This is a genomic window from Pseudidiomarina donghaiensis (genome assembly GCF_900116895.1).
GTDB classification, from domain to species: domain Bacteria; phylum Pseudomonadota; class Gammaproteobacteria; order Enterobacterales; family Alteromonadaceae; genus Pseudidiomarina; species Pseudidiomarina donghaiensis.
In genome coordinates, this window is sequence record NZ_FPCF01000001.1 from 403,701 (window position 1) to 519,043 (window position 115,343).

General features: G+C 49.4%; 98 protein-coding genes, 1 tRNA gene and 3 pseudogenes (2 of these 102 cut by a window edge). 83 read left to right on the forward strand and 19 right to left on the reverse strand.

Annotation, left to right across the window (positions count from 1 at the left end):
• The 5 genes in view from gspK to BM334_RS01960 are tightly spaced (at most 33 nt apart) and all read left to right on the forward strand, a layout consistent with a single transcriptional unit that may run on beyond the window.
• A protein-coding gene (gene gspK / locus BM334_RS01940) for a type II secretion system minor pseudopilin GspK (RefSeq protein WP_157981850.1) crosses the window boundary here: on the forward strand, positions 1 to 596 show its 3' end. Its footprint begins 613 nt before the window's first position; only the last 596 of its 1,209 coding nucleotides appear in the window; its start codon lies beyond the left edge, outside the window; it ends in the stop codon at positions 594 to 596.
• A 33-nt stretch (positions 597 to 629) separates the two neighbouring features.
• Positions 630 to 1,895: a type II secretion system protein GspL gene (gene gspL, locus BM334_RS01945; RefSeq protein ID WP_092837149.1), complete on the forward strand. Its 1,266-nt coding sequence runs from the start codon at positions 630 to 632 to the stop codon at positions 1,893 to 1,895.
• A 15-nt stretch (positions 1,896 to 1,910) separates the two neighbouring features.
• Complete coding sequence (locus tag BM334_RS01950) at positions 1,911 to 2,420, forward strand: type II secretion system protein M (protein WP_157981851.1); 510 nt, start codon at positions 1,911 to 1,913, stop codon at positions 2,418 to 2,420.
• A complete protein-coding gene (locus tag BM334_RS01955) occupies positions 2,417 to 3,199 on the forward strand; it encodes a type II secretion system protein N (RefSeq protein ID WP_092837155.1) in 783 nt (260 codons plus the stop codon). The genes BM334_RS01950 and BM334_RS01955 overlap by 4 nt, the downstream gene beginning before the upstream one ends.
• A gap of 12 nt (positions 3,200 to 3,211) precedes the next feature.
• Positions 3,212 to 4,030, forward strand: coding sequence for a mechanosensitive ion channel domain-containing protein (locus BM334_RS01960; RefSeq protein WP_092837158.1), 819 nt, complete (start codon positions 3,212 to 3,214; stop codon positions 4,028 to 4,030).
• Positions 4,031 to 4,113: 83 nt separating this feature from the next.
• Here BM334_RS01960 and BM334_RS01965 read toward each other — a convergent pair whose 3' ends face one another.
• From BM334_RS01965 to BM334_RS01985, 4 genes are all read right to left on the reverse strand, one after another.
• A complete protein-coding gene (locus tag BM334_RS01965) occupies positions 4,114 to 5,376 on the reverse strand; it encodes a HipA domain-containing protein (RefSeq protein WP_092837161.1) in 1,263 nt (420 codons plus the stop codon).
• A 3-nt stretch (positions 5,377 to 5,379) separates the two neighbouring features.
• Positions 5,380 to 5,601, reverse strand: coding sequence for a helix-turn-helix domain-containing protein (locus tag BM334_RS01970; RefSeq protein WP_092837164.1), 222 nt, complete (start codon positions 5,599 to 5,601; stop codon positions 5,380 to 5,382).
• Between the two features lie 249 nt (positions 5,602 to 5,850).
• Positions 5,851 to 6,333, reverse strand: coding sequence for a hypothetical protein (locus BM334_RS01975; RefSeq protein WP_092837167.1), 483 nt, complete (start codon positions 6,331 to 6,333; stop codon positions 5,851 to 5,853).
• A gap of 366 nt (positions 6,334 to 6,699) precedes the next feature.
• Positions 6,700 to 7,416, reverse strand: coding sequence for a transposase (locus BM334_RS01985; protein WP_092837172.1), 717 nt, complete (start codon positions 7,414 to 7,416; stop codon positions 6,700 to 6,702).
• Between the two features lie 289 nt (positions 7,417 to 7,705).
• On the opposite strand from BM334_RS01985, the gene BM334_RS01995 reads away from it, so the two are divergent.
• The 3 genes from BM334_RS01995 to BM334_RS02005 all read left to right on the forward strand — a co-directional run bounded on the left by BM334_RS01995 (position 7,706) and on the right by BM334_RS02005 (position 9,490).
• Positions 7,706 to 7,912: a hypothetical protein gene (locus BM334_RS01995; protein ID WP_092839209.1), complete on the forward strand. Its 207-nt coding sequence runs from the start codon at positions 7,706 to 7,708 to the stop codon at positions 7,910 to 7,912.
• 89 nt (positions 7,913 to 8,001) lie between these two features.
• Entirely contained in the window at positions 8,002 to 8,703 is a 702-nt protein-coding gene (locus BM334_RS02000; RefSeq protein ID WP_092837178.1) for a nucleotidyl transferase AbiEii/AbiGii toxin family protein, read from the forward strand.
• A gap of 151 nt (positions 8,704 to 8,854) precedes the next feature.
• Positions 8,855 to 9,490, forward strand: a complete 636-nt coding sequence (locus BM334_RS02005) for a porin family protein (protein WP_092837181.1) — start codon at positions 8,855 to 8,857, stop codon at positions 9,488 to 9,490.
• Positions 9,491 to 9,568: 78 nt separating this feature from the next.
• On the opposite strand, the gene BM334_RS02010 is transcribed toward BM334_RS02005, so the two are convergent.
• Entirely contained in the window at positions 9,569 to 10,123 is a 555-nt protein-coding gene (locus tag BM334_RS02010; protein ID WP_092837184.1) for an acyloxyacyl hydrolase, read from the reverse strand.
• A 295-nt stretch (positions 10,124 to 10,418) separates the two neighbouring features.
• Here BM334_RS02010 and pgi point away from each other — a divergent pair, with 295 nt between their 5' ends.
• From pgi to BM334_RS02155, 29 genes and pseudogenes are all read left to right on the forward strand, one after another.
• The gene (pgi, locus tag BM334_RS02015) at positions 10,419 to 11,921 is read left to right on the forward strand and encodes a glucose-6-phosphate isomerase (protein ID WP_092837187.1); all 1,503 of its coding nucleotides are present in this window, start codon (positions 10,419 to 10,421) and stop codon (positions 11,919 to 11,921) included.
• Positions 11,922 to 12,040: 119 nt separating this feature from the next.
• Positions 12,041 to 12,535, forward strand: a complete 495-nt coding sequence (gene rfaH, locus BM334_RS02020; protein WP_092837191.1) for a transcription/translation regulatory transformer protein RfaH — start codon at positions 12,041 to 12,043, stop codon at positions 12,533 to 12,535.
• A 391-nt stretch (positions 12,536 to 12,926) separates the two neighbouring features.
• Positions 12,927 to 13,196 (forward strand): hypothetical protein, encoded by a 270-nt coding sequence (locus BM334_RS02025; protein ID WP_055439156.1) that lies wholly within the window; start codon positions 12,927 to 12,929, stop codon positions 13,194 to 13,196.
• A gap of 89 nt (positions 13,197 to 13,285) precedes the next feature.
• Positions 13,286 to 14,950: a YjbF family lipoprotein gene (locus tag BM334_RS02030; protein ID WP_092837194.1), complete on the forward strand. Its 1,665-nt coding sequence runs from the start codon at positions 13,286 to 13,288 to the stop codon at positions 14,948 to 14,950.
• 135 nt (positions 14,951 to 15,085) lie between these two features.
• A complete protein-coding gene (locus BM334_RS02035) occupies positions 15,086 to 17,365 on the forward strand; it encodes a YjbH domain-containing protein (RefSeq protein ID WP_157981852.1) in 2,280 nt (759 codons plus the stop codon).
• Positions 17,366 to 17,451: 86 nt separating this feature from the next.
• On the forward strand, positions 17,452 to 18,582 hold the full coding sequence (locus BM334_RS02040) for a polysaccharide export protein (RefSeq protein ID WP_092837200.1): 1,131 nt from the start codon (positions 17,452 to 17,454) through the stop codon (positions 18,580 to 18,582).
• 58 nt (positions 18,583 to 18,640) lie between these two features.
• A complete protein-coding gene (locus BM334_RS02045; RefSeq protein WP_092837203.1) occupies positions 18,641 to 19,090 on the forward strand; it encodes a low molecular weight protein-tyrosine-phosphatase in 450 nt (149 codons plus the stop codon).
• Positions 19,091 to 19,190: 100 nt separating this feature from the next.
• Complete coding sequence (locus BM334_RS02050; protein ID WP_092837206.1) at positions 19,191 to 21,440, forward strand: GNVR domain-containing protein; 2,250 nt, start codon at positions 19,191 to 19,193, stop codon at positions 21,438 to 21,440.
• A gap of 82 nt (positions 21,441 to 21,522) precedes the next feature.
• Complete coding sequence (gene tviB / locus BM334_RS02055) at positions 21,523 to 22,797, forward strand: Vi polysaccharide biosynthesis UDP-N-acetylglucosamine C-6 dehydrogenase TviB (RefSeq protein WP_092837209.1); 1,275 nt, start codon at positions 21,523 to 21,525, stop codon at positions 22,795 to 22,797.
• Between the two features lie 65 nt (positions 22,798 to 22,862).
• Positions 22,863 to 23,912: an NAD-dependent epimerase/dehydratase family protein gene (locus BM334_RS02060; protein WP_092837212.1), complete on the forward strand. Its 1,050-nt coding sequence runs from the start codon at positions 22,863 to 22,865 to the stop codon at positions 23,910 to 23,912.
• Positions 23,913 to 23,921: 9 nt separating this feature from the next.
• Positions 23,922 to 24,128: pseudogene (locus tag BM334_RS13000) on the forward strand (GDP-mannose 4,6-dehydratase); the annotation flags it as partial.
• A gap of 201 nt (positions 24,129 to 24,329) precedes the next feature.
• Positions 24,330 to 25,766, forward strand: a complete 1,437-nt coding sequence (locus BM334_RS02070; protein WP_092837218.1) for a lipopolysaccharide biosynthesis protein — start codon at positions 24,330 to 24,332, stop codon at positions 25,764 to 25,766.
• A complete protein-coding gene (locus BM334_RS02075; RefSeq protein WP_092837221.1) occupies positions 25,759 to 26,133 on the forward strand; it encodes a hypothetical protein in 375 nt (124 codons plus the stop codon). Before BM334_RS02070 ends, BM334_RS02075 begins: the two co-directional genes overlap by 8 nt.
• Entirely contained in the window at positions 26,108 to 26,911 is an 804-nt protein-coding gene (locus BM334_RS02080; RefSeq protein ID WP_092837223.1) for a glycoside hydrolase family 88 protein, read from the forward strand. Before BM334_RS02075 ends, BM334_RS02080 begins: the two co-directional genes overlap by 26 nt.
• Before the next feature lie 9 nt (positions 26,912 to 26,920).
• On the forward strand, positions 26,921 to 28,069 hold the full coding sequence (locus BM334_RS02085; RefSeq protein ID WP_092837226.1) for a polysaccharide pyruvyl transferase family protein: 1,149 nt from the start codon (positions 26,921 to 26,923) through the stop codon (positions 28,067 to 28,069).
• On the forward strand, positions 28,069 to 28,914 hold the full coding sequence (locus BM334_RS02090; protein ID WP_092837229.1) for a glycosyltransferase family 2 protein: 846 nt from the start codon (positions 28,069 to 28,071) through the stop codon (positions 28,912 to 28,914). The genes BM334_RS02085 and BM334_RS02090 overlap by 1 nt, the downstream gene beginning before the upstream one ends.
• Positions 28,915 to 29,170: 256 nt before the next feature.
• Positions 29,171 to 30,256 (forward strand): O-antigen ligase family protein, encoded by a 1,086-nt coding sequence (locus BM334_RS02095; protein WP_126801809.1) that lies wholly within the window; start codon positions 29,171 to 29,173, stop codon positions 30,254 to 30,256.
• 9 nt (positions 30,257 to 30,265) lie between these two features.
• A complete protein-coding gene (locus tag BM334_RS02100; protein WP_092837235.1) occupies positions 30,266 to 31,339 on the forward strand; it encodes a glycosyltransferase family protein in 1,074 nt (357 codons plus the stop codon).
• A 363-nt stretch (positions 31,340 to 31,702) separates the two neighbouring features.
• Positions 31,703 to 31,861 (forward strand): annotated as a pseudogene (locus tag BM334_RS13005) (DapH/DapD/GlmU-related protein); the annotation flags it as partial.
• Between the two features lie 26 nt (positions 31,862 to 31,887).
• A complete protein-coding gene (locus tag BM334_RS02110) occupies positions 31,888 to 33,027 on the forward strand; it encodes a glycosyltransferase family 4 protein (protein WP_092837241.1) in 1,140 nt (379 codons plus the stop codon).
• A 56-nt stretch (positions 33,028 to 33,083) separates the two neighbouring features.
• Entirely contained in the window at positions 33,084 to 34,037 is a 954-nt protein-coding gene (locus tag BM334_RS02115; RefSeq protein ID WP_092837244.1) for a Gfo/Idh/MocA family oxidoreductase, read from the forward strand.
• A gap of 1 nt (position 34,038) precedes the next feature.
• Positions 34,039 to 34,620 (forward strand): UDP-2-acetamido-3-amino-2,3-dideoxy-D-glucuronate N-acetyltransferase, encoded by a 582-nt coding sequence (gene wbpD, locus BM334_RS02120; protein WP_092837246.1) that lies wholly within the window; start codon positions 34,039 to 34,041, stop codon positions 34,618 to 34,620.
• A gap of 15 nt (positions 34,621 to 34,635) precedes the next feature.
• Complete coding sequence (locus BM334_RS02125) at positions 34,636 to 35,721, forward strand: DegT/DnrJ/EryC1/StrS family aminotransferase (RefSeq protein ID WP_092837249.1); 1,086 nt, start codon at positions 34,636 to 34,638, stop codon at positions 35,719 to 35,721.
• Between the two features lie 58 nt (positions 35,722 to 35,779).
• Positions 35,780 to 36,415: a PIG-L deacetylase family protein gene (locus BM334_RS02130; protein ID WP_092837252.1), complete on the forward strand. Its 636-nt coding sequence runs from the start codon at positions 35,780 to 35,782 to the stop codon at positions 36,413 to 36,415.
• A 5-nt stretch (positions 36,416 to 36,420) separates the two neighbouring features.
• Entirely contained in the window at positions 36,421 to 37,299 is an 879-nt protein-coding gene (locus BM334_RS02135) for a UDP-3-O-(3-hydroxymyristoyl)glucosamine N-acyltransferase (RefSeq protein ID WP_092837255.1), read from the forward strand.
• Positions 37,300 to 38,505 carry a glycosyltransferase family 4 protein gene (locus BM334_RS02140; RefSeq protein WP_092837258.1) on the forward strand — a complete coding sequence of 402 codons (1,206 nt, stop codon included), beginning with the start codon at positions 37,300 to 37,302 and terminating at the stop codon, positions 38,503 to 38,505.
• 22 nt (positions 38,506 to 38,527) lie between these two features.
• Positions 38,528 to 39,076 carry a sugar transferase gene (locus tag BM334_RS02145; protein WP_092837261.1) on the forward strand — a complete coding sequence of 183 codons (549 nt, stop codon included), beginning with the start codon at positions 38,528 to 38,530 and terminating at the stop codon, positions 39,074 to 39,076.
• Positions 39,077 to 39,349: 273 nt separating this feature from the next.
• Complete coding sequence (locus tag BM334_RS02150) at positions 39,350 to 41,248, forward strand: nucleoside-diphosphate sugar epimerase/dehydratase (RefSeq protein ID WP_338052139.1); 1,899 nt, start codon at positions 39,350 to 39,352, stop codon at positions 41,246 to 41,248.
• A gap of 172 nt (positions 41,249 to 41,420) precedes the next feature.
• A complete protein-coding gene (locus BM334_RS02155) occupies positions 41,421 to 41,930 on the forward strand; it encodes an NAD-dependent epimerase/dehydratase family protein (protein WP_092837264.1) in 510 nt (169 codons plus the stop codon).
• Between the two features lie 48 nt (positions 41,931 to 41,978).
• Here the strand turns inward: BM334_RS02155 and BM334_RS02160 are convergent, their stop codons facing one another.
• Positions 41,979 to 43,436 (reverse strand): COG3904 family protein, encoded by a 1,458-nt coding sequence (locus BM334_RS02160; RefSeq protein WP_092837267.1) that lies wholly within the window; start codon positions 43,434 to 43,436, stop codon positions 41,979 to 41,981.
• Between the two features lie 263 nt (positions 43,437 to 43,699).
• On the opposite strand from BM334_RS02160, the gene BM334_RS02165 reads away from it, so the two are divergent.
• Complete coding sequence (locus BM334_RS02165; RefSeq protein ID WP_092837271.1) at positions 43,700 to 44,116, forward strand: hypothetical protein; 417 nt, start codon at positions 43,700 to 43,702, stop codon at positions 44,114 to 44,116.
• 83 nt (positions 44,117 to 44,199) lie between these two features.
• Here the strand turns inward: BM334_RS02165 and BM334_RS02170 are convergent, their stop codons facing one another.
• Positions 44,200 to 45,633 carry an MBL fold metallo-hydrolase RNA specificity domain-containing protein gene (locus BM334_RS02170; RefSeq protein WP_092837275.1) on the reverse strand — a complete coding sequence of 478 codons (1,434 nt, stop codon included), beginning with the start codon at positions 45,631 to 45,633 and terminating at the stop codon, positions 44,200 to 44,202.
• Positions 45,634 to 45,786: 153 nt separating this feature from the next.
• Here BM334_RS02170 and BM334_RS02175 point away from each other — a divergent pair, with 153 nt between their 5' ends.
• The 3 genes from BM334_RS02175 to BM334_RS02185 all read left to right on the forward strand — a co-directional run bounded on the left by BM334_RS02175 (position 45,787) and on the right by BM334_RS02185 (position 49,664).
• The gene (locus BM334_RS02175) at positions 45,787 to 46,050 is read left to right on the forward strand and encodes a hypothetical protein (RefSeq protein ID WP_092837278.1); all 264 of its coding nucleotides are present in this window, start codon (positions 45,787 to 45,789) and stop codon (positions 46,048 to 46,050) included.
• 123 nt (positions 46,051 to 46,173) lie between these two features.
• On the forward strand, positions 46,174 to 48,873 hold the full coding sequence (locus BM334_RS02180) for a putative bifunctional diguanylate cyclase/phosphodiesterase (RefSeq protein WP_092837281.1): 2,700 nt from the start codon (positions 46,174 to 46,176) through the stop codon (positions 48,871 to 48,873).
• A 224-nt stretch (positions 48,874 to 49,097) separates the two neighbouring features.
• On the forward strand, positions 49,098 to 49,664 hold the full coding sequence (locus tag BM334_RS02185; protein WP_092837284.1) for a hypothetical protein: 567 nt from the start codon (positions 49,098 to 49,100) through the stop codon (positions 49,662 to 49,664).
• Between the two features lie 66 nt (positions 49,665 to 49,730).
• On the opposite strand, the gene BM334_RS02190 is transcribed toward BM334_RS02185, so the two are convergent.
• The 3 genes from BM334_RS02190 to BM334_RS02200 are packed head-to-tail and all read right to left on the reverse strand — an operon-like array spanning position 49,731 to position 52,605.
• Complete coding sequence (locus BM334_RS02190; protein WP_092837287.1) at positions 49,731 to 50,909, reverse strand: hypothetical protein; 1,179 nt, start codon at positions 50,907 to 50,909, stop codon at positions 49,731 to 49,733.
• Positions 50,906 to 51,838 carry a hypothetical protein gene (locus BM334_RS02195; protein WP_126801810.1) on the reverse strand — a complete coding sequence of 311 codons (933 nt, stop codon included), beginning with the start codon at positions 51,836 to 51,838 and terminating at the stop codon, positions 50,906 to 50,908. The genes BM334_RS02190 and BM334_RS02195 overlap by 4 nt, the downstream gene beginning before the upstream one ends.
• 14 nt (positions 51,839 to 51,852) lie before the next feature.
• Positions 51,853 to 52,605 (reverse strand): hypothetical protein, encoded by a 753-nt coding sequence (locus BM334_RS02200; protein WP_092837292.1) that lies wholly within the window; start codon positions 52,603 to 52,605, stop codon positions 51,853 to 51,855.
• 185 nt (positions 52,606 to 52,790) lie between these two features.
• Here BM334_RS02200 and BM334_RS02205 point away from each other — a divergent pair, with 185 nt between their 5' ends.
• The 11 genes from BM334_RS02205 (at position 52,791) to pgsW (ending at position 64,167) form a co-directional block, all read left to right on the forward strand.
• On the forward strand, positions 52,791 to 53,483 hold the full coding sequence (locus BM334_RS02205; RefSeq protein WP_126801811.1) for a hypothetical protein: 693 nt from the start codon (positions 52,791 to 52,793) through the stop codon (positions 53,481 to 53,483).
• Positions 53,483 to 54,490 (forward strand): LPP20 family lipoprotein, encoded by a 1,008-nt coding sequence (locus tag BM334_RS02210; RefSeq protein ID WP_092837298.1) that lies wholly within the window; start codon positions 53,483 to 53,485, stop codon positions 54,488 to 54,490. Before BM334_RS02205 ends, BM334_RS02210 begins: the two co-directional genes overlap by 1 nt.
• A 37-nt stretch (positions 54,491 to 54,527) precedes the next feature.
• A complete protein-coding gene (locus BM334_RS02215; protein WP_092837301.1) occupies positions 54,528 to 55,661 on the forward strand; it encodes a hypothetical protein in 1,134 nt (377 codons plus the stop codon).
• Positions 55,658 to 57,061, forward strand: coding sequence for a hypothetical protein (locus tag BM334_RS02220; RefSeq protein WP_092837304.1), 1,404 nt, complete (start codon positions 55,658 to 55,660; stop codon positions 57,059 to 57,061). The genes BM334_RS02215 and BM334_RS02220 overlap by 4 nt, the downstream gene beginning before the upstream one ends.
• A gap of 31 nt (positions 57,062 to 57,092) precedes the next feature.
• Positions 57,093 to 58,382, forward strand: coding sequence for a hypothetical protein (locus tag BM334_RS02225; protein WP_241970885.1), 1,290 nt, complete (start codon positions 57,093 to 57,095; stop codon positions 58,380 to 58,382).
• Positions 58,382 to 59,134, forward strand: coding sequence for a hypothetical protein (locus tag BM334_RS02230; RefSeq protein ID WP_092837307.1), 753 nt, complete (start codon positions 58,382 to 58,384; stop codon positions 59,132 to 59,134). Before BM334_RS02225 ends, BM334_RS02230 begins: the two co-directional genes overlap by 1 nt.
• Positions 59,094 to 60,365, forward strand: a complete 1,272-nt coding sequence (locus BM334_RS02235) for a murein transglycosylase domain-containing protein (protein WP_092837310.1) — start codon at positions 59,094 to 59,096, stop codon at positions 60,363 to 60,365. The genes BM334_RS02230 and BM334_RS02235 overlap by 41 nt, the downstream gene beginning before the upstream one ends.
• Complete coding sequence (locus tag BM334_RS02240; RefSeq protein WP_092837313.1) at positions 60,362 to 60,943, forward strand: hypothetical protein; 582 nt, start codon at positions 60,362 to 60,364, stop codon at positions 60,941 to 60,943. The genes BM334_RS02235 and BM334_RS02240 overlap by 4 nt, the downstream gene beginning before the upstream one ends.
• A 252-nt stretch (positions 60,944 to 61,195) precedes the next feature.
• Positions 61,196 to 62,413, forward strand: a complete 1,218-nt coding sequence (pgsB, locus tag BM334_RS02245; protein ID WP_092837316.1) for a poly-gamma-glutamate synthase PgsB — start codon at positions 61,196 to 61,198, stop codon at positions 62,411 to 62,413.
• A complete protein-coding gene (pgsC, locus tag BM334_RS02250; RefSeq protein WP_092837319.1) occupies positions 62,410 to 62,985 on the forward strand; it encodes a poly-gamma-glutamate biosynthesis protein PgsC in 576 nt (191 codons plus the stop codon). The genes pgsB and pgsC overlap by 4 nt, the downstream gene beginning before the upstream one ends.
• Before the next feature lie 30 nt (positions 62,986 to 63,015).
• Positions 63,016 to 64,167 (forward strand): poly-gamma-glutamate system protein, encoded by a 1,152-nt coding sequence (gene pgsW / locus BM334_RS02255; RefSeq protein WP_092837322.1) that lies wholly within the window; start codon positions 63,016 to 63,018, stop codon positions 64,165 to 64,167.
• Positions 64,168 to 64,356: 189 nt separating this feature from the next.
• Here the strand turns inward: pgsW and BM334_RS02260 are convergent, their stop codons facing one another.
• Positions 64,357 to 65,550, reverse strand: a complete 1,194-nt coding sequence (locus BM334_RS02260; protein WP_092837325.1) for a DcaP family trimeric outer membrane transporter — start codon at positions 65,548 to 65,550, stop codon at positions 64,357 to 64,359.
• Between the two features lie 459 nt (positions 65,551 to 66,009).
• On the opposite strand from BM334_RS02260, the gene acs reads away from it, so the two are divergent.
• From acs to BM334_RS02285, 5 genes are all read left to right on the forward strand, one after another.
• Complete coding sequence (acs, locus tag BM334_RS02265) at positions 66,010 to 67,953, forward strand: acetate--CoA ligase (RefSeq protein WP_092837327.1); 1,944 nt, start codon at positions 66,010 to 66,012, stop codon at positions 67,951 to 67,953.
• A 297-nt stretch (positions 67,954 to 68,250) separates the two neighbouring features.
• The gene (locus BM334_RS02270) at positions 68,251 to 68,898 is read left to right on the forward strand and encodes a response regulator transcription factor (RefSeq protein WP_092837330.1); all 648 of its coding nucleotides are present in this window, start codon (positions 68,251 to 68,253) and stop codon (positions 68,896 to 68,898) included.
• Between the two features lie 232 nt (positions 68,899 to 69,130).
• Positions 69,131 to 73,093 carry a S8 family serine peptidase gene (locus BM334_RS12905; RefSeq protein ID WP_092837333.1) on the forward strand — a complete coding sequence of 1,321 codons (3,963 nt, stop codon included), beginning with the start codon at positions 69,131 to 69,133 and terminating at the stop codon, positions 73,091 to 73,093.
• Positions 73,094 to 73,288: 195 nt separating this feature from the next.
• Positions 73,289 to 77,236 (forward strand): S8 family serine peptidase, encoded by a 3,948-nt coding sequence (locus BM334_RS02280; RefSeq protein WP_092837336.1) that lies wholly within the window; start codon positions 73,289 to 73,291, stop codon positions 77,234 to 77,236.
• Positions 77,237 to 77,334: 98 nt separating this feature from the next.
• Positions 77,335 to 77,808 (forward strand): hypothetical protein, encoded by a 474-nt coding sequence (locus BM334_RS02285; protein ID WP_126801812.1) that lies wholly within the window; start codon positions 77,335 to 77,337, stop codon positions 77,806 to 77,808.
• Positions 77,809 to 77,924: 116 nt separating this feature from the next.
• Here BM334_RS02285 and BM334_RS02290 read toward each other — a convergent pair whose 3' ends face one another.
• Genes BM334_RS02290 through BM334_RS02300 form a run of 3 tightly spaced genes read right to left on the reverse strand, consistent with a single transcriptional unit; the run spans position 77,925 to position 83,027 of the window.
• Complete coding sequence (locus tag BM334_RS02290; RefSeq protein WP_092837343.1) at positions 77,925 to 81,377, reverse strand: PAS domain-containing hybrid sensor histidine kinase/response regulator; 3,453 nt, start codon at positions 81,375 to 81,377, stop codon at positions 77,925 to 77,927.
• A 16-nt stretch (positions 81,378 to 81,393) separates the two neighbouring features.
• Entirely contained in the window at positions 81,394 to 81,708 is a 315-nt protein-coding gene (locus BM334_RS02295) for a helix-turn-helix domain-containing protein (RefSeq protein WP_092837346.1), read from the reverse strand.
• Complete coding sequence (locus BM334_RS02300; protein ID WP_092837350.1) at positions 81,705 to 83,027, reverse strand: type II toxin-antitoxin system HipA family toxin; 1,323 nt, start codon at positions 83,025 to 83,027, stop codon at positions 81,705 to 81,707. Before BM334_RS02300 ends, BM334_RS02295 begins: the two co-directional genes overlap by 4 nt.
• A gap of 381 nt (positions 83,028 to 83,408) precedes the next feature.
• Here BM334_RS02300 and BM334_RS02305 point away from each other — a divergent pair, with 381 nt between their 5' ends.
• The 5 genes from BM334_RS02305 to BM334_RS02325 all read left to right on the forward strand — a co-directional run bounded on the left by BM334_RS02305 (position 83,409) and on the right by BM334_RS02325 (position 91,142).
• A complete protein-coding gene (locus tag BM334_RS02305) occupies positions 83,409 to 83,675 on the forward strand; it encodes a DUF4212 domain-containing protein (RefSeq protein ID WP_055438440.1) in 267 nt (88 codons plus the stop codon).
• A gap of 11 nt (positions 83,676 to 83,686) precedes the next feature.
• Positions 83,687 to 85,402, forward strand: a complete 1,716-nt coding sequence (locus tag BM334_RS02310) for a sodium:solute symporter family protein (RefSeq protein WP_092837353.1) — start codon at positions 83,687 to 83,689, stop codon at positions 85,400 to 85,402.
• Between the two features lie 148 nt (positions 85,403 to 85,550).
• A complete protein-coding gene (locus tag BM334_RS02315; RefSeq protein ID WP_241970886.1) occupies positions 85,551 to 87,599 on the forward strand; it encodes a DUF294 nucleotidyltransferase-like domain-containing protein in 2,049 nt (682 codons plus the stop codon).
• A complete protein-coding gene (locus tag BM334_RS02320) occupies positions 87,600 to 88,181 on the forward strand; it encodes a 3'-5' exonuclease (protein ID WP_092837356.1) in 582 nt (193 codons plus the stop codon).
• A 264-nt stretch (positions 88,182 to 88,445) separates the two neighbouring features.
• Positions 88,446 to 91,142 (forward strand): TonB-dependent receptor plug domain-containing protein, encoded by a 2,697-nt coding sequence (locus tag BM334_RS02325; RefSeq protein WP_092837359.1) that lies wholly within the window; start codon positions 88,446 to 88,448, stop codon positions 91,140 to 91,142.
• Positions 91,143 to 91,301: 159 nt separating this feature from the next.
• On the opposite strand, the gene BM334_RS02330 is transcribed toward BM334_RS02325, so the two are convergent.
• The 4 genes from BM334_RS02330 to rpsT form a co-directional block, all read right to left on the reverse strand.
• Positions 91,302 to 92,282 (reverse strand): class I SAM-dependent methyltransferase, encoded by a 981-nt coding sequence (locus tag BM334_RS02330; RefSeq protein WP_092837362.1) that lies wholly within the window; start codon positions 92,280 to 92,282, stop codon positions 91,302 to 91,304.
• A gap of 31 nt (positions 92,283 to 92,313) precedes the next feature.
• Positions 92,314 to 92,390: transfer RNA gene (locus tag BM334_RS02335), tRNA-Arg, on the reverse strand.
• A gap of 19 nt (positions 92,391 to 92,409) precedes the next feature.
• Positions 92,410 to 94,362, reverse strand: a complete 1,953-nt coding sequence (locus tag BM334_RS02340; protein WP_092837365.1) for an alpha/beta hydrolase family protein — start codon at positions 94,360 to 94,362, stop codon at positions 92,410 to 92,412.
• A 160-nt stretch (positions 94,363 to 94,522) separates the two neighbouring features.
• A complete protein-coding gene (gene rpsT, locus BM334_RS02345) occupies positions 94,523 to 94,783 on the reverse strand; it encodes a 30S ribosomal protein S20 (RefSeq protein ID WP_055438433.1) in 261 nt (86 codons plus the stop codon).
• Positions 94,784 to 94,977: 194 nt separating this feature from the next.
• On the opposite strand from rpsT, the pseudogene BM334_RS12945 reads away from it, so the two are divergent.
• From BM334_RS12945 to ispH, 10 genes and pseudogenes are all read left to right on the forward strand, one after another.
• Positions 94,978 to 95,175: pseudogene (locus BM334_RS12945) on the forward strand (four helix bundle protein); the annotation flags it as partial.
• Between the two features lie 54 nt (positions 95,176 to 95,229).
• Positions 95,230 to 97,047, forward strand: a complete 1,818-nt coding sequence (locus BM334_RS02355) for a DUF885 domain-containing protein (RefSeq protein ID WP_092837369.1) — start codon at positions 95,230 to 95,232, stop codon at positions 97,045 to 97,047.
• Positions 97,048 to 97,128: 81 nt separating this feature from the next.
• A complete protein-coding gene (gene murJ, locus BM334_RS02360) occupies positions 97,129 to 98,628 on the forward strand; it encodes a murein biosynthesis integral membrane protein MurJ (RefSeq protein WP_420849416.1) in 1,500 nt (499 codons plus the stop codon).
• Between the two features lie 216 nt (positions 98,629 to 98,844).
• Positions 98,845 to 99,123, forward strand: a complete 279-nt coding sequence (locus tag BM334_RS02365) for a type II toxin-antitoxin system prevent-host-death family antitoxin (RefSeq protein ID WP_092837375.1) — start codon at positions 98,845 to 98,847, stop codon at positions 99,121 to 99,123.
• The gene (locus BM334_RS02370) at positions 99,107 to 99,442 is read left to right on the forward strand and encodes a hypothetical protein (RefSeq protein ID WP_092837377.1); all 336 of its coding nucleotides are present in this window, start codon (positions 99,107 to 99,109) and stop codon (positions 99,440 to 99,442) included. The genes BM334_RS02365 and BM334_RS02370 overlap by 17 nt, the downstream gene beginning before the upstream one ends.
• Positions 99,443 to 99,531: 89 nt before the next feature.
• Entirely contained in the window at positions 99,532 to 100,473 is a 942-nt protein-coding gene (gene ribF, locus BM334_RS02375; protein ID WP_092837380.1) for a bifunctional riboflavin kinase/FAD synthetase, read from the forward strand.
• 123 nt (positions 100,474 to 100,596) lie between these two features.
• Positions 100,597 to 103,449: an isoleucine--tRNA ligase gene (gene ileS / locus BM334_RS02380; protein ID WP_092837383.1), complete on the forward strand. Its 2,853-nt coding sequence runs from the start codon at positions 100,597 to 100,599 to the stop codon at positions 103,447 to 103,449.
• Positions 103,442 to 103,969 (forward strand): signal peptidase II, encoded by a 528-nt coding sequence (lspA, locus tag BM334_RS02385; protein ID WP_241970887.1) that lies wholly within the window; start codon positions 103,442 to 103,444, stop codon positions 103,967 to 103,969. The genes ileS and lspA overlap by 8 nt, the downstream gene beginning before the upstream one ends.
• Complete coding sequence (gene fkpB, locus BM334_RS02390) at positions 103,966 to 104,406, forward strand: FKBP-type peptidyl-prolyl cis-trans isomerase (protein ID WP_092837385.1); 441 nt, start codon at positions 103,966 to 103,968, stop codon at positions 104,404 to 104,406. Before lspA ends, fkpB begins: the two co-directional genes overlap by 4 nt.
• A gap of 139 nt (positions 104,407 to 104,545) precedes the next feature.
• Positions 104,546 to 105,487: a 4-hydroxy-3-methylbut-2-enyl diphosphate reductase gene (gene ispH / locus BM334_RS02395; protein WP_092837388.1), complete on the forward strand. Its 942-nt coding sequence runs from the start codon at positions 104,546 to 104,548 to the stop codon at positions 105,485 to 105,487.
• A gap of 201 nt (positions 105,488 to 105,688) precedes the next feature.
• Here the strand turns inward: ispH and BM334_RS02400 are convergent, their stop codons facing one another.
• Complete coding sequence (locus tag BM334_RS02400; RefSeq protein WP_092837391.1) at positions 105,689 to 106,072, reverse strand: type IV pilin protein; 384 nt, start codon at positions 106,070 to 106,072, stop codon at positions 105,689 to 105,691.
• A gap of 186 nt (positions 106,073 to 106,258) precedes the next feature.
• Between BM334_RS02400 and BM334_RS02405 the strand changes: the two genes are divergently transcribed.
• From BM334_RS02405 to BM334_RS02455, 11 genes are all read left to right on the forward strand, one after another.
• The gene (locus BM334_RS02405; protein WP_092839225.1) at positions 106,259 to 106,786 is read left to right on the forward strand and encodes a GspH/FimT family pseudopilin; all 528 of its coding nucleotides are present in this window, start codon (positions 106,259 to 106,261) and stop codon (positions 106,784 to 106,786) included.
• The gene (locus BM334_RS02410) at positions 106,780 to 107,391 is read left to right on the forward strand and encodes a prepilin-type N-terminal cleavage/methylation domain-containing protein (RefSeq protein WP_092837394.1); all 612 of its coding nucleotides are present in this window, start codon (positions 106,780 to 106,782) and stop codon (positions 107,389 to 107,391) included. The genes BM334_RS02405 and BM334_RS02410 overlap by 7 nt, the downstream gene beginning before the upstream one ends.
• Positions 107,381 to 108,478, forward strand: coding sequence for a pilus assembly PilX N-terminal domain-containing protein (locus BM334_RS02415; protein WP_092837397.1), 1,098 nt, complete (start codon positions 107,381 to 107,383; stop codon positions 108,476 to 108,478). The genes BM334_RS02410 and BM334_RS02415 overlap by 11 nt, the downstream gene beginning before the upstream one ends.
• On the forward strand, positions 108,468 to 110,423 hold the full coding sequence (locus tag BM334_RS02420) for a prepilin-type N-terminal cleavage/methylation domain-containing protein (RefSeq protein ID WP_092837400.1): 1,956 nt from the start codon (positions 108,468 to 108,470) through the stop codon (positions 110,421 to 110,423). Before BM334_RS02415 ends, BM334_RS02420 begins: the two co-directional genes overlap by 11 nt.
• Positions 110,424 to 110,492: 69 nt before the next feature.
• Positions 110,493 to 111,122 carry a cytochrome c biogenesis heme-transporting ATPase CcmA gene (gene ccmA / locus BM334_RS02425; protein WP_092837403.1) on the forward strand — a complete coding sequence of 210 codons (630 nt, stop codon included), beginning with the start codon at positions 110,493 to 110,495 and terminating at the stop codon, positions 111,120 to 111,122.
• Positions 111,115 to 111,798, forward strand: a complete 684-nt coding sequence (ccmB, locus tag BM334_RS02430) for a heme exporter protein CcmB (protein WP_092837406.1) — start codon at positions 111,115 to 111,117, stop codon at positions 111,796 to 111,798. Before ccmA ends, ccmB begins: the two co-directional genes overlap by 8 nt.
• 1 nt (position 111,799) lies before the next feature.
• Positions 111,800 to 112,552 (forward strand): heme ABC transporter permease, encoded by a 753-nt coding sequence (locus tag BM334_RS02435; RefSeq protein ID WP_055438418.1) that lies wholly within the window; start codon positions 111,800 to 111,802, stop codon positions 112,550 to 112,552.
• Positions 112,542 to 112,769 carry a heme exporter protein CcmD gene (gene ccmD / locus BM334_RS02440; protein ID WP_092837409.1) on the forward strand — a complete coding sequence of 76 codons (228 nt, stop codon included), beginning with the start codon at positions 112,542 to 112,544 and terminating at the stop codon, positions 112,767 to 112,769. Before BM334_RS02435 ends, ccmD begins: the two co-directional genes overlap by 11 nt.
• Positions 112,770 to 112,771: 2 nt before the next feature.
• On the forward strand, positions 112,772 to 113,290 hold the full coding sequence (gene ccmE / locus BM334_RS02445; protein ID WP_092837414.1) for a cytochrome c maturation protein CcmE: 519 nt from the start codon (positions 112,772 to 112,774) through the stop codon (positions 113,288 to 113,290).
• Positions 113,290 to 115,314 carry a heme lyase CcmF/NrfE family subunit gene (locus BM334_RS02450; RefSeq protein WP_092837417.1) on the forward strand — a complete coding sequence of 675 codons (2,025 nt, stop codon included), beginning with the start codon at positions 113,290 to 113,292 and terminating at the stop codon, positions 115,312 to 115,314. Before ccmE ends, BM334_RS02450 begins: the two co-directional genes overlap by 1 nt.
• Positions 115,301 to 115,343, forward strand: partial view of a DsbE family thiol:disulfide interchange protein gene (locus tag BM334_RS02455; RefSeq protein WP_092837419.1) — the 5' portion only. 560 nt of this gene lie beyond the right edge of the window; 43 of the gene's 603 nt are visible here — the first part of the coding sequence; the start codon lies at positions 115,301 to 115,303; its stop codon lies beyond the right edge, outside the window. Before BM334_RS02450 ends, BM334_RS02455 begins: the two co-directional genes overlap by 14 nt.

A 115,343-nucleotide genomic window follows, 5' to 3' on the forward strand; every position in this document is an offset into this window, starting at 1 on the left:
CGCTCGCCGATTGGCTAGATCAAGATGACAATATTGATGGCAACTACGGCGCCGAGTCGGTCGACTATCAAAGTCTGCTGTTCCCACATGGGGCAGCGAATAGTTGGCTGACACATACAAGCGAATTACGCTTAATTCGTGGCGTGACAGCGAAGATTTTTAATGACGTTAAGGATTACGTGTGCGTGATACCGCGCGACAATTCGCTAAAAATTAACGTCAATACGGTTAGCAAAGAGCAACCAGAATTGCTGTATGCGGTGACGCTTGGCGCGCTCGGTGAAGACGAAGCGAAAGAGTTTCTGAACACCCGTCGCAGTGACGGATATGAGAGTTTAGATGACGCGCGTAACAATGGTGCGCTTAGCAGTGCAGCCTCCCAGGGGCCAGTGCCAAACTTCGGTGGAGGCATTATTCCTGAAGGGGTTACCGCCGAAACGATAGGCGGCGCACTTGACGATTTAGACGTGAAAAGTAAGTATTTCCAACTGAATGCAAAAATTGGGTACGGCGATTTAGTCATTGCTGCGCAGAGCCAGTTTCTTATTACGCAAGAAGAAGCTAAAGTGCTGTTTAGAGCGAACGCCGCGCCGTGATGTGTGCACGAGCACAATAAAAGAGAGAAGAATATGGAACAGTTATTTATTCGTCTGAGTTCGCAGCCGCAAGAGCCGCTGCACTGGCTGATTTGGAGCCCGGCTCAGGCGGAATTAATTGCCAGCGGAACACTAAAAGATTTGTCCGAGATCGGCGAATTGACGGACCATGCACGCAGCCGTGAAGTGGTTTGTTTTGCACCTGGTACCGATGTTTTATTGACGAGTGTGCAGCTGCCTAAAAGTGCGCTGCGAATGCTCGCGCAGGTAGTTCCGAACTCGCTGGAAGACGAATTAGCTCAAGATATCAGTGAGTTACATTTTGCGTGGCCGCCAGTAAAGAAATCGGCAGATAGCGTCGAAGTGCCTGTAGCCGTAGTTGCACACGAAGCCATGCAGCAGTGGCTGCAAGCGCTTGATGACGCAAATATAAATTGCGATGAGATATTTCCGGATGTGTTCATGCTTCCTGCGGCAGAGGAGGGGGCGGCCCCCGCTCCAGACCAGGGTGCGGACCAGAGTGCGGACCAGGGTGCGGACCAGGGTCTGCACCCCTCTCTCGCACCAAGTCTTGCACCAAGCTTAGCGCTCACCCTAGGCGACACCGTGGTGGTGCGCACCGGCCCATATAGCGGGTTTAGCACTGACGCAAGCTTGCTTGAAGTGATGGCGCAAGACTTGAATTTGCAGCGCGTGGAAGAAACCGACATTGAGGTGCCGCTGAGCATTGTCGCGCAAGCGTATAATAGTTATTCACAGCCGGCGCGCATCAATTTGCGTCAGCATCAGTATCGTTCGCAGCGCAAAAAACGCAAGGGCCAAAAAACTGCGGCCAGCTTCAAGCCGGCTGCGATTGCTGCAAGTGTGTTGTTTGTCGTGGCCTACGCGACCCAAGTATTTGAATATGTGCAACTTGGCCAGCAGTCTGACCAACTTGAGCAAGCCATTGTAGAGACTTATAAAGAGGCATACCCCAACGAAAAACGCATTGTTAATGTGCGTGCGCAGCTGAACCAGCATATGGACAGTTTGGGTTTGGAGGGTAGCGAGAAGGCCTCTCTGTTGGCGTTAATGTCTGAACTTGAGAGTGCGTTTAAAGCGAATCGAGATGTCAGACTTCAGTTACTGAGGTATGAAGTGGATACCCTGAAAATGCAGGTAAAAGCCAATAGTTTCGCGAGTTTAGAGAATTTTCGTAAGGTCGCAAATCAGTCTGGAACAATCACCGTAGAGCAGGGCCCTGTGAATAACCAAGCGGGCGCAGTCAGCGGCGCACTTACCGTGAAGAAGGATTCCTAAGCAATGGCAACGTTCATGCAAAAATTACTACATAACGTGCCAGGGCTTGAGGCACGAATAAATCAGATGAACAACCGCGAGCGTATGCTCGTGAGTGTGGCGTCCGTGTTGTTAGTTATCACATTGATTTACTTCATAATGTGGAAGCCAATTGCCGACGGTATTAGCGAGCGCGAAAGTAAAATTGAAGCACAGCAAGAGTTATTGCAATGGGTGCGCGAGAACACCGGCGCCTATTTGGCACAAAAAAGTGCGGGTGCACAAGCTGGTTCTTCGGCGCAAATGCCCGGTAGCGTCACTGAGCGTGTGACTCGTTTAGCGGCTGCCGCGAAGATTGAGCTTAGCCGGATGCAACCGCAATCGGATGGTTTGCTGGTAGTGATTGACCAAGTTCCATTTAATACATTGCTGCAGTTTGTGGAAAACTTACAAAGCCAGGCCGGGCTGACGATTACCCATGTCGATGCGACAGAGGGTGACGCAGCGGGTGTAGTTCGCGTGCGCCGATTGCAGGTGAGCGAATGATGTCTTGGCGTTGGTTGTTGTGGTTAATTCCGCTGTACCTTGTGGCGCTGGTTGTCATGGCGCCGGCGCGGTTGGTGTTTTGGTTTGTAGGCGAAGGGGGCGGCCCCGGGTCTGCACCCCTCTCTTTAAGCGGCGTAAGCGGCACCATCTGGCAAGGCGAAGCCAGCATTCAAGCGGCGCTGCCAACTGGCGGTACGCTAAGCCTGAATAATGTGACCTGGCAGCTTAGCCCGTGGCAGTTATTCACCGGTGAAGCCAATGTCGCACTTAAAATTCCGTCGTCAAATTTTATCTATGGCGAGGCGACGCTAACGGCGTCGAGCAGCCAAGCCAGCTTGCAAGCGAACCTTAAAGGGGCCATGCAGCCGGCGATCCAACAGCTGAACTTGCCCGTACCCCTGACCATGGCTGGCGACTTTGAGCTTAACATTGCAAATTACCAACTGTCTGATTTTCAAAGTGGAAAGTTCTGCGATACGCTAAACGGCACCTTTGCAACAAGCCGTACCGAAATGCGTTTAAACCACCAGTGGCATCCACTTGGTGATTACCAAACCAAACTAAGTTGCACCGCGCAAAATGGCATTAATGCCATTATCGACGATAATAACTTGGTAGGTTTACGTTTAAACGCACAAGTGAATGGGCGAATAACTGCGCCTCAAGTAAGCGTTAGTGGCAGCATCAAGCCAACATTACAAACGCCTAAGCCGGTTACCGATGTATTAGTTTTTCTCGGCAAACCAGATGCGCAAGGGCGCTACAATTTCAAATGGTAAAAAGGAGTACTTATGGAACAAGTGATGTCATGGATTAGCGAGAACCAAGAATTGATTCTCGGCTATACCGTTAAGTTCGTGGTCGCCATTATTATCCTGATTGTGGGTAAAATTGTGGCGAACTCAGTTGCCAAAATTATGGGCAAAGGCATGGAAAAGCGTGGCACCGACAAAGCGGTGATCAGCTTTTTAGGCGCCATTGTTCGTAGCGTTATCTTCATCGCCGCCGTGCTAATGGCGTTGTCGCAAGTTGGCGTTGAAACCACCTCGTTTATTGCCATTTTAGGTGCTGCCGGTTTGGCTATCGGTTTGTCACTGCAAGGTTCATTGGCAAATATGGCGTCGGGCGTTTTGATTATTTTGTTCCGTCCATTCCGTGCCGGCGAATATGTCGATGCGGGTGGCGTTTCCGGCACCGTGGAAGAAGTGAATATTTTCCAAACGGTTCTGAAAACCCCGGACAACAAAGTGGTGTTTGTGCCGAACGCGCAAATTACCGGCTCGCCAATTACTAACTATAACCGAGAAGATACGCGCCGCGTCGATCTGCTCATTGGCGTGTCATACGACGCCGACTTGCACAAAACCAAAGAAGTGCTCGAGAGCGTGCTGGCGGCAGAAAGCCGTTTGTTGAAAGACCCAGCCTGGAATATTCAGGTGCATGCTTTGAACAGCTCATCGGTTGATTTTATTGTACGACCTTGGGTAAAAAGCACCGATTATTGGGGCGTGTACTGGGACTTAATGCGCGAAATTAAAATTGCGCTAGATAAGAACGGTATTGGTATTCCGTATCCGCAAATGGATGTGCACTTGCACAAGCAGGACTAAAAGAGGAGGGGCGGCCCCTGGTCCGGACCCTGGTGCGGACCAGGGTCTGCACCCCTCTCTGCAGCAGGGTCTGCACCCCTCTCTCACCCAAGCGCAGTAAGCTCACCAATAGCCAAATGCTGAATCTGCCGCAGCATACGCAACTCACCAGACTTACCGGCATGGTTCGCAGATGAAGCATATTCATCAATTAATGACGCGCTATGCTCACTAACTTGCTTAGCCATGAACGAAATCTCTTTAGCAGCTACTTTACCACGCAGGCCAAACGCCTCCCCAACGGCCAGTAAATCTTGCACGGTTACTTGCCCAAAGTACTGAGCGTTACCTAAAGGTTGAGAAAGCTCAGCATCTAGATGTTGACCCAATGGCTCGTAAATGATTGTTGAGAGCAAGTCATAATGGGGCATCAGCTCCACACCATCAGGAGAAAAAACAAACGTCAGGTTTTTAAGGTGGGCATCGCCATTTCCGATATAGAAATTGAACAAGATCCAACGAAATAATCGAAGTGCCGTTTTCGCTTTGGAGCGACATAGATGTTGCAGTTTTACCAGAGTATCCACAGTACTTAACCGATATTTGGCGCCGGCAGATAGCCCAAGCATTTGACAGCCATCGAGTACATGAAGGCGTTGCAAATCCGGCAACGCCCCCACACGGTCAAAGCGTTCAACTAAGTAATAAGCTTCAGGGACATAACCAATATCAACCTCAGGAACATCTAGGCCACACAAGCGAGCAAGCCGCATACAGAAGAATTCGTTACGTACCGTGAATGGGTACAAATCCGGCTGCGAGTGTTCCGGTTTTAAAATATGTGTCGAAGGATAATCGCCGCTCGGTTCGAACAGTTGGTTCTGATGACTCACCACTAACATCTTATGTTGTGCACCGGCTAAAGACATGCGCTTGCGTGAGCGATCGTTCATGGGCATGCGAGGTAAATTGCGAATCCGACGACTAATTTCGTCATTCGATAGCGGCACGTATTTGCCAGTCGCTAGGTTTTGTTGTGGGGCGAGAAGGGATAACGCGCCGGCCGACTCCGCTCCAATTGCCTCTAACATGCTAAAAGCATCTTCGGTGCTCGTCTTTAAGTCGCGTGCAAGCAAAACGCGCGCCGCTTCTTCGGGAAGCAAATTATCAAATAGCCACTGCACAGGCCGGTAGCTTCCGGTGTCGACATGGGGGGCGCTGCGTAATGATAAATACGGAGCAAGCGGGTAGGCGTTTGGCGAGTTCAGCCAAGATTCATCGTACGTGAACAACCAGAGCCCGTTATTTTCAACGAGCTCGCCGACAAGGGTCGAACTTATGAATACATTTAAACGGCGCTCGGTCATCGCTCAATTCTCCGGTGGCACGTCAAGGTAAACACGAACACCCAGTGCATCGAGCATTTGCAGTGCCTTTTCTAACTGTACCGTCGGCTTACCATTTTCGAAATGACTGACAAAAGTTAATCCACAGTTTGCTACGGAGCCAGCTGTTTGCTGATCCATTTTTTGGGATTTTCTGACTTTCCTTGCGATTTTTCCGATTTCTTTAGCGCTTGTGACTTGAATCATAGTGAGTCCCAATTTTTATGCGATGGTATAAAAATAGATGTGGTATAAGGTTTGGTCAAGTTTATTTATGTGAACGAATAAATAACTTGCGATGGGTGTGTGGTTTGGTTGTGGTTTATGTGATCGCATAATCTGTTTTAGAGAAGAGGAGGGGGCGGCCCCAGGTCCGGACCAGGGTCTGCACCCCTCTCTGCACCAGGGTCTGCACCCCTCTCTGCACCAGGGTCTGCACCCCTCTCTACCCCCCAATCAATCCAAATCATTCATCCTATTCATCTGCATAGCGGCGATCGCAGTTTCGCGCACAGGCTCCTTAACATGCAACGTGCCGAGTTTTGAAAACTCATCGATAACGTGGCTTAATCTAAAAACCTGAGTATTACCCACAGAAGTTAAGGCCCGAAGACCCGAAGCGCGAGTTTGCAAAATCTTCTGAATACGTTGTCGACTGAGATCAAACACACAGGCAATGTCGGTGGGCCCAACATAGTCCGGTTTGGCTTCGAGCAAGCGAGCTTGCGGTAAAGCGGTTTTGATCTGTTCGTAAGCAACTCTAAATGCCTCAACAGCTGAAGAGCTTTCGCGGTTGAAGTCGAGCAAAATCTCCTGCCGCCGATTGTGCCGTACTAATGCATCATCGCAGCCATTTTCGAATAGTCGGTCATCTATCTCGTCCATACTCAACGCGCACGGCGCGACATCGAAGCGTAAGCTAAATTCGTATTTGTTCACTTGCTGCCTCCAAATAAAATGCAGTTTTCGACCGCGCGACGGATATTCGCTGCATGTACGAGCGGATTTCTAGGCGTTCCCCAAACAGAAACAATGCAAAAATTTCCGCAGCGACACTTCTCGTTTAGGCCTTCGTAAGGGCAGTAGAGTCGAGCCCAACAGTGGGCACTTTTGCCCGCTTGCTCAACTTTCCACCCATTTGCTTCAGCAAGTCTAAGGGTTGCCTCAATCTCTTTGGTCTTGTGCTTTTTTCTAGGCATTAAAGATAGTCCTTTATCTATTGCGTTGTCAATTGACAACAACGTTCAAGAGAGGGGTGCAGACCCAGGTGCGGACCAGGGTCTGCACCCCTCTCTGCACCCCTCTCTACCCGCTCTCCTGCTCAGTCATAATCACCAACCGCTGGTAATGCGGCAGCGCAAAGGTGACGCGCTCGGAGATCTTTTTATGGAACTCTTCGGAGCCGTACACGGCAATGCTGGCCGCAGCGGTTTTCAGAATGGCGACTTGCGCCTCGTAAAAAGAACGTTCCTTGCCGAATGCCGCGCGCACAAATTCACGATAGTTTTTCTGGCGCTCGTGCTCGTCGGTGCCCAGCAATAAATAGTACGGGTGCGGAGTAAGGCCGCCGCTAGGAACGCCCATGGCGTTGGTGTGGTAGCTAGTCCAGTGGAAGCCGCGCGGGCCTTTCGTGAGATGAGCGCGCACCGGGTTCAGCTCAATATATCGATATAATTCAAGAATATATTCCTGATCGTCAGCCAATAGCTGCTTGTAGCGCTGTTCCCAAATTGTGCCCGTGCGCTTGTTTTTCATATTGAAATAGGTGGTGTAGGTAGACTTCAAAAACTGCATGAAGCGCGGCAGCGTGTCGGGCTTGGAAGGCGTGAGCAGAATGTGAAAATGATTAGGCATGAGCGCCCATGCGTGAATGGCGATCTCGAACTTTCTCGCGAAGCGAAACATCGCCGCGGCGAAGTGCGCGTAATCTTGTTCGTCGGCAAAAATACGCTGACGGTTATTGCCACGATCATAGATATGCTGACTAACATCAGCGCCAGAATAACGAGTTCTGCGGGTCATAGTACGGTCCTTGTAGCTGAGATTGTAGGTAGGAGAGGGGTGCAGACCCAGCTCCAGACCATGGTGCGCACCAGGGGCGGCCTCGGGTCTGCACCCCTCTCTCGCAACAAGTGTAGCAAGAAGAAGAAAGAGGAGGGGGCGGCCCCAGGTCCGGACCAGGGTCTGCACCCCTCTCTACCCCTCTCCCCCCTAGACACATCCGATATCCATTTGTATACTCAAATCCAGAACACTCAAGAACGCCCACGCCAACAAACATAGGCAAATGCAACAATCTGATGAGGTGACCATGAAAATGATAAATCGCCGCGAATATCCAGAGCTAGATGCATTGCTGTGGGATACAACCGCGGAAACAATTCCAGCACAAGACGCTCTTAGAATTTATGAGCAGCGCTGGGGCTTTGTTAACCAAGCCGCTTTGCAAAACCACGAGCGCGAGCTTATTAAGCAGCTAGCTAAAGCTGCCGGAGGCTTTTTGCCCGCAGTAGCCTAGTCTCAACACAAGACTGGAAATGAGGCCGCGACTATCGAACCTGTCGCCTTATCGAACCGTCGCAGCCGACAACAGAGTGAATCGGAAACATGACTAGCTACCAGCGCCATCACCACCAAGTCATCGGGAAATGCCTGCGCAACTTCAATGCAGACTATTTGCGCGAACATCGCATTTTGTTTGGCGGCGGTACGCGCATATCGTTAGAGCTTAATGAATATCGCCAGTCGGTGGATATTGACTTTTTATGCGCAGATAAAGCCTCATATCGCGCCGTTCGCAGCCAGGTTTCAGAAACTTCCTTGGGCGCTTTAGTGCGTAACGAATTCGATTATGCACGAGACATCCGGTTCGACCGTTACGGCGTGCGAACACTTATTAAGGCCGATGACCTGGTTATTAAGCTAGAGTTTGTTGCATTTGATGATTACCAGCTTGCAGCCGAGCCCAAAACCGAACTCTTTCCAGTGCCCGCCATTGACCACACCTCTTGCTTTATGACCAAACTCTTGGCTCACGCTGATCGAGTTATGCAAGAACCGTTTAAAGATTTATTCGACTTGATTGTCATGTTTAGTCATTGGGGCATGATTCCTAAGCAGGCCATGGAGGAAGCGTTTTCGCATTATGGCGCTACCACTGTACAAGGCAATTTGGTCAAAGGACTGCAGCATCTGCTCGACAATGAGCCGCGTTATCTGGCTGCAGCATTAAATATGGGCATTGATCGGCAACTTTTCCAAGACCAGATTTTGCCTGCCGCGCAAAGATTGCTAGCCGAACTTGGCTAGCATTTAAGAGGAGGGGGCGGCCCCCGCTCTAGAGCGTGGTCCGGACCCTGGTGCGGACCAGGGTCTGCACCCCTCTCTTGCGCTACAACCCACCCCAGATTACAATCCCCACCAAGAATACCAACAAAAACAAAACAGTAAGGAAACTTAAATGTTCAAAGCAACTAAAATCGCAGCTGCAATCGCGGCTCTTACCGTGGCTGCGGGCGCAGTGTCCGTCGCGCAAGCGCAAGAAGCACCTCAGCCAAGCTTTAACTACGTGTCGGGTACCGTGCACCAAGTTGACCTTGATGGCGAAAAACTGAATGGCTTCGGCATCGACTTTGGCTTCGACGTCAATGAGCGCGTATTCGCAGAAGTGCAGTACTTTGACGTCGGCGACAGCTACGGCGAGTACTTCGGCAGCACCTACGTTGAAGCCGACCTTGACGTGCAGCAGCTGTACGCCAACCTTGGCTACAAAGTTCTCGAGCAAGACAGCACCGCGGTCTACATTTCGGCAGGTTTTGCGTACGCAAAAGCCAAGTACAGCATCAGCGGCTTTGGCAGTGAGTCGGCCGACGACAATGGCTTTAACGTACAAATGGGCATTCGCCATCGCTTCAACCAGCAGTTTGAAGTTGACGCCAACCTGCGCCACTACGACATGGGCGACGACGTGAACGACCAAGAGCTGGCGCTGACCGGCCGCTACTACATCAGCGATGAGTTCAGCTTAATGCTCGGCTACACCGCTGCAGGCGATGACGTAAGCTACACGCGTGTCGGCGCCACCTGGCACTTCTAGTACGTGAGGAGGGGGCGGCCCCTGGTCCAGACCATGGTCCGGACCAGGGTCTGCACCCCTCTCTTACCAATCAGGCCGCTAAAACGGCTGATGCCAGCTAAGTACCCACAAGTCTAGCCCGTCGTTTGGGCGCTGAATGTCGGCTTGCGAATAGTGCGCATAACCAAAACTTAGGCGAGAGCCAGATATGGTATCGAGCTCCCAACTAATGCCGATGCGGTCTTCAAACTGAAACGAAATAGCCAGCTCGCGATCGCTGATACGCGTTTCATCAAACAGCGACACACCAATGCCAGCCTCGAGAAATAGCCGTGGCGCAAGTGCCCATTGCAGCACCGGGCTAAAAGACAGCGCATTAATACGCTCGCTTGAATTTCGCGAGTTTACCAAAGTATTCACCGCCGCCTCCCAGTGAACTCGCGGGTTGCCGATAGCCGTCAACCACGACTTCGGCACTATGCTTGGGCCATCCGTCCATCGAAACCCCGCCCGCAAGCCATTCAAATGCTCAGCGGAATAACTCGCCGCAACATGTACCTCGTCCGCCTTGGCCGTTGGCACAAACGAAGCCGCCAACACCATCCCCAACACCGCCACAACGCCGGTAAACCTATGTGAATTCTGTAGATGCATACTACTCACTTACACCCCCAAATATTAGTGACATGAAGGACTGTATTTTACATACAGACATGAATGTATGTAAGTTTTGGCGGGCGTATTTAAATCGATAACCATATTCGATAATTTCGAAAAAGCACTTGCATCAAGCTGGGGGAGGAGGGGGCGGCCCCTGGTGCAGACCATGGTCCCGACCAGGGTCTGCACCCCCCTCTGCAAACGCACTTCCACCCCACAAAAATAAATGCTAACATTCGCCCAACATTTCAAGGAAAGAACGCAGATACCATAAGGGCTGAGACAGAGCATGGCGCCACGCAATAATCCACCAAAAACGGCACTCACTATTGAGTCGGAATTACTCAATCTCGATTACTCATTCCAAGGCCTCACCGCCGAAGAACTCCAAGCCTACGCCGAAAAAAAGCTGCCAAAAAACTTCAAACAACTCAAACAGCAGCTAGCCAAAGGCGAATATAAAAACAAAACCGAAGGCCGCACCGTTAGTCACATGCTCAACCGCAGCATTCACAACGTGGTGAAGGCAGGCAACGGCAAAAACCGTTTCACGGAAATTGTCCGAACCCTAAGAAGCGGCAAATGGCTTGGCGCTACCGGCAAACCCATACAAAATGTCGTCAACATTGGCGTGGGCGGCTCCGATCTCGGCCCCATGATGGGCTCGTTCGCGCTCAAAGAGTTCGCCGACGACAACAGTCTGCACCACTTGAACACGCATTTCGTCAGCTCGATGGATGGCGGCCAGCTATACGCGGTGCTGCCGATTATCGACCCCGAAACCACGCTGTTTATCATTGCCAGCAAAAGCTTCGGTACCATTGACACCCTGGCCAACGTGAACACGGTTAAAGAGTGGATAAAGCCACACCTAACCGAACAACAATGGCTACAACACCACGTGATTGGTGTCAGCGCGAACAACCAAGCCATGACCGACTTTGGGATTCCGCCGGCGCAGCAAATTAGCTTCGCCGACTCGGTGGGCGGGCGTTTTAGTTTGTGGTCCGCCATTGGCTTACCCATTGCGCTGACCGTGGGCAGCAACCAGTTCAGCAAAATGCTCGACGGCGCGAAAGCCATGGACGACCATTTCGTGCAAACCGACGACCCCACGCAAAATATACCCACAGCGCTGGCGCTATTAGGCCTGTACAACCGTGAAGAACGCCAAATAAACAACGTCGCCATTTTGCCGTACGACGGCCGCTTACGTTACCTGCCTAGCTACATGCAACAGCTGGACATGGAAAGCAACGGCAAGCAAGCCACCCACGATAACCAGCCGCTGAAAACCCCAACAGGCCCCATTATTTGGGGTGGTTTTGGCCCGAACGGGCAGCACGCGTTCTTCCAGCACTTGCACCAAGGGTGGGATAAATTCACCGCCGACTTTATTGCCGTGCTGCACCGCCAAGCGCCGGGCTTCACAACCGAGGTGCAAACCGCACTAAGAGAACAACAACGCTTAGCGGTCAGCAATTGCTTAGCGCACCGCAAGCTGATGTGGGAAGGCTTCCAAAGCCCGAACGACCCGCGCAACGAATACATCGGCCACCACCCGACCAACTTGTTATACGTCGACGAGCTAACCCCGCACAGCTTTGGTGCACTAATAGCCGCTTACGAGCACAAAGTGTTTACCCAAGGCGTTATTTGGGGCATTAATAGCTTTGACCAACCGGGCGTCGAAAAAGGCAAACACTGCGCCGTCGATATCCTAAAAACCATCGACGGCCACGAAACCCAAAGCTTCGACCCCAGCACCGACGCCATCATAAAACGCATGTAGCCCGGCGTTCCACGCCGGGTGGTGACGCAGTCACCGTAATTGTTGAATTCAAGATTAACGGCACGTTGTGCCACCCGGCTTCCCGTACGAAAAGAACGCCGGGCAACAGGAGCCCCAAAATGACCTGGTACGTAGTAAGAACCAAGCCACGCCAAGAAACACGCGCTCGCTTAAACTTGGAGAACCAGGACATTAATGCGTTTTTGCCAGAAATTACCTTGCAAAAAATACGCCGAGGCAAGCGCACCGACGTCACCGAACCCTTGTTCCCGGGTTATATTTTCGCCGAGCTAGATGACTACGCCGGCAAGTTTCACAAAGTGCGCAGCACCTTCGGCGTGGCCAAACTCCTTACCTTTGGTGAAAACCCTGCGACAGTTCCTGACGCACTGATTGAAGAAATGCGCCACGTTAACGCAACAACACAACAAAAAGCGCAAGAAAGCGCGATGCCGCAAGTGGGCGAAAAAGTAGAAATAACCTATGGCCCGTTTAAAGGTTTTATGGCTGAAATAGTTCAATTAGACGGTGAAAGTCGTTGTATTGTCTTACTAAATTGGTTGCAAAAAGAAGTGAAAGCTACGCTAGAATTTAGTGGAATTCGACGATCGTAAATTTTGTTAACTGTTCGTTGTTTGCTTTCGCCAAATGTGCTTTAATAGCAAGGCTTTCAGCACACTTCGGGATAGAAGTTTAGCGCTGAAAAAATACACAAAAATAACTAAAAATATCGGTTTAAGGAAAGACCAAAGCCTGCCCAAACAGAACAAGCAGCTTATACAAATTCCTTAAACGCCCGAAAACTAACATTTTTTCGAATGCTCGCACGCGAGCGACCGGCATTTGGGGGCCGCAACCCACGGGCGGTAGCGTGCCTGAAGCCTAACCTTATGCTCGGCACTTAATGTCTGAACAATATTTACACAAATCAGCTTGCAAACCGCGCGACAATTACCTATTCTGACAAGTAATTCTCGCACACGGATAGAATCCAAGGAGTACACTATGAAAACTTTAACCGCATTATTCGCAGCTGCCGCTTTAGCCGCTTCTCCTGCTGTATTAGCTCAAGGTGAAGGCGCTGGTGGTGCTGCAGGTGGCGCAGGTGCTGGTGCAGGCGCTGCTGGCGCAGGTGCTGCAGTCACAACCGTTGGTGGTGTTGCAATCACTACTGGCGCTATCGTAGCCGGTGCTGTCGCTGTTGGCGTTGTTGCAACTGTTGCAACTGAAGACGACGACGCAGCTCCGACGACGACTACAACTGCGACTAACTAAGAGAACCTTTCTTTTAGTTGAGAACAGATAGTTGAAAACAGAAGTTAATTGTAGAAAGCCGCTGGCCCTGTCAGTGGCTTTTTTAATGGATGAAAGACATTAAGCACCTCGTCATTAAATTGCTCATGAGCGCAGTGTTGGTTTCGGCAACCCTAGCCCTACCAGCTTATTCGCAGCAGCCAGAACCAGAGACGCTACAACAGCGCCTGCTTGGTAAGTCGGCCGAAGCTAGCTTAAAGCTGCTGTTTGACAGCCCAGAAGACTACACCCTTACCCCAGAGCAAGCGCGTGCGCTACCATATGCCGCGAACTATGCTCGGGTGGGCGAGGGCGCTCGTGGACTGGTGGTACTAGGCGAAAACGACAATGTGGTGCACAACGGCAACGTGTTGGGGCTTCGCCAGCAATGGTTTACCGGCGCCAAAGAGGTGGTGGAAACCTACAATGGCCGCGTGATTAGCCTACAAAGTTTGAATACCGCGCAGGTGAAGCATCTGTGGATTACCCGCGTCACTGATGCAAACAGCCAAGACACATCAGGCCAGAAAACAGGCGGCCCGAACACCGAATACCACGAATACCACGAATACCACGAATACCACATAGACGCGCGCGTACCGTCGCCGTACCACACGGCGCACAAGCCGCATTACATGACCAAGCGCCACAGCTACAAAGTGACAACGCTGAATGCCGGCGAAACCGAACAACTGACACTGCCAAACGGCCGTAGCATCAACGCGACCATAGTCCGCGAATTACTCTCCCAAAACGGCGAGCCACAAGCTACCAACGAGTTTTTCAGCGACCCAGCAACCGGCCGCATAGTGCACAGCAAGCAATGGCTTGGCCCAGAGCTAGGTTACTTTGAATTCACCGAAGTGCAGCCCTACAACGGCGGCGCCGGCAATATGCAAAACTGGGCTTTTAGCCCTGTTGGTATAGAGTCAGGCACCGAGCAAGAATTTCAGCAGCTAACCACCACCGACGGCAGCGACCCTCTGCAGTACATTGAAGTACGCGTGGTTAACGCAAACAGCAACCACGCTGCACAACAAACAAGCAAGCACACTGGCCTGTTCTACGCCAACAGTCGCTTAAACCAAGCCGTGACCGAGTACCACAGAAACGGCGTGCAGCAGCCTTATTACGAGCCGCTTACCCGGTTAAGCAGCGCCAAGCTTGAGCAACAATTTGCCGCGCGCAAACAAGGCATGGCGACCAAGCTGGCGCTACTGGCGCAAACCTACAAGCACGACGGCAACGAAGAGCTAGCCAAGCACGCCAGCGCGCTCGCCACTAGTTTTAACCATTGGCCGCTAAAAGCCTCGTATATTCATGGCATGAGCTTAGCCAACGCGCGCTTAGACCTAGCCCAGAACCCGGTGCTGAATACTGCAGACGCCACCATGAGCTCAGGCCATATTCCGTATTACGAGCTGCGCTTGAACCCTGCGCCCCTTGGGCCGCAAGCCATGCAGCAGGTGGGGTTAACCTATTTAAACCCCGAATACGTGTATGTGGTGGATGCGTTTGGCGTGATCACACAGGTGCCCATGCAGCATTACAACAGCAACGCCGCCCAACGCGCGATAGCAGAGCAGCCGGGCGCCGTAGTGCTGTATAGCATTAATGACAATGATCTGCCGAAAGGCTTTCGCGACATTAACCTGCAACTGGCTCAGTTTTTGCAGCACTGGCAGTTCTCCGTCAATTGGCAAGACAATGTGTCAAATGACGCAAAAGCGCAATAAAACATGCCAAATGACGCAAATAATCAAAGATGCCTGTCAAATGACACAAAAGCACCCAAAAACCTGTCAAGTGACAGGTTTAACCGCAAAAGCGAACGTAAAGTGAGCAACATCGGTCGCCTTATGTCGCACACAATGTCGCACTCTGTATCAGTAAGGCAAAAAGCCAAAAAGAAAGCACTCACACTAGCGATAGCCGCCATACTGCTTAGCCCTGCGACATATTCTGTCGCAAGTGCTGCAACAAGCGCTGACACAAGCACAAACACAAACTCAGGCGTACCGCAGGGCCCGCTGGCACAAAGCGACTTCGGCGGTGTTGGCCTCATGCAAACGCCAACCGCGCGCATGAACCCCTACGGCGAAATGAGCATAAATTACGCAGATAGCGACATATACCGTCGCACTGCGTTTAGCATTCAGCTATTTCCGTGGTTAGAAACCACCGCACGTTACACCGACATTCGAAACCGTTTATATAGCAGCGACCCTAACTTTAGCGGTGATCAAACCCTGAAAGACAAAGGCTTCGACGCCAAGCTGCTATTAAATTACGAAGGCAAGTACATGCCGCAGTTTGCGGTAGGTTTACAAGACGTGGGCGGTACCGGCATTTTTGCCGGCGAGTATATTGTTGCGAACAAACGCTTTAGTGCCGGCAGCGCGGGTGGCTTTGACGTTAGCCTTGGTATGGGCTGGGGCTATTTGGGCCGCCGCGACAATATAAGCAACCCATTTTGCGACATTGCCGACCGTATGTGCGAACGCGGCACGCAAACAACCGGCCGTGGCGGCAAATTTGAAGTGGACAAATGGTTTCGTGGCCCAGCCGCGGTATTTGGTGGCGTACAATATTATGTACCCATGCCAGAAGCCTGGGGCGGTTTAAGCCTCATGGCCGAATACGACCCCAACGACTACCAACAAGACCGCGCCGGCGTACCCATTGAAGTTGACTCGCCATGGAACTTCGGCGCCAACTACGCACTAAACGACAATATTAGCTTTAAAGTAGGCTACCAGCGCGGCAACACCGTCACCTTTGGCTTTACCTTAAATTACAACTTTAACAGCGCCCACCAGCTCAAACTTGAGCCAGCCAAGCGCCAAGCACAAGCCAACCAGGTTGCCCCGGCAACCTTAAATGAAGTTGACTACGATAGGTTAGCAAATGATCTGCTGGTCGAAGCCGGTTGGCGTGTAGCCCGGCGTTCCACGCCGGGACGCGACAACGTCGCGGTTATTGCCGATGACATCGATCAATCATCGGGCATCGCCCCCGGCCTTACCTTATCGAAAGAACGCCGGGCTACGGTCACGCTCGAGGCAACCCAAACCCGCTTCCGCGACACAGCCGAAGCCGTTGATCGCGCAGCCCGAATACTGGCCGACGCATTGCCCGAGCACATTACCGAATACCAAATAAAAGAATTCAACGGCAACCTTGGCATTAAACAGCACAACATCAACGCCGAAGCCTATAAAACAGCGTACCGCGGCGAAAGGTTCCACACAAACGAGCAAAACGCCATTCACACCACCAGTGTGAACCCAAAAACCGCCATAACCGCTAACAATAACGAATTCAAAAACGACTTCACTTGGTCAATACAACCAGACCTTGACCAAAGCTTTGGCGGCGCAGAAGACTTTTACATATACCAGCTAAGCCTAAAAGCCACCGGCAAATACACCCTCACCAACGCGTGGGACGTAAGCGGTAAGCTAGGCATTAACATTGCCGACAGCTACGACAAATTTAACTTTTTAATTGACAGCCAAGACACACCGCTACCGCGCGTGCGCACCCGCATACGCGAATACGCCGTGAACCAAAACGTATGGCTAGACAACCTGCAAGTAAACTACACCAAGCAGCTGGGCAATAACCTCTTCGCCAGCGCCTATGGCGGTTATTTAGAGCGCATGTTTGGCGGGGTAGGTGGCGAAGTACTGTACCGACCACTACACAGCGACTTTGCTTACGGGCTTGATCTTAATTATGTAAAACAGCGTGACCCCTACCAAGATTTAGGGTTTGATGACTACAGCGTACTCACTGGCCATGCCAGTTTGTACTACAACGCTGATAAACTAATGAACGGCGCCTTTGGCAATAGCACCGTTATTGCCCGTGTCGGCCGCTTTTTAGCCAAAGACGAAGGCATACAATTAGAATACCAACACGAATTTGACTCGGGCGTTATCGCCGGGGCATTTGCCGCGTTTACCAACGTGAGCGACGAAGACTACGGCGAAGGCAGCTTCACCAAAGGCTTTTACCTAAGCATACCGTTCGACTTGTTCTTCGTGCGCAACACCAAAACCCGCGGCACCATAGGCTGGATGCCCATACTGCGCGACGGCGGCCAAATGCTGCACCGCTCGCGCCCGTTGTACAATAATGTGAAGTAGCCCGGCGTTCCACGCCGGGAAGAGCGCAGCGAAGTGAATCTATCCTTCGCCCGCAAAAACAAATTTCGAATAACTGGAACAAACGAATGACCAAACTAAAACTCACCGTTCTAGCCCTATCCACCTTATTCACAGCTAGCTGCGCCTTCGCCCCCGGCGGGCACATTGATCAAGGCGGCAGCATGTTTGCGTCAAGCGACGACGACTTCAGCCAAGCCGATTTCAGCAAACTGGTGGAAACCCACACTATTTCACCCATGTTGTTGGCCGAGCTAAACGCTTATGAACCTCAGCCCCAATTCAATGAACAGCTTTCACTAGAGCGTGAAAATTATGATTACCGAATTGGCAAAGGTGACATTTTAGCGATTACTGTTTATAACCACCCTGAATTAACCATTCCGGCAGGTTCAATGCGCAGCGCACAGGAATCGGGAAACTGGGTGCACAACGACGGTACTATTTTTTACCCGTATATTGGGAAAGTCGAGGTTGTAGGTAAGCGCGTAAGTGAAGTTCGCGAAATTATCGCAACTCGCTTAGCCAAGTACATTGAAAGCCCACAAGTCGACGTTACCGTAGCGGGCTTCCGTAGCCAGCGCGTGTACGTTACCGGTGAAGTACAAAAACCAGGCGTGTTGCCAGTAACCAACGTACCCATGACCCTAATTGAAGCAGTAAGCGCCTCGGGCGGGTTAACCCCAGAAGCTGATTGGACGACTGTAACCCTAACCCGTAACGGAACCGAACGTGCATTTAACCTGCGCGAGCTATACCAGCAAGGCAACACCGACCAAAACATTTTGTTGCAGCCTAACGACGTATTGCACGTAGCGCGCAACGACCAAAACAAAGTATTTGTGCTTGGCGAAGTACGCCAACCGAAAAGCTACATGATGGGCCGTAGCGGCATGACCCTAGCCGAAGCCTTGGCCGACGCCGGCGGCTGGTTTGAAGCCACCGCCAACGCCGAAGGCGTATTTGTGATTCGCGCCGCTGCCCCTGCGACAGGGCGTGTCGCAGACGTATACCAGCTGAACGCCAAAAACGCCACCGCACTGGTGCTGGCCGAGCAGTTCAAACTACAACAACGCGACATTGTATACGTCACCGCCGCCCCAGTAGCCCGCTGGAACCGCGTCATCAGCCAGCTACTACCGTCCATCACCGGTTTGTATAGCCTAGGCCGCTTCCAAGACGACATAAGCAGTAATTAGTAGCCCGTCGTTACACGACGGGACGAGCGAAGCTCGGTAAATATTCGAGGTTTAGCAAGTGTTCAATAAAATCTTAGTCGTTTGCCTAGGCAACATCTGCCGCAGCCCAACCGCTCAGTTCATGCTGCAGCAACGCCTACCCAACAAAACCGTACACAGTGCCGGCATTACCGCCATGAAACACAGTGACGGCAAAGGTTGGGACATGGATAAAACCGCACGCGCTATAGCCGAAAAACACGGCCATAGCTTTCCGGTGCACGAAGCCCAGCAGCTAACCCGTGAACTCATAAGCCATTATGACTTAGTATTGGTGATGGAACACAACCACCGCAACCACATAGCTCAGCGCTACCCTGAAGCACAAGCCAAAACCATGCTTCTAGGCCAGTGGTTAGAGCAAGGTGGTAAGGAAATTCCGGACCCATACAAAAAAAGCGACGAAGTATACGAACACGTACTCAAGCTAATAGAACAAGCCACCGAAACTTGGACAAAAAAACTGTAACCCGGCGTTCCACGCCGGGTAGCGCAACGCGCTGTTATTCTTTGTTTTCAACGAATAACCAATAACGATTAACGAACAACGAACTTAAGGTTTTCAACACATGCAGAATTCGCCATCTCCAGCCCAGCAACGCAACGATGACGACGAAATTGATCTAGGCCGCTTGTTCGGCCTATTAGTCGATCACAAATGGCTAATCGCCGGCATTACCACCAGCTTTGCCGCATTGGGTGTGGTGTACGCATTGCTATCTACACCCATTTACCAAGCCGATGCCTTACTGCAAGTTGAGAAAAAATCGTCGGGCATGCCAGCACTGGGCGAAATGGCCGAAATGTTTGCCCAAGAAAGCGAAGCCGCTACTGAAATTGAGATCATGAAGTCACGCATGGTGGTGGGCACCGTTGTTGACCAATTAAAACTAACCAACGTCGTTACCCCAAACTACATGCCAGTTATCGGTGAATTTTTAGCGCGCCGCGCAAAGGAACAAGACCAAGTACTTATTGAAAACTTGAACGTACCGGAAGCAGAACTAGGCAAAGCTTTAGAACTTGAAATTAAAGACAAGATCTTCACGTTATATGACAGTGAGGGTGAAGAAGTCTTAACGGGTGTTGTTGGCGCCCCAGCAGAAAAAGGGGAGTGGCTTGTTCATATTGCTGACGCCGTTACGCCAAATACCAATAGCTTTACGCTAGTTAAGAAAACGCGATTAAAAGCCATTACCGACATTCAACAAGCATTAGCTGTTAGCGAACGCGGTAAGCAAACGGGTATTCTAAGCGCAAGTATTCAAAATGCTGACGGTAACTATGCCGTAGACGTGTTAAACGCCGTAACTAACGAATACATGCTACAAAACATTCGCCGTAATGCAGCTGAAGCGGAAAACAGCCTTGAGTTTTTGCAGCGCCAAATTCCGACTATTAAAGAAAACCTAAACGATGCCGAAGAAAAGCTCAACCAATACCGTTTAGAAAGTCAGTCAGTTGACTTAACCATTGAAACGGAAGGCTTACTTAAGCAATTGGTGGATTTAGAGAAGCAAATTAACGAGCTTTCACTGAAAGAAGCTGAGTTAAGCCGTTTGTATACCAAACAGCACCCAAGTTATCAGGCGCTTATTGAACAAAAAGCTAATTTAGAAGCAGACCGTAAGCGATTAGCCGACCAGATTCAAAACTTGCCAGAAACCCAACAACAAGTACTGCGTTATACCCGTGACGTAGAAGTAAACCAAGAAATTTACCTACAATTACTGAACCGGATGCAAGAATTAAACGTGATGAAGGCCGGTACAGTTGGTAACGTACGTATTCTTGACGAAGCTGTTGTAAAACCAGGGCCCGTTGCACCGAAAAAGCCTTTGATTGTGGTGTTAGCAACGATGTTGGGCGGCATGTTGGCCGTAGGTATTGTATTTGTTCGTGCCATGTTTAACCGTGGCGTTGAAAGCTCAGAGCAGTTAGAGCAAGAAGGCATAAACGTATATGCCTCAGTACCTAAGTCTGACACCCAAGAGAACATGAACGAGAAGCTGGTTAAGCTTGCTAAGCGAAAACAAACAGACGCGGTACGAGCGCCTTTGCTAGCCAAAGAAGACCCAACCGACTTAGCTATTGAATCATTACGCGGCCTTCGCACAAGCTTGCACTTTGCTATGCTAGAAGCGCGCAACAATATTATTATGATTTCAGGCCCAAGCCCGGGTGTTGGCAAAAGCTTTGTTACCGGTAACCTTGCCGCCGTATTAGCGCAAGGTGGAGCAAAAGTGCTCCTCATCGACGGTGACATCCGCCGCGGCTATTTACATAACATGATGAACGCAAACAATGACAAAGGCCTAGCCGATCTGCTGGCCGGCACGTCTCTAGCCCGTCATACTCTCCATAAGGAAGGGACGGGAGGCGAAGCCGTTAATTCAGACGTTTCTAACGATGCCGATACCATTAACTACGCCCCATACATCCAATCCGGCTACATAGAACACCTAGATTTCATGCCACGCGGCACATCAGCTCCAAACCCAGCTGAATTGCTCATGCACAACCGGATGAAGCAACTCATGGACCAAACGTCAAAAGATTATGACTACGTATTAATCGATACTCCACCAATTTTAGCTGTAACTGATGCAGCAATTGTTGGACGTTATGCTGGTACGACACTTCTTGTTGCTCGTTTTGGTTTGACTCCAGCGAAAGAGCTTGTACATACCGTTAAACGCTTTGAACAGAATGGTGTTGAAGTGAAAGGTGCAATACTCAATAGCGTTGAGCGTAAAGCGAGCTCATATTATGGCTACGGTTATAACTACCACTACAGTTACGCATACAAATCAGAGTAGCCCGTCGTTCGCGACGGGACGCCGTAGGCGGTTAATCTTCTACAATCGTCGTGTATTTAATTTAGAAAAGAGCATGAATTAAATGGACTTGAACAAAGTAAAAATTGCAGTAATTGGTTTAGGCTATGTCGGTCTCCCTTTGGCCGTTGAATTTGGCAAGAAATACCCAACCATCGGTTTCGACATTAATCAAAAGCGCGTCAACGAACTCAAAGGTGGTCACGACCACACGCTTGAAGTTGAACCAGAAGAACTGGCACAAGCCGACAAGCTCAGCTACAGTGCAGACCTTGAGGCACTCGAAGCGGCCAATATCTACATTGTCACTGTGCCGACGCCTATAAATAAATTCAAACAGCCCGACCTAACGCCACTGATTAAAGCCTCAGAAACCATTGGCAAGACTCTGAAACAGGGTGACGTCGTTATTTATGAATCAACGGTCTACCCAGGTGCTACTGAAGAAGACTGTATTCCGGTTCTTGAACGCGTTTCGGGCTTAACGTTCAATAAAGACTTTTTCGCTGGATATAGCCCAGAACGTATTAACCCGGGTGATAAAGAGCACCGTGTTACTACAATCTTGAAAGTCACCTCTGGATCAACACCTGAAGTTGCCGACTTTGTCGATAGCTTGTATAGCTCCATTATTATTGCCGGAACCCATAAAGCCGAAAGCATTAAAGTAGCTGAAGCTGCCAAGGTCATCGAAAATACGCAACGCGACGTGAACATTGCTCTCATTAACGAACTGGCGATGATTTTCAACCGTATGGGCATTGATACCGAAGCTGTATTGAAAGCCGCTGGCACCAAATGGAACTTTTTACCGTTCCGCCCGGGCCTTGTGGGCGGCCATTGCATTGGCGTCGACCCGTACTACCTGACCCATAAAGCTGAATCCATTGGTTATCACCCAGAAATGATTCTTGCGGGGCGTCGTATTAACGACAATATGAGCCGTTATGTAGCGTCAGAGTTCATCAAAGCCTTGCTACAGAAAGGCATTACCGTAAAAGGCGCACGCGTGCTCATTATGGGGTTAACTTTTAAAGAGAACTGCCCAGATATTCGTAACACCAAAGTCGTCGATATTATTGATGAGTTGAAACAATACGGTGTTAACGTCGATGTCTATGACCCTTGGGTTGATGCCGAAGAAGCACAGCATGAATATGGCGTCACACCAGTAGCAGAACTGTCGAGCGCAGCCTATGACGGCATTGTTGTTGCTGTAGCACACCATCAGTTCAAGCAGATGGGCATTAATGGCATGAAAGCGCTCGCGAAAAGTGAACATGTCATTTATGACCTAAAATACATTGTTGATGCAGGTATTGCTGATATTCGTCTCTAGAAATAGTTAGTCAAAAGACATCAGCTAGATACAAAACAAATTAACTAACCTTAAAATACGTTAATATGACCAAATACGAAGAAATTCAAAGTCAATTAAAGTCAGCTCCGAAAGTATGGCTTGTGACCGGCGTTGCAGGCTTTATTGGTTCGAATTTGCTTGAGACCTTGTTAAAGCTTGACCAATACGTGGTGGGTCTAGATAACTTCTCCACAGGTTTTCAGCGTAACCTTAATGAAGTCCAAGAAAGCGTGACTGAAGCCCAATGGCAGCGCTTCCAGTTTGTTGAAGGAGATATTTGCGACCTAGACACCTGCAAGTCGGTGATGAAACATGCGACCGCCGGTGACGTTAACTATGTCTTGCATCAAGCCGCGCTAGGCTCTGTTCCACGCTCCATCGATGACCCGATTAATACCAATAAAAGCAATATCGATGGCTTCTTGAATATGCTAGTGGCTGCGAAAGATGCTGGCGTTGATAGTTTTACCTATGCCGTGAGTAGCTCTACCTATGGCGACCACCCGGCGTTACCGAAAGTCGAAGAGAACATTGGTAACCCGTTATCGCCTTATGCGGTGACCAAATACGTGAATGAGCTCTATGCCAGTGTATTTGCTCGTGTTTACGGCTTTAAAACCATTGGTTTACGTTACTTCAATGTGTTTGGTCCGCGTCAGAACCCTGAAGGTGCATACGCAGCAGTTATTCCTAAATGGTCTGCGGCCATGATCAAAGGCGAGCAAGTGTTTATTAATGGTGATGGCGAGACTAGCCGTGACTTTTCTTTTGTGGCGAATGCTGTGCAATTGAACATCCTTGCTGCGACAGCAGATGACGCAGCTAAAGACGAAATCTACAACATGGCGTTGGGTGACCGTACTACGCTGAATGAACTGTTTGTAGGAATTAAAGACGCACTCAAAGAAAATGGTGTTCAGTATAACGATGAACCTGTTTATCGAGATTTTCGACCTGGTGATGTTCGTCATTCGCAGGCTGATATTTCTAAAGCGAAAAGCAAGATTGGTTTCTCACCTACACACCGTATTGTTCAAGGTATTTATGAAGCCATGCCTTGGTATGTCGAAAATATAGTCCCATCAAGTAAGTAGTAACGGATAATGGGCTCTGCGGTTGTACGTCATATCATTGATGAAACAAATGACGAAGTCGTTAACGTCGACAAACTAACTTACACAGGCAATCTTGAAAGCCTGAAGGCTGTTGCGACTTCTGAACGATACGCATTTGAACAAGTGGATATTTGCGATACTGCTGCGCTCGAGCGTGTGTTTAACGAGCACCAACCTAATGAAGTCATTCACTTATTATGGAACATAGCGGCCCCGGCAAACGAATTCGCCAATGGCTTTTTGCCACTTAGTTCGCTATTGCGTGTGGAGCTGCAACCGCTGGCATTCTGGGTGTTGATTGCCATGGTGGTGATTTCTACCCACGGTAATTCATCAAACCAACACCCTTGTCTCCACCCATACGCAGCAAGAAGCACTAGCGAGTATTAGCCCCCAGTGAGCCTTAAGCAACAAGCCATCACCGGCGTAAAGTGGAATTTTGTACAGCAGTTTAGCGTACAAATCATAAACTTCGGTGTTCAAGTAATACTGGCCAGGCTGCTGATGCCCGAAATGTTCGGTCTTATCGCTATGGTGATCGTGTTCATCTCCATCGGCACAGCGCTGATGGACAGCGGCATGACCAGCTCGCTCATCCGTACCAAAGAGCCAGACCCGACAGATTATTCCACTGTATTTGTTACAAACCTGATCGTAAGCTTTGCAGTCTATGGCGTGGTCTTCCTGTCTGCGCCCTATATCGCCGCCTTCTACAATCAGGACGTACTCACCGACATAATCCGCCTACTCGCGCTAAGCTTCGTCATTCGGGCCTTTGTAGCAGTACATGTAGCAAAGCTCACCAAGGAAATGAACTTCAAGCTTCAAATGCAACTGCAAATCCCCGCAACAATCATGTCGGGTATTGTTGGCGTTACCATGGCTTACATGGATTATGGAGTGTGGAGTCTGGTATGGCTCAATCTCGCGCAGGCGATTGTGTTTACCGTCCAGAATTGGGTGTTCATACCCTGGAAGCCGTCGTTGATTTTCGACAAAGAGCGCTTCAAGTACCACTTTAAGTTTGGGTACAAGCTAACGTTATCGAGCCTTATCGACACCGTATACAACGACGCCTACCGAATCGTGATCGGTAAATTGTACTCTCCGGCTCAGGTTGGGTATTTTCATCAGGCTGAAATGTTGCGTTTGTTTCCTGTACAGCAAATTGGGGCGGTCATGGGGAAGGTTACCTACCCTTTCTTTTCCAAGATTGAAGGGGATGAAATGCTTAGAGAAGCATACCGAGCAACCATGAGATTGGTTCTTTTTGCAGTGATCCCTGTAATGCTGTTTCTTATAGTGGTTGCTGAAGAAGGATTTTTGCTTGTTTTCGGCGAGCACTGGTTGCCAGCCGTACCCTATTTCCAAGTGTTGGCAGTTGCGTCGATTATACGCCCGATCAGTTCATATAATCTGAACATCTTAAAAGTCAAAGGGCGTAGCGACTTATTTTTAAAAGTCGAGGTCATAAAGAAGATTGTGGGGATCGTTGCCCTATTGATCGGCCTTCAGTTTGGCGTTTTTGGGTTAGTTCTGTCCCTTACCATCGTCTCATTTGTGTGGACGCTAACCAACATGTCCTATTGTGGGCGGTTGATTGGCTATAAAGTATTTTCCCAGATCAAGGATATCAGTGGTCTTTTCGTTGTTGGTGGCGCTGCTTTTGTCCTCTCCGAGCTTTTCAGGTTGCAGTTTTCAGAACTTTCGGAAAGTTTGCTGCTGATAATTCTGATGACTGGGTTAGTCTATCTGGGCGTGTATCTCAGCCTAATCTATATTTTTGACCGTCCGCTGCTGAAAATGGTTTTGGGGGCTTTGAAAAATGAATAAGAATAAAAGTCTGTATGTCGTTCTCTTTTTGTCCTTAGCGTTAAATGGCTTGGTAGCCTGGTATGATATTCTTCCGACGATCTGGCCTAAAGTTCAGAGCCGATACTTCCCAGATGCCACACTGTCTTCTATTGAGGTCTCCGAAAGTGAGGTTGAGCGAAAAGTTTACGCGGCTGCAGAAAGTATGCTTTTTAGCCTTGAACCAGTAACAGTTTGGCACGAACCCCGTGGATTTACGGATTCAATTCTGAAACTACGAAGTATAACCACAACTGCCGAGTTTCAACTGGATAATTACCCAAGAGCATTTCTGTTAAAGGGGCTTTTTGATTATTCCTTGACTGAAAAAAAAACAGGACTTACATAAATTTCAAGAATATTTTGATAATTATATCTTGAGCCCTGATTATGAAATTAAACGAATCGATCAAGTACCAGTTGGTCTGGTTGCCTTAGACCTCTTCCAAACTACAGGCGAGAATAAATATTATGATTTTTCAAAGAAAGTATTCCAGTATGTCGAATCGTTGATGGATGAAGATGGGCTCCTTTCCTACCGCCAGGGGCAGACGGTTTTATATTACGATGCGATAGGCCTTACTGTTCCTTTCCTGACTAAGTACTCTCAAGTAGTTAATGATCGCGCGCTTGAAATAGCTCAACAGCAGATTCAATACTACGTCGACTATGGGCTATCAGAAGAAGGCTACGTTCCAAGCCATGCCATTGATAAAACGACAAAAATACCCCTCGGCTCGAGTAATTGGGGGAGAGGGATAGGCTGGTATCTTCTTGGACTATCCAGCTACTACAAAGAGACTGGTGAGTTCGAGAAAGAGTATCGTGGGCTTTTGAATACGCTTAAGAGCTTGAGAAATGAGCAAGGTCTGTGGGGTCAGTTTCCAGGCTCGAAAGACAAGTTTGATGCGTCCGCATCGTTAATGTACATCTACGCTGAGCTCCAAAATGACCCTGATTCTTACTGTAAATCTGAGCTAATGAGGCTCTTGAGAATTTTTATATCCGTCGAGGGAGAGGTGTTGGAAACATCGGGTGACACGTACAGTGCCAATTATTATTCCAGTACGTTTGGCAAAAGCGAGCTTTCGCAAGGCCTTTTGCTCTCCATCATTAGCCAACTTTAGTATTTCAAGATGAAAAAAATAGCCATCCTAACCCAACCCCTGCACGACAACTACGGCGGCCTACTACAGGCATACGCACTGAAAGAGACCCTAAAATTCCTGGGCCACAGCCCATTGGTCGTTAACCGGCACGGTGCAGGGGCGCATCCCTTTCGAAGAAAGCTGTCAAAGCTAAAGAGCACCTTGCTGAACCGGCCAGTCACGCCTAATCAATACCTGAGCGATCGGGAGAGGGCTGTGATTTCAGAGAAGACCATCGGTTTCCGAGCTCAATATATTCCCGAGCTTTCCAAACTGATTACGTCGCAACGAGGTATGAATAGTCTGTTAACACAGAATATCGATGCGTATGTTGTCGGCAGTGACCAGTGTTGGAGGCCGCGGTACTCACCGTGTATTAGCAACTATTTTCTGGATTTTGCTAAAGAATCTAAGGGCATAAAACGGATTGCCTACGCTGTATCGTTTGGAACGGCCGAATGGGAGTTTAACGACGCGGACACCCTTGAATGTAAAAACCTGCTCAAGCTGTTTGATGCGATTAGCGTGCGGGAGGACGATGGCGTTGCCCTTGTGCAGAACCATCTGGACCGAGCTGATGCGGTCCACGTGCTAGACCCAACGATGCTGCTGCAAACCAGCGCCTATGACCGAATTACGACCGAACAGAAAGTGCCGGATTCCAGCGGTAACCTGAAAGTCTATGTGCTGGACAAGAATAAGGAGAAGGAAGAATTCATACGGCAGGCTGCCAGCAGGCTACAACTAGAAACGTTCGAGGTGATGCCGGAGAGGCGGGTTCAGCAAGAGAAAGTAACAGATGCCAATGTCGAGCTGTTTAAGTATCCCTGCCCTTCCCAGTGGCTAAAGGGCTTCCAGGATGCTCAGTTCGTAATTACAGACTCCTTCCACGGCACAGTTTTCTCGATCCTGTACAACAAGCCATTCATCGCCCTGGGCAACGAGCGGCGGGGTATGTCTCGATTCACCTCACTGCTCAAAATGTTTGGCTTGCAGGACAGACTGGTGCTAGACCTGAAAGCCGGCGGCGCTACCGAATTACTCGAACAGAGCGTGGACTGGCAGCAAGTTAATGAGATTCTGAGCCGGGAAAGAGAAAAAGCCATGAACTTTTTGAAAGATAACCTGGAGCCCTGATGTTCTCAGTCGTCATCCCCCTCTACAACAAAGAACTCAGCATCCGAAATACTATCCAGTCGGTGCTTGACCAAACCTGCCAGGATTTCGAGATTGTTGTTGTCAACGATGGCTCCACCGACAACAGCGCTGCGGTAGTCGAAGCTATCGAAGATGATCGGATTCGACTAATCCATCAGAAGAACCAGGGCGTTTCCGCTGCGCGGAACCGGGGTATAGAGGAAGCTCGTTGTGAGTGGATTGCCTTTTTGGATGGGGATGATCTTTGGCAACCCAACCATTTGGAAGAAGTTTCGGAGGCGATGGAACTTTATCCGAACGAAAAGATATATGTAACATCATTCGAGTACTCTGATAAACGAAAGATATTTAGGCATAGCCGTGCTAGCAAGATTTTTAGAATAAATGGTTATTTTTTGGAGGCTATGGATGAGCCTTTAATGTGGACAAGTATTGTGGTGGTTCATAAAAGCTGTATCGAAAAGGTTGGTGGCTTTGATAAGCAGCTTGACCGTGGCGAAGATCTGGAATTCTGGGCCCGACTTGCTAAGTCATATCCAATAGTAAAAAGTGCGGTTTATACCTCAATATATCGTGTGGATGCAGAGAATAGGAGTGATTCGAGAGTAGTCGGAAAGAATTCTCTGGTGTTTAATTTAGATTTAAATTCGATTAATGATGGTTTTGAAAGAAGATATTTTATTCACATTATTGAGCACAAGCTAAAAGGTTTTGCGGTCACTTTCAATGTGCGGGGATTTTTAAAGCTTTACCGTATGCATTATAGGTATGTATCCTTATATCGTGTTTTTACACGACGCAAAGGAAAGGCCAAAGGCGCTTAAACGAGAAGTAACACCCCCTTGAAATAATTTCAGATAAGCAATTGTTTTTCGCTTTCAATATAATATAGAAAGCGAAAGCTAAGGTGGTTGGTATTTTTTTACTTTATTATGAAAAGAGCTTCTTTCAAATGGAATTTCTTTGCGTTGATTTTTACGTTGCGCATGATTTTGAAAATCTGAGAACGATATTTTGAATGTACACTTATTGAATAGCAGAATAATACTGATCGCTTTTTTATTATATTTGTTACAGCCTGTGTTGCAAATGAAGGGCCTGATCGGTCCTGTTTTGCTTATAGTTATATTTGCATTGTCATTTTATTATGCAGTTAAATTGTTAACCTGCTCGTTGGCTAGGTCACCAATTGTTATTTGTTGGACACTTTTTCTAGCACTTTATATTCTTAATTTTATTATTAGTGGCAAAGTTCATCAATATGATGACATGCGCAACATTTTGCTCAATCTGATACCTTTTTATCCATTTTACTTTTTTACACTCAATAAATTTGTGCGGGAGATCGATATAAAGTTCTTCTTTTTCGGTCTTGTTGTTTTATTCATTCTTAACTTTTATGTGGCCGATATAAGCTTATCGAAGCAGCTTGATGAAGAGGAGTTCGCTAATAATACCAGCTACCAACTTATGGGGTTGCTGCCCTTTGTGTTTATTTTTAAAAAAAATCTAACCAGATTTGTATTGCTGTCAGTTTTAGCGTTCTTTGCGCTTGAGTCTATGAAACGGTCTGTTTTGATCGTCTCTGTTCTATCTTTCTTTTTAATCTCCTACAATTATTACATTTCCCATCAGCGCACGTCACCTTTAAAGGCGACGCTATATAGTTTTATGATTTTGATTGTCTTTTGTGTCTTTGCCGTTGTCTATTATGTCTATTGGGGCATTGGCGAAAGGTTTGAGCAACGATTGCTCTTGATGATACTTGAAGGGCACACATCTGGTCGAGATGAGATTGCGAGTTTAATGATAAATTCGTGGTTAGACTCTAATAATGCGATTGATTACATTTTGGGTTTTGGATATATGTCGTGGACAGAAATTAGCTTTAATTCTTCACATAATGACATTATTAAAGTTCTTACAGAAACTGGATTAGTTGGCTTAATTTCTTTTCTGTCTCTTCTAAGTGCAATAATCAATAGATCCCGTAAAAAATTTTGGTTTAGCGATGATCATAGAACGGCTTTTATCATGTTCATACTAGTAATGCTTGTGTCGGCGATCACCAGTCGATGGTTCGGTTCAAGTTTCTTTTTCATGAATTGCGTGTTGCTTCCATTCTTGTTGGCCTATAATTCGCGAAGTCGACGTTTTAATAATTAGAGGTAAATTTTGAAAAGCGCGATATTTTTAGGTAATATTAGTAGCCCCTTAGCGGTAAATCGCTTTCTCATCCTTGTAGATGAGCTCGTGGGTTACGATTTCCTATTTTTTGATAAGTCCACAGGGCTTTCATTTACTGGGCAGGAAATTCGCACACGCAATTTTAAGGACTTCAGTTACGTTGGAAAACGAACCTTTGCTAGTAAGTTAATTGATAAGTTTGTTGTACCGTTTAAACTCCTAAGTTTAATGCGAAAGGGTAAGATTAATTTGGTTCATGTTCACGGTGCGTCACTTCTACTCTTAGTTTTCCCACTATATTTTTCTAAAGTCAAATTAGTCACGACATGTCAGGGATCCGATATTGGGTTTGGATATAGATTTCCATATTCAATTTTCACAAAAGTTCTGTTGAGGCGTTCGGATGTAATTACCGTTAAGTCTAATCAGATGGCGTTTCAGGCAAAAAAGATAGTTAATAAGATTCCTACGTTACTCAATTGGGGGCTTTCTGTCGATTTTATCAATAGAGGCGCGAAGAATGCAAAAGACTCTTCCAAAGTAATCCGAATTGTCTCGATGCGATCGGCAAGACCGCTTTATAACATTCCAATAATATTTGAGGCGATAAAGTATCTAAAATGCGATTTTGGAGAAAAGGTTCGTTTTACGTTTATCTCACTCTGTGAACCTGAAGTCGACTTGGATTTGAGCGTTGCCGATGAAGTGGCACTAGGCTTGAGCCAACAAGAATGTATCGATGAATTAGCCAAGGCTGAGATCATGATAAGCATTCCCAGCCACGATGGATTTTCAACAACAATAATGGAGGCATTAGCCCTAGGTGTTTATCCAATTATAAGTAACATTGAGGCATATTCAGGAGAATTTGAAGACTCCCCATATTTAGTTCAACGTCTAGATGATCTGAGTGCAGATTCTCTTGAAAAGGTCCTCCGTGAGGTAATAGAGAATATTGATGCTATACGGAGTGCGTCCGGAATTAGAAGGCGATTCGCTCAGGAAAATTACTCATACAGCTCTCAGGTCTCCATAATTAAAGAAATTTATGATCATGGATAATTCTTTATGCGCTTAATTTGTATGATTTTGTTTATTCCCTATCTGGCGATAAAATCAATTCGGGAACGGATTTCCGTTTCAATCGCATCTAGGATGTTACGTAAAGAATATTTGTGTTTTTTTGGAGCGAGAATCTCGGCTAGTTGCAAAATAAGTCCTGGCGTAAAGGTTAATGGAAAACGAAATCTTACGCTTAATGATAATGTTTTCGTAGGGTCTAATTGTACTTTCGTATGCTATGAAGAACCTATTGTTATTGGAAAAAATACTTTAATTGCACAAGATTGCTTCATCATTACGAGGAACCATAAGTTTAATGTTGACAGTCCCATACGCGAGCAAGGTTATACTAATAATCCAGTTAAAATTGGTGATGATGTTTGGATTGGGGCTAAATGCGTTATTCTACCCGGTGTCAATATTGGAAACGGTGCGATTGTTGCAGCAGGATCCGTAGTTACTAGGAGTGTGGCATCACACCACGTCGTAGGCGGTGTGCCAGCACGTGTTATTTCTGTTCGGCGTTAGTAGAATAACCAGGATTATAGATGCTTGTTCATATCAGTAATAATTACCTGTATTCAGCAGTTCATTCGAATTTAACAATAGCGATGGCTGATGGTTATAATACGAAGCAACTAGTCTTTACCCCCCTTAAAAGTTCAGTGGCTCGGCAAACTCGAAACCTATTTCATGAAGATATCGAGGTTTGTGCACCTCGAGTTATTCCTAAGGGTCTAAGATATTTGCCGCTTACAAAGGTTTTGGTGTCCTTCGTAGTTTTTTGCAAAACGATGAAAGCGAAAAAAGTATCACCTTCTTTCCTTATCGCGCACAACCTTTGGTCAGATGGAATGATAGCCTGGTTAACGTACAAACTAAAAGGTATTAATTATACTGTCGCGGTACGGAACGCAGATATTAATACTTTTATACCTCGCCTCAGGATATATCACTGGTTGATCAGGCAGGTTTTAAATAATGCTAGTACGGTCGTTTTTGTTAATAAAGCATATCAGTTGCGTCTATCCAACCAATATCCAAAACTCAGTCTATCGATTAGAAATTCAAAGACGATTTATAATGGAATTGACAATTTTTGGTACCTAGCTCGTTCGAAAAAAAGCTCAGGTGAACGGACTCGATCAGTTTGTTATGTCGGTGATTTTACAGAGAATAAGAACTTAAAAGCAAGTTTTCGAGCCGTAGAAATTCTTAATGAAGAAGGCAGGAAGGTTGAATATAGGTTGATCGGCGGAACTGTTGACGAGTTTTTATCGGTAGTTGGTATCGATCGTGTTCCTAATTGGGTATCTATAACACCACGAACCTCTGACCTTCAGGTTATTTCGAAGCTCTTGCAATCAAGCAGAGTTTTTCTAATGCCCTCTTACCGAGAAACCTTTGGGCTCGCATACATTGAAGCATTATCTCAAGGCTGTGCAGTCGTTCATTCAAAAAACGAAGGAATTGACGGGATATTTGATGAAGACTTTGTTAGAGCTGTCGATCCGTTTTCTGTTTCAGAAATTAAAAACGTCCTCAGCCTGCTTTTGGATAGATATCCATGTGGAACTCCTCGAGAGGTGGTAGAACAGATGATAGAACAATTCAAGTGGAAAAATATCGGACAAGAATATCTGAGGGTGGTTTATAACAATAGACAGTCTTTTAAGATGTCTAACTAGAATCTTCCTAGAGCTAAGAATGCTGATTATTATACTGAATCAAGGGGTGACGACATATGAATAATTTTGCGCTGATCGGTGCGGCCGGTTATATAGCCAGACGGCACATGAATGCTATTGCAGAAACACAAAACGAATTGGTGGCAGCTTTAGATAAAAATGACTCCGTTGGGATAATCGACAGTTTCTTTCCAAAAGCAGACTTCTTTACAGAGTTTGAGCGTTTTGATCGGCATATCGATAAATTGAGGAGAGGCAATTCCAAAAATGCAATTGATTTCGTTTCAATTTGTTCGCCAAACTATTTACATGACGCACATATTAGATTTGCGCTTCGTTCTCAGGCAGACGCGATTTGTGAGAAGCCGCTAGTGTTGAATCCTTGGAATATCGATGGATTGCTTGAAATGGAGCGCGAGACAGGGCGTTGTGTGAACACAATTTTGCAGCTCAGGCTACATCCTGCCATACAGAAATTAAAGCAAAAGGTTAGCAAGTCAAATGATGATTTTAAGTTCGATGTAGATCTAGTGTACATCACTTCTCGAGGTAAGTGGTATTTGCAGTCTTGGAAAGGGGACGAGCATAAGTCGGGGGGAATTGCTACTAATATTGGCGTTCACTTTTATGACATGCTTCATTACGTATTTGGAAGGCTACAAGAGAATAAGACTTTTTTTCGTTCTCCGACAAAATCTGCCGGATACCTCGAGTATGAGAAAGCTCGTGTCCGATGGGTTTTGTCAATAGATGAATCCGATATTCCGGCAACCGCAAAAAGTTTGGGGCAAAGAACTTTTCGCTCCATTACGGTTAATGATGAGACGGTTGAATTTTCCGATGGATTTACAGACCTTCATACTCGAAGTTATCAAGAAATACTTGCGGGTAATGGGTTCGGATTGGAAGATAATAGAGCGGCAATAGAAACGGTGGCAACCATAAGAGATTCGTCTTTGAGTCAAACGAGAGATGAGGTACATCCTCTCGCGGTAAGTTGGTTTTCCTAAAATGAGCGACTTTTATTTACACCCCTCAGCAATCGTAGATGAAGGAGCACAGATCGGCGAAGGAAGCCGAGTGTGGCATTTTGTTCATGTATGCGGCGGTGCGAAAATTGGTAAAAGTGTCTCGCTAGGACAAAATGTTTTTGTCGGCAACAAGGTAGAGATTGGCGACCGCTGCAAGATCCAAAATAACGTATCTGTATACGATAACGTTTACCTTGAAGAAGGTGTTTTTTGTGGACCAAGCATGGTCTTCACCAATGTCTACAATCCGCGTTCGCTCATCGAACGCAAAGACCAGTACTTAGATACGCGCGTGAAACGCGGTGCAAGCCTTGGAGCCAACTGCACAATCGTTTGCGGTGTGACTATTGGTGAGTACGCATTCGTTGGCGCTGGTGCAGTGGTGAATAAAGACGTACCGGATTATGCCCTCGTGGTGGGGGTTCCAGCCAAACAGATTGGTTGGATGAGTGAGTTTGGCGAACAACTTGACCTACCGGTTTCAGGTGAAGGGGAAGTTGTTTGTGAGCATACAGGCGATCGATACACTCTTGTGGGTAATCGACTCATTCGTTCAGTTTAGTAAGCAGGATAAAATATGGAATTCATTGACTTAGCCGCACAGCAAGCACGTATTAAAGACAAAATCGATGCAGCTATTCAGCGCGTATTGGCGCATGGAAAATATATTCTAGGCCCTGAGGTCGATGAATTAGAAGAAAAACTCGCTGCCTACACAGGCGCAAAGCATTGTATTACTGTCGCCAATGGCACTGATGCCTTACAGATTGCACAAATGGCTTTAGGTATAGGTCCAGGAGATGAAGTAATCACGCCAGGGTTTACCTACATTGCGACAGCTGAAACCGTCGCACTGCTTGGCGCAAAACCTGTTTACGTTGATATTGATCCGAAAACCTACAACTTAGACCCGTCGTTATTAGAAGCGGCAATTACACCGCGCACAAAAGCAATAATCCCCGTAAGCCTTTATGGTCAGTGCGCTGATTTTGATGCGATAAACGCTATTGCAGATAAGCACGGTATTCCTGTTATTGAAGATGCAGCACAGAGCTTTGGCGCAACCTACAAGGGACGCAAGTCGTGTAATTTGAGCACGATTGCTTGTACCAGCTTCTTTCCAAGTAAGCCATTAGGCTGTTACGGCGATGGTGGAGCAATCTTCACAAATGACGACGAGTTAGCGCTTGTAATGCGTCAGATCGCAAGGCATGGGCAGGATCGCCGGTACCACCATATTCGTGTTGGGGTGAATAGTCGGTTAGACACGATTCAGGCCGCGATACTTTTGCCGAAGCTTGATATTTTGGATGAAGAAATTAAGTTAAGAAATGAAGTCGCTTGTTGTTATGAGGAAAAGCTTAGCAATATTAATGTGCAGGCGGCGAAGGTAGATTTACATAATTATTCAACTTGGGCACAATTCACTATTCAATTAGATCAGCGAGACGCGGTGATTAGTTTTTTAAAAGATAGACGTATACCGACCGCTGTTCATTATCCAATTCCGCTAAATAGGCAGCCCGCAGTTAAGGATGACCTTGCGAGTCTGTGTTTAGGTGACGATATATCTCGAAAAGTTCTAAGCCTTCCTATGCATCCATATTTAAAGAATAACCATGTACAATTTGTTGTGGACAATCTGGCTGAAGCATTGAGTTGAACAATAATGGCTTCAAGTGTTTAGACCCTTTCGTAGTGAAGTAGAGTAAGGTTCAATAATGTTTTACGAGAAAAAAGTACTTGTTCTAGCTCCTCATACCGACGATGCAGAGTTAGGAGCTGGAGGTTTGATAGCTAAAGCGCTTAGAAATAAGTGTGAAGTTTACGTCGCTGCATTTAGTGCTGCTCAAGAGAGTCTCCCTTCAGGATTCTCAGATGATGCTACCGAAAAAGAATTTAATACTTCAATGGAGCTTTTAGGGGTTACGCACCATAAGCTTTTTAATTTTAAAGTTCGACATTTTGATATGTATCGGCAAGAGATACTTCAAGCGATGATAGAGCTAAAAAGAGAATTTTCCCCAGATGTTGTCGTGATGCCTTCGCTGAACGATGTGCACCAAGATCATCAAGTAGTGGCTAATGAAAGCGTGCGAGCATACAAGCAGTCAAGTATTCTGATGTATGAAATGCCATGGAACAATCTGATCCTAAAGTCGAACCTTTTCTTGCACCTAAATGAGAATGACCTTCAAATGAAGTTAGCGGCTATTAATTGTTATAAAAGTCAACTTGTCAAAGGTAGTAGGTATCTTTCAGACGACTTTATACGTTCGTTTTTGAGTTTGAATTCAGCTCGTACAGGGCGTGAAGGTTTTGCAGAAGCATTCGAAATTTTAAGACTGGTGGAATAAATTCAATGTCACAATTTTACAAATTAAACAAAAAACTTAATGTTTCCGAGCTTTGTGAAGTACTAAAGTTAAATTTTTACGGTAATGATAGGGAAATAACTGGAGTAGCGGGGGTGCAATTTGCAAGTTCCGGAACATTAACATTTGCGAATGACAGCAGTTGTCTATCCGAGAACGCAGTTGTTGTTGCGACACCTGATTGCAAAGCAATTAATATCGAAAAGTGCACCCATATCCATACTAGCAATGCGCGATTGACTTTCGTCAGGCTCCTAGATTATCTGGCAAAAAATATTGGTTTTGACCTTTATTTAGAACCGTCAAAAATCGCCGCTACTGCGGCGTTGGGTCAAAATGTTGTAGTGGAAAGTGGTTGTGAAATCGGAGAAGGAGTCATTATCGAACCTAACGTTGTAATACATAAGGGCTCAAAGATTGGGACGAACACCGTGATTCGTTCTGGTGCAACTATAGGGAGTGATGGCTTTGGTTTTGAGCGCTTAGAAGATGGCACACCAATAAGATTTCCACATTTAGGCAGAGTCGTGATTGGGAACGGTGTAGAGATTGGTTCTAATACGACAGTTGCACGTGGAACACTCGGGGATACTAAAATTGATGACTATGCAAAGATCGATAATCTGGTTCACATCGCTCACAATGTGCACGTCAAGCGCGGTGCGTTTGTTACGGCGTGTGCAGAATTGAGTGGCGGTGTAGTAGTTGGCGAAAATGCTTGGATAGCACCTAATGTCTCGACACATCAAAAAATCTCAATCGGAGATAACAGTATTGTTGGAGTGGGAGCGGTTGTTGTGAAAGATATTCCCCAAAATACTGTCTTTGCCGGAAATCCAGCTCGTAAACTTAGAGATTTAAATTAAATGAAGTCAGTTTGGTTCATTAATCACTATGCGTCCACTCCCTCATGCGGTTTTGGTGGAAGAACTTATTATTTCGCTAAAGAGCTTCGCAAGCGTGGATACGATACAAAACTGATTATTTCTAATCCTCATCATTTACTACGGTCTCCATTGAAGCAGCCGACGAGTGTATTTGAGCAAGACAAAGATGACGTTCATCTAGTATCGCTGAAGGGCCTTAACTATGATTCCGCACATAGTGTAAAGCGCATACTTAACTGGTTTGTTTTTAGCTATCGTCTAAGAGGCTTGGTAAAAAAATACAAAGATAATCCCCCAGACTATATCTTTTGCTCATCCCCTTCGATTGTCTCAACTAGTGGCGCACGATATTTGAGTAGAAAGTTAAATGCAAAATTAGTTATCGACATTCGCGATATTTGGCCTCTTACATTAATTGAGTTAGGTGGGAAAAGTGAGCGTCATCCTCTAATACGTATACTGCGAAAATACGAAATTCAAGCTTATAAAGATGCCCATTTGATAACATCAAACCTTAAAGGGTTCTCTAAGTATTTAGTAGAAAATGGATTTACTGACTCGAGATTTGAATGGTTACCTAATGGATATGATAAAAATGAATACACAGAGAGTGTAAAGGCGATAAAGTCAGATGAATTTATCGTGGGTTATGCTGGGACCTTTGGGCTAGCAAATTCACTATTTCCGCTGCTAGAAGCTGCTTGTTTGCTACAAAAACATAAAGAGATAAAATTTGTTTTCGTTGGTGAAGGACGTGAAGCAGAACGCATGAAGACTTTTTGTACTAGTCATAATCTAAAGAATGTTGAGTTCCAAGATTTCGTACCAAAGGCAGAGATACAAAAAGTTTTGAGCTCTTTCGATGTTTTGACCGTCGGAGCACGTCGTTCAAATTTATATAAGTACGGCGTATCACCTAACAAGCTTTTTGATTACTTTAATGCCTCCAAGCCGATCATTTACTATATTGACTCTCCGGGATTTCACCCTATTTGTGACTCTCAATCTGGTGTCGAAGTCCCCTCAGGTGGTGCCGCCGAAATTGCTGCAGCAATCGTTAAGATTAAAGATCTATCGAAAGCTGAACGCGAAGAGATGGGAAAACGCGGTAAAGACTTTGCAGAAAAGCATTTTGAATATTCGGCGCTTACTGATGATTTAGAGCGCATGTTGAAATCACTTTGAAAAAGAGGGGGATAAATATAAAGTGTCTCGAATATTTGATTTCTTCTTTTCGCTGGTGGGATTAGTTGTGGGCTTTCCCGTGTTTGTCATTCTGTTCATTATCGGACTGTTTGACACGGGCTCACCACTGTTCCGCCAAGAGCGTGTTGGCCGCCATGGCCAACCGTTTATTTTGGTTAAGTTTCGCACCATGCGCGTCGATACTGCGTCAGTCGCATCTCACCTCGCGAGTTCCGCCTCAATTACGCGCTTCGGACACTTCCTGCGCCGCACCAAGCTAGACGAGCTCCCACAGCTGTGGAACGTTTTGAAAGGCGAAATGAGCTTGGTTGGTCCGCGTCCTTGCCTGTTTAACCAAGAAGAACTCATCGAGGAGCGCCGCGCTCGCGGAGTGCTCGACGCTCGCCCTGGCATCACCGGCTTGGCTCAAGTCAACGAAATCGACATGTCCACCCCGGTCCTGCTCGCCGAAACCGACGCCCGCATGCTTGCCTCTCTGAGCGTGGGCGACTACTTCAAGTACATTTTCATGACCGTCGCTGGCCGCGGCAGTGGTGATCGAGTAAGGTGAACTCTCGCAACTTGACACACAGGGGGCTATTGCCTCCCAACGGATGGTCAAATAGTGTATTTTGTAAAAGTTAGTTTTGACTACGCTTTTGTCGTTATGGGCATTCATTTCAATCGGCTCCCCTTCTCTTTCCCCCAAACTCCTTTCTTACTTTGCAAATCCTTGTAACACCCCGTTAACAAAGCTATACTTGCGCCAATGTTTTACCTACCGAGGCAGCGGATTGCCTATGGTGTCGGAGCTACCTTTCTGCACAATTAGGATGTATTGCACGTGAACCTGCTTAGTCAACTTTTGCAACTTCCACGCTCTGTGAAACGAGTGGTTAGCTTAGTTGCCGATTCTGCGGCGCTACTGCTGGCGTTAGCTATTGCTTACTGTTTGTCGTTTAGCCTGAATATGCCAGTCCATTTGTGGCAGTGGGCCGGGGTATACGTAGGCTTAGCGGTTGGCTCGTTGGCGATCTTTACTAAGTTAGGGTTGTATCGTGCGGTGGTGCGCTATGTCAGTATCCGAGCTCTGGGCTTGGTGTTTGCCGGCGTGTTTGTTGCCACCCTGTGGCTGTACGCCTTGGTGCACTTTATTGGCGTGGCGTTGCCGCTTGAAGCCGTGGTGAACTTCGGCTTAGTAGCATTACTGCTTATTGGCGGAAGCCGCTTGGCCATGCGCGAAATGTATCACCGCATGGTTAGCCGTCGTAAAACTCGAGTGATGATTTATGGCGCGGGCTCTGCCGGGCGCCAACTGGCGCAGGCGCTGATCAACGGCGAGCAGTTCCACCCGGTGGTGTTTGTCGATGACGACGTCACCCTGCAGCGCTCGACTATTTTGGGCATTCCGGTTATTGACCCTTCACGTGTGGCCGAGGCCGTACGCTCTTCACATGTTGAGCGCATATTGCTAGCGCTGCCTTCGGCACCGCGCTCGGTGCGTAAACAAATTTTAGAGTCGTTAGAGCCGTTAAACGTGCGCGTGCAAACCGTGCCCGGCATGGCCGATATGGTGAATGGCGAGCTTGCCATTGATGCCCTGCAAGACGTGCACATTGAAGATCTGCTTGGCCGCGACCCCGTGGACCCAGAGCCAGCGCTTATGCAGCAGCATATTCGCGGCAAAGTGGTGTTGGTTACGGGCGCCGGAGGCTCGATTGGCTCGGAGCTTTGCCGCCAAATTATTCAGCAAAAACCCGCCGCGTTGGTGTTGTACGAGCTAAGTGAATATGGGCTGTACAGCATTGATAACGAGCTGCGCGCTATGGCTGCGCGCTTGGGGCTGGATGTGCCTATTTACCCAATGATTGGCACGGTGCAGCGGCGCAACCGCGTTGAGGCGGTGATGAAGGCGTTTAAGGTGCAGACCGTATACCACGCGGCCGCGTACAAGCACGTGCCATTAGTTGAATTTAATATGGTGGAAGGCGTGCGCAACAATGTGTTCGGCACTTGGTATACTGCCGAGGCGGCCATTGCCGCGGGCGTGGAGCAGTTTGTGCTTATTTCTACCGACAAAGCCGTGCGGCCCACGAACGTGATGGGCACCACCAAGCGCCTGTCGGAGCTGGTGCTGCAGGGCTTGGCTTCGCGCGCTGATGTGTCGACGCGGTTTTGCATGGTGCGCTTTGGTAACGTATTGGGCTCGTCGGGCTCGGTGGTGCCGCTGTTTAAGCGCCAAATTGCCGAGGGCGGCCCGGTTACGGTGACTCACCCGGAAATTACCCGCTACTTTATGACCATTCCTGAAGCCGCGCAGTTGGTGATTCAGGCCGGCACCATGGGCACCTCGGGCTCGGTGTTTGTGCTGGATATGGGCGAGCCGGTGCGTATTGTCGACCTAGCGCGCAAGATGATTCATTTGTCGGGCTTGGAAGTGCGCGATGCGTCGAATCCTCATGGCGACATCTCGATTGAATTTTCCGGGTTACGCCCCGGCGAGAAGCTGTACGAAGAATTGTTGATAGGTGACAACGTGGTGGAGTGCGCGCATCCGCGCATTTGCCAAGCGCAAGAGGCGTTTCTGCCATGGGCTGAAATGTCGGGGCTGCTGGATGCGCTGGATGACGCCTGCCAGAATTTTAAGATTGACGAGCTACGTGCGCTGCTTTTGAGTGCGCCGTGTGGGTATGCGCCTACTGAAGATGGGGTGAATGACTTGCTTTGGTTGCATCGGTTGTAGAGAGGGGTGCAGACCCCGGTCCGGACCATGCTCTGCACCATGCTAGCAAAAGCGGCATCGACGTTCGGTGCCGCTTTTGTCGTTTCTGGGTCGAGCATTTGATACAGTAGGCGACATAGCGCGACGCATGGGTAAGTGCTTTTAGAAGTCACTCATAAGTGGAAATCACATAATGATATTGGTTACAGGCGGTGCTGGCGCTACCGGCTCACGCTCGGTCATTGAATTGTTGCAAGCAGGCCACGAGGTGTTGGTGCTGGATAACTTTAGTTCGGGCACGGTGGAGGCGTTGCAGGCTGTGGCTGCGGCTACGGGGCGCGACTTTGATTGTGTGAAGGGCGATGTGCGCGATGGCGCGTTTTTGCAGCGCGTGTTTCGCGAGAATGCGATAGCTTCGGTGGTGCATTGTGCGTTTGTTGGTGGGACTGTTGCTGGTGTTTCTGGCGGTTCTGGCTTATCGCCGCTGGAATGCTACGAGAACAACTTGGCCGGCACGCTGATTCTTTTGCAGGTTATGGAAGAGTTTGGCCTGAAGCGGCTGTCGTTAGAGTTTGGCGGGGCTGGCGGTTCCGGTGCTGGCGCTGTTGATGGCGGGGCTGATGGTTCTGTGGCCGCGGTTCAGCGATTGGTTGCCGATGTTTGTGCGGCTGATGCGGAGTGGGTGGCAACTTTCTCGCATTAGAGGAGGGGGCGGCCCCTGGTCCAGACCAGGGTCTGCACCCCTCTCTCGTCACTCGGTGAGGTAGCGCACCAAATTCACCTGGCGGTCATACGGCAGCGTGCTGAACGTGGTTTCGTAAAGCTCGATCAAAGCCGAACAATGTGCGCGGTAGCCTTCGGTGTTGTCGGGAATGTCGGTGCGCAGCGGGTCGGCACGTTCGCCCATAATCATCAATATTTCTACTAGGTCGTCCTCGGCTGGGGTGTAGTCAATGATGGCGGTTGGTTGACCGAGGCCACTTTCTAAAACGTCTAACAGTAGCTGGTCTGCGGCGGCTTGATCGATATACGGCGCTAACTGCGCTGAGCTGACAAAGCCAAAGTTTTGCGGGTACAACGCCTGCACGCAGAGTAAAGGCTGCGCTGCATTGAGCGCTTTGTACATGGCCAGTTCTTGGCGAATGTTTTCCATCACCAACTCATCGGGGGCCGACGCTAGCGCTTCAATGCGCATGTTCAAGGTGAAGTTTTGCACCATGGCTGCGACAATATCTGGCGCATCTTCGTCGCGCGGTACGGCGTCAATTTCTTCTACGAGCTGCTGAAACTCTGCTGGTTTGCGCGCTGCAATAATTTGAAACGCCGGTAAACTCAGTAGCTCTTCTTCGACGATATTGTGAATGCGGTGCACCACGCCGGCCTGCAGCAATTCTTCGCGGGTTGGCTCCCACATGTCGTCGTTGGCGGCCTGAAACATCTTGTTGGTAAAGGCTTGAGACACGCCGCGGTTGCGGAAGTAAACGGCGTCTTTGTTTTGCATACGCTGCGCCATGGCGTCCGATTCTCGGGTTTTCAGCGACATTTCATACTGATGAAAACCGAGTACGGCGTCGCTGCTGATCACACGGTTGCGCCCCGCAATAAACACCAGCGTACAGGCCGAGTAGCAATAGTCTTCCACATAGGTGTCGAGGCGGTGCAGCTGAATAATATCTTGCACGCGATACGACTCGTCGAGGTCGCCGCCAATGCTACTTAGTTGCACCCGTGTGACGCCTCGGTGTTGTTCAAGCAGTTGTTCAATGTCGTCGGAAATGCCTAGGTTAATTTCGCCGTTTACGAGTAGTGTGTTGCGGTCGTCGGAAACGTCGACTTGGTAGGTCGGCGTCAATATGCCGCTGAGCAAAACTTGCAGCTGCGCGAGTATGGCAAATGGCGTCACGACCAGGGCCAACGCGTTCATGCCCATAATAAATTTAACTAGAAAGGGTAAGAATTTGCTGCGGGTGTAGTTTTCGGCGCTGCGCCAAATGCCGACAATTTGCCACACGCCAACGGTGATTAAAATGGCGGGTAGCAGAATGACTACCGCTACGCGCGCTTGCCAGTGCATGCCGTCGGTAAGCCCAGCGTAATTGAAGACGCCGAACAGAAAGTTCATGGCCATGCCAAGTAGCGCGCCGTTTACCCAAAATGCTTTGGCGAGTGACAGTTCGCCGCGCCAGTGGCGCTTGATGTAGTTTTTCATTGTTGTTGTTGTTTTGTTGTTGTGAGTGGGGATAGTACAACGAAGGTGCTTTTTAGTCGAGAGAGGGGTAGAGAGGGGGAGAGAGGGGTAGAGAGGGGGGCAGACCCTGGTCCGGACCAGAGGCCGCCCCGGGTCTGCACCCCTTTGTCAGCACCGAACGCAATGCTTGCAAGATTCGCTAGTCAAGATATGCTAGCTCGAGCACTGGTTAACATGTGCCAAACAATATATTAAACAATAACTAACTATAAATTGAGGGACCAATGAAAAAACTTCTCCCATTCTTATTCTTGACCCCATTTGCCGCGCTTGCGCAATCAGTTCCGGTTGTGGAAGACGTCGTGAAAGCAGTAGGCCCATATGAAATTAGCTCTCTTCAGGCGCAAAACTCGGTCATCCATTTGTACTTGCCTGCCGACAGCGTGGGTGTTGTTGGTATAACCGGCGGTGATACGTTCGTTTCAGCGGTTGAAAACACGTCACGTTTCGATTTGAAAATTTCGGAAGACGACAAGTCAGTGTTTTTGAAGAACAGTATGGCTGTAGGCTCTGCAACGACGTTTGCACTAACCACTGCCTGTGGCGTGTCGGTTTCCGTCTATATGCACACCGTAAAAATCGATGACCCTGAGAAGAAAGTCGCACCAAAATTGTCGCTAACTTCTTCTTCTTGTAACTAAGAGAAGGGGGCGGCCCCTGGTCCAGACCCCGCTCCAGACCCTGGTCCGGACCAGGGGCCGCCCCGGGTCTGCACCCCTCTCTGCTACGAAACGGTGCCGGTGATGAGGTTAGTGCTGCGGATGGCGGCGGCGAGGGCGGCTTTGGCGCTGGTTTCGCCGTGTACTAGGCGGACATCGCTGACCGGTTTTACGGTAGTTTGCAAAAACTCTAGCAATTCGCGTTGATCGGCGTGGGCGCTGTAGCCGCCAATGGTGTGAATTTGCGCGCGGATGGGGTATCGCTGGTGGTCAAGCACCACGTAGCCGCCGCGCGGGCCGTATTCTTGTATTTGGCGGCCGGGCGTGCCCACCGCTTGGTAGCCCACAAACACCACGTCGGTTCGTTCGTCGCCGATTAGTGCCTTTAGGTAATTCATAATGCGGCCGCCGCTGCACATGCCGCTGGCGGCAATGACAATGGCGGGTTCGCCGCGTGCTTCTAATAATTCAACAATTTGCGTGTGCTCGCGGTGGCTTTCTACCACGTGCAGGCGTTCGAAATTCAAAGGGTGGCGGTCATCGGCCAGGCGCTCTCGCGCTTCTTCGTCCCACAGGCCTTTTAGCCGGCGATATTGCTTGGTGTAAGCGCTTGCTAACGGCGAATCGAGTATCACCGTCATTTTTCGCCATTTTGGGTCTTCGTGAATTAGGTCTTCAATTTCGTACAGCAGTTCTTGCGTGCGGCCAATACTAAAAGCGGGAATAAGTACCGCGCCGCGATCAACGAACGCTTTTTCAATGACGGCTTTTAAGCGGAAGCGGCGTGAGGCGCGGCTTTCGTGCAGGCGGTCACCGTAGGTGCTCTCGAGTACCAGCAAATCAGCGTATTCCAGCGGTGTTGGGTCAGGCAATAATGGCGTGTTCTTGCAGCCGAGGTCGCCTGAGAACACCACTCGGCGTGGCAAGCCGTTGGCGTCGCGCTGTTCTAATGACTCAAATTCTACGTAGGCTGAGCCCATTATATGGCCGGCGTTTCGCAGCCGCATGCGATAGGGGTGAAAAGGGTGCAGACCCTGGTCCGGACCGGGGTCTGCACCCCCCTCTACCCAAACATCAAGCGGGACGGCGTGCAGCTGCGCGTGTACGCGCTTTAATACGGTAGTGGCGACGCTCGCTGAGTAGTCAGCGACTTTCATGGCGTCTTCGAGCACCAGCGGTAGTAAGGCGGCGGTGGCCGGGGTGCAATATATGGGGCCGCGAAAGCCGGCGGCCAGCAGTGCCGGTAGGCGCCCAACGTGGTCAATATGGCAGTGGGTGATCACTAAGGCTTGTACGGCGTCTAAAGAAAAGTTGATGTCTTGCCCGAAGCCAGAACCCGAATCTGAACCGGAACCCGCACCGAAAGCAAAGGCGTCTGGCCCTTGAAACATGCCGCAGTCAATAAGCACCGAAGCCTGCGCAGACATAAAAAATTCATGGCAAGAACCGGTTACGCCTTCGCCGGCGCCGTGGTGAATGACTTCCTTGTTTTGTTGCATATCAATGCCTTACACGATTTTGGTCAAAAGTTAATCAGAACTTAACACAAGGCTATCCGTTTTGCATGTATATGTTTAAAACAAATTATAGATTATTCTTTACAAAGTCCTTACAATACTTGCCTGCTCAAAACAGATGGAAAATAACTAAAAATGAGTGCAGATCAGCATGATGGCAGCGAACAGCGTCGAAAAGGCCGTAAAATAAGTCTTTTTAACGGCCATGAAAAACTTTCGGATATTGGCGTGCCGAAAACCGAGTCAAATCACGCTGCTTTAAGTCGCGCTATTCATGAGTTACGACGCTCACCCATTTTAACCCACGCGGAGTTTCGCGATCGCAAGGGTAAAGTTTGGACTATTCCGCGCTCGGCTTCTTTCTTTAAACGCCTACAAATTGCGTTGTTTGCGGACTAAGCTTCGAAGCTTCTCGAATTGCCCGAATTTACATATTCGGTACTAGTCAACAGCGTTCGTTATGGTTATATTGACAACATAATAACCATAAAAAGAATGAGGCGCTGACATGCGATTGCCGTTATGCAGATAATCCAAGTTGACCAACAGGCTCGCTCGGTCGTAAACCTGGTACTTGGTGCAGCGCTATGTATTTCAGGGTTGGTTATTCTGCTTTATCGCGTGTTCGAGCCAACTCAACTTCAGCTTTATCATACTTTAAGTTCTTCGTTGTTAGTTGCCGCCTTAGCGGTGGGCATTTCCGTGCTGACCTATGACTTGCGCAGCCATAAAGAGTGGAAGGCGTTGGTGTCGCGTACGTTCGCCGTGGTGGGCGTTATTGCTTCGGTAGACGGCCTGCTCGGTAGCGTTTTTGACAGCTTCAGTGCCCAAATTCATGACAGCCTTTATATTACTAGCGGCATTTGCTCGCTGTGGCTGGCGCTTCGTTTAGAGGCCTTGTGGGCCATTCGGCTGCAAAAATTCCTTAGTTTAGTGGCAGTTTTTGTGCTGCTAACCGTTATTTCCATGCATTTTGTGTATGAAGCGCCGCTATTAGCGCGCCACCCAGTGGGAAGCTTGGTGTCGGGCTCGCTGGTGTTGATGATGCTAATGGCGCTGTGGAATTTAAGTACCGCCAGCGAACAACCCATGCCGTGCGTTAGTTTGTTTACTACTGCGATTGCGGTGGTGGGGTTGTTAGCTTCGAGTGTGGTGGGCGTGGTGCTGTTTCATGGCGAAATGAACGAGCTGCGGTTGCGCGGTGAAGACGCTGCCAACACGTTAAACTTGTCGCGCCGGGCGGCCGGTAACCAGCATGTTAAAACCTTGCAACGCTTGGCTAGCCGTTGGGAAAACTACCCGCCCGAACAGCACGATAGGCTGATGGAGCTGGATATCGCTTCGTATTTGCGAGACGTGCAATTTCTTGAAGCGGTTATTCTGCGCCGTGGTAATGAGCTGATGTGGGAACGCAAGCGCGCGGATGACCCGCGCTCTTACACTGAGTTGTACCGCGATGATCAATACTTGCAGCAGCAGTTTAATCCCATTCGACAAGCCGAGGTACAAATGCTGGTGGCTTCGATGAAGCATACCCGTGGTGGTGCTTTGTTGTACGTGCACGTGCCAGTGGATTTTGACGGCGATGAGTTTGAACCGGGTTATTTTGGCATGTTGGCGGTGATTAACGTGCAGGAAATGCTGGCCAGCCAAACCTTAACCTACCGTTCGCCAATTTACACTTATACCGCTATTTCGAATGGCTTATTGCTAGATCAATATGGCCAGTGGGTGAGTGACGCGACGCTAGAATATTTGTCGCGTAATGCGCTGTTTTTATACGAAAGTGCGCTAGATACCGACTATACCCAGAATACGCCGATATTCTCGTATTTGTATGACTTAAGTGAGCTGCAGTCGCGCTCGAATTTACAAGTTTTGGTGACTTTAGCCGGCATGGCCATTGTGATGTTTTTGGCATTAACGGTAGAGCGTAACCGCGAGCTGGTAGTGCAGGGGCGGCAATTGCGGTTTCAGGCTGAGCACGATGCACTCACTGGGCTTTATAACCGTACCACTATTGAAAATATGATTGCCGACCGGTTTCATAAACAGCGCGATTTAACCGCCATGTTTATTGACCTAGACGGCTTCACGTTAATTAACGACAGCTTGGGTTTGCAAGTTGGTGACCGCTTACTTCAAGTGCTTGCGCAGCGGCTAAAAAATATTATTGGTAAGCGTGGTATGTTGGCGCGTTTTGGCGGCGACGAGTTCTTAATTGTAATGCAAAATATGCATGAAGACGCCGAGGCTGTCAGCGAAATCACCTCAAGTATTTTGAGTGCGGTGGCGCAGCCTTATCGCATTATGCACCACAAAATTTACTTAACTGCCAGTATTGGTGTGGCGCACCAAACCGAAGACCAATATGCGCCGCTGGAGCTTATTCAGCGGGCTGATATGGCGATGCACCAAGCCAAGCGGCAGGGCCATAACCATGTGCAAATTTATCAAGACAGCATGAGCTTGCAGTTTAAAACCTCGGCGGCCATGCGCTCTAGCTTGCAAGAGGCCATTGAGCGTAATGACTTGGCGTTGCACTTTCAGCCTATTGTGCGCTGCAGCGATGGTGACACCGTAGGTTACGAGGCGCTGTTACGCTGGGAACGTGAGCCGGGCCGTTTTATTCCGCCTTCTGAGTTTATTCCATTGGCCGAAATGACGGGGCAGATTATTCCGTTGAGCGAGTGGGTGTTTCGTCGCGCGTGTGAGGCGGCGGTGAAGCTGCAAGAGCAGGGGCCAATGAAAGTGGCGGTGAATCTGTCAACCTTGCACTTTAATCGCACGGAGTTTACGCCGTTTTTGGAGCAAACGTTGGAAGAAACCGGCTGTAAGCCAGAGTGGTTGGAGCTTGAGCTAACAGAAAGTATTTTGATGGAAAACACCGACTACGCGGTGGAAGTACTGCAGAATTTACGCCAGAAAAATATTACGATTAGTTTAGATGACTTTGGTACTGGGTTCTCGTCGCTGAGTTATTTGAAGCGTTTGCCGGTAGACAAAGTGAAAATTGACCGCAGTTTTGTGGCAGGCATTCGCACGCATCGTGCTGACCGTGTATTGATTGGCTCGGTGATTAAAATTGCGCAGAGTTTGAATTTTGCGGTGGTGGCTGAGGGCGTGGAAACGCCGCAGCAGGCTGAGTTTGTGACTGAGCTTGGCTGTAATTACATGCAGGGATTTTATTTTGGCCGGCCAGTGCCTTTGGAAGAGCTGTAGGCGCAGCCTCTTGAATTTATGAAGATTTGCGGTGGTGGATAGAATAACCGGGCTGCGCCCGTCCCGGCGTGAAACGCCGGGCTACATCCGTCCCGGCGTGAATAACCGGGCTGCGCCCGTCCCGGCGTGAAACGCCGGGCTACACCCGTCCCGGCGTGAATAACCGGGCTTCGCCCGTCCCGGCGTGAAACGCCGGGCTACATCCGTTGAAACAAGGAGATGTTATGCGAAAGATTATTTTAGCTGCGCTGCTCGCAGTAACGGCAACGCAAGCCGAAGCACAAAGTCTTGAGCAGCAGGTGCATAAGCAGGCCAACGAGCTGGCGAAAGCCAAGCAGCTGCTGAACCATGCTGATGTGAACGTACGCAGTGCTGCGCTAAGCAATATGCTGCAGTCAAAAGACACCGCCATGCGTGAACTGGCCTACGCGGTGGGGTTTTCGAGCGCCGATGATGTGGCCCGTGCGATTACTTTAAGCCACAGATTCAACGAGACCCAATTGTTACGAGTAGAGCTTGGAGAAGGTGATGACCGCAATGCCAACCGCTTGCGCGAGTCGCTCGGTGGCGTGCTGAATGTGCAGGTGCGCGGTTATGACGAGCACAACGGGCGCTTTGAAGTGCGCCAATTTAGCGGTAGCCATAATGGCGTGGGTGAAGTGGCTGGAATTCAAGTGACGCTGAGCCAAAATGCGTGTAGCGCCAAGTTTGAGTTAGACGACAGCAGCTTGCTACGTGGTAACGTGGTGTGTGGCGGTATTAGCCTACCTGCCACAATTGACTTGTTTTAACGCTTATTCGTTATTCGTTATTCGTTATCGGTTATTCGTTATTCGTTATCGGTTATTCGTTATTGGTTATTCGTTATTGGTAATAGTCACTTCTGAAATAACAATGTCGGTGGCGTCTGGGTTCCAGTGCGAACGCGCCACCAGCATTAACCGCCGTGCCGCCACGTTGTTTAGTTGCACGGTTTTATCTTTCTCGCCGATCATCCAAGTGCCCGCATAAACTGGCACCCAGCCAGCTCCCTCAGCTTTCCGGCTTGCCAAAATTTCAAAGTCGCGAATAAAACTGTCGCGCTCATCGCTATAGTTGCTGAAGGTTATGCTGCTGATATTCTGCAGCGGTGCTTCTGCGCTGGCGCCTAAACTAAACTGCAAGCGCACTTGGTTGGCTATGCGGTAGGCATGCAAGGGGTTGTGTTCGCCAATACTTTGCGGGCCTTGCTGCAAACGGTAACGCCAGTGGCTGGTTTTGTCGCCGTCGCTGATAAATTGCGCGCTGATTTGCGCCGGTGAGGCATGCGACCATGCGGTTAGCTCAAGGGTTTGCTGCAACTGCGTTAACGGTGTTTCGCTAGTAATGCTTAAGCCGTCGTTGAAAAATGGGTTAATGGTTTCAAGCAACCGGTCAATGCGCAGCACCACGCCTTGGCTGGTGTTGGCGTCCACTGACTGCAACATGCCGACCGGGGTGTTGCCGGCGAATACCAAGCTACCGCTCATGCCTTGCATGAGTGGGGTATTGGCGTCGGTTGGTTGAATATACAAGCGCAACAGATCAACCGAGGCAATATTGGCTGGGGTGAGTACGCGCGCGCCGTCGGCACTAATGGTGCTCACGCTTAGCTGGGTTGCGCTTTTTAATGACTTTAAAACGTCGGTGGTGGCGCTGACGAAACTGGCGTAATCAATGCCACATTGGCGCTGCGCGTTACCCGTCACGCCCAAAATAGCTAAGTCATAGCCCAAGGTTTGAATTGCGGTTGCATCGCCGCGGCTGCGCTGCGCATTACCGGCGGTGACACTGGCAAAAAAGGCGTCGTTCACCACGTGCTCTGGAGTGATCAAGTAACAAGCGTCAAGGCGCTTTAACAAGAAGCCTTGGCCAATTTCACCCGCCTCGACAAAGGTTTGGGTGATATCGGTGGCCTGCGCGTAGGCCGTGTTAATACCACCGACATCGCTAACGGCGGTAACCCCGGTAAAAACTGCTAGCGCAACAGCCTGGCGACGAAAATAACTCAAGCTCATGGTGATTGTTGCTCTTCGGTACGTGGCACGGCGAAAATGCTACGCAACAGCACCATCATTTCTAGAATTAAGAACATGACTGCATACAAACTGGTCATGGCGATAACCACAGGGTCATTGGCGAAACGCTTCCACATTGAGGTTTTGGCGTCGTAGCCGGTGCTGCCCATACGCTCAACGCGGGCGACAGTGGTTTCACCGTGGGCGGTAACAGCCATAGGCTCGCCCGGTTCATAGCGGACAAACCCGCGTAGCACCACGTCTTGTTGGTATTCAAAGTCGTTATGCAGCGTAACGCGGTCGCCTTCGTCTAATTGAAACTCGCCCGAGATATAACGCACGTCGCCGAGTAATTCTTGTTCAATAATACGAATGCTGCCTTCGCGCAGCACCGCATCCACCCCAGCGGCCACGTCGTCGCCCAAAATCATGGAGCCACGAAACGGGAATATAAGCTGTTGTGGTTGGGTGAAAACAATATCCACATATTGGCCCAACGGGGTGTAGTTGAAATTGCTTTCTACCTCGCCCACAGAGCCACCTTCGCTATTGTTCTCGAGGGTGATCACTAAGCGTTCTTTGTTGTGATCAATGGTCATGGTGGCCACGGTTCCGGCGGCTACGTGAATATAACTCTCTGAGCCTTCAAGCGGAATTTGTTCGGCGGCGAAAAAATCAATAATTTCGGCGTGCTGCGGAATTTCCCATTGGTTGATGCCGTTTTCCGCAATCGTCACTTTTAAAATATCGGTTTTGGCGCTCACGGTATAAATATTCACCCGTTCGGCGAACATGACGTAGGCCAACAGGCTAATCATGACGGTAACAATGCTAAGAATGATTAACCGTCGTGGCCACCCACACTGCATAAGATGGCGCAAGCGACGCGCCACAATCACGAAAAAGCCTAAACGGGTGCTGTCTCTCATAAATGATAGGCGCATTAGAATAACAAGTTAAATTCAACGGGCGGCAACATGCGGCCAGACTGACGACGCAACAAGGTGATTTTGTTTTCACCTGGCTGCAGAGCGGCCATGTCTAATTCACACATGGTGTCGAAGCCGGTGCGTACGCCGTCAGTGATGGCGCTGCAACGGTAATTGCTATTGCTGTTGGCTACTTGCAGGCGCATGAACACGTCGCTGCGGCCTGAGTTTGCTAATACATATAACTTGCTGTCGTCGGCCGGTTGACCGCGGTAACTGACATATACGCTATCGATTTGTTGACTGTTGGTGCATTTGCCGGGTGTGCTGACGACCGCGATTTCGTTTGCCTTCATGTTTTTTAACATATCGATATGCTTGGACGGGTATTCTAGCGGGAAAACGCCGCCGGCTTCGGCTTGCTCAAGCTGGTAGCTATTTTCTGAGCTGTAACTACCGTCGCGCGACTGCACTTTTACGCACACGTCTTTAACTGTAGTGCTTGGCAGGCGCACGGCAAATTCGCCAGCTCCCTCGCCGGAACCCTCGCCAGAGCTCGCATTCGCCCCCAGGCTACCGACCAGCACGGTGCCGACCAAAATGCGGCCACTGACCGGAACGTTGGAAGCATACTGCTCAGAAAATTGCTCGTCGGCCAATTTTAGCTCTTGTGCTTGGGTTGGAGCGCTTAATGTCAGCCCAATCGTACTGGCTATAACCAATAACATAGTTGATTTTGTTGTTTTTTTCTGCAGTTTGTTGTTCATGGCCGCCTCATCCGAAAAGCGTAAAGATTATGTAAACAGGGGTCAAATATGCCATTGAATAGGGCGCGTGTTCAAGAACAAATTGGCAAATGTTAAAAAAAATTCTTGCAACATGTTTACAAATTATTTACTTTGCAATTCCAGATATCTGGATGACGAATACCATTCATGGAGAGACCATAACAATGAAAAAGTTACTTGCCCCGGCATTACTTGCCGCATCTTTAGTTATCACTGGTTGTTCATCAACGAGTGACGAAGAAAAAGCCTCAATGGACCGTTTTCAATACATGAACCATGTTACCGCTCAAATGGATGAGTTGGGTTATGACAAGGTGACTGTCTTACCAGGGGCTGATGAGTTTTTTAATATTGCTGCTTCTATTGCAGAGCGCCAAGTGAAGGTGATGCAAGAATACCGTACACAAGCTGAAAACCACGCTGACGTACAAGCATTTTTGTATGCCCACCGCGAATCAACACCTGAGCAGTTAAAGCTTGCGATTGTTGAGTTTGACGCAACGGCACCTTCTGAAGATCAAAAAATTGCCGCTAAAATTGCTGCTTACAATGCTGCACTAGAGTCTGTACGTGAAGCAAACGCAAAGCTTTTGGCCGAAATCGTTCTTGAGGGCGGTAAAGCTGCGTATATTTTAGCTCAGTACAACAGCGATATTGCACAAGCGATGGCGTTGTCATCGTTGGGTGGTTTAATGGGCGGCGGTGAACAAACTCCGCAAAACAACGTGTTCTTAGCTTTAGAGCGTGCGAAAGATCACTTGTCTTTAGCGACTGAAGCAAGCGAGTTGATTTCAATTGACGAAGAAACCATTGAAGCAATTAATGCTTTACAGACTGAGTTAGAAGCGAAGTCGTAATGGCATTGTTGAAGTGGTTTGGTGCGCTGTTGCTGCTAGCTTTAGCAGCAACAGGCACAGCTCAAGCTTCCATGTTGAAGCCCATGCAAAAGCCTATACAGGAACCCATGCAAGCCGGTGCCAATGAGTTGGCGCAGTGGCCGCAGTGGGTTTTTGCGCCTACCTCTGATTACCCAGACACCCACCTGTATGGCTTGGGTTTTGGCGCTTCTAAAAGCGCTGCCCGCCAACATGCTTTGGCGGAAGTGGTGCTGCAAATTTCGACCGATGTGCAAGTGTTGCAACGCAGTGTAATGGCTCGTGCCAAGTCTAACGCCGCGGTCACTGTGCGTGATGACTTTGAGCAACGCTCGGCCATTGAGGCGCTTGGGGTTAAGGTAGAAAGCATTGAAGAGCAACGCGCGGCTGCATTACAAAGCCCTGACGGGATAGAGTTTGCGGTGCTGTTAGCGGTGCCCAAAGAAGCGATTATTAGCAGTTTGCACGATCAAGTGCGGCCTTTTGAAAGCTTGGCGTTTCCGTATGACGACGAAACGGCACAGCTGTTGTGGGCCTTGCAGTATCGTCAACAAATTTTAGACGCATTGCGCTTAGAGCGTGCTATGGCGGCCCTAGGTGGCGGCCAACCTATGCTGCGCATGCAGCTGGAGCAATTGCAGCGCGATGTGCAAAGTGTGTGGCAAGTTGCCGGCGTACGCGTGATTGCCGACCGCACCTTAACGCCATTAGTTGGTGGCTTAAGCGCGCAGCTGCCCAGTGCCGAAAACGATCGTTTGTGGGTGCGTTTGACGCAGAAAAAGCAAACAGCCAACAAAGGCAATCAGTTTTTTGAGCGGCGCGAAGTGGTGGTGCATGTGTCACCGGCCAGCACGCCAACCAAAGTATTACAGCAGCAAACCTTGCGCGCCGTTGGTAAAGGTAACTCGGCTAGCCAGGCTGAGCAGGACGCTGAGCAACAAATTCTGGATTTATTAGACCGCCCATTGAGTGTGTGGTTGTTTCAATAATTGGTTTTTAAACCTGTGAATGACTAGGAAAATTTTCATGCAGCTAAAGCAATTTAAACAAATTAGTGTATCGGCACTGGCGGTATTGGTGTTGTCAGCGTGTCAGTCGACACCTGCTGAGCAAACCAGCAAAACCAACGTCACCAACCGCTCTTCGCAGGCTCAGGTTGCCCGCAGTGCTTATGACTTTAAAGACAGCGACATTAAAATTCCGGCCTATTTTGACACCCAAGGCTTAGACCGTTGTACTTTTGACCCGAGCAACGAAAACGACGGTTGCCCACTGAAGAAACCCGTGGTGCGTATGTACTTTGGTGGCACCGACGTGGGCGGTGAAGGCCAGGGCGTGCAAGCATTGCGTGAGTATGACGACAACCAGCTATTGATGATGCTAGAAAACCAATTTAGTGGCATTAACCGGTTCCGTATTATTACTCAAGACGATGATTTAATCGCCGCTGAAAAAGAAACTTACTTAGAGCAGCAAGGCGCGCGTGATTTGGCGCAGCGCGCTAGTGCTGAGCGCGTGTTAAAGCCCGACTACGTGGTAAAAATTGACACTCTGCGCACAGTGAAAAACGAAGGCAGTATTACCGGTTGGATGGACTACACCTTGGAGCTGACTTCAGCGGTATTGAACCCGTTCACGCGTGAGCTGATGTCGTACCCGAACTTAGGTAAAGTGCGGGTGACTTCGGGTGATGTGCGCGAGCGTAACGAGCTGAAATTCATTATGGCCAATAACCGTTATGTTAGCGGCTTCCGTTATTTTGACTCGGCGCATGTAAACGCGGTGATTAACGACATGGCCTCGCGCGGTATTGATATTTTGCTCACTCGTATGTTGTCAGAAATGCCAGCCACCGCACAGGTGATGGGTATTAAGGGCAACCAAGTGAGCCTAGACCGTGGCCAAAACGCCGGTGTTTTACCGGGTGAAACCATGATTATTTTTCAATACGAAGCCGGTTTTGTGGAGCCCATTGGTGTGGCGCACGTGAACCCTTCGCGTAACAGCGCCATTGGCGAAATTACTCAGTGGAAAAACAGTGACGTAGCAGAGCAAGTGGAAAATGTGGCTAAAAACGGTATTTATCGCCCAGCCAACGGCGTCAAAATTTTTGCGGTATCGGTAGGTACCCCAGCAAACTTCTTGGAGAACCGCACATGATAAAACGCACACAATCGTATCGTTTATTGGCGATGGGTTGTGGCTTGGTAGCCAGCGTTGTTGTGGCCGATAGCGTGGGCTTTAAAAGCCATGGCGATATTTATGCAGAAGCCTGTGCCTATGGGCGCGGGCCAACTGCTGTCGCGCAAGCTCAAGCGCAGGCAACCAGCGAGCTGGCAACCTTTTTGCAAGGGGCGGCGCTACGTGAATTTCAACGCAGTGCTGACTCGTTTAGCAGCGTGGACAACGAAGCGCAAATTAGCTGGCTAGAAAGCTTGCAGCAAGGCAGCCAAAGCGGCCTGTCGGCGCAGGCGCTGCCGGTGGTGTTAGGCAAGCCTTATATTCAGGGCAACGACACCTGTGTGGTGGTTACTTTGCCACAGGGCGCTGACGCTGACTCAGTTAGCGACGACGGCTTGCAGTGGGACGACGCTGCGGCCGAAGTTGCGGTGGTGGTTGATGGCGAAGGTTGGCCTTCAAAAACTGGTCAAACGGCGCGCCAAATTGCTGAAATGGACGGCTTGAAGCGTGCGGTTTCGCAAGTGGTTGGCGTGTGGTTGCAGAATAATTTTACTCAATATTCCAACTCAGAATTTGCGCAAAATAATGATGACGTGCAGGAATCCATGCGCGACGTATTGGCGCAACAGTTGCACTCGCGCAGCGATGGTTTTGTCAAGCGCTGGCAGTTGTTAGACACCCAGCAGTTACCTAACGGTGGCGTGAAAGTAACCTTAGAAGCAGTGGTGGCACAACAAGATGTGGCCCAGGCCAGCAATGATTTATTGCAAGCCATTGGTTCGCCGCGGGTGAATGTAGACGCGCCAGAGCCGTTACGCAGCTTTATTGCGGTGTGGTTGTCAGAAAACGGCATTGAAGTGAGCAAAACGGCGCCATTAACAGTTACCGCGTTTGGTGATTTACGCCGTCGTGGCAACAATGCTAGCTTAGACTTTAATGTTCAGGTGGCTGACTTATCGGGTAATATTTACGGCAAATGGCGCAATGATCCGAGTTTGTTGGCATTGCCTGACTCTGACATGGTGATGAATGACTTGATGGAAGTGCATTTAGCCGACCCGACGCAAACCGAGGCGTTGCAACAAACGTTGCGCCAAGCCTTTATGAAGGTGGTGGCGCAAGGCGGTATGGTGCATGAAATTAAAATTGCCCGTAAGTACATGGCTTCTAGCCAGGAGCTGCCGGGTATCTTGCGTACCATCGGCGGCGTACGTGACGTGGTGGTTGGTGGCGATAGTTCAACGGTGTTAGCGCAATTGCGTTATAACGGCAGCGCCGCTGATTTAGCCTCAGCGCTGCAGCAGGCGTTAGGCCCCGTGTTGAATGGCCCGTTGCCACAAGCGCAATTTGAAAACGAATTTCAAATTCTATTTTTATAATTAATTATTCTTTGTTAATTAAGGACGACCTATGAAGTCGATGACAAAAAATCGTATCGCTGTCGCCGTCATGGCAGCTTGGATGGGGTGTGCGGCAGTGCCAGCACAGGCGCAGGACTTTGACTTAACCGACATGGTACCAGCGCGTCCAGGGCAAGCGGTCGAGCCACAAGGAGACGTGGTTGTTGAAGACGGTATTGTGATTGCCGCCGACGAAGCAACGGCAGTGAGTGTTGCTCACCAACAGCTTATTGATAATACCCAAGACGGCGTGATGACCATTGCCGTGGGTAGCGGCGTAGGCTTGCTGTCTACGGGGTCGGCTTCATACCAAACCTACGACAACATTAATGCGACTTTATTGTCGAAGCGCGCGGCTTATAACCAAGCGTTTTTGGCGGCCAAAAAGGGTTTGGTGGAATATCAAAAAGGCGCGGAAGTTGTATGTAGCAACTTAGTTAGCATGCAAATGGACTACATTGACAGTGGCACCGACAGCATGGGTAACACCTCAACCAGCAGCAAAGAGGGCTGTGCTGACTCAGTTGCCGGCTCACTGGCTGGTTATGTGACTTACGATGTGTTTGACGACACCGACAAAAAATCAGTGCGTATTAGTGTGATTTCAACCCCGAAAACCCGTGAGCAAATTCAAGCTAACACGGGTGCGGTGAACGTGGTTTCAGACCCGAACGAAGTGTTTAAACAAGTGGTTTCAGACATTCAAAAAGGTGTGATGCCGCCGCTTGGCGCGAAAGTATTAACCAACGCCAACACCGGTGAAGTGGTGCTGATGGGCTTTGGTTCTGCCATTATTCGTCAGAATAATAACGCCCGTATTGCTTCGCGTTTGGCCGACGCGGCTATGCGCCAGTCGCAAACGCGCGCTCGTGCTGCGTTGTTAGGCACCATGCAAGGTGAAGAAATTTACTGGCGCGGTAGCTTTGACGAAAGCCAAGTAGAGTCAACTGAACAGTTTGAATATGAAGACCCTGTGTTGCAAGACCCAAGCGAAGTCGAAAAACTTGACCAAGAGCGCACGGTGTTTTTGAACCAGTTTAAAGAGACCCAAGATTATGGCTCGTTAACCAAAGGCCAATTGCCGCCAGGCGTTGGCTTGCGTAGCTTTGTCAGTGAAGACGGCTACTGGCAGTACACTGTGGCGGTTTATGCACCGTCGTTGAGTGCGGCCGCGAAAGACGCTGCACGTGATCAAAAAGCACGTGGTAAAGATGCGCGTGATGCACGCGGTGGCGTGAACAACAAGGGTGCGAACCCGCGTGGTGCTTCTGGTAAAGTGTCGAAGGAAGATGACTTATAATGCTTAGCGCGGTACGTTTTATATCGGGGCTATTGTCGGGACTATTGGTCACGGGTATTGGCGTGACTGGGTTGGCGGTTGCGGGGGAGTCGTTGGCGGCTAGCCCTGCGGCTGGCTTGGCAAAGGCCGATTCGCAAGCGACTGTGGTGATTGACCGCAAGTTGCCAGAGCAAGCTTGGGTAAGCCTGTGCCGCAATAAGTTGGTGCAACCCCAATTGCAAGCGACGCGCGATGCGTTGGCCGAGCAGGTGGGGTTTAGCATTGCCGAGCAAGCCGGCTATTTTGCTGGCGAAATTCATGATTTTAAAGTTGTCAGCCATAACGACGAAGAAATTCGTTGCACGGGCAAGGTGGAAGCGGGCGATAGCGCTGCAAATGTGGCAGGCACTGCCGTGCGTGCGGCTTGGCAAATGTACTCGGAGTTAACCTCTGAGCAGCTGAAAAGCTTGCTAGGGTTGGCGCTACGTAACCCAGTGAGTGCAGCCGACGGCGTGGTGCTGATTGCCAAGCTAGCGGCACCAGAGCAACAACTGAGTTATTTGCAAAGCAATCTTGATGCACAAGCGCTGCAACTCGACGCAGCGCGTGCGGCCGCCATGCAGATTTATATTGCCGGGCACCAGTACGATAACGCGCTCGCGCTTGCGACACAGTGTGACGCAGTAGGCTGTCGGCGCTTGATTCCGGCAGCACAGCAAGGGAAACGCAACTATGAAGCTGAACAAGCAAAAGATCTATCCAGCTACTTCTAAGCCTATGTTGAAGGTCATGTGTAAGCCAGCACGTAAGCCAGCATGGAAGCGTGCCGGCGTAGTGACGATGGCGGCGTATAGCTTTTTAGTGAGCGGTGTGCTGGCGAGTGGTGCTGTAGTGGCTAGTCAGTTGGCCACTAGCCCTGTTGCAGTAGCGCAGGCACAAGACTTTGCTGAATTTAAGAAGCGCAACCAACAGCAGTTTTCGCAGTTTAAACAAGATCAAGAAAAGGCCTTTGCGGAATTTGTGGCGCGTTGGCAGCAAGCTGAAGCTAATTACATTCAGCAGCTACGCGAACACTGGAGCGATGCCAAGGTTTCGAGCAAAACCCAGTGGGTAAAATATAGCGACGACCAACGTCAGCGCACCACCGTAGACTATGAAACGGATACCGTGACGGTAGAGATTTTAGATGCGGGCAATGCCGCTGCTGATACGGAAAACGCGGTGAACGAGGCGCTTCGGCAAGTGCGTGAGCTAGGTTCGACCAAACTCTCGACCGCAATTAGCCAAGACCCCATTCATATTTCTGCCGGCATGAACTTTAACAATGTGCGCAGCTCATCGCACATGCAGGGGCAGTCGGTATTGCCGGCGCAGTATGCCCAAGTGAATAAACAGCAGGCTCAGGTAGAACGCCGGGCTGACCGTACCGTGGTGAAAGTGAAGTTACCGCCAGCAGCCGGAAATGATCGGGCTAGCCGCATGCTGCCATTAGCGAAGGCTTATGCAGCGCAAGTTGGCTTGTCACCCGCTTTGGTCATGGCCATTATTCATACCGAATCGAGTTTTAACCCGTTGGCGCGTTCGCCCATACCGGCCTTTGGTTTGATGCAAATTGTACCCACTTCAGCGGGGCGTGATATTACTGAGTACATGCATGGCGAGCAGCAGTTATTGTCCGCTGATTATTTGTATGACCCCGATCAAAATGTGCAGGCGGGCACAATTTATTTACACTTACTAAATAATCGTTACTTCAAAGATGTACGCGACCCAGAAAGCCGTTTATATTTAGCCATTGCAGCCTACAACACTGGGCCGGGCAATGTTTCAAAAGCCATTGCGAACAGTAACAAGTTGGCGGATGCCAATCGGGTAGCGAATCGAATGTCGGCGCAGCAGATTTATGACCGTTTAATGGCAAACTTGCCCGCCACAGAAACCAAAAATTATTTGCGCAAAGTAACCTCGCGCCAAAAACATTACCAAGAGGAATTTAATCTATGATGAACAACAAATTCAAAGGGTTATTGGCGCTAGGCGCTGTCCTTACGTTAGCGGCTTGTAGCTCGAACGACGGCGCAAACACTATGCGTGAAGTGACTAAAAACGAGCAAGACAACGCGCCAAACTGGGTGTTTAACCCAGTGGTTGATGGTGCCTTGGCGAGCTCGCAGTGTGTGCAATGGAGTGGGCAGATGCAAATTGACCGTGCGCAAGTGATTGCCGCTGCGCGGAATGATTTGGCCCAGCAAATTCGCACCCGTGCCGCGGTGCTCGATAAAACCTACAGCAGCAAGGGCACTGAAGGCGTGCAAGCCGAGGTAAGCAGCACCTTTGAGCAGGCGAGCCAGCAGTTGAGCTCAGAAGTGCTTGAAGGCTCAGTGCCACAAGAAGTAACGTTGGCGCAAATTGACGGGCAAAAACAGCTATGCGCGTTAGTGGTTATGGAAGAGCCGAAGCAGCTGTTCGACAACATGATGAACATGAGCGGCGTTGACGCCGACCCAATGTCTGAGCAAGCCATGTACGAAACCTTCATGCTTGAAAAGACCAAAGCCGAATTAGAGGCCATGTTGAAGTAGCCCGGCGTTACACGCCGGGATGAAGTAGCCCGGCGTTATACGCCGGGACGTGCGCAGCACGGTTATTCTATTAAGCGCCGCAGATGTTCGTATATTTGCACCGCAAACGTTCGTATATTTACGGGGCTTCGCCCCACCCGGCGTGAAACGCCGGGCTACAAACGTAAAACCTTGGTTAATCCCGATCTTTTCGTCTATTACTTACATACACTTACGTAGGTAATTTACATTCTAAAGAAAAGGGATTAACCAATGTCATTTCCCGTATTACTCGGTATTGTCATTTTAATCTGGTTGTTATTGGTGTTTGCTGGCGCTTTTGAAGCGTTGCGGCACCGATTATTGCTGCGTGGCATTCCGGTGCGCGTGCACGTGAACGGCACGCGCGGCAAGACCAGTGTGACCCGACTCATAGCCGCTGGCCTGCGCGGTGGTGGCAAGCGTGTGTGCGCCAAAACCACGGGCTCAGCCGCAGCCATGACCGACCCCGACGGTCGCGAATTTCCTATCTACCGCATTAGCGGTGCCAACATTATTGAGCAAATGCGCATGCTCAAACGCATGGCCACCCTCAAACCGGAAATTGTGGTGGTGGAATGTATGGCGCTGCAGCCGCATTATCAAAGTTTAAGCGAACTGCGCATGGTGCGCTCAACCGTTGGCGTTATTACCAACGCCCGAGCTGATCACCTTGACGTGATGGGCCCCGGAGAGCGAGATGTAGCGCTGGCATTAGCGGGCAGCACGCCGGTACGCGGCAACTTATTCACCGCCGAGCGCGACTTGCTCGAGGTATTCAAAGACTCCTGCCAAGACCGCCGCAGCGAGCTGCATGGTGTCACCGAAGATGAAGTTGCTGCTATTTCTGACGAAACGCTCGCACAATTCAAATACGCGGAACACGCCGAAAACGTCGCCTTGGCGTTGAAAGTGTGTGCTCACTTGGGCGTCGACCGCGCAGCCGCTTTGCAAGGCATGATTGCGCTTGAGCCTGAGGCTGGTGCCATGCAAGTGCTGCACGTGCGCTACTTTGAGCGCGAGCTAGTGTTTGTGAATGCCTTCGCTGCCAATGATCCCGAGTCGACCGGACGTATTTGGGAAAACATGCTGGCCAAACACGGTGAAATTGACGGCAAAAAACGGCGTTCGCTCATGCTGATTAACTGCCGTGCCGACCGGCCCCATCGCTCGCAACAAATGGCTGAAGCAGTGGTTGAGTGGACCGCCGCTGACAAAGTGGTCCTGATGGGCTCAGGCACTTTTATATTTGTGCGTGAAGCCATGAAATTCGCGCTCGACCCCGACAAATTGTTGGTGATGGAAGGCGCACACATGACCGAAATCACCGAAGTACTGCTTGAACAATCTTTTGGCAACGCCCTGATTGTTGGCATGTGCAATATTCATGGAGGCGGCGAAGAAGTCGCGCGCTTTTTCCAAAACCGAGCCGTAAACGAGGAAGATTTATGATAGCGCTGAATATATTGGCTGTTGCCATAGGTATTGGCCTGTTTTTCACATTGTTACTCACGCAAACCTTAGGTTTAGCCGCCGGCGGTTTAGTCGTACCCGGTTATGTTGCGCTGCAGCTGACCGACCCGTTGAGTCTTATTTTGACGCTAGTTGCTGCTTTTGCGACCTATTTAATCGTCAAAATCGTCTCGAGTTTCGTGATTGTGTATGGCCGCCGTCAAACCATCATCATGATTTTAACCGGCTACATTATTGCCGGCCTGTTTGACTTGTTTATTGGCAACCTCGTGAACTGGACCGACTTACAAATGATAGCCGGCGTAGATGAAGCGCAAGCCCAAGTTCAAGCGCTGGAGTCAAACTTTATGATGATGGTGATGGAAAGCAGTATTATTGGCTACATTATTCCGGGCTTAATAGCCATTTGGTTTGAGCGCCAGGGCGTGCTGCAAACCTTGTGTGGCTTAGCCGTCACCGCGGTACTGGTGCGCTTAGCATTGATCGCCATTATGCCCGAGTCGCTGCACATGTACGAAGCGAGTCGCGCGTTTCAAATGCCAGGTTGGTAAGCACCAGTTAGGTCAAGGAGAAGTATTAACATGAGTAAATTTACCAAAATTTATTGGCGCTCTTCAGGTGTTCCGCTGTGGGGCCAAGTATTTTTAATTGCGCTGGCGTTGTTAGCTTTGGTGTTAGCCGAGAACCTGCGTCAACGTGACCCAGTGGTGGACAAAAACTACGCCACTATGGTCAACGCCGCCAAAATTATGCGCGAAGGCATGGACGTATTGAAGCCATTGCGTGCCGCGCGAGCACCCATTAACCCCGAGTTTGATCCGCAGCGTTCGGGCTTAATCGGCTTAGAAAACTCGGTGGTCACCACCAACCAAGGTGGACGCGAGTCAAAACAAACCACGGTTAACCCAAATTGGGCGGCGGTGGCGGTAAAGCTGTTAGCCGAAGCTGGGGTTGAGGAAGGTGATTTAGTTGCGGTGACGGTTTCCGGCTCGTTTCCGGCCATGAACTTAGCCGTATATTCGGCGCTAGAAGCCATGGGCGCTGACGCTGTTATTATTGCCTCTGCGTCGTCGTCACAATGGGGCGCCAATGTGCCAGGCTTTACTTGGCTGGACATGGAGCGCGAGCTGCGCGCCGCTGGCGTCATTTCGATGAAGCCAATTTATGCTTCGCTGGGCGGTATTGAAGACCGCGGTATTGGTATTGCTGACGAAGGTATTGATTCACTGCGTGGGTCAATTAACCGCGCTGGTATTACCATGATCGAGCCGGCGAATTATCAAGAAGCGGTGGCCGATCGTATTGCGATTTTCCGTGAATATTCGGCTGATCGTAGCTACAAAGCGTTCGTGAATGTGGGCGGTGGTGCAACGATTGTGGGCCCGCCAGGTATTGACGATATGTTTAAGTCGGGCCTGCAAAAAGACGCACCAGCGCGCGCGTTTGCGGTCGACACCGTGATGGGCTATTTCTTGCAAGAAGATATTCCAGGCGTGCACTTTATTGGCATTAAAAACTTGGCGAACCGCTATGGCTTGCCCATTGCGCCGGTAGAGCCAGTGCCCGTTGGCAACGGCGGCATTTATTCGGCCACCGTGTACAACCGCTGGCTGGCGCTTGCATTGGGCTTGGGCTTGTTTGGCATGACCTGGCTGATTGTACGCTCAGCGCGTATCACCAGTATTTTCAACCGCGCCGGCGCCCACGGCAACGTCACCAAACCCATGGTGTAGCCCGGCGCTTTCCGTAAGGTAACGCCGGGACGTGCGTAGCCCGGCGTTATACGCCGGGTAACGCGAAGCGTTGTAAATGTATAAACCGTTGCAGTGTTGAAGTAAATGTATAAACCGTTGCGGTGTTGAAGAGAATAACGGGGCGTTGCCCCACCCGGCGCTTTCCGTAAGGTAACGCCGGGCTACGGTTTAGAAGCTGTACATGGCCATGAATTGTAGGCGAGTTAGGTCGCCGTCTTGGCCAGCTTCGTTTTCACGTTGTGCTAGCGAAACTTCGCCACCGAAGGTGAGTTTTTTGTCGACTGAGTGCATCAGGTTCACGCCAATGCGTTGGGTGAATTCTGTTGCCAACGAGCCTTCAAGGTTGTCTTTGTTGTCGGCCCAACCGCGGCTGTAAACAAAGTTAGAACGGGTAGTGTCGTTCCAGTGGTGGCGGTATGCAAAAGTAACACCGCTAACAGTTAGGGCTTCTAGGCTGTTGCTCGGGTCTACGTAGGCGCCGTTGAAAGTATTTAAGCCCATGTAACGGCCGATACCTTTACCGGTGGTAAACGACGCGCGAATGTCGTTGCCGCCGTCAAAAGCGTATTTGGCACCGACGGTAATACCGTAACCTGCTGCAGTTTCGTCTGAGCCATTGCCGTCAATGTCATAGGCAAGCTGGCGGAAAAGGCCGGCCACGCTGTATGACAAGTTGCCCGTTGTGTTTTTCCACTTAGCGGTGAAGTCTGGCATGATGCCTTCGCCGGTTGCTTGACGTGCGACAGCGCCGGTGCCTGGGTTGACAAGGCCAACGGTGGTTTCTGGGTTCTCAATGGAGACCGACCAGTTGCCGTCGGTGTAACGTACTTGCGGTTGACGCATAAACACCATGCCGTCGGTGGCGCCAACAAAGTCAACTGACTCTGGCAAAACACTCAAGTCTTGGAAGTTTGACCAGGCTTGGCCGATCATCCAGTTTTTGTAAGTTAAGTAAGCCTGACGTAAGCGTGGCGCGTACGAGTTAGAAATACGCTCGTCGCCGCTTGGTACGGTCAAAAAGTCCATTTCAATGCGGCCGCTAATGGCTTCGCCGTTTTCGAGCGTTTGTTTGACGTCGAAGAAGAAGCGCGATTGGCGGGCGTGGAAGTCGGTGACTTGGTCATCGCCTTGGCCACCCACTGGCGTTAAGCTTGGAATATAGAACTGACGGCCAATGTTGCGGTCAGTGCCATTACCGGCTGAGCCATCGCCATAGTCTGAAATCATGGCATCGAGTTTGACATAGCCGCTAAATGACCATTCTGGGCCGTCGGCAGCTTGCGCGGTGGTGGTTACGCCGCCTGCTAAGCCGGTAAGTACTGCACTGGCAATTAGCGATTTGGTTAGGTTTTTATGCAACATTGCTGTGCTCCTGTTTTGTAAGATCAAATACGATATTAGCTATTGGATATTAGATATTAGCCGGGTGCCTTAGCGCGGCTTTATAGGTTATTCGTTATTCGTGCACTTCGCTGTTGGTCCGCGCTGCGCGCTGTTCGGAAAAGCCAATCACCAACAGTGAGGCGAAGCCGAACGCACGAACAACGAAGTGCACGAATAACGAAGCACGTATGGTTTAAGCTTTTAACATGATGCGGTAATTATCAATCTAGACTATGGTCTAATGGCTTGATCGAGCTCAATATCTGAAGGTATACACAATTTAAAAATGCGTTATTCGTTATTCGTGCGCTTCGCTGTTGGTCCGCGCTGCGCGCTGTTCGCAAAACACCAATGACGAACAGTGAGGCGTAGCCGAACGGACGAACAGCGCGAAGCGCGCACGAACAACGAATAACGAATAACGAAGTAGGAGGTTTTATGCAGCACGAGACGTATAAAGTGCCGGCGGATGCCAAGGCGCGGGCACTGGTCAATAATGACAACTATTTAGCCATGTATGAGCAGAGCGTGAAAGACCCTGACGGGTTTTGGCGTGAGCATGGGCAGCGTATTAGCTGGTTTAGTCCGTTTAGCAAAGTGAAAGAGACGAGTTTTGCGCCGGGCGATGTGCGCATTAAGTGGTTTGAGGATGGTACCTTGAATGCGTGCTACAACTGTGTGGACCGTCATTTGGCGGAGCGCGGTGATAAAACGGCGATTATTTGGGAAGGTGACGACCCAAGTGTTAGTGATGAGATTAGTTATAAGCAGCTGCACCATGAGGTGTCGCGTTTTGCCAATGGTTTGAAGAAGTTGGGCGTGAAGAAGGGTGACCGCGTGGCGATTTATATGCCGATGGTGCCTGAAGCGGCTTACGCGATGTTGGCTTGTGCGCGTATTGGTGCGGTGCATACGGTTATTTTTGGTGGTTTTTCGCCGAACGCGATTGCTGATCGTGTGAATGACTGTGGCGTGAAGGTTGTGGTGACTGCCGACGAGGGTCGTCGTGGTGGTAAAACCACGCCATTGAAGGCTAACGTAGACGAAGCTTTGCGCAATGGTCGTTGCCCAAGTGTTGAGCATGTGGTGGTGGCTAAAGTAACGCATGGTGAAACCGAGTGGGACGACAGTCGCGACGTGGCGTGGGACCAATTGGTGAAAGATGTGCCAGCGGAGTGTCAGCCAGAGGTGATGAACGCGGAAGATCCGCTGTTTATTTTGTATACCTCGGGTTCAACCGGTAAGCCGAAGGGTGTGTTGCACACTACCGGTGGTTATATGGTGTGGGCGTCGATGACCCACGAGCTGGTGTTTGATTACCATGAAGACGACGTGTACTGGTGTGCGGCCGATGTGGGCTGGATTACTGGTCATAGCTATATTGTTTATGGGCCGTTAGCGAACGGTGCGACCACGTTAATTTTTGAAGGCTTGCCAACCTATCCGGGCGTGGGCCGCATTGGTGAAGTGGTTGATAAGCACAGCGTGAATATTTTATACACCGCGCCAACAGCAATTCGTGCGTTGATGGCGAAGGGCACTGCTGCTGCGGAAACCTCGACGCGTAAGTCATTGCGTACTTTGGGGTCAGTGGGCGAGCCAATTAACCCTGAAGCCTGGGAGTGGTACTACAAAGTGATTGGCGAGAGCCGTTGCCCGATTGTAGACACGTGGTGGCAGACCGAAACGGGCGGCATTATGATTACGCCGTTGCCGGGTGCGACTGACTTGAAGCCGGGGTCGGCGACGCGGCCATTCTTTGGGGTGCAGCCGGCGTTAGTGGATGCCGACGGTAATGAGCTTGAGGGTGCGGTTGATGGCAACTTGGTGATTAAAGACTCGTGGCCGGGACAAGCGCGTACCTTGTGGGGTGACCATGAGCGGTTCGAGCAAACCTATTTCTCGGCGTATAAAAACTTATACTTCTCGGGCGACGGTGCGCGCCGCGACGAAGACGGCTATTTCTGGATTACTGGTCGAGTGGATGACGTATTGAACGTGTCGGGTCACCGTTTGGGTACCGCGGAAATTGAGTCGGTGCTGGTTGAGCATCCGAAGATTTCTGAAGCCGCTGTGGTGGGGTATCCACACGATGTGAAGGGCCAGGGTATTTATGTGTATGTGTCGGCCATGGCGGGCACAGAAGTGTCTGATGAGTTGACCAAAGAGGTGCGCGATTGGGTGCGTAAAGAGTTGAGCCCCATTGCTACGCCTGACTTTATTCACTGGACGCCTGATTTGCCAAAAACCCGTTCGGGCAAGATTATGCGCCGTATTCTGCGCAAAATTGCCGCCAATGAGTTCGAAAACTTAGGCGATACCTCTACGCTTGCCGATCCGTCTGTGGTAGATTCGTTAATCGAAAATCGACTGAATAAGTAGCCCGGCGCAAAGCAACGGGCTTGTAGCCCGGCGTTCTACGCCGGGTGACGCGCAGAGTCGCGATTGTACGGGCATAGGCGGTGCCGAATGGAATAACCGTGCTACGCACGTCCCGGCGTGAAACGCCGGGGTACGGGCATAGGCGGTGCCGAATGGAATAACCGTGCTACGCACGTCCCGGCGTGAAACGCCGGGGTACGGGCATAGGCGGTGCCGAATGGAATAACCGTGCTGCGCACGTCCCGGCGTGAAACGCCGGGGTACGGGCGACGCGTACCGACGTGGAACGGATCGAATATGGCAAAATTTTTAATAGCAGATGATCATCCTTTGTTTCGTGAGGCGCTGCAGGGCGCTCTTGCGAACCATTATCCTGAATTAACGCTGCGTGAAGCGGGCGATTTAGACGCCACGCTGGCGGCGCTTAGCGAAGACGATGATCTTGATTTGCTGCTGTTAGATTTGCACATGCCCGGCAGTGGTGACTTATACGGGTTAATTCGCATTCGCGAAGACTACCCGTTATTGCCGGTGGCCATTATTTCGGGTTCGGATGACCCTGCGGTTGTCGCCAAGTGCATTGGTTTTGGTGCGCTTGGCTTTATTCCGAAAAGCTTACCTTCGGCGCAAATTGCCGAGGCCATTGATGTCATTTTGCAAGGTGACACTTGGGTGCCCGAAGCTATGCGTGGCAGGTTAGACAACTTAACCGACGAAGACCAAGAACTCGCCAAAAAAGTCGCTGATTTAACCCCCCAACAATACCGTGTATTGTACTTGTTACACGAAGGCTTGTTAAATAAGCAAATTGCCTACCAATTAAGTATTACTGAAGCCACGGTGAAAGCCCACATTACTGCTATCTTCCGTAAACTTGGCGTATACAGCCGCACGCAGGCGGTGCTGCTTGCTGAGCGTTTACAGTTAGAAACCCCCGCGCCGTAACGAATTAATTACAAAGGTGATTACAAACTGGTCAGATGTGAAGTTTGAGCGACCGGAAAACTTTTCAACTCGTTGTTTCCCATAGTTTTTTGCGAGTTAATTGCGCATGCCTTTGTGCGCTTTTATAAATTTTTTGCTGTTCAGTTAGATTTACGTTGATTGGTTGTTAAAAGTTGCGCCAATATTTGTTAAGGTATAGTTTCCTAAAACCAAGAAGGAAAAGGGAAGTATAATGATAACAACAAGTAGTCGACTATCGACCATCGCCGTGGCTGTTGCCGCGGGACTTACCGGAATGACCGCTGTGGCGGCTCAACAACTGACTCCAGTTGAAGGTAAGCTTAAAGCGGTCGAGCAAGTGGCCGCTACGGTCAAGAACAAACAAGCAATCAAACAAGCCAACCAACGTGCGCAACTTTCTCGTTACATTATTGAGTTCGATAATGCGCCTGTAGCGACCTATCGTGGTGGGTTGCCGGGTTTGGCTGCAACGTCTGCGCAAGCAACTGGAGCTAAGCAGCTTGATGTTAAAGCGCAGCCGGTTCAGTCATATAGCGCGTTTTTGCTAAACCAGCAACGCCAAACCTTGGGCGCAATTCAACGTTCAGTGCCAGGCATTCAAACCGAACGCCAATTAACGTTGACCTTTAACGGGGCGATTGTGAATTACAATGGTGGCAGCTTGTCACCGGCCGAGTTCAAAAAGCGTTTGATGCAAATTGATGGCGTAAAAGCGGTTTATGAAGACGAGCTTTATTATGTCGATATGGACGCGTCAAATGATCTCATCAATGCGTCAGAAGCGTGGCAAGTGCTTGGCGGGCAAGCGTCTGCAGGTAGTGGCGTTAATGTTGCAGTTATTGACACCGGTATTGATTTTGCGCACCCGATGTTTACCGACAACGGTCACGATGCACCGGACTTGGGTGTTACTGACGACTACTGTGCAACCAACGCCGGAGTTTGTAATGACAAACTGGCTGTGGCTCGTTATTTCCCTGCGCCAAGCAGCGTGCATCCAGACGAGTTTATGGACTCGCCAATGGATATGAATGGGCATGGTACTCACGTTGCAGGTACCTCGGTAGGTAACCCTGTGAGTGTTACTTACAACGGCATCGCATTGAATTTCTCAGGTGTTGCACCAGGTTCTAACTTGTTGGTTTATAAAGCCTTGTGGATGACGGCTGATGGTCGCGGCTCGGGCTTAACGTCAAGCTTGGCGTCGGCGCTTGAAGCCGCTGCAGCAGATGGTGCAGATGTCATCAACAATTCATGGGGCGGTGGCGCTGGTGGCTCACCATCAAGCAGCCCTTATAAAAGCATCATGGAATCGTTGGATGAAATGGGCGTGGTCACTGTGACTTCGGCTGGTAACTCAGGCCCAGGTGCAACAACCGTGGGCTGCCCAGGCTGTATTGAAGAAACCATTACTGTTGCCAGCACCCAAACCGGTCGCGTATTTGCGAATGAAGTTGACGTTACCGGCTATGGCAACGCGCCAGCACGTTTAGGTAACGGCAACTTTGAATTAGTAGAACCTATTACTGCTGACTTATTACCTGCCGCGCAACTAGATGAAGCTAATATCGAGGCATGTACAGCGTTTGAGGCTGGTGCATTTGACGGTAAAATTGCTTTGGTTTCACGCGGAACCTGTTCGTTTGAGCAAAAAGCTAATACTGTGCAGGCCGCTGGCGCGGTTGGTATGGTGCTTTATAACAACGAAGATGGCGTGATTATTATGAACATGGGGGCGGCGACCCTACCCGGTGTGTCTATTCTGCAAGCTGATGGCTTAGCTATCGAAGAAGCTTGGGAAGAAGGCATGCAGGCCACTATTCAGCCGAACTTTATTGAAAATGTGGCCGCCAATGTGGACATCATGTCGGACTTTAGTTCACGTGGTCCGAACGGCGATCCGTCTATGCTTAAGCCGGAAATTGCAGCGCCAGGGTCTGATATTTTATCTGCAGCACCAGGTCAAGGCTTTGCCGAGATGAGTGGTACTTCAATGGCCGGCCCACATGTTGCAGGTGCGGCGGCGTTAGTTATTGCTAATAACGGTGATTTAGTTCCGCAGCAGGTTAAGTCTATTCTGATGACCTCAGCAAATACCAATATCAAGAAGGAAGACGGCGAAACCGCCGCTGATGCCTTTGATATCGGTGCTGGCCGTTTAGATATGGCGACTGCGATGAATACCGCACTCACCGTTGATGTGGCATCGTTTGCTAACCCGATTTGTATTAGCACCTGTAGTTTTGACCGCACAGTCACTAGCTTGGCAGATGAAGCAACCGAGTGGAATGCTTCGGTAAGCTTTGTTGACCCGAACATGAGTGCTGATTTCGCCAGCTCAATTTCAGTTGATGCGAACGGTAGCGCTGATTTGAGTGTAACGATTGACGGTACATACGCGGCCGAGGGCTGGAATTTCGGTACCTTAACGTTAACTGAAGCAAGTGGTACTTATGCTGATGTGAAGATGCCAATTGCGGTTTACACTGCATTGTCTACGGATACCGGCGCATTAACCGGTGGCATTACCGAAGGTAGCGCAACCACCGGTGAAGACATGGTTACGAGCATTATTAACGCCATGGGTTACACCGGCGAAGAAGTGACTTTAACCGCGCAATATCCGACTGATGAAGCCTTTGTGCTCGATGCAGATTCGGTCGCTGTGGTTGAAACCGGCAGCACCGCCACGAGCAGTGAATTTGACGCAGAAACCCGCAGCTTTACATGGGTGGGTACGCAAACTGACGTTCCAGGTGAAGTGACCATGACGGACGCAAGCGCAAGCTTCCCGTATGCGAATCTTAGCCTTGATGATTTGGCTGCATCAATTCCGGACTTTAGCTACGAGAGTGCTTGTGTTGAAGGCTGTGATGAAACGGTTTTATCATTAGATCTTAGCGCTGTTGATTACACGTGGGAGTTTGGTGGCGAAGCCTATACCGATATTCACATGTGGGAAAACGGTGTGGTTGAATTTGGTCCAGGCGGCGCGTTATATACTTTTATAACGCAAGATTTGCCGAATCCATCTGATCCTAATGGTATTGTTGCTGCATTCTGGAATGATTTCGAAATCTTTGCTGAAGATGGCGAAATGCGCTATGCGCTGGTCGGTGACGAAACGTCAACCTACTTGATTCTTGAGTGGTTCCAAGTACGTGAATGGAATGACCCAACAGGCCCAGCGTTTACCTTTAACGTGTGGTTTGAATTAGACACTGAAAACGTCTACGTGAACTTGCTTGATGTGGCTCAAGGTGATGCCCCGTATGGCACCATTATGGGCATGGAGAACCTTGATGGTTCTGACGGTGGTTCAGTAAGCTTTGACAGTTTGAACCCACCAACGGATGCCTCAACCACAGCACTTGCTTATATACCAGGAACCACGGCCTCAGTAGTTGTTAATGCAACTGCACAAGTGGCTGACTTTGGTGACATTGGTGGTGCTAGCGGTGAAGGTTTACATAGCCGTGCAGTGACGATTGATGTGACTGAAGCTGTAGGTAGCCCACAGCGTAGTTTCACTACGATGATGAGCGCAGAAAGCGGAAGTGAAATAGCGGAAGCTGTATTGCCAATTCGCATTGCGCCAAACGGTGCGCTACAAGGCGAAGTGGTAGCAGCGCCTGAAAACGGTAGTGTAACTTTTGACGGCTTAGTGGCAAGCTACACGCCAAATGCTGGCTTTGTCGGTGAAGATAGCTTTAGTTATCGCGCGGTGGATGCAGATGGCCAGGTTTCTGGTACCAACACCATTGCCGTTACGGTGACTAATACGGCACCTGAAGTTACGGCTGCAGGTCCTGAGTCGGCTGACGGCGGTGATACGGTTGAGCTTGAAGCAACAGGTACCGATGCTGATGAAGACAACCTAACCTATACCTGGGTACAAACTGCTGGCCCAGAGGTTGAACTGACTGGTGCGGCGAGCGCGACAGCTAGCTTCACGGTTCCGCAACTAGATGACGAAAGTACAGTGACGTTTACTGTGACAGCGTCAGATGGTGCGGCGGAAGCTGAAGCTTCTGTGTCGGTTACGTTAACAGCATCTGAAGCCGAGCCTGAACCTGAGCCGGAAACACCAACATCAAGTAGCTCAAGCAGCTTTGGCTGGTTGTTTACCCTGTTGGCATTACCGTTGGTTTGGTTGCGTCGACGCTTCGCATAGCCGAAAAACTAAATAACTAACTGTTATAAAAAGCAAAAGCGGCAGTAACCCTGCCGCTTTTTTGTGTCTGAAATATTTTGTTACACCTGAGTAACAAAATAGCTTCTTTCGTAAATTTTATGTGGTAAATTCGTACGGTGCATTTGTACAACTGTACAAGCTGCCATTGTAATTAACAGACACAAGGGAAGAGCAATGAAAACAACTCTAAAAGCTCGTTGGTCCACACTCGCTGTCGCGGTTGCTGCTGCAACTACGATGTCGGCTGCCGTGGCACAAGAGCTACAAGCGGTTGATGCTAAACTTCAAGCGGTTGAGCAAACTGCGGAACGTAATCTGAACAAGGTTCCACGAAAAGTTCAAGGCGGCTTACAACGTGAAGCATTTCAACCTACTCGTTTCTTAATTGAATTTGTTGAGCCGGCAGTGGCCACTTATAAAGGTGGTATTGCGGGCTTTGAAGCTACTTCTGCGAAAGCGACAGGGCAACAACGCCTTGACATTAACTCGCGCAAGGTAGAGTCATACGCGGACTATTTGGCTAAGCGTCAAAGCTTAGTGATGTCTGAGGTGAAAAAGCGTATTCCTGACCTTGAAGAAAAAGCGAGTTTAACGCTGACGTTTAACGGTGTGATTGTTGAGTATCATGGCGGTGACTTGAAGCAGCGTTTGCGTGGCGTGCCAGGCGTTAAAGCGGTTCACGAAGACAGCGTTGTTTATGTGAATATGGACGCTTCAAACGACCTTATCGGTACAGCTGAAGCTTGGCAACAGCTCGGTGGCCAAGCAGCTGCTGGTAAAGGTGTGAATGTTGCCGTTATTGATACCGGTATCACTTTTGATCACCCCATGTTTGCTGACAATGGTCACGACCCTGTTACAGTTGCAGGCGAAGTGGGTGCTGACTGGTGTGAAGTAAACCCTGACGTGTGTAACGACAAGATTGCCGTGGCACGTTTTTATGAAGCGGGTAGCTCGGTGCACCCAGATGAATTCATGGACTCGCCATGGGACATGAACGGTCACGGTACTCACGTAGCGGGTACAGCTGTCGGTAACCCAGTTAGCGCAACTTATAATGGCGTAGCGATGAACTTCTCAGGTGTCGCACCTGGTGCTAACTTGATGGTGTACAAAGCGTTATGGCAAACCGTTGATGGCCGTGGTTCTGGCTTAACCTTAAGTTTGGCCGAAGCGCTTGAAAATGCAGCGGAAGACGGCGCAGACGTGATTAACAACTCGTGGGGCGGCGGTGCTGGTGGTTCTCCAGCCAACAGCTACTACACCAGCATTATGCAGTCGTTAGACGAAATGGGTGTGGTTACCGTTACTTCTGCTGGTAACTCTGGCCCAGGCCCGGTTACCGTTGGTTGCCCAGGTTGTATTGAAGAAACCATTACTGTTGCAAGTACGCAAACGGGTCGTGTTTTTGGTAACGAGCTTGAAGTCACTGGCTTTGACCCAATTGCCGCGAACATGGGTAACGGTAACTTCCAAGTGAATGAAGCCATTACTGCTGAACTGTTGCCTGCGTCACAAGTTGATGACACCAACATTGAAGCTTGTAACGCGTTTGAAGCCGATGCATTTGCAGGCAAAATCGCAATGGTTAGTCGCGGTTCTTGTTCGTTTGAACAGAAAGCCAACACGGTTCAAGCGGCTGGCGCTGTAGGCATGGTGTTATACAACAATGCTGAAGGCATCATCATTATGAGCATGGGCGCGGCAACCTTGCCGGGTGTGTCTATTCTGCAAGCGGATGGCCTGGCCATTGAAGAAGCTTGGGAAGCAGGCATGCAAGCCTCTATTAATCCAAACTTCCGCGAAATTAACGAAGCAGCAGTCGACATTATGTCCGACTTCAGCTCGCGTGGCCCGAACGGTGATTCTTCGTTCTTGAAACCAGAAATTGCAGCGCCAGGTAGCGATATCTTGTCTGCGGCGCCTGGTCCAGGTTTAGCGATGATGAGCGGTACTTCAATGGCTGGCCCACATGTAGCTGGTGCTGCGGCATTGGTTATTGCTGGCTATGACAATGACTTAACGCCACAGCAAGTGAAGTCTATTTTGATGACTTCTTCTAAAGGCGGTATTTTGAAAGAAGACGGTGAAACACCTGCTGACCCATTTGATGTGGGTGCTGGTCGTCTTGAAATGCCGACGGCAATGAATACCGGTGTTACTTTCGACCGCGCTTCATTTGCTAATAACATGTGTGTGAACACTTGTACCTTTACACGCACGGCCACTAACCTTGGGGGTGCAGACGCAAACTGGCAGGTTTCTGTTGCGTTTAACAACCCAAGTGTAAGTGCAACTTTCACTGAGTCGTTAGCGTTAGAAGCTGGTGGTACTGGTACGTTTGAAATGGAAATTAACGGCGCACTTGCTGGTGAAGGCTGGCAGTTCGGTCACGTTACTTTCACCGACGCAAACGGTACTTATGCTGATGCTGTATTGCCTGTTGCGGTTTATACTGCGCTTTCAGAAGACTCAACAATTATTGCTGCAGGCGTAACTGCGGGCGAGTTGTTGGCAGGTACTGATTTCACCATGTCGGCTATAGCTGGCCTTGGTGGTACCGGTGAAGAAGTGACGCTTTCAGTACAATACCCAACTGATGAATTGTTCGTTATTGACGAGTCGTCATTGATGGTCACTGAAGAGCTAAGCACCCCAACTTCGTCTGAATACAACGCTGAAGCCCGCTCATTTACTTGGGTAGGTACGCAAGAGAAGTCAGCTGACGAAGCGGCTGTGTTTAGCGCCGCGGGTTCATTCCCATTTGCTGGTTTAGGCTTAGATACCTTGCAAGCGGTTTACGGTATTCCCCACAACAAAGTATGTGTGGAAGGCTGTGATGAAACTTACCTCACGATTGACCTAACCGCTGTTGGCGATGTGTGGAACATGGGTGGCACTTCGCACACCATGCTGCATATGTGGAGCAATGGTTTCGTTGAAATTGGCGAACAGCGTTCAATGACACCATTTATGCCTGGTTTTATGCCAGAAGTAGACGGTACTGACGGCGTTGTTGCACCATTGTGGTCAGACTTCCAGTTTAACGCCGGCGAAGGTGAAATGCGTTATGCCTTGGTTAATGCAGGTAGCGATAGCTACTTAATTCTGGAGTGGTACAACGCGCTTGCATGGAATAGTCCGGATTACCCAGAAGCAGACAACGGTGAACGTTATACCTTTAATGCTTGGTTCCGTTTAGGTACTAACGAGGTGTACTACAATTACATCGAAACTGGTACTGAAACTCCGTACTGGGGTGCAGCGATCGGTATCGAAGATACCACGGGTACTGTAGGTTCAACTGTATTCTACGGTTATGACGGTGCTTATCCGGCCAACGGCGGTAGTTACGGTGCGTTGATTGAAGAAGGCGCTAACGGTACGGTACAAGTTGACTTAGCAGCGAACGTTGCAACCTTTGGTGATGTTGCAGCAGTTGCGGCTGAAGGCAGCCACTCGCGCGCCCTGACCATTGACTTAACTGACGCTGTGGGTGAACAAGGACGCGAGTTCTTAACCATGCTGAATGTTAGCTCTGGTGAGTTGTCGTACGACGCTGTATTACCTATGCACGTGAACCCAACAGGCACGCTAAGTGTTGAAACGGTAACTGCTGCAGAAAACGGTACAGTAAGCTTTGATGGTATGGTGGCAACGTACACTACGCCAGCTGGCTGGACCGGTACTGATAGCTTTACCTACCGTGTGGTTGACGAGAATGGTGGTGTTTCAACTGAAAACACTGTGTCTATCTCGATTACCAATGCTGCACCTTCGGTAAGCGTGACTGCACCGTCTTCAGTAAACGTTGATGCTTCAGTTAGCTTAGACGCAAGTGCTTCTAGCGATGCTGACGGCGATACCTTGACCTATCAATGGCAATTGATTGATGGCCCAACCATTTCATTGGCGAACGCCAACACTGCGGTAGCAAGCTTTACTGCGCCACGTGTTGACGCAACTTCTGAAGCGACGTTCTTGTTAACAGTTTCTGATGGTATTGAAACTGTGCAGTCGCAGCACACTGTCACTATCGTGAAGAAAGACAGCAGTGCGTTCGGTTGGTTGTTTGTATTGTTAGGTCTGCCTTTAGTATGGTTGCGCCGCCGCGCAGTATAATCGCGCGATGACAATGTAAACGTTAAGATACTGTTATTTTGATGCAAACGGCGATAGGATAGACCTATCGCCGTTTTTTTTTACGTGAGGGTATAAGCATGAATGTTAAGGGATTGTCTGTTGTAAGCATGGCTGTTGCAGTTGCTTTGACGGTTGCTGGCTGTGTCGATAAAGAAAATGTGAACACAGATGCGCTGAACGAGGTTGATACCGATATTAGCGCCAAGGAGCAGACCATGAACCCTGTTGAAGACGGATCACGCGATGCGCGCTTGCGTTCGCTCGATAACCAAATTCGCTCGATGGTTGGTATTGCTCGTGCTGACAGTCTTGACCAGTGTCGCATGATTGCGGTGGGCAAGCGCGCTTGTGGCGGCCCTGAGTACTATATTGCCTATTCATTGCAGGTAACTGATGAGTCGGCGTTAAAGCAGTTGGTGAGTGAGTACACGAAGCTGCGCATTGAGCATATTCAAGAAACTGGCGAAATGGGCACCTGTGAGGTGATTCCTGAGCCGGTACTCGACCTTAATGGCGGCATTTGCCGCGCGCTACCAACGAATACGATGTAGCCCGGCGTTCTACGCCGGGACGAGCGCAGCGAGGTCATACTCGCCACATGACCAAAGCTCAAACATTAACAGGGCTGAGCCCTACCCGGCGTACTTTTTGACAAAACACGGCCGGGCTACCGGTCAAGGTATTTCAGCAGTGACTTCAGGGCGGCTGGTTTAACCGGCTTGGCCAAGAAATGCAGTTGTTCGGCGCGTGCGCGGCTGCGCACGCCGTCGTCATTCATGGCGGTAACTAAGGCGCCAGACAAATTATCCCCCCATAACTTCCGCAATTCTTGAGCGAGGCTTAAGCCATCGTGTTCGTCGTCGCCTAGTTGGTAGTCTAATAAAATGCCGGTTGGACGCGGGTGGGTTGCGGCGTATTCAAGCGCGGTGGCGCTGCTGGTAAAGGTTTCGACGGTACAGCCCCACTTTTCTAACAGTGCGCGCATGGCGTTGAGATTTTCTTGATCGTCGTCCACACACACCATGGTTAAGCCTTGGTGTAAATCACTGGTGTTTGGCTGTGCTGGCTTTTCGTGTACTTGGGCTTCGTTGCCTAAAGGTACTTGTACCGAGAAGCAACTACCCGAGCCTTCAACGGTTTGCAGGCGCAGCTCGCAATGTAATTGTTCACTCATACGCTTGGCGACACTTAAACCTAGCCCAACGCCTTCAACGCGGGTGTTGGAGCCGCGGTAAAATGCATCAAAAATGCGATGCCGTTGCTGGGCAGTAATACCAAGCCCAGTGTCATACACGGCTATCAGCAAGTAGTCACCACGGCGGCGTACGCCGAGTAAGACCTTGCCGTTGTCGCGGTTGTATTTTACCGCGTTAGACAAAAAGTTTTGCACAATACGGCGCAAATACGTTGGGTCGGTGTACACCACGCCGTCATGAATACGAGCCTTAAGGTTAATGCCACGCTGCTCTGCCAGCACGCTATATTCATGCAGTAACGGCTGTAGCACGGAGCTTAGTCGCACATGCCTAAAGCGCGGTTGTAATGCGCCTTGGTCCATTTTAGCAATTTGTAGCAAGGTGCTTAGCAAGTGTTCTGTTGAGGCTAATGCCGTGTCTAATTTTTGGGTTAGTTGCAAATTGTTGGGGCTTAATGTTTGCTCGTCCATCGCCGACAAATACAAGCGTGCGGCGTTAAGCGGTTGCAAAATATCGTGGCTGGCTAGCGCCAAAAAGCGGGTTTTTGACGCATTGGCTTCTTCGGCTTCTTGCTTGGCCTTTTTTAGTTCAACTTCAACGGTGCGACGGCGATCAATTTCTTCGGTGAGCTCGTTGTTGATTTCTCGAATTTTCTTCTGCCGTATATTAATGCGCTGCTCTAGGTCTATGTTGGCTTCTTCTAGCGCCTGCTGAGTTTCTACGTGTTCAGTAATGTCGGTGAATGAGGTTACAAAGCCGCCGTTGGGAAGCGGGTTACCCACCATTTCGATCACGCGGCCGTCACCACGGCGACGAATAAAGCGGTGCGGCGAGCCCACCTGCATGTGCTTCAAGCGCTTGGCAACAAGCTCTTCAATTTCGCCCGGGCCACATTCGCCGCGCTCGGCGTTATAACGAATTAAAGTGGCTATGGGCTGGCCCGGCTTGACCATGCCGTCGGGGTAATTAAATAGGTCTAAGTAACGCTTGTTCCATGCCACTAAACGCAGCTCGGCGTCAACCACACTAATGCCCTGAGCCAGGTTTTCAAGCGAGCTAAACAAGATTGATTGCTGGGTTTGCAAGGCCTGGGTGGTGTCGTCAAAAAAGTGCACCACTTCTTCTAGGTGCAAGCGCCTGTCGCGCAGTGCTGCTTCTACCAGTGACCGCGCTGTTGCAGCGCCCAGCACCCCGGTGAGTACCCGTTCTACGTAGTCAATGAATTCACGCGAGGCGACGTCTTCTTTATTGGTATGGCTGGTGTTGTTGCCTTGTGACTCGGCAAAGTAGTCGAGCAATTGGGCCGTGCGTTGCTCTCCGACAAAGGTCTGCAGTAGTAACATCATGTCGCCGTTGGTGGCCTGATGGTGCCGGCCGACGGTGTGCTCTTGCACCCGTGAGCGCGGTTTGACAAATGCCGTTGCTTGAATGCGATCAATCAGGCGCGGCTGAGCCATTAGCGAGAATATGATGTAAAACGCAGTGTTCACCGCTAGGCTAATCACTGTGCCTTGGGTAATAATGCTAGTGTCAGTGCTGTCGTGCGGTAGGTACATTGGCACCGCCACGGCAAATAGCCATGCAATTAAGCCAGTTCCCAAGCCTACGTAAACGCCACGTGCGTGGCCGCGGCGCCAGTACAAGCCACCCAGTACCGCCGGTAATAACTGCAGAACCACAGAAAAGGCGAGTAAGCCGATGCTGACTAAGCCGGTGCCGGCTGCCCAGAAGTAATAGCAAAGGTAGCTGAGCAATAAAATAATCGCGATAGCAACGCGGCGAATGAGCAATAGTCGCCGTTGGAATCCGGTGGGAAAGCTGGTGGGTAAACTGCTGCGACGTTGTAAAATAATCGGCATGATCACGTCGTTGGTAACCATGGTGCTTAAGGTTACCGAGGCGATGATAACCATGGCGGTAGCGGCGGAAAAACCACCGATGTAAATAAACACCGCAAGCCAGGTTTGGTCATGTAAAAGAGGCAGACGCAGGGCGTAGGTGTCGCCGTCGACACCGCCCAAAAACAAGCTGCCGCTTAAGGCAATGGGCACAATGGCCGCAGCTATTAACACTAAGTACAGTGGAAAGCCCCAGCGGGCGGTTTTTAAGTGGTTGACGTTGACGTTATCAACGACAGCTACGTGAAACTGTCGTGGCAGACATAGAATAACGCCTGCCGCCATAAAGGTTTGCACAATAAAGTCAAATTCGGTGAGCGCTTCCCAGCTCCAGGCTTTGCTGGTTGGGTGACTAAGTTGCTGCCACATGCTGGTTGGCGACGCTTCACTGAACAGTAGGTAAGCAAATACGGCCGCGGCGAGCAGCGCGACTAGCTTCACTGCCGACTCAAAAGCAATGGCCAAAATCATGCCGTTGCGGTATTCGGTCACCTCGATATGGCGCGTGCCGAACAGCATGGCGAACACCGCCATAATGGCTGCTGCCACCAGTTCGTTAATGGAAAACTGCGTGAGTGCCGAGGTGTTTTCGGTGAGCACCACAAAGGTTAAACCCACGGCTTTAAGTTGCAAAGCTATGTAGGGAATTGTCGCTAACGCGGCGATAAGTGTTACGAACAGCGCCAAACGTTGGCGTTTGCCATAGCGGCTGGCAATAAAGTCGGCTATCGAGGTTATATTCTGCTGTTTGGAGACGCTAACAAGCTTTTCAACCAGCGGTAGCGCGAATACGAATAACAAGAATGGCCCGAGCAAAATGGGAATATAGGCCCAGCCGCCGCTAGCGGCATTACCCACGGCACCGTAGTAGGTCCAGCTGGTGCAGTAAATAGCGAGGCTCATACTGTAAATAATTGGCTTATAGCTAATGCGGTTGGCCCATGAATTGGGTTTATCGCCCCAGTGCGCGACGGCAAATAGGGTGGCTATGTAGGCCAAAGAGGCAAGTATGAGCAGTAAGGTCATTTGAACACCAAGTTCGTTATTCGTTATTCGTGTTTTCTAACGGGTTTGCTGAACGAACGTAATTGATTTTGGGGGCCGCGACAAGACCTAAGCCGCCCATATTTAGCATGCGCTCGATAATTGACAGGCGGGGGTCGGTACGGCCGTTTTCAATGTCACGTACGGTTTTGTCTGATATGCGACAAAGTTGTGCGAATTCTATTTGGGTAAAGCCGTATATTTCCGTGCGAATAATTTTTACGGCCTCGCCTAAGCTTATTTCATAGCGCTGGAGCTGCTCAATTATTTTATTCTGAATGGTACTGCGCTGCTCATGTGATAACGATTTCATGATAGTAATCCCATGGTAGTTAGACGTTGCTCTAGAAAATGAAAGCCCATAATTGGCATTTGTATGATTTGCTCAGGGCAGCCCGCAGTTTCTAATTGCTCCGGTAAATTAAGTAGTTTGGTCGCTATGGCGTTAAGCTCGGCCATGAGTTTTTCTGGGGCGACATATTGTTTAAGCTGCTGGGCAATGGCTGGATAATTAATTGACGCCCCGACTTCATAGGGAGCGCCCCATTTAAATAAGCGAGTGATAACTTCTGGGTCTGCCTTCATGGGGGCGAAGTCATAAATAGGTGCGTACGTGACAACACCGTTACGCTTGATAAACGAGATATTTCTGCCGTGATTATCCGAATTGCCAAAAATAACGTTCAGCATGTCGCGTATAACGTATTCGGTTACAAACTGCTCGTCACTTATGTTGAGTAACCCGTTGAGCCGATTGAGCAGTTCGTTGATGACATTAAAATGATTGCAACTTGCGCCGGCACTGACATCAAGAATTGAGTAAATACTTTCAACACCGACACGATGTAGTACACCATCGCCTTCATAAACGTCAAACCGAGGTAGCCACAAGCTAGCCTGATCGCTAGCGGGATCGACATGCAGCATAATATGCTCGGCGTTCAAGGTTGGTATGGCGGTGTCGCGTAGTAAATTATTTAACACGCAATAATACGAGTATTCTGCCTTGAGAATGTTGTTATCCGTGACACTACGATTATTACGGGCGAATTTGACGAGGTAGGGCTGAGCTTGATTTGGCCGCCCAGCAAAATCAGGGTCGATAAGCACCTTGCCTTCGTCATTAACATTTAATAATAGTTTTGGTGCTACGCCATGCGCGCCGGTTGCCCCACCTACTGTAGCGCCTTGGCTGCTAGCGAACTCCAGAAAGTCATATTCTAAAGCGGCGACCTGTGCAATTTCGAACGTTAGTGTCTGTTGTGGAGGTAAGTTCTCAAAGGCTTCTTTAATGCGCAAATTACCTATTGGCGCGAGCACAGCATGTTCAAGTAGTAGGCGGTTAATTTGTTCAGGTTCACTGTGTTGAATGCCTAAATTATTTATCCACCATGTACGTGCCTTGCCAACGGGTAACAAATCATCAAATAGAGCGGGCCACCGTGGGTATTCACTTTCGATAGCACTCACAGGAGTATTTACAGAGGTCGCGAATTCGGCACGTGACTCGTATGGTACATGCGAGTTCGCAAGGTACTCAGGTAAATAGCTAATACCAATGGTTCCAGTTGGTTTGAAATTGATTTTGGCCGCTGTATGCCAGTTACCGTTGACGAAAGTTTGCATATGCATGGCGCATTCCTTTTATTTGTAACGGTAGTTTAGTTCCTTATTTTTGATAAATCCAGTAGTTTGATTCCGTAATTATCTATTTTTTGGCTTTTTTGCGGGTGTTTGGTTCCGTTATTCGTGCGTTTCCCTGTTCGTACGCTTCGCTGTTCGTCCGTTCGGCTGTCGCCTCACTGTTCGAAGCTGGTTTTGCGAATAGCGCGAAGTGCGGACCAACAGCGCAGCGCACGAATAACGACTAACGAATAACGAATAACGCTTTTGCGCTTCGTACGACCAATGTCTTATTTCCTGTATTGACCATACAAGACTAGATTGCATAGGTGATTCTCTATAAGAACCAATCACTAATAACAAACAACAACAGAACAACTTGGAGGGCGTATGGCTTTCAAAAGCGAAGAACTCGCAAAAGCCTACTGGCGCGATAACATTAGCTTGGTGCTGAAGCTCCTAGCGGTGTGGTTTATTGTGTCGTATGGCTTTGGCATTCTCTTGGTGGACGTGTTGAACCAGTTCACTTTCTTCGGCTTTAAGCTGGGCTTTTGGTTTGCTCAGCAGGGCTCAATTATCACCTTTGTTATCTTGATTTTCGTGTATGTGAAACGCATGGCGGCGCTGGATAACAAATATGAAGTGCACGAAGAATAGGGGCCGGGAACATGGATATTCAAACGTTAACGTTTATTATCGTCGGCTTAACCTTCGCACTTTATATTGCTATTGCAATTTGGTCGCGGGCGGGCTCGACGTCTGACTTTTATGTAGCTAGTGGTGGCGTACACCCAGTAATGAACGGTATGGCAACAGCCGCCGACTGGATGTCTGCTGCGTCGTTTATTTCAATGGCGGGTATTATCGCGTTTGCTGGTTATGACGGCAGCGTGTACCTGATGGGTTGGACTGGTGGTTATGTACTACTGGCTCTATGCTTGGCGCCGTACTTACGTAAATTTGGTAAGTTCACCGTGCCAGACTTTATTGGTGACCGTTATTACTCACAAACGGCCCGTACTATTGCGGTTATTTGTGCGATTTTGATCTCGTTCACCTACATTGCAGGCCAAATGCGTGGTGTGGGCGTGGTGTTCTCGCGCTTCTTAGAAGTTGATATTGCCACCGGTGTCTTCATTGGTGCCGTTATCGTGTTCTTCTACACCGTATTGGGCGGCATGAAGGGCATTACCTACACCCAGGTTGCGCAATATTGCGTATTGGCATTTGCTTATTTGGTGCCAGCTATCTTTATTTCGTTCCAAATGACCGGCCACATTCTGCCGCAAACAGGGTTTGGTGCGACTATTACCGATGGTGTTGCAGGTGAGGGGCAATATTTGCTGGCAAGGCTTGATGGGCTGTCCGAAGAGCTCGGGCTAGCGGCGTATACCTCTGGCATTAAGTCGAAAATTGACGTGTTCGCAATTACCTGCGCGTTAATGGTAGGTACCGCTGGTTTGCCACACGTTATTGTACGCTTCTTCACCGTACCTAAAGTAAGCGATGCGCGCTTGTCTGCGGGTTGGGCATTAGTGTTCATTTCAGTGGTTTACCTAACTGCGCCTTCTATTGCTGGCTTTGCCAAAGTGAATCTGATCAACACCGTGAACGGTCCAGACTTGCAAGGTGTAGAATATGAAGCTGCGCCAGACTGGATTAAGAACTGGGAGAAAACCGGCTTGATCAAGTGGGAAGATGAGAACGGTGACGGCAAAATGTTCTACTCGGGTGACGAGCGCAACGAAATGACGGTTGACCGTGACATCATGGTTCTAGCGAACCCTGAAATTGCTGACTTACCGGCGTGGGTTGTGGCGTTAGTTGCAGCGGGTGGCGTAGCTGCGGCGTTATCAACTTCGGCAGGCTTGCTACTGGTTATTTCAACTTCAGTGTCCCATGACTTGTTGAAACGAACCTTAACCCCGAATATTACCGACAAACAGGAGCTGATGTGGGCCCGGGTGGCGGCGGCAATTGCGATTGCCTTGTCAACGTGGTTTGGTATTAATCCGCCCGGCTTCGTGGCGCAGGTGGTCGCCTTCGCGTTCGGCTTAGCCGCAGCGAGCTTCTTCCCTGCAATTATTCTGGGTATTTTCTACAAGCGTATGAATAGCACGGGTGCCATTGCCGGTATGTTAGTGGGTATCATCTTTACCTTGGCGTATATTATTTACTTCAAGTTTGTGAACCCAGACGCTAACTCGGCGGCCAACTGGCTATTTGGTATTTCGCCTGAAGGTATTGGTACTGTAGGTATGGTGCTGAACTTCATTGTGGCTTATGTTGTGCATAAGTTAACGGGCGATGCGCCGCAAGATACGCAAGATTTGGTGGAGTCGATTCGTTATCCGCGTGGTGCGGGTGGGGCGACAGGCCACTAGTTTACAAGCCCGGCTTTCGCCGGGCTTTTTCGTACGCTGCGCTGTTCGTGGTTCGTACACTTCGTTGTTCGAGGTTTTACGAAGAGCGCGTAGCGCGGACCAACAGCGAAGCGCACGACTAACGAATAACGCTTTTAAGGTTTTATACATGCAGCCGGAATTTACTGAGGTACAGCGCTTTTTAATTGACTGTCCACCGTTTGACGAACTCAGCGGCGAGCAGCGGCAGTGGGTGGCACAAAATATAAAAGCGGCCTATGTGAACGAGCACAACGTGAGTGACTTGTTCAAGCAACATAGCCCGGCTTTATATATTGTGCGCTCGGGCGGGTTTGACTTGCTGGCGCCGGATGGACATTTGATTGAGCGGCTTGAGTCGCATGATTTGTTTGGGTTTCCGTCGCTGTTAAGTGGTCGGCCGGTGGTGAATAAGCTGCAAGTGATTGAAGACGGCATTATTTATATTGTGTCGGCGCAGATGTTTGATACGTTGCGCCAAGCAGTGCGGGCGTTTGAACAATACTTTATTCGTGCCCACGGGCAGCGGCTGTTGGGTGAAGTAGCCCGGCGTTCTACGCCGGGTAGCAGTGCAGCTGCTGTTAATGGTAGCACCGCAGCTGCTGTTAATGGTAGCACCGCAGCAGTGGGGGGAATAACCGCTGGCGCGTCTCGGCCGTCAGTTTCAGAGAAAACGCCGGGCTACCCAAGCTCAGGGCCGGGCTACGAGCCGTTGGAGTTAACCGTTGGTGAGGTGGTGGCGCGCAAACCAGTCACCATGCCCATTACCGCAACTATTCGTGAAGCGGCTGAGCGCATGCGCGATGAAAAGGTGTCATCTATTATTTTGGTAGAGGAGGGGGCGGCCCCCGCTCCAGACCCTGGTTCGGACCAAGGTCCGGACCAGGGTCTGCCCCCCTCTCTGCGAATTAGCGGCATATTGACCGACCGTGATTTGCGCAATCGGGTGGTGGCGCAGGGCTTGTCGTATGAGTTGCAGGTGAATGCGGTGATGACGCAGGCGCCGGCCACGGTGCAGGCGCGGCAGACGCTCATGGATGCGCTGGCGATGATGACGCAGCACGATATTCACCATTTGCCGGTGGTCGATGATAATCAGCAACCCTTAGGCATGATTACCAACACGGATTTAATGCGGCAACAGCGCAGTGAGCCGGTGATGTTAATTAGTGCGCTCAATAAAGCCGAGTCACGCGAGCAGCTCATTACCGAAGCGCGACAAATTCCGGCTTACATGCAAACCTTTGCGGCGCGGGTGCGCGATACGACCATGGTTGGCCGCTTGTTGGCATCATTAACTGACAGCATGAGCCGCAAGCTCATTAAGTTATACGAGGAGGAGCACGGCGTGGCTCCCGGTGCTTATTGTTGGATAGCATTTGGCTCGCAAGGGCGAGAGGACCAAGTGCTAAGCTCGGACCAAGATAACGGTTTGTTGCTTGGTAATGGTTTAAATGAGCAGCAACTTGAGTGGTTTAAAGGGCTAGGCGAGTACGTGTGCACTGGCCTTAATGAGTGCGGTATTCCGCTGTGCCCGGGCGATATTATGGCGTCTAACCCTGATTGCCGTCGTACCCTTGATGGTTGGCTTGAACGCTTTGAAAACTGGACTCAAAACCCCACGCCCAAAGCGCTCATGTACTGCCAAATATTTTTTGATTCGCGCATGGTGCACGGCAATAAGCGTTTGTACCAACGTTACCGTGACGAAGTGGCGCAGTTGGGGCAAAAAGACTTTTTCTTGGGCAACTTAGCGCGACTGCAGGTGAGTGTGCAGGTGCCGTTGGGGTTATTTAATCGTTTTCGTGGCACCGAGTCAGGAAAGGACAGCGATTTAATCAACATTAAGCGCTACGGCATCGCGTTGATTAACGATATTGTGCGAATTTATTCGCTGCAAGCTGGGCTAACTGTCCCACAAACTTTACAGCGACTGGAGCAACTGCGCGGCAGCAATTTGCTAAATCGTAAAGATAACCAGAGCTTAGCTGAAGCGTGGCAGTTTTTAACCCAGTTGCGCTTACAGCACCAGCTAGACACTTGGGGCTCCGATAAGCCGCAAAATGCTCTCGACCCCGATGAGCTCAGCACGTTAACGCGGCGACAACTTAAAACGGCGTTTCGTATTATCAAAGAATGCCAACAAGGCGTTGGTTTGAAATTTGGTCGGGTAGGGTAAATGGGAAACCTGAAACGCTGGCTTAAGCGCTGGTTGCAACAGAAAAAACCTTGGACCGAGCATACTTATGTGGCGCTGGACGTAGAAAGTAGTGGCCTTGATCCGCACTCTGATCAATTGCTGGCGGTGGCATGGGTGGTTATTAAGCCGCCAGTAATAGACTACGCCAGTGGCCGTTATTACTTAATTAAGCATGACCAAACCGAGCTGAAACAATCGCCGGTGGTGCATGGCTTGGTTAGCAAAGACTTTATTGACCCCACTGAGCCAGTAGAAGTACTGCGAGAGTTAGCTAAAGTACTAAAAGATAATGTCTTGGTTTGTCATTATATTCGGCTGGACTGGGGTTTTCTGAAGCAGGCAGCGAAGCAACACGGGATAAAATTAGAACCCTTGGCGCGCTTTGACACGCTTGCTTACGAGGCCCAACGCCTTAAACGCCATCAACATCATATTGCTCGCGGCGAGCTGACATTAAATGCCTGCCGAACCCGTTATGGGTTGCCTGAGTATAATGCCCACCATGCCTTTAGTGACGCCATAGCCTGTGGCGAGTTAATGCTGGCTCAACGCTATAAATAACCGCTAATTTTTAGCAAATATGACGTTGGTTATACCAATTATCCAAAAAAGTTCCCTGTTTTGACGAAAAAAATACAAAAAACTGTAATTTTGTTGGTTTCGTAGGTTGCCGAGCCGACTGTTTTTGATTAGTATCGAGTACTGATCGATTGGTGTTTATGTAATGTTAACGTTTCATAAGCCTCGGTCGGAACGAGCACGAAAGCGTTCACGTGCCGATTTTAAACCTAGTAAATCACTTAAAAAGTGGTCCAGGGAGAAGATATGTATACTAATAACAAATTAGCTAAGTCTGTACGCTTAGCGCTAATGTTCGGTGGAGCTTCACTTGCGTTCACTGGTACTGCAGCAGCGCAAGACCAGTCAGAGGAAGCACAAGCTGAAGAAGCGCAAGAGCGTATTCAGGTAACCGGTTCACGTATTAAACGTACTGACCTTGAAGGTGCGGTACCTTTGACAGTTATCGACCGTGAAGCTATCGAGCTTTCTGGTGACTTGTCTGTAACTGACGTACTACGTGGTACTACTTTTAACTCATTCGGTTCATTCCGTCCGCAATCTGGTAGCTCAGCGCAGGGTACTGCGTCTATCGATATGCGTGGTTTGGGTGCTGACCGTACGTTGGTACTTGTAGACGGTCGTCGTCTTCCTAAGTCACCTTCTACCGGTTCAACTCAAGATTTGAACACCATTCCAATCGGTGCTGTTGAGCGTATCGAAATCTTGTCTGACGGTGCATCTGCGGTGTACGGTTCTGACGCGATCGGTGGTGTAATCAACATCGTAACTCGTAAAGACTACAGCGGCGCTGAAATCAGCGTTGGCGCTGGTCAAGTAAGCTACCCAGAAGAAGGCGGTGACCGTGAGAACGGTACTATCACTTTTGGTGCTGCTGATGCAAACACCTCATTGTTAGGTGGTGTATCTTGGAACCAACGTGACATCATTTTCTATCGTGATTTCCCATATGCTGGTCAAGGTTCATCAGTATACGGTAACAACTGGACACCTTGGTCAAACTACGGCGTGTTCACTGAAATCCCTAACGGCTGTCGTGAGCCAAACTACATTGACACCACTATCGGTGGCCGCGAGCGTTGCCAGTACAACTTTAACGCGACTAACGCGAACGAAGCGTCTTCAGCGAACGAGTCTTTGTACTTGAAAGGTGAACACCGCATCAACAACAACTGGAAAGTTTACGCGACTGCAACTATCGCTAAAACTGAATCTTTCGGTCGTTATGCGCCAGTTCCAGATTGGGCTGAAATCGCTCCAGATAGCTATAACAACCCAACCAACCCAGATGCTTGGTTCTATGACACCGTAAACAACCCTAACGCAGTTGCATTCGACCCTGCTAACGGTGGTTCTTTCGGTAATGGTCCTGAGTGGGTTGACTCATATCACCGTTATGCTTCACTTGGTAACCGTGATGGTTTCGTAAACAACGAAAACACTGACTTGTTGGTTGGTGGTTCAGGCTTCATTGGTGACATCGAGCTTGACTTCGGTTTACGTCGTAACCGCAACAAAACTTACGATATCGGTTATAACTACATCGTTCGTTCAACTGCTAACGACTACATCTCAAACTTTAACCCAGGTTACTGTGGCGATGGCTCGTTCGACGCTGTGAACTGTCGTTACGGTTATGACATTCAGAACCCAACGAACAACTCAGACGACGTTCTGAATGCAATGAAAGCGACTATTTCGCGTATCTCTAAGTTTGACCAAGACGAAGCATACTTGAACGCGTCATTCGACGTGGCAGAAACTGACGCTGGTGTTATCCAAGCGTTCGTTGGTGCTGAGTACCGTAAAGAAACTTACGTTGACCAATACGACTCATTGTCAGAAGCTGGTCAAATTGGTGGTTCTGCAGGTAACTCTGCGGGCGGCGACCGTACTGTTAAGTCTGCGTTCTTCGAAGTATTAGTTCCAGTAACTATGGACTTTGAATTGAACTTCGCAGGTCGTTACGACAAATACTCAGACTACGGTAACGATTTCTCGCCTAAAGTATCTTTCCGTTGGGAACCAACTGACGGCTTAGTATTCCGTGGTTCATACGGTGAAGGTTTCCGTGCTCCGTCACTGGATATCTTGACTGCTAAGACTTCGTTCTCTGCAGTATCTGTAAACGACGCTGATACTTGTGCGGTATTAGGTTCTTGCCCAGTTCAGGTAGACACTTACATTCAGTCTAACCCGAACCTTGAGTCAGAGCAGTCTACTCAGTACGCTTTAGGTGTTGCTTACCAGCCTACTGATTGGTTGAACATGACTGTTGACTACTGGTCAATCGAAATCGACAACCGTATTCAGTACTACGGCCCAAGCACTATCTTGGCTCGTGAAGCTGCGCAAGAATTCATTCCAGCTGGTTTGGGTGTAACTCGTAACCCAACTAACAACGTGATCACTCGTGTTGACGCAGGTTACGGTAACGAAGGTTACGTAGAAACTGACGGTATCGACTTGAACGCACGTACTAACTTTGACTTCGGTTCAATTGGTGCATTGCAAACTAACGTAACTGTAAGTTACACCAACGACTACAGCCTAGACGGCGGCCGTAACTTCATGGGTGACCCAGGCTTGCCTGAGTACCGTGCAAACATCGAGAACTTGTGGACTGTTTCTGACTTCTCATTTGTTTGGAACATGAACATCATCGGTGACCAAGCACAGTGTGGTATCGGTTATGAAGCAGTTGGTAACAACTGTGTAACTAACGCTGCAATGGATGAGCGCAACGGTCACTGGGGTACTTATGTAACTCACGATTTCCAAGCTAACTACGCAACTTCTTGGAACGGTCGCATCACCTTAGGTATGCAGAACGCGTTCGAGAAACTGCCACAGTTAACTCCATACGGCGGTCGTGACTACAACTTCGACTTGTACGATGACTACGGTCGTATCACTTACTTCCGTTACACTCAAGTATTCTAAGAACGCTTGAGTTAGCGATAAGCTAAGTTATTTAAAAGCCCGCGGTTCGCCGCGGGCTTTTTCGTTTGTGATAATCAAAATATGAACTAGTATTCAAAGCAAAAAAAGGCTCCACAAGGAGCCTTTTCCAATATCCAATATCGTATTTGCTTTTAACAGTTAACCTTTGGCAACAGTCACAGCCCAACCGAACTTGTCATCGTCAAGCTTGAACTCTTCAGCGCTGAACTTAGCACCGAGCTTCTCAACTTGCTTCTGTAATGCCGTAATGTCTTTCTTGGCAAAGGCCGCGTTGTTTTGATCAATTAATCGCTGTTTGTGATCGTTTACTGAATGATATTCATAAGCTAACTGTTTAACGCAGTCTTCGATGGTATTACCGGCAACGCGCTCTAAAGTGCGGGCAATGCGACGTACAATGTCTGTCACCCAAACTTGTTGTTCTGGTTTGCTGAACTTTTCTTGCAGTTCACGCATCATCCATTGAATGCTTTGTGCCAGTATTTTTTGATGGCTAAATTCTTGCCAGCCCTTGTCACCTAATTGCGGAATCGCTTGGCTTGCAAGGTCAATATAAAGGTCGGAAAGTTGGAACAATGGTGAGTCATTTAAAACACTTTCGATAACCTCAATACCAGCCTGCGAGCTTTTAACTAGGCTGCTAGAACTATTGTGCACAATAAAGTGTGCTTGTCCGTTATCTTTAAGGGTATCGATAATGACTTTGATGGCATCTTTACGATCGGCGTATTCAAAACCGAACTGACTAATATAGGCATCAACGGTCGCCGTTTTGAACGGTGCTTTTTCAATTGGGGTTTCGCTGTGAAACTGAATTGTTTTGAGTTTTTTTGCCAGTGCGGGTGACTGCTTCTGTAAGCTTGCGGCTGGATCAATTTTCGCCGCGTCGATACCGTGAATATTAAAGTCTTTGGTTTCAGTTTTGCTGTAATCGTGAGCTAACAATGCCAACGCACCGTTACCCGTGCCAATGTCGACAATAGCAGCTTCGGCAGGAAGGGATGTAAAAAATGCATCCCAATGTTGCTTTAGGGCACCGGTATAACCGCTGCTAGCTTGGCCTTCAGCGAAGCTGTTGAGAACTCCGCTGTACTGCCAGTATTTACTCCAATGTTCCATGTTTACCTCGAATGGTTATTGTTCTATTTTTTGGCGTCTCCGGCAGGAGTCGAACCTGCGACCTGCCCCTTAGGAGGGGGCTGCTCTATCCAGCTGAGCTACGGAGACGCGTTAGCAAGTATGCGCACTACTTTGATAAATGCTCAGCGAAGAACGACTCAAGCTCTTTGTATAGTTCGAGCTTATATTCTTCTTTGTAAAATCCGTGACCGTCTTCACGCACGAATACTTTGTAGTCGTCTTTACCGGCACTATCGAGAGCTTTGGTCAAGGCATGCATGTGGTCAATAGGCACTCGCACGTCTCGGCTACCATGCACAAGGTACAGCGGCACCTTAATTTTATCAACATTGTAAACGGGAGAATTCGCCTTAAGTACTTCTTCGTCAGTACCGACGTAGCGTTCCCAGACTTTTTTACCACGCGAGGTTTCTTGCACATCGCCAACTTCATACATCAGCGGCAATGAATAAACGCCAACATAGCCGACTGAACACTGATACAAGTCTGGCTCGCGGATGACGCCCATTAACGCGGCGTAGCCACCATAACTACCGCCGTAAATACAAATACGGTCTTCGTCGGCAATGCCTTGCTTAATGGCCCATAGGGTGCCGTCAGTTACGTCGTCTTGCATTTCGCGGCCCCATTTTTGGTAGCCAGACTGCTGGAAGTCGTAACCATAGCCGCCAGAGCCGCGGAAATTCACCTGTAATACGGCGTAACCACGGTTTGCGAAAAACTGTACTTCTGAGTTGAAACCCCAGGTATCGCGAGGACCATGAGGCCCACCATGAACGTTAACGATCATTGGCAGTTTGGTTTTTCCGTCCCAGTCACGAGGCGTGGTTAGATACCCGTGAATGGTGATGTCGTCGCGCGTGGTGTAAGAAATTGGCTGCATTGGCGCCATATCTTCGGCGTACAGGTTCTCTCTTGGCGCAGCGATAAAACTAACCTGCAATGTTTCAGTGTTTAACAGATAGAATTCACCGGCATTGCGGTCTGAACTCACTGAAATAATCGCCTGCTTTTTATCTTTTGTGGTACTGGTAAAACGAACCCGTTGACCCGGGAAGGCTTGTTCGAGTTGCTTTAGCAATTTTGCCGATTGCGTATCATTTTCAAAATAGACGCGTTCAATTTTGCCAGGCATAAACTCAACGCCGAGTAACTCACCGGACATACCGGTTACCGTTGTATAGACATCGACCAGATCGTTACCGGCAATTTTCTCAAGGGTAGCAAGCTGGGTATCAAAGCGATAAACCTGTGTTGTCGCGTCCCAGTTGTTGGTAGACAAATACGCGAAGCGGCCGTCGTCTGAGTAGCCATTAAGTAAAACGGTTGCGCCCTCGCGGAAATTTTCAATTTCGTATTCTACCCAGTTGTCTTTGCCAAAAGGCTTATAGAACAAAGTGATGTGCGATTTGAATACGTCATCTTCGTCGGGCTCAATGATATAGCCAATACGCAAGTTGCCCTTGTTGTCTGGGCTAACACCATTCGCTTTAGGCGGTTGATCGGCTTCATAAAAGGTACGCGCATTGTTGACATTAAGCCGATGAACTTTGACTTCACCACCATCACGCCAATGATAACGACCAATAAGTATATGCTCAGGGTCATCTGGTAATAGGCTTAACAACGAGTAGCCGGCTGTATCCGAAAAGAATAATTGTAAACGATTGCTACCGTCGGCGTTGGCCGCATACAAGTTGCGTGGGCCACCTTGGTTGTCCCATAAGCCGACGTATTTTTGGCTGGCAAAAATAAACCGCTCATCTGTGACCCAGTGAATATCGCTAAAACGCTGATTTTCTGCCAAGTTGAAGCTACTAGCAACCTTACTGGTTTCACGGTTAAAAACGAGAATTTGATCGCGATCGCCAGCGTTTGATTTTATGGCGAAATATTTACCCGTTGGGGAAATAACGACGTGCTCATAAGCAGCGTTTTTAAAGAAATACTCAATTGGCAATTTCTCGACCGAATTGTCTTTGTTTGTCGTTTGCGCAAAGGCGCTCGGTGACAACATCAGCGCACATGCCAGTGATGCTGTTATCAATGCACGAAACATATAGAGTTCCCTAGTTGTAGTTATAAAATGTTCAACAACATTATCCTAACTTTTAACCCAGGTATCGACCCCTAAATTGGCTATTTCATGAATTATTAATGAATTGAAACAAAAAAACCGACCACTTGGGTCGGTTTTTCGAGATGGTGTAATCGGTAGATTACAGCGCGTTGATTTTCGCGCTCAAACGGCTCTTATGACGAGCAGCTTTGTTTTTACCAATAAGACCTTTAGTTGCGTAACGGTCAAGAATTGGTTGAAGGCCAGTAAATGCCTGCTGAGCAGCCGCTTTATCGCCTGCTTCAATAGCAGTAATTACTTTCTTCAATTGGGTACGCATCATAGAGCGACGGCTCGCGTTGTGGCGACGGTTCTTTTCCGCTTGTACCGCACGCTTTTTAGCAGACTTAATGTTAGCCAAGGTGAACTCCTAAAATTCGTTATCTGTTTGCAATGGTTTTGTAGGGCGGGGAATATGCCTGTTTTTCGTCTTAAAGTCAAGGGTGAGTTTCGTTATTCGTGCGCTTCGCTGTTCGTCCGTTACACTATTCGTGAAAGCGTTAAACAAGGAGTGTTGACGATGGAAAGCAATATAGAAGAAGGAGCGACAGAGGAAGCAATAAAGACTTCATGCAATTTCTATATATTGCTCGCGGTTCTCTTGCTGAACTTAAGACACAATTACGAATTGCTGTAAGTCTAGGCTATATTACATCGGAAGAAAATGAATTATTATCACGGGCATACCAATTATTAAATGCACTTATCCGAGTTATAACGTTACGAACAGCGAAGCGGACGAATAACCAATAACGAACAACGAATAACCAATAACGAACAACGAACAACGAACAACGAGATACCTTTATGTGGAAATTCATTAAATACAGCTTACTCGCTATTTTAGTAGCGGCAACCGTGCTGGTAACCAATGCCATTTGGTTTAAGCCGTTTTCTATTCGTGTGTTTTATGACCGCACTATGCTTGAGCAAGCGATGGAGTCGCCGCAAACCCTGACGTACTTGGGCTTGTTTGATCAGTTTGGTATTCGTGGCCACAATGCTGAGCTTGATGACACCAGTATTGCCAAAGCTGACGAGGGTTATGCTGAGTTAAAAGAAACCTATGCAACTTTTCAGTCGTATGGTCGCGAAGGGCGCGAGGGGCAAGATTTAATTTCGTACGATATTTTTGACTATTTTTTAAGCCAACAAATTGAAGGTGAAAAGTGGCGTTATCATAGCTACTCGGTGAACCAAATGACTGGGCCGCATGTGAATTTGCCATCATTTATGACCGACATGCATCGTGTTGAAGACCACGAGGGTGCCGAACACTATGTGGCGCGTTTGCAAGCGTTTAAGCCTTACTTTGACGGTGTGTTGGCGAAGGTGGACGCTAGTACGGAGCGTGGTATTATTCCGCCGCGCTTTGTCGTTGATGCGGTAATTGAACAGTTGCAAGGGTTTATTAGCCCGGCGGTAGCTGACAACGTACTGGTGACTTCGCTGCGCGATAAGCTGGCGAAAACGGAAATGAGTGCTGCGCAGCAGCAGGAGCTGGTTACACAGGCTGAAACGGCGGTTCGTCAACAGGTGTACCCGGCTTATCGCGACATGTTGGGCTATTTTGTGGCGTTGGCACCGAAAGCAACGGACGACGCAGGGGTATGGATGCTGCCAAATGGCGATGACTACTATGCGTACCAGTTAAAGCAATTTACCACCGAAGATATTTCAGCTGACCAAGTGTACCAGACAGGGCTTGATGAAGTTGCGCGCATTCATGCTGAAATGCGGGTGATATTTGACGGCCTTGGCTATGATTCTGAAACACCGATAGGCACGTTGCTGCAACAATTGAATGCTGATCCGCGGTTTTTATATGAAGACTCGGCAGCGGGCCGTGAGCAAATTTTGGCTGATTACACGGCAATTTTAGGCGACATTGATAAGCTAATTGACCCCGCGTTTCGCAAGCGCCCGCAAGCTGAATTAGAAGTGGTGCGGGTACCGGAATATGCTGAGCGCAATTCTGCGGGTGCTTATTATCAGGCGCCGTCGCTAGACGGCTCACGGCCAGGGCGATTCTACGCGAATTTATACGACATTACTGCAACGCCTAAGTACGGTATGAAAACGTTGGCGGTGCATGAGGGGGTGCCTGGGCATCATTACCAAATTGCGTTGCAGCAAGAAATGTCAGGGTTGCCTATTTTCCGCTCGTTTGTACCATTCTCGGTGCATACCGAGGGCTGGGCGCTGTATACCGAGCAGTTGATGGCTGATTTGGGTTTTTACCAGAACGACCCTTACGGTAATATTGGCCGTTTGCAAGCGGAGTTGTTCCGCGCCATTCGTTTGGTGGTGGACACGGGTATGCATGCTAAGCGTTGGACGCGTGACGAAGCGATTGACTACATGGCAGCTAACGGTGGTATGGCGATGTCGGATGTGGTGGCTGAAATAGAGCGTTACATTGTTTGGCCTGGTCAAGCAGTGTCTTACAAAATGGGCATGATGAAGTTTGTTGAGCTGCGCGAAAAAGCTAAACGCGAGTTAGGTGACAAGTTTGATATTCGTGACTTTCATGATGTGATTTTAGAAAGCGGCTCAATGCCGTTGCCTATATTAGAGCGTTTAATTGACGAATACATTCAACAAAAAGCGGCTACGGCCGCTTAATTTGCAGCCGTAGTTTGCAGTATCTACAACGAGGTTAATTTGTCTAGGCAACTGGCTAAATCCGGCATCATCGTTAGCTTCATGACCCTAATTTCGCGTGTGTTGGGCTTGGCGCGCGACGTTGTCATTGCGAACCTAATGGGTGCCGGTGCAGCGGCGGATGTGTTCTTTTTTGCGAATAAGATTCCTAACTTTTTGCGGCGGCTGTTTGCTGAGGGAGCGTTTGCGCAGGCGTTTGTGCCGGTGTTAACGGAGTATAAGCAGGGTAAGACGTTGGATGAACAGCGACTGCTCATTGCTCGGGTGGCGGGTACGCTGGGTACCTTGGTGACTATTGTTACGCTGGTGGGCGTGGTGTTGTCGCCGGTGGTGGCTGCGTTGTTTGGTACGGGTTGGTTCTTGGACTGGTACCATGACGGGCCGCAGGGGCACAAGTTTGTGCTTGCGGCGGATTTACTGCGTATTACTTTTCCGTATTTGTGGTTTATTACCTTTACTGCGTTAGCTGGGGCGATTTTAAACACCATTGGTAAGTTTGCGGTGGCGGCGTTTACGCCAGTGTTTTTGAATATTGCCATTATCGTATTTGCTATTTGGCTGGGGCCGCAGCTGGAACAGCCGGAGTATGCGCTGGCGTGGGGTGTGTTTGTTGGCGGCGCGGTGCAGTTTTTGTTTCAAATTCCGTTTTTGAAGCGTGCTGGTTTATTGGTGCGGCCGCGGTGGGGGTGGGGCGACCCTGGGGTGACGAAGATTCGTACCCTGATGATTCCGGCGTTGTTTGGGGTTTCAGTTAGCCAAATCAATTTGTTGCTCGATACCTTTATTGCGTCGTTTTTAATGAGCGGTTCGATTAGTTGGTTGTATTACTCTGACCGGCTGCTGGAATTTCCGTTGGGATTATTTGGTATTGCGATTGCGACGGTTATTTTGCCGGCGTTAAGCTCACGGCACGTGGATAAGTCGGCGGATGAGTTCAGTAAAACGCTCGATTGGGGCATTCGTACTGTGGTGTTGCTGGGTTTACCGGCTATGGCTGGGTTGATTGTGTTGGCCGAACCGATGCTAATGGTGCTGTTTATGCGCGGTGAATTTACCCCAGAAGACGCCCGTTTGGCTTCGTACAGCCTTTTTGCCTATGGTTCTGGGTTGCTCAGCTTTATGCTGGTGAAAGTGCTCGCTACGGGCTTCTATTCGCGTCAAGACACCAAGCGGCCGGTTAAGTACGGCATTATCGCGATGGTGTCGAACATGGTGTTCAACGTCATTTTCGCGATTCCTTACGGTTATGTTGGCTTAGCTATTGCGACGTCGCTGTCGGCGGCAGTGAACGCAGGCCTGCTGGGGTATAACCTTTGGCGCGACGGCGTGCTTAAGCGCTACCCAGGCACGTTAACCTATTTGACGAAGGTTGCTGTGGCGGTTATGGCCATGGTTGCGGTGGTGCTGTATTTGGCGCCTGCGCGACAGTGGTGGTTGGCAGCTGAGTTTGTTGCGCGGGTGTGGCAGTTGGCGTTGTTGATTGGCGCGGGTGCGGGCACATATTTGTTCGCGCTGTTGTTGCTGCGGGTGAAGGTTCGTTAATCGTTATTCGTGATTCGTCCGCTTCGCTGTTCGTCCGCGCTTCGCGCTGTTCGGAAAGAATAATCACGAACAGTGAGGCGTAGCCGAACAGACGAACAGTGAAGCGGACGAATAACGAACAACGCTTTTCAAGGGACTAAATTTGGTCTTTATTTGGACTTATTAGGTATTCTCAACTAAACTTACTCCTGTAACCACCAATCAGGAGCAAGTGCCATGTACACCGTTAAACGCCCCCGCGTGACCACCGTTTCAGGGTTTAAAAAAGAAATTGCCACGATGGATGTGAACGAGCCGGTTTTGGTCACGCAAAACGGTGAGCCCTTGTATGTGGTGCAAGACCCTGCACAGTACGAAGCCATGCAAGAGCAGATGGCGATGTTGAAAATGATTGCACTGGCGGAAAAGGATGTTCGGGCTGGTCGTGTTGTATCGAGCGACGAGTTATTCAAAGGACTGGAAGAGAAAGGTGCGCTCGATGACCACAATAGTTAATTATTCTGATTCATTTATTTCGCAACTGGATGCAGAGTTTAATTACCTTCGCAAAAAGGTCGGTTCGCGCGCTTCCTCAGAATGGCTAGCCCAGATCATGAAGCGTTTCGAAACTAAGGTAAAGCCTTTCCCTCTGAGCTGCCCTCGATGTGATGAAGCGATGGTGCTCGGTTACGATAATTATTACGAATATATTGATGCGAAGTCTCAATGCCGTGTGATTTATCGCTTTAATGAGCAGGTGACTGCTTTATTATTTATTCGAACAAGACAAGATTTGCGTGATCAGCTATTTCAGTTGGTATTAATGAGTCCTTAGTGTCTGGTGAGCGTTTGGCGAGCCTGTTATAATCGCCGCTTTGTTAATCGATTCACTTCATTCCTGAATAATAGGCTTGTAACGCGCTGATGCAATTAATTCGCGGAATTCATAATATTCGCCCTGAACACCGTGGGTGTGTACTTACTATTGGCAACTTCGATGGGGTTCATTTGGGTCACCAGGCGGTGTTGGCGCAGGTGAAGGCGCAGGCGCTTGCGCGGGGTGTACCGGCAACGGTCATGACCTTCGAGCCGCAGCCGCAAGAGTTGTTTCAGCCGGAAAAGGCGCCAGCGCGGCTGACGAATTTTCGTGAAAAACACATGGCGTTGCGTGCGCAGGGCATCGATCGGCACATTGTGATTGAGTTTAGCCGCAGGTTTGCGAATTTGCCGGCGCGTGAGTTTATTGAGCGTGTGCTTGTTGACATGCTTGGCGTGCAGTTTTTGGTGGTGGGCGATGATTTTCGCTTTGGCCACGGTCGTGAAGGTGACTTCGCGATGCTGCAACGAGCGGGCGCTGAGCTTGGTTTTGAGGTTGTGGATACGCAAAGTTATCGGCAACAACAGCAGCGTGTGAGTAGTACGGCGATTCGCCACTGTTTAAGCGACGGCGATTTTACTCAGGCGGCGGCCATGTTAGGCCGGCCTTATGCATTTGCAGGGCGAGTGGTGCATGGCGAGAAAAAAGGCCGTACTATTGGCTTTCCAACCGCAAATATTCAGTTAAAGCGCTTGCATTCCCCCTTGCAGGGAGTTTTTGCTGTGCAGGTGCAAACCAATGATGGCAAAATGCATGCAGGGGTTGCTAATATTGGTCGTAGGCCGACATTGAATGGTGAGCGGGTGCAACTTGAGGTGCATGTGTTCGATTTTACCGGTGATTTATATGGGCAGCAGCTGACTGTGGTGCCGACGCACTTTATTCGCGCTGAACAAAAGTTCGCTGATTTTGCGCAACTGCAACAGCAGATAGCACGTGACGCTGAGGTAGCCCGGCGTTTGACGCCGGGTAGTGCGCAGCACTGTTAATCTGCGGGCTACAAAGTAGTTAATGTACGAGTTACAGATTAAAATTTGAGAATAACGACGCTTCGCGTCACCCGGCGTGAAACGCCGGGCTACAGGCCATGGCGTACGAAAAAGGAATCAAAAATGACCGACTACAAACACACACTGAATCTGCCGGAAACAGAATTTCCGATGCGTGGTAATTTGGCGCAGCGTGAACCGCAGATGCTGAAGCAGTGGTACACCGACGACGTGTACGGCCAAATTCGCCAAGCTAAGGCGGGTAAGCCGGTGTTTATTTTGCATGATGGTCCTCCGTATGCGAATGGCGATATTCATATTGGTCATGCGGTGAATAAAATTTTGAAAGACATGATCGTGAAGGCGAAAACCTTGAGCGATTTTGACGCGCCTTATGTGCCGGGTTGGGACTGTCATGGTCTGCCGATTGAGTTGCAGGTTGAGAAAAAGCATGGCAAGCCGGGCAAGAAGCTAACGGTTGCTGAGTTCCGCCAGAAGTGCCGTGACTATGCGTTAACGCAGGTTGACGGTCAACGTGAAGACTTTAAACGTTTAGGGGTGTTTGGTGATTGGGACAACCCGTATTTGACCATGAACCCGCAACAAGAAGCAGACAGTATTCGTGCGTTGGGTAAAATTATTGCCAACGGCCATATGCAACAGGGCTTTAAGCCGGTGCATTGGTGTACCGACTGTGGTTCTGCGTTGGCGGAAGCTGAGGTGGAATACCAAGACAAGCGCTCGCCGGCCATTGATGTTGGTTTTACGCCGGTAAATACCGATGAATTGGTGGCGAAGTTTGACCACCCAGAAGGGCATGCCGGTGACGGTGAAGTGATGGTGGTTATTTGGACCACGACGCCGTGGACCATTCCGGCTAACCGTGCCATTTCGTTGCACCCAGCGCTTGATTACGCGTTGGTGCAGGTTGAAGCAACGGACGAGCGCCCAGCAATGCGTTTGGTGTTAGCGGACGACTTAGTGAAGTCAGCTATGGAACGTTGGGGCTTTAACGACTACCACAAGCTTGGTTTTGCGAAAGGCGAAGCGCTTGAGAACTTGCAAGTAAATCACCCTTTGTTTGCGGACATTCAAGTGCCGTTGATTTTGGGCGAGCATGTAACCACCGAGTCGGGTACGGGTTGCGTGCATACCGCGCCAGGCCACGGTGTGGATGACTTTATTGTTGGCCAGCGCTATGGCATTGAGGTGTACAACCCGGTGGGTGACAACGGTGTGTATAAAGACGACACGCCAATGTTTGCCGGCCAGCACGTGATGAAAGCAAACCCGAATATTGTTGATGCGCTGCAAGAAGCTGGGCGTTTGGTTCACCATGAAGCATACAACCATAGCTATCCGCATTGTTGGCGCCATAAAACGCCGATTATTTTCCGTGCGACGCCACAGTGGTTTATTAGCATGGACAAGCAAGGCCTGCGCGCGAAAGCTTTGGCTGAAATTAAGCAGGTTCGTTGGGTGCCTGAGTGGGGCCAAAGCCGCATTGAAAGCATGGTTGATGGCCGCCCAGACTGGTGTATTTCACGCCAACGTACCTGGGGCAACCCCATTGCGGTATTTGTGCGCCGTGACAACGACGAATTGCATCCGCGTACGCTAGAGCTGATGGAAGAAGTGGCGAAGCGCGTTGAAAAAGACGGTATTCAGGCTTGGTTTGACCTAGAGCCAGAAGAGTTGTTAGGCGAAGAAGCAGCAGAGTATCGTAAAGTAACCGACACCTTAGACGTGTGGTTTGACTCGGGCGTGACGCATGAAGCGGTATTGAATAAAACGCCGGGCTTGCAGTGGCCGGCTGACTTGTACCTTGAAGGCTCAGACCAGCATCGCGGCTGGTTCCAGTCGTCATTGCTAACAGGCGTTGCCATGTATCAACAGGCGCCTTATAAGCAAGTGCTTACCCACGGTTTTACCGTTGACGGGCAAGGCCGCAAAATGTCGAAGTCTATCGGTAACGTCATTGCGCCATTAGAAGTCATGAACAAGTTGGGCGGCGATATTCTGCGTTTGTGGGTAGCAGCGACCGATTATTCCGGCGAAATGACCGTTTCTGACGAAATTTTGAAGCGTGCGGCAGATAGCTATCGCCGTATTCGTAATACCTCGCGCTTCTTGTTGGCTAACATTAATGAATTTGAGCCAAGCCAGCACGCTGTTGCCACTGCAGACATGGTGGCGATTGATAAGTGGATTGTGGCGCGTGCCGTTGCCTTGCAAGAAGAGCTATTAGCTGCACTTGACGATTATCAGTTCCACGTAGTGGTGCAAAAACTGATGCACTTCTGTTCGATTGAGCTGGGCAGCTTCTATTTGGACGTGATTAAAGACCGCCAGTACACGGCAAAAACTGACAGTACTGCGCGTCGCTCATGTCAGACGGCCTTGTACCATATTGCTGAAATGTTGGTGCGCTGGTTAGCGCCAATTTGTAGCTTTACCGCACAAGAAATTTGGGACGCCTTGCCGAAGCAATTAGCCAATGGTCAGGCGCGCAGCAAGTATGTGTTTACCGAAAGCTGGTACCGCGACGCGGCGCAAATTAGCGTCAGTGCTGCTGACAACGAGTTGTGGCAAACCGTGCTTGAGGTGCGTGACGAAGTGAACCGGACCTTAGAGCAAGCGCGTCGTGATGAACTCATTGGCGGCTCGCTACAAGCTGAAGTGACCGTGTTTGCAGTACCAGATATTGCTAGCCAATTAACCAGTTTGGGCGATGAATTGCGCTTTGCGTTTATTACCTCAAGCGTGCAGGTGCAAGCTGTCAACGAAGCACCGGCTGGTGCGGTAGCCACTGAACTCGACGGCGTTTGGGTGCAAGTTGCGAAGTCTGCTCATGCCAAGTGCGACCGTTGTTGGCACCACCGTGAAGAAGTCGGCACCATTGCCGAGCATCCAACATTGTGTTCGCGCTGCGTGACCAACGTGGACGGTGAAGGGGAGGAGCGCCGCTTTGCTTAATAAAATTATTGGCGAGAAACCGGCTGGATTACAAAAACGAGCCAGTGGCTTGCGTTTTTTGTGGCTGACGCTTGCACTTATTGTGGTGGATCAATTGACCAAGCAATGGGTGATTCGTGTTTTCGATTTATACGAAAGCATTGAGGTCATGCCGTATTTAAATTTAACCTATGTGCGTAATATGGGCGCCGCGTTCAGTTTCTTGAGCGATCAAGGGGGCTGGCAGCGCTGGTTATTTACATGTTTAGCCATTGCCGTAAGCGTGGTGTTGCTGATTTGGTTACGCCGTAACCCAGTGGGTATGTGGCGTCAGAACTTAGCTTTCTCGCTAATTTTAGCGGGTGCTATTGGTAACGTTATCGACCGTATAATCTACGGTTACGTTATCGATTTTCTTGACGTATATGTGAATGATTGGCACTGGCCGGCATTTAATGTGGCCGATATGGCAATAACGGTCGGTGCGGTCTTAATGTTACTAGAGGCGTTTTTTGAACAGCGCCAGGAGCCTAAAGCATGATCAGTCGTCTCCCGATCGAACACGGTCGTGAAGTGATTTTGCATTTCACCATTAAATTAACGGATGATTCGGTTGCTGACAGCACCAAAATGTCAGGTAAGCCTGCGAAGTTTCGCATGGGCGATGGTTCGCTTACCGAAAACTTTGAAGCGTGCCTAGTTGGTTTGAAAGCGGGCGATAACCGCGAGTTTGAGCTTGCGCCAGAAGACGCCTTTGGCATGCCAAACAAAGATAATTATTATCAGGTCGATACCACCAAATTCGGTGCGGATAGGCCTGAAGTTGGTCAAATTTTCACGTTTCCACAATCCGACGGCACTGAGCTTCCGGGCATTGTACGTGCAATTAATGATCAGTTCGTGACCATTGATTTCAATCATCCGTTGGCGGGCCAGAGGGTTCGTTTCGCCGTTGAAATCATTGAGGTAAATCCTTAAAGAGCCGTTATTCGTTATTCGTGCGCGCTGCGCGCTGTTCGTCCGCTGCGCTGTTCGAAGTACAAGAACGAACAGTGAGCGTAGCGAACGGACGAACAGCGAAGCGGACGAATAACGAACAACGCACTTGGAGTTTTAGATGAATATTGTTTTGGCGAATCCGCGGGGGTTTTGTGCCGGTGTTGACCGAGCGATAACCATTGTCGAGCGCGCGTTAGAAATTTTTGAGCCGCCTATTTATGTGCGCCATGAGGTGGTGCACAACAAATATGTGGTGGACTCGTTGCGTGATCGCGGGGCGGTATTTGTTGATGAGCTTCATGAAGTGCCCGATGACAGCATTGTGATTTTCTCTGCTCATGGCGTTTCGCAGGCGGTGCGTCAAGAGGCGAAAGACCGTGGTTTGCGGGTATTTGACGCAACTTGTCCGCTGGTGACCAAGGTGCATATGGAAGTAACGCGTGCCAGCCGTAAGGGCCACGAATGTGTGTTGATTGGTCATGCTGGGCACCCAGAAGTTGAAGGCACCATGGGGCAATACAATAACCCGAAGGGTGGTATTTATTTGGTTGAGTCGGTTGACGATGTGGCGAAGCTTACGGTGAAAGACGCGAAGCAGCTTCATTATATGAGTCAAACCACGCTGTCGGTCGATGATACTGCCGATGTGATTGATGCGTTGCGGGCCAAGTTTCCGGATGTTCAGGGGCCGCGCAAAGACGATATTTGTTATGCCACGCAAAACCGCCAAGATGCGGTGCGTGAGTTAGCGGCTGAAGTGGATGTGTTGTTCGTTGTGGGAGCGCGCAATAGCTCGAATTCCAATCGCTTGCGTGAGTTGGCGGAAAAAATGGGTACGCCAGCTTACTTGATTGATGATGCGAGCTGTATTGATCAAGCGTGGTTAGCGGGCAAAACCAATGTCGGTGTGACGGCTGGCGCTTCGGCTCCGGAAGTATTGGTGCAAAACGTTATCAAGCAGCTGCAGGCGTGGGGCGGACAAACCGTTCAAGAGCGCAGTGGCCGCGAAGAAAATATCACCTTCTCTATCCCCCCAGAACTCCGCGTAGTAGAGCTGTAGCCCGGCGTTTCACGCCGGGACGTGGCACGGGCCACGGTCATTGCCGAAATGGCGGCGCTATTGCCCGTGGCACGGCCACGGTCATTGCCGAAATGGCGAGGATAACGCCCGTGGCATGGCCATTCCCTAAATGGCGAGGATAACAGCGCTGCGCGCTACCCGGCGTGAAACGCCGGGCTACAGTAATTTGGCGGCGCCAAATTACTGCCAGCAGGCGGCGGGGGTTTTTTGGTCGTTCTGATTGATGGACATGGTTGCGCAGTCAGTATCTGCGACTTGAGCGCCTTTTGCTGTGGCTGTAAGCGTATATGTCTCGGCGGCAATGTTCGACACACTAAAATTGTAAAATTCGCTTGACGATGTAAAGCCCAATTCGGCAATTGTTGCATAATTTGCATTGCGTAAGCGGTACTCTTCTTGTGCCATTTGTAGTTTCATTAACTCGGCCATAGCGTCTGCTCTGCGGCCTTGCTGCACATAACTCACAAAGTTGGGGTAAGCAATTGCGGCAATAATGCCAATGATTGCTATAACGATCATTAGTTCTATTAAGGTCATACCGCCTAACTTTTTTTCAACTTGCATTTATTCCACCTGTTTATACTATGCTTAGCTATGATTCGTTGTTTGCTCAGTTATTGGCTCGGTTATTGAGCTTAGCTTTGTTCTGAGCTTTATTCTCGTGAGCTAAAGTGCCTTGTGGCGGTACTTGCTCAAACACGAGTTCAAGAGTACGTTGTTCATTAGTACGATAAATTTGGAATAAACGCAATGCGTCAAGGGTTTACTTTACTAGAGCTTATCGTCACCTTGTTAATTCTCAGTATTGTGCTGGGTTGGGGTGTGCCTGCCACTATAGATATGGCACGAACCATGCGCTTGCAGGGTGCCGCGCAAGACACCTATGCGCTCTTACAGTACGCGCGCTCTGATGCGCTAAGCAGTGGCGAGAACCGCTTTGTGGTTTGGGATGATGAAGACGGCGCTTGGTGTGCGGCGGTTGCTGACAATGACGACTGTGATTGTCTAACCGAAGATTGCTCGATCAATGGCGTATTGCGACAAATCAATGGTACTGACTACTCTGGAGTGGTTCTCAGTGCTGCGGCTTTTTCGGCAGGTGAACATACGCGTTTCGACGCCATGCGCGGATTGGCTGAAGGTAACGCCGGCACGGTTAGTTACCAGCTGCGCGATAGTACTAATGCGGTTGAGCAAGAAGTGCGCGTGGTAGTGAGTACGCTTGGGCGCTTACGCTATTGCCAAGTTGGCGACGCAGGGAGTTACCCAGCATGTTAAAGCAACGCGGCTTATCATTAGTAGAGTTGATGATTACTATAACGCTTGGGTTAATTCTGATGGCGGCGTTAACTTCTGTTTTTTCACACACGCTCGGTACTAATTCGCGTAGTTTAAAGCTTAGCCAGTTGCAAGAAGAAGCAACCGCGGTCATGGACTTGCTGGTGGGTGATTTGCGCCGCACAGGGTATCGCGCTAATGCTCATCTGTTAGTGGTTGACCCAGATAATGCTGTCGCCGGCTTCAATAATACCATTACAGTTTCACAACACCCCGACGAAGCGGCAAATAGCTGCATTATTTTTGACTATGACGCGAACAGCAACGCTGTTCATGATGGTGACACGGAACGCTTTGGTTACCGTTTGCGTAATGGCCAAATTCAGCGCCGTAGCGCGGGGTTGGGTTGCGCTGATGCCGGTTGGGAAGGCCTCACGAGCCCAGACTTAATACAAGTGGATGTTTTGGAATTTTTGCTCACGGAGCGCATGTTAGAGAATGTCAACGAGCAAGTCGTTAATGTTCTGGCTGTTGTTTCTATACCGAGCGACGAAGAAGTATCTCGTGAGTTAGCTACTGAAGTGGTGATTCGCAATGCGTACTAAACAAACCGGCTTTGCCACAATAACTATTACTGTATTGCTACTGGCAGTCATTATTCTAGTGACCTTGTACACTGCGCGATTCAAAATGCAGGAACAACGCATTATGCGTAACCACGCAGGGATGCAGGAAGCTACCATGGTGTCTGAAGCAGCACTTGAGCAGGTAATTATTCAGCTAGATAACAATAAAGATAACTTAGACCGAACAATAACCGGCACTATTGGCGGCGCAAGTTATTCAGCGACAACGGTCAGTACACGGTTTAACAATTCTCTACGTGGCGTTGTTGATGTCGTTGATATTTCTTTAACGGCAAATTCCGCTGACGGGCGGGCGCGGCGTGTGTTAAATCAGCAAGTTGCGGTACTACCTATTATCCGCTCCGCGCCAGACACTCCGGTAGCGATTAAGGGCACAATGAATGTTTCAGGTAACTTTCAGGTCGCCGCAAACCCAAATGGTGGTGGCGATGGTGTCCCACTTTCTATTTGGACATCAGGTGATGTGGATATTAATGGTAGCGGCAGTACCTGTGGTCAACAGGAATACACTGAAGGGCGCTGCTCCTCGAGCCCGTTTAGCGAACGTGGTGAGCATGGCGTTGATATTCTAGACAATGACCCAAACTTTCCGCCCGATTTATTTGAGTATCTGTTTGGTGTGCCTGAGTCGCAATGGGAAACATTGCGTGATGCAGCAACCATGATTATACCGAATTGTAGTAGTTTAGGGCCAAACTCAACGGGGTTGATTTGGGTTACCGGCGATTGCGCGCCTGGTACCGATATTGGCAGCGAGGAAAATCCGGTTGCGTTGATTGTGCAAGACACGAATGTGCGAATAAATGGCAACGTGACGATCAATGGTTTGGTTTTTTCATTTCGCACTCCGGGAAGTACCGCATCGCCAGAATTAAAGCTCAATGGCGGCGCAAATATTCAGGGGGCTGTCATGTCCAATTATGACCCTGACTTATCAAACGGGACGCTGATGGTGCGTTATAACGAGGAAGTTTTAACTAACATCGTGACGAATGACCGTTTTCGACGGATTTTTCGAATAGGGGGAAGCTGGCGTGACTTCTAAAAACTATGTTCGAGGTTTCACCTTTGTTGAAGTGCTGGTTGCTCTGGTTATTATTGCCGTTGGGGTAGCTGGCTTAGTGAGCCTGCAAAGTCACTTCTTGAAAAGCTCGGTGCGAGCTTCAGATCGCGCGACAGCGCTGTCGCTTGCGCAGGCACACATTGAAGACATGCGCTTTCAAATGTATGAAGATTTAGCTTCGGGCAGCAACACCGAAAGTGTTTCAGGAAAAACATTTGCGCTCGATTGGTCGGTGTCGCCGCAATATTTCAATAGTGGATGGGTAACAACGGGCGATGCTAACCTGCCTAATCCTTTACCTGCAGAACCTGATGCAAAAGCTGTTGCAGTAACGGTTACCTGGACGGCTCGAGGTGGTGAGACAGAAACTGTATCGACTGAAGCGTGGTTGAGCCGATTTGAGATGCGTGATGGTGGGCTTGCCACGACGGCACCGCCGCCGCGCAACGAGCCGAAAGTAACCTACACACCGGGTGCGGCACCGGAAGTTGTTGCGATAAAATTGACGGATGACAGTAACGCGACCGTTTATCAGGTCAAGGAAACAACGCGGCCGACCCCTCGTATACAATCCAAAGGTGATAAACGTATGGTTACCTTTGATACGGTAACCTACGACCAAGCGACGCAAACACAACGGGTAGAGGATTTCGTTACGGTAGACTGTTTGTGCAAATTCGATGGAGTTCAAGCCGATGTTGGCGTCACGCCGCAACGACTTACGTTAGTGGATGGTCAGTTGGCATTGGACCCAGACGGCGGCACCCAGGTGACTAAAATGGTGGGGGTTCCTGCGGATAGTAATCAGTTAGAACTATGTGACAAATGTTGTCGTGATCACCACGATAACTTTGACATGGTTGCTGAAGGTAACGTGTACCGCCATGAAAGTTTCGGTGCCCGCATGCCGAGTGGCGATCACCGCCATTTTCGTTGGTCAAATGGCTTTTTGGTGCAGGCCGGGTTAGGCGAAAACTACCTTGAGTCGTGCCGTATGCGCCGTGTTGATGGTTGGTATGAAGTATATTCAGACTGGCAGATGCATGCAGTCACTGCGTCGACTTCAGACTACTTAGTGAATGAAACCTCGGCAGCCAACTATGGTGACTATGTGCGCTCTGTTGTACGCGCTCTAATAAAAGGGGAACCACTACCCGAGCCGTTAAATGATCGTGATACGACAATAGTGCCGGGCGCTTACCAATTTATTGGTCGGGCAATTTATTTAGACGATATGACCAATGAGCACTTAGCGACTGTACGTCAGGCAATTACCAACGATGAACCAGACTGGATCACGAAAGTACCGTTTTATGAGGTGAACGTGACACTTCTTGGCGAGTGGGATTCAAGTTTAGAAGCAGTGGCAACGGTTACCAACGAAGAAATTAGTACCATTGTAAACCCCGAAGAAGACTACTATGGCAATTACAGTCGGGGCCGTGTTCAAGCCATTTCTGGTGGGCAGTCTACGGTCAATATTGTCGTCAATGAAGGGAATAGCGGTATTCTTGGTGTGGCGCCTATTCATCCGAATGAAGTCAACCAAACTATAGCCAGTAACTTAACGGTGACGGTACGAGCAGTTACCGAAGACGACCAGACCAACCTTTATTCGATAAGTGGTCAGTTTGAGTGCTTGTACCGAAAAGTAACTGGACAAGGCGAGTCGTGGGAAGCCTGTAAGAAAAATGACTACAATGGTTTGACGATTAGTACGTCCGATTTAAATATTTCGTGTGACTTCAACTATGTTGGTACCGGTGGCACGCCAAGCTATTCTTGTTCGGGCATTCGCCAGGGTAGTAACTTAACGGTGACAATTAGTTCAACCGCAGGAAATACGGTTTTCGAGCCGAGCACGATTACTGTATCGGATATCAATACAAACGTGCCTCAGGACATAAAAATGACCGTCAATAATTGATCCAAAAGCACGCTTTGCTGTGGTACTATCGGGTCACTTTTGCTGACCCGATAGGTTGCCTAAATTCCAATGTCTGTTGTTTTAGAAGCTCAACAACTCACGTCGGTTCGTGCGGGACGCACGCTATTCTCTGATCTGTCCTGGCAGCTTGCGGCCGGCGAAATTCTCCATATTGAAGGCCCTAACGGTGCGGGTAAATCGACGCTGCTGCGTATTGTGGCCGGTTTACTGCAGCCGCTTGAAGGCGAAGTTCTTTTATTTGGCCAGCCGCAGCGTGAAGACCCCGAGCTTTGGCAGCGTCAAACCTTGTTCATTGGCCACAAGCCAGCGGTTAAAGCAGAGCTAACAGCGCTTGAGAACTTACATTTTCAAAGTCGCTTAGACGGCGTGCAGCTTGACGACCCATGGCAACTGTTAGAAACCGTCGGTTTGTTGGGGTTAGAAGACATTCCGGCGCAGCAACTTTCGGCTGGGCAACAGCGGCGCATTGCTTTGGCGCGTTTATTCTACAGCCAAGCCAAATTGTGGATTTTGGACGAGCCGTTTACCGCGCTCGACACTCGCGGTATTGACCTTCTGCACCAACGGTTTGCTCAGCATCTTGAGCACGGCGGCGCCTTGTTGCTAACCTCACATCAACCGTTAACCTGGTCTGGTGAACGGTTACAGCGACTGCGTATTGAGGCTGCCGATGAATAACGCAAGCACCTGGCAATTACTGAGCGCCATTATGCGCCGCGACTTAGCCGTGGCTCTGCGCCGTCGTAGCGACATTATCAACCCATTATTGTTTGTGGTGATTGTGGTCACTCTGTTCCCACTGGCGGTAGGCCCGGGGCCCGATATTCTTGGGCGCATTGCGACCGGGGTTATTTGGGTGGCAGCCCTATTATCAGCTTTGCTGGGTTCTGAACGACTATTTCGCGATGACTTTTTAGACGGCAACCTTGAGCAATTGGTGCTGCTGCCGGCGCCTTTACCTGTGCTTGCGCTGGGCAAAATTAGTGTGCACTGGTTGCTCAGTGGCTTGCCGTTGGTGATCCTTGCGCCACTGTGTGCGTTATTACTAAAGCTACCAATTGACGCGTGGGGCATATTAATGCTTACCCTCTTAATAGGTACCCCGATGTTAAGTGCGATGACCGCGGTTGGCGCAGCTTTGACGGTGAGTTTAGGGCGTGGTGGGGCGTTGTTGAGCTTACTATTACTACCGTTGTTTATCCCTTTGTTGATATTTGCAGCGGCAGCCGTTGAAAGTACCCTAGTTGGTACATCTGCGTACGGTCACGTGTTATTATTGGCCGGGTTAATGTTATTGACGCTAACGTTAGCGCCTTTGGCGGTGGCGGCAGCAATACGAGTGAGCGTGAATTAATATGTGGAAGTGGTTACATCCTTACGCAAAAGGCGAAGCGACTTACAGGTTGCTTGGCGCCTGGTTGCCGTGGCTGAGTGCTTTGGCGGCCCTGTTTGTGGCTGTCGGCTTGGGGTGGGGGTTATTTTACGCACCACCAGACTACCAGCAAGGTGACAGTTATCGCATTATCTTCATTCACGTACCGGCTGCGATGTTTTCAATGGGTGCGTACACCGGAATGGCCATTGCCGCGCTGATTGCGCTAGTTTGGCAAATTCGCACTGCAGAGTGGGCTATAGCTGCCATTGCGCCAGTGGGTGCAGTGCTTACTTTTGTGGCTTTGTTTACTGGCGCGGTGTGGGGTAAACCCATGTGGGGCACTTGGTGGGAGTGGGACGCGCGGCTTACCTCTGAGCTTATTCTGTTGTTTTTATATATTGGCGTATTAGCGTTGTATTATGCCTTTAATGATGCACGTACCGGCGCCAAGGCGGCGGCTATATTGGCACTTGTCGGCGTTGTTAATGTACCTATTATTCACTTTTCGGTTTATTGGTGGAACTCGTTGCACCAAGGCGCCACCATTACAAAGTTTGAAAAGCCATCAATGCCGGTAGAAATGTTAACCCCGTTGCTAATTAGTATCGCTGGGTTTTTATTCTTAACCGCGGCGTTAGTTACGCAGCGCTTGCGCAATGAAATATTAAAGCAAGAGTTACATCGTCCTTGGGCGCAGCAGCAGTTGGGTGTGGAGGCTGAGCATGGCGTTTGATAGCTGGCAAGAGGCCATCTGGATGGGTGGTTACGGGTTTTATGTTTGGTTAAGTTTTGGTGTGTCGTTATTAGCGATTGCTATTTTAGTGGTTCATGGGTTACTCACCCGCAAAAAATTGGCTGCCATGGCGGTACAAGAACAGCAGCGTAAGCAACGGCTTGCGCGGCGTCAGCAGCAAGAGCGCGCTCAGCGCAAAGAGAAAGGAGCACAGTAGTTATGATTCCTCGTCGAAAAAAACGTCTTGCTTGGGTTTTGTCGCTAATTGTTGGTGTGGCCGCGGCAATAAGCTTGATTTTGTATGCGCTGACGCAAAATATCGATTTGTTCTACACCCCTTCTGAAATGATAGAAGGCAAAGGCCCTGATAAAACTCGACCGCATGTAGGGCAACGTCTGCGCGTGGGCGGTATGGTGGTCGAGGGAACCGTGAAGCGCAATCCACAAACGCTCGAAGTCAGTTTTAAAGTGACGGACACCGGCCCTGAAGTCACCGTGTTGTATACCGGTATATTGCCTGACTTGTTTCGCGAAGGACAAGGTATTGTTGCACAGGGTGTTTTGGTGGAGCCGACGGTACTAAAAGCGACAGAAGTGCTGGCTAAACACGACGAAGAATACATGCCACCGGAATTAGCTGAGGCCATGAAAGGCATTAAGCATGTGAACCCGAATCAACCGGATTACACCGGTTCTAAAGAAACGGATACACAAAAAGAAGACAATGGTGGCCAATAATGATTGCTGAATTTGGTCAACTTGCGCTAGCTATGGCGCTAGCATTTTCTGCATTGTTAGCTGTATACCCGTTGTGGGGCGCTTGGCGTGGCCATAGCGGCGCTATGTTATTGGCGCGCCCATTGGCCTACGGCCAATTTATTTTTACGGCGCTAGCCTACGGGGCGTTAACCTGGGGCTTTGTGGTCAATGACTTTACTATTTCTTACGTGGCTCACAACTCGAACAGCGCCTTGCCGTTGGTGTATCGCATTACCGCTGTATGGGGCTCGCATGAAGGCTCGTTTTTGTTATGGATGCTGATGCAAGCCGGCTGGATAGCAGCGGTGGCCCTGTTGTCGCGGCGTATGCCATTGACCATGATGGCGCGTGTATTGGCTATTTTGGGCTTAGTCAGTATTGGTTTTTACCTGTTTATGTTAACGGTGTCGAACCCATTTGACCGTGCCTTACCCCTAATTCCGGTGGACGGCCGCGACTTAAATCCACTGTTGCAAGATCCCGGCATGATCTTCCACCCGCCATTGTTGTACATGGGCTATGTTGGTTTTTCAGTGGCTTTTGCGTTTGCTATTGCGGCGTTGTTAAGTGGCAAGCTTGATGCCTCGTGGGCGCGCTGGTCACGACCTTGGGCAACCGCGGCTTGGTGCTTTTTAACATTAGGTATTGCGCTGGGAAGTTGGTGGGCATATTACGAACTCGGCTGGGGCGGCTGGTGGTTCTGGGACCCCGTTGAAAACGCTAGCTTTATGCCTTGGTTGGTTGGTACTGCACTCATTCATTCGTTAGCGGTTACCGAAAAACGCGGCGCTTTTAAGTCATGGACCGTATTGCTTGCTATTTCAGCTTTCAGTTTAAGTTTGCTCGGTACTTTCTTGGTACGCTCTGGCGTGATTGTGTCGGTGCATGCTTTTGCCACCGACCCTGCACGCGGCCTGTTTATTTTGGGCTTGCTGGCGGTGGTTATTGGTGGCTCTTTGCTGTTATTTGCATTGCGTGCTGGCGCCGTCAATAGCCATACCAAGTATGAATTCTTTTCCCGCGAGGTATTGTTGCTGGGTAACAACATATTGCTGATGGCGGCTACTCTGGTGGTGCTACTCGGTACCTTATTGCCGTTGGTACACAAAGAGCTGGGCCTGGGCTCAATTTCAATTGGCGAGCCGTTCTTTAATCAAATGTTTACCTGGTTGATTGTGCCCTTTGTATTACTCATTGGGTTAGGGCCGCTATTGCGATGGCGGCGCCAAGAGCTCAAGCCAATAGCTGGTGACTTAGCGTTAGCTTTGGCGCTTGCGTTGGTATTGGGCTTTGCTTTGCCATACGTACTTACCGATCAAGTCATGGCGTTGACTGTGCTGGGCTTAGTGATGGCGCTGTGGATTGTTTTAACTTTGGTGACTGAGCTGAAACAACGTATTCAGCAGCGCGGTCAAGGTTTAGCTAGCTTAACCAAGTTAGGCCGCAGTCACTGGGGCATGGTACTTGGTCATTTGGGGTTTGCGGTGACCTTGGTTGGTATTGCTGCTGTAAGCCAGTACGAAGTTGAGCGCGATGTGCGCTTAGCACCGGGTGAGTCGGTTGTTATTGAAAACTACCGGTTTCAGTTTGATGTGCTGAGTGAACAGCAAGGGCCGAATTATTTAACCGATCATGCGGAGTTTTCGGTGTACCGCGTTAACGGCGATAGCGAGCGCAAAATTGCTGAGTTAGTGACCGAGAAGCGTTTTTATACCGTGCAACGCATGAGCATGACCGAAGTCGGCTTAGACTCGGGCTTTTTACGCGATTTATACGTGGCTCTGGGTGAACCCTTAGATGATGCGGCGAATCCTAACTCATGGGCTGTGCGCATTTATATCAAGCCATTTGTCCGCTGGATTTGGCTAGGCGCTGTCATTATGGCGTTAGGTGGTGCATTAGCGATGAGCGATAAGCGTTATCGCTCTGGCAAATTTGGCAAAAAAGGCCAGTCTGGCAAGCAGTCATTAGCAAAGACGCGAGGTGAACATGGCACAGCGTAGCAAACTAAAATGGATTATTTTGGCATTTC

What these genes read in the sequence shown, in the direction of transcription:
- BM334_RS02130 (WP_092837252.1), top strand. Translation starts at nt 35,780, where the DNA reads ATGTTTTACGAGAAAAAAGTACTTGTTCTAGCTCCTCATACCGACGAT.
- BM334_RS02090 (WP_092837229.1), top strand. Translation starts at nt 28,069, where the DNA reads ATGTTCTCAGTCGTCATCCCCCTCTACAACAAAGAACTCAGCATCCGA.
- BM334_RS01985 (WP_092837172.1), bottom strand. Translation starts at nt 7,416, where the DNA reads ATGACCCGCAGAACTCGTTATTCTGGCGCTGATGTTAGTCAGCATATC.
- ccmA (WP_092837403.1), top strand. Translation starts at nt 110,493, where the DNA reads ATGTCTGTTGTTTTAGAAGCTCAACAACTCACGTCGGTTCGTGCGGGA.
- BM334_RS02240 (WP_092837313.1), top strand. Translation starts at nt 60,362, where the DNA reads ATGATGAACAACAAATTCAAAGGGTTATTGGCGCTAGGCGCTGTCCTT.
- BM334_RS02365 (WP_092837375.1), top strand. Translation starts at nt 98,845, where the DNA reads ATGTACACCGTTAAACGCCCCCGCGTGACCACCGTTTCAGGGTTTAAA.
- BM334_RS02115 (WP_092837244.1), top strand. Translation starts at nt 33,084, where the DNA reads ATGAATAATTTTGCGCTGATCGGTGCGGCCGGTTATATAGCCAGACGG.
- ccmB (WP_092837406.1), top strand. Translation starts at nt 111,115, where the DNA reads ATGAATAACGCAAGCACCTGGCAATTACTGAGCGCCATTATGCGCCGC.
- BM334_RS02135 (WP_092837255.1), top strand. Translation starts at nt 36,421, where the DNA reads ATGTCACAATTTTACAAATTAAACAAAAAACTTAATGTTTCCGAGCTT.
- BM334_RS02165 (WP_092837271.1), top strand. Translation starts at nt 43,700, where the DNA reads ATGAAAAAACTTCTCCCATTCTTATTCTTGACCCCATTTGCCGCGCTT.
- BM334_RS02035 (WP_157981852.1), top strand. Translation starts at nt 15,086, where the DNA reads ATGTCGCACTCTGTATCAGTAAGGCAAAAAGCCAAAAAGAAAGCACTC.
- BM334_RS02060 (WP_092837212.1), top strand. Translation starts at nt 22,863, where the DNA reads ATGACCAAATACGAAGAAATTCAAAGTCAATTAAAGTCAGCTCCGAAA.
- BM334_RS12905 (WP_092837333.1), top strand. Translation starts at nt 69,131, where the DNA reads ATGATAACAACAAGTAGTCGACTATCGACCATCGCCGTGGCTGTTGCC.
- BM334_RS02410 (WP_092837394.1), top strand. Translation starts at nt 106,780, where the DNA reads ATGTTAAAGCAACGCGGCTTATCATTAGTAGAGTTGATGATTACTATA.
- BM334_RS02325 (WP_092837359.1), top strand. Translation starts at nt 88,446, where the DNA reads ATGTATACTAATAACAAATTAGCTAAGTCTGTACGCTTAGCGCTAATG.
- BM334_RS02180 (WP_092837281.1), top strand. Translation starts at nt 46,174, where the DNA reads ATGCAGATAATCCAAGTTGACCAACAGGCTCGCTCGGTCGTAAACCTG.
- BM334_RS02175 (WP_092837278.1), top strand. Translation starts at nt 45,787, where the DNA reads ATGAGTGCAGATCAGCATGATGGCAGCGAACAGCGTCGAAAAGGCCGT.
- BM334_RS02205 (WP_126801811.1), top strand. Translation starts at nt 52,791, where the DNA reads ATGAAAAAGTTACTTGCCCCGGCATTACTTGCCGCATCTTTAGTTATC.
- gspL (WP_092837149.1), top strand. Translation starts at nt 630, where the DNA reads ATGGAACAGTTATTTATTCGTCTGAGTTCGCAGCCGCAAGAGCCGCTG.
- BM334_RS01950 (WP_157981851.1), top strand. Translation starts at nt 1,911, where the DNA reads ATGCAAAAATTACTACATAACGTGCCAGGGCTTGAGGCACGAATAAAT.
- BM334_RS02005 (WP_092837181.1), top strand. Translation starts at nt 8,855, where the DNA reads ATGTTCAAAGCAACTAAAATCGCAGCTGCAATCGCGGCTCTTACCGTG.
- BM334_RS02040 (WP_092837200.1), top strand. Translation starts at nt 17,452, where the DNA reads ATGACCAAACTAAAACTCACCGTTCTAGCCCTATCCACCTTATTCACA.
- BM334_RS02210 (WP_092837298.1), top strand. Translation starts at nt 53,483, where the DNA reads ATGGCATTGTTGAAGTGGTTTGGTGCGCTGTTGCTGCTAGCTTTAGCA.
- BM334_RS02400 (WP_092837391.1), bottom strand. Translation starts at nt 106,072, where the DNA reads ATGCAAGTTGAAAAAAAGTTAGGCGGTATGACCTTAATAGAACTAATG.
- pgsB (WP_092837316.1), top strand. Translation starts at nt 61,196, where the DNA reads ATGTCATTTCCCGTATTACTCGGTATTGTCATTTTAATCTGGTTGTTA.
- BM334_RS02290 (WP_092837343.1), bottom strand. Translation starts at nt 81,377, where the DNA reads ATGACCTTACTGCTCATACTTGCCTCTTTGGCCTACATAGCCACCCTA.
- BM334_RS02215 (WP_092837301.1), top strand. Translation starts at nt 54,528, where the DNA reads ATGCAGCTAAAGCAATTTAAACAAATTAGTGTATCGGCACTGGCGGTA.
- tviB (WP_092837209.1), top strand. Translation starts at nt 21,523, where the DNA reads ATGGACTTGAACAAAGTAAAAATTGCAGTAATTGGTTTAGGCTATGTC.
- BM334_RS02125 (WP_092837249.1), top strand. Translation starts at nt 34,636, where the DNA reads ATGGAATTCATTGACTTAGCCGCACAGCAAGCACGTATTAAAGACAAA.
- BM334_RS01955 (WP_092837155.1), top strand. Translation starts at nt 2,417, where the DNA reads ATGATGTCTTGGCGTTGGTTGTTGTGGTTAATTCCGCTGTACCTTGTG.
- ccmD (WP_092837409.1), top strand. Translation starts at nt 112,542, where the DNA reads ATGGCGTTTGATAGCTGGCAAGAGGCCATCTGGATGGGTGGTTACGGG.
- BM334_RS02185 (WP_092837284.1), top strand. Translation starts at nt 49,098, where the DNA reads ATGCGAAAGATTATTTTAGCTGCGCTGCTCGCAGTAACGGCAACGCAA.
- rfaH (WP_092837191.1), top strand. Translation starts at nt 12,041, where the DNA reads ATGACCTGGTACGTAGTAAGAACCAAGCCACGCCAAGAAACACGCGCT.
- BM334_RS02315 (WP_241970886.1), top strand. Translation starts at nt 85,551, where the DNA reads ATGCAGCCGGAATTTACTGAGGTACAGCGCTTTTTAATTGACTGTCCA.
- BM334_RS02195 (WP_126801810.1), bottom strand. Translation starts at nt 51,838, where the DNA reads ATGAGAGACAGCACCCGTTTAGGCTTTTTCGTGATTGTGGCGCGTCGC.
- BM334_RS01960 (WP_092837158.1), top strand. Translation starts at nt 3,212, where the DNA reads ATGGAACAAGTGATGTCATGGATTAGCGAGAACCAAGAATTGATTCTC.
- acs (WP_092837327.1), top strand. Translation starts at nt 66,010, where the DNA reads ATGCAGCACGAGACGTATAAAGTGCCGGCGGATGCCAAGGCGCGGGCA.
- BM334_RS02355 (WP_092837369.1), top strand. Translation starts at nt 95,230, where the DNA reads ATGTGGAAATTCATTAAATACAGCTTACTCGCTATTTTAGTAGCGGCA.
- BM334_RS02000 (WP_092837178.1), top strand. Translation starts at nt 8,002, where the DNA reads ATGACTAGCTACCAGCGCCATCACCACCAAGTCATCGGGAAATGCCTG.
- BM334_RS02225 (WP_241970885.1), top strand. Translation starts at nt 57,093, where the DNA reads ATGAAGTCGATGACAAAAAATCGTATCGCTGTCGCCGTCATGGCAGCT.
- BM334_RS02340 (WP_092837365.1), bottom strand. Translation starts at nt 94,362, where the DNA reads ATGTTTCGTGCATTGATAACAGCATCACTGGCATGTGCGCTGATGTTG.
- BM334_RS02030 (WP_092837194.1), top strand. Translation starts at nt 13,286, where the DNA reads ATGAAAGACATTAAGCACCTCGTCATTAAATTGCTCATGAGCGCAGTG.
- ileS (WP_092837383.1), top strand. Translation starts at nt 100,597, where the DNA reads ATGACCGACTACAAACACACACTGAATCTGCCGGAAACAGAATTTCCG.
- BM334_RS02300 (WP_092837350.1), bottom strand. Translation starts at nt 83,027, where the DNA reads ATGCATATGCAAACTTTCGTCAACGGTAACTGGCATACAGCGGCCAAA.
- BM334_RS02435 (WP_055438418.1), top strand. Translation starts at nt 111,800, where the DNA reads ATGTGGAAGTGGTTACATCCTTACGCAAAAGGCGAAGCGACTTACAGG.
- BM334_RS02235 (WP_092837310.1), top strand. Translation starts at nt 59,094, where the DNA reads ATGAAGCTGAACAAGCAAAAGATCTATCCAGCTACTTCTAAGCCTATG.
- BM334_RS02310 (WP_092837353.1), top strand. Translation starts at nt 83,687, where the DNA reads ATGGATATTCAAACGTTAACGTTTATTATCGTCGGCTTAACCTTCGCA.
- ispH (WP_092837388.1), top strand. Translation starts at nt 104,546, where the DNA reads ATGAATATTGTTTTGGCGAATCCGCGGGGGTTTTGTGCCGGTGTTGAC.
- BM334_RS02190 (WP_092837287.1), bottom strand. Translation starts at nt 50,909, where the DNA reads ATGAGCTTGAGTTATTTTCGTCGCCAGGCTGTTGCGCTAGCAGTTTTT.
- BM334_RS02170 (WP_092837275.1), bottom strand. Translation starts at nt 45,633, where the DNA reads ATGCAACAAAACAAGGAAGTCATTCACCACGGCGCCGGCGAAGGCGTA.
- ribF (WP_092837380.1), top strand. Translation starts at nt 99,532, where the DNA reads ATGCAATTAATTCGCGGAATTCATAATATTCGCCCTGAACACCGTGGG.
- pgsC (WP_092837319.1), top strand. Translation starts at nt 62,410, where the DNA reads ATGATAGCGCTGAATATATTGGCTGTTGCCATAGGTATTGGCCTGTTT.
- BM334_RS02295 (WP_092837346.1), bottom strand. Translation starts at nt 81,708, where the DNA reads ATGAAATCGTTATCACATGAGCAGCGCAGTACCATTCAGAATAAAATA.
- BM334_RS02010 (WP_092837184.1), bottom strand. Translation starts at nt 10,123, where the DNA reads ATGCATCTACAGAATTCACATAGGTTTACCGGCGTTGTGGCGGTGTTG.
- BM334_RS02405 (WP_092839225.1), top strand. Translation starts at nt 106,259, where the DNA reads ATGCGTCAAGGGTTTACTTTACTAGAGCTTATCGTCACCTTGTTAATT.
- BM334_RS02110 (WP_092837241.1), top strand. Translation starts at nt 31,888, where the DNA reads ATGCTTGTTCATATCAGTAATAATTACCTGTATTCAGCAGTTCATTCG.
- BM334_RS02220 (WP_092837304.1), top strand. Translation starts at nt 55,658, where the DNA reads ATGATAAAACGCACACAATCGTATCGTTTATTGGCGATGGGTTGTGGC.
- BM334_RS02450 (WP_092837417.1), top strand. Translation starts at nt 113,290, where the DNA reads ATGATTGCTGAATTTGGTCAACTTGCGCTAGCTATGGCGCTAGCATTT.
- fkpB (WP_092837385.1), top strand. Translation starts at nt 103,966, where the DNA reads ATGATCAGTCGTCTCCCGATCGAACACGGTCGTGAAGTGATTTTGCAT.
- ccmE (WP_092837414.1), top strand. Translation starts at nt 112,772, where the DNA reads ATGATTCCTCGTCGAAAAAAACGTCTTGCTTGGGTTTTGTCGCTAATT.
- BM334_RS02330 (WP_092837362.1), bottom strand. Translation starts at nt 92,282, where the DNA reads ATGGAACATTGGAGTAAATACTGGCAGTACAGCGGAGTTCTCAACAGC.
- BM334_RS02140 (WP_092837258.1), top strand. Translation starts at nt 37,300, where the DNA reads ATGAAGTCAGTTTGGTTCATTAATCACTATGCGTCCACTCCCTCATGC.
- BM334_RS01995 (WP_092839209.1), top strand. Translation starts at nt 7,706, where the DNA reads ATGAAAATGATAAATCGCCGCGAATATCCAGAGCTAGATGCATTGCTG.
- pgsW (WP_092837322.1), top strand. Translation starts at nt 63,016, where the DNA reads ATGAGTAAATTTACCAAAATTTATTGGCGCTCTTCAGGTGTTCCGCTG.
- BM334_RS02085 (WP_092837226.1), top strand. Translation starts at nt 26,921, where the DNA reads ATGAAAAAAATAGCCATCCTAACCCAACCCCTGCACGACAACTACGGC.
- BM334_RS02160 (WP_092837267.1), bottom strand. Translation starts at nt 43,436, where the DNA reads ATGAAAAACTACATCAAGCGCCACTGGCGCGGCGAACTGTCACTCGCC.
- BM334_RS02155 (WP_092837264.1), top strand. Translation starts at nt 41,421, where the DNA reads ATGATATTGGTTACAGGCGGTGCTGGCGCTACCGGCTCACGCTCGGTC.
- BM334_RS01965 (WP_092837161.1), bottom strand. Translation starts at nt 5,376, where the DNA reads ATGACCGAGCGCCGTTTAAATGTATTCATAAGTTCGACCCTTGTCGGC.
- BM334_RS02025 (WP_055439156.1), top strand. Translation starts at nt 12,927, where the DNA reads ATGAAAACTTTAACCGCATTATTCGCAGCTGCCGCTTTAGCCGCTTCT.
- BM334_RS02270 (WP_092837330.1), top strand. Translation starts at nt 68,251, where the DNA reads ATGGCAAAATTTTTAATAGCAGATGATCATCCTTTGTTTCGTGAGGCG.
- BM334_RS02305 (WP_055438440.1), top strand. Translation starts at nt 83,409, where the DNA reads ATGGCTTTCAAAAGCGAAGAACTCGCAAAAGCCTACTGGCGCGATAAC.
- pgi (WP_092837187.1), top strand. Translation starts at nt 10,419, where the DNA reads ATGGCGCCACGCAATAATCCACCAAAAACGGCACTCACTATTGAGTCG.
- BM334_RS02050 (WP_092837206.1), top strand. Translation starts at nt 19,191, where the DNA reads ATGCAGAATTCGCCATCTCCAGCCCAGCAACGCAACGATGACGACGAA.
- BM334_RS01970 (WP_092837164.1), bottom strand. Translation starts at nt 5,601, where the DNA reads ATGATTCAAGTCACAAGCGCTAAAGAAATCGGAAAAATCGCAAGGAAA.
- BM334_RS02230 (WP_092837307.1), top strand. Translation starts at nt 58,382, where the DNA reads ATGCTTAGCGCGGTACGTTTTATATCGGGGCTATTGTCGGGACTATTG.
- BM334_RS02280 (WP_092837336.1), top strand. Translation starts at nt 73,289, where the DNA reads ATGAAAACAACTCTAAAAGCTCGTTGGTCCACACTCGCTGTCGCGGTT.
- murJ (WP_420849416.1), top strand. Translation starts at nt 97,129, where the DNA reads ATGACCCTAATTTCGCGTGTGTTGGGCTTGGCGCGCGACGTTGTCATT.
- BM334_RS02415 (WP_092837397.1), top strand. Translation starts at nt 107,381, where the DNA reads ATGCGTACTAAACAAACCGGCTTTGCCACAATAACTATTACTGTATTG.
- BM334_RS02320 (WP_092837356.1), top strand. Translation starts at nt 87,600, where the DNA reads ATGGGAAACCTGAAACGCTGGCTTAAGCGCTGGTTGCAACAGAAAAAA.
- BM334_RS02075 (WP_092837221.1), top strand. Translation starts at nt 25,759, where the DNA reads ATGAATAAGAATAAAAGTCTGTATGTCGTTCTCTTTTTGTCCTTAGCG.
- wbpD (WP_092837246.1), top strand. Translation starts at nt 34,039, where the DNA reads ATGAGCGACTTTTATTTACACCCCTCAGCAATCGTAGATGAAGGAGCA.
- BM334_RS02370 (WP_092837377.1), top strand. Translation starts at nt 99,107, where the DNA reads ATGACCACAATAGTTAATTATTCTGATTCATTTATTTCGCAACTGGAT.
- BM334_RS02200 (WP_092837292.1), bottom strand. Translation starts at nt 52,605, where the DNA reads ATGAACAACAAACTGCAGAAAAAAACAACAAAATCAACTATGTTATTG.
- BM334_RS02260 (WP_092837325.1), bottom strand. Translation starts at nt 65,550, where the DNA reads ATGTTGCATAAAAACCTAACCAAATCGCTAATTGCCAGTGCAGTACTT.
- BM334_RS02285 (WP_126801812.1), top strand. Translation starts at nt 77,335, where the DNA reads ATGAATGTTAAGGGATTGTCTGTTGTAAGCATGGCTGTTGCAGTTGCT.